Annotated in this window: 112 protein-coding genes, 1 other RNA gene, 10 pseudogenes and 1 other annotated feature (2 of these 124 running past the window's edge); of the genes and pseudogenes, 33 read left to right on the top strand and 90 right to left on the bottom strand. The window is 41.4% G+C overall.

Annotated elements, in window-relative coordinates:
• The 16 genes and pseudogenes from GYO_RS35310 to GYO_RS35380 form a co-directional block, all read right to left on the bottom strand.
• A protein-coding gene (locus GYO_RS35310; protein WP_014114515.1) for an NAD(P)/FAD-dependent oxidoreductase crosses the window boundary here: on the bottom strand, nucleotides 1-77 show its 5' portion. Its footprint begins 1,123 nt before the window's first position; 77 of the gene's 1,200 nt are visible here — the first part of the coding sequence; its start codon is at nucleotides 75-77; the stop codon falls past the left edge of the window.
• A 148-nt stretch (nucleotides 78-225) separates the two neighbouring features.
• Nucleotides 226-870, bottom strand: coding sequence for a response regulator (locus tag GYO_RS35315; RefSeq protein ID WP_014114516.1), 645 nt, complete (start codon nucleotides 868-870; stop codon nucleotides 226-228).
• Complete coding sequence (locus GYO_RS35320; RefSeq protein WP_014114517.1) at nucleotides 845-1,936, bottom strand: PAS domain-containing sensor histidine kinase; 1,092 nt, start codon at nucleotides 1,934-1,936, stop codon at nucleotides 845-847. Before GYO_RS35320 ends, GYO_RS35315 begins: the two co-directional genes overlap by 26 nt.
• An 18-nt stretch (nucleotides 1,937-1,954) precedes the next feature.
• Nucleotides 1,955-2,128 (bottom strand): annotated as a pseudogene (locus tag GYO_RS43780) (YbbN family protein); the annotation flags it as partial.
• 127 nt (nucleotides 2,129-2,255) lie between these two features.
• Entirely contained in the window at nucleotides 2,256-3,035 is a 780-nt protein-coding gene (locus GYO_RS35325; RefSeq protein WP_014114518.1) for a sulfite exporter TauE/SafE family protein, read from the bottom strand.
• 522 nt (nucleotides 3,036-3,557) lie between these two features.
• Nucleotides 3,558-3,971: an ester cyclase gene (locus tag GYO_RS35330; protein ID WP_014114519.1), complete on the bottom strand. Its 414-nt coding sequence runs from the start codon at nucleotides 3,969-3,971 to the stop codon at nucleotides 3,558-3,560.
• A 47-nt stretch (nucleotides 3,972-4,018) separates the two neighbouring features.
• Nucleotides 4,019-4,780 (bottom strand): MBL fold metallo-hydrolase, encoded by a 762-nt coding sequence (locus tag GYO_RS35335; protein WP_014114520.1) that lies wholly within the window; start codon nucleotides 4,778-4,780, stop codon nucleotides 4,019-4,021.
• A 1,559-nt stretch (nucleotides 4,781-6,339) separates the two neighbouring features.
• The gene (locus tag GYO_RS35340; RefSeq protein WP_014114523.1) at nucleotides 6,340-7,188 is read right to left on the bottom strand and encodes a BglG family transcription antiterminator; all 849 of its coding nucleotides are present in this window, start codon (nucleotides 7,186-7,188) and stop codon (nucleotides 6,340-6,342) included.
• Nucleotides 7,189-7,253: 65 nt separating this feature from the next.
• The gene (locus GYO_RS35345) at nucleotides 7,254-7,646 is read right to left on the bottom strand and encodes a YidH family protein (protein WP_041521014.1); all 393 of its coding nucleotides are present in this window, start codon (nucleotides 7,644-7,646) and stop codon (nucleotides 7,254-7,256) included.
• A 253-nt stretch (nucleotides 7,647-7,899) separates the two neighbouring features.
• The gene (locus GYO_RS35350) at nucleotides 7,900-9,306 is read right to left on the bottom strand and encodes a glycoside hydrolase family 1 protein (protein WP_014114524.1); all 1,407 of its coding nucleotides are present in this window, start codon (nucleotides 9,304-9,306) and stop codon (nucleotides 7,900-7,902) included.
• A 17-nt stretch (nucleotides 9,307-9,323) separates the two neighbouring features.
• Complete coding sequence (locus GYO_RS35355; RefSeq protein WP_014114525.1) at nucleotides 9,324-11,177, bottom strand: beta-glucoside-specific PTS transporter subunit IIABC; 1,854 nt, start codon at nucleotides 11,175-11,177, stop codon at nucleotides 9,324-9,326.
• Nucleotides 11,178-11,683: 506 nt separating this feature from the next.
• A complete protein-coding gene (locus tag GYO_RS35360) occupies nucleotides 11,684-14,122 on the bottom strand; it encodes a heavy metal translocating P-type ATPase (protein ID WP_014114526.1) in 2,439 nt (812 codons plus the stop codon).
• A gap of 73 nt (nucleotides 14,123-14,195) precedes the next feature.
• Nucleotides 14,196-14,402, bottom strand: coding sequence for a copper chaperone CopZ (gene copZ, locus GYO_RS35365; RefSeq protein WP_014114527.1), 207 nt, complete (start codon nucleotides 14,400-14,402; stop codon nucleotides 14,196-14,198).
• 64 nt (nucleotides 14,403-14,466) lie between these two features.
• Nucleotides 14,467-14,799, bottom strand: a complete 333-nt coding sequence (locus GYO_RS35370) for a metal-sensitive transcriptional regulator (RefSeq protein WP_014114528.1) — start codon at nucleotides 14,797-14,799, stop codon at nucleotides 14,467-14,469.
• Between the two features lie 359 nt (nucleotides 14,800-15,158).
• Nucleotides 15,159-15,623, bottom strand: coding sequence for a DinB family protein (locus GYO_RS35375; protein ID WP_014114529.1), 465 nt, complete (start codon nucleotides 15,621-15,623; stop codon nucleotides 15,159-15,161).
• A gap of 156 nt (nucleotides 15,624-15,779) precedes the next feature.
• On the bottom strand, nucleotides 15,780-16,346 hold the full coding sequence (locus GYO_RS35380; protein ID WP_014114530.1) for a cysteine dioxygenase family protein: 567 nt from the start codon (nucleotides 16,344-16,346) through the stop codon (nucleotides 15,780-15,782).
• A gap of 374 nt (nucleotides 16,347-16,720) precedes the next feature.
• Here GYO_RS35380 and GYO_RS35385 point away from each other — a divergent pair.
• Together GYO_RS35385 and GYO_RS35390 are read left to right on the top strand one after the other, a co-directional pair.
• A pseudogene (locus GYO_RS35385) lies at nucleotides 16,721-17,234 on the top strand (ImmA/IrrE family metallo-endopeptidase).
• Nucleotides 17,234-17,631 (top strand): annotated as a pseudogene (locus GYO_RS35390) (sigma-70 family RNA polymerase sigma factor); the annotation flags it as partial. The pseudogenes GYO_RS35385 and GYO_RS35390, both read left to right, overlap by 1 nt.
• A gap of 753 nt (nucleotides 17,632-18,384) precedes the next feature.
• Here GYO_RS35390 and GYO_RS35395 read toward each other — a convergent pair.
• Complete coding sequence (locus GYO_RS35395) at nucleotides 18,385-19,119, bottom strand: NADPH-dependent F420 reductase (RefSeq protein ID WP_014114533.1); 735 nt, start codon at nucleotides 19,117-19,119, stop codon at nucleotides 18,385-18,387.
• A gap of 231 nt (nucleotides 19,120-19,350) precedes the next feature.
• Between GYO_RS35395 and GYO_RS35400 the strand changes: the two genes are divergently transcribed.
• Nucleotides 19,351-19,710, top strand: coding sequence for a winged helix-turn-helix transcriptional regulator (locus tag GYO_RS35400; protein ID WP_014114534.1), 360 nt, complete (start codon nucleotides 19,351-19,353; stop codon nucleotides 19,708-19,710).
• Between the two features lie 382 nt (nucleotides 19,711-20,092).
• On the top strand, nucleotides 20,093-20,833 hold the full coding sequence (nfsA, locus tag GYO_RS35405) for an oxygen-insensitive NADPH nitroreductase (RefSeq protein WP_014114536.1): 741 nt from the start codon (nucleotides 20,093-20,095) through the stop codon (nucleotides 20,831-20,833).
• A gap of 208 nt (nucleotides 20,834-21,041) precedes the next feature.
• Here nfsA and GYO_RS35410 read toward each other — a convergent pair whose 3' ends face one another.
• Nucleotides 21,042-21,308 carry a barstar family protein gene (locus GYO_RS35410; protein WP_041521015.1) on the bottom strand — a complete coding sequence of 89 codons (267 nt, stop codon included), beginning with the start codon at nucleotides 21,306-21,308 and terminating at the stop codon, nucleotides 21,042-21,044.
• Nucleotides 21,309-21,571: 263 nt separating this feature from the next.
• On the opposite strand from GYO_RS35410, the gene GYO_RS35415 reads away from it, so the two are divergent.
• On the top strand, nucleotides 21,572-21,943 hold the full coding sequence (locus GYO_RS35415) for a DUF3139 domain-containing protein (RefSeq protein ID WP_014114539.1): 372 nt from the start codon (nucleotides 21,572-21,574) through the stop codon (nucleotides 21,941-21,943).
• A 25-nt stretch (nucleotides 21,944-21,968) separates the two neighbouring features.
• On the opposite strand, the pseudogene GYO_RS43440 reads toward GYO_RS35415, so the two are convergent.
• A pseudogene (locus GYO_RS43440) lies at nucleotides 21,969-22,143 on the bottom strand (peptidoglycan-binding domain-containing protein); the annotation flags it as partial.
• 315 nt (nucleotides 22,144-22,458) lie between these two features.
• Complete coding sequence (gene bltR / locus GYO_RS35420) at nucleotides 22,459-23,280, bottom strand: multidrug efflux transcriptional regulator BltR (RefSeq protein WP_014114541.1); 822 nt, start codon at nucleotides 23,278-23,280, stop codon at nucleotides 22,459-22,461.
• 127 nt (nucleotides 23,281-23,407) lie between these two features.
• Between bltR and blt the strand changes: the two genes are divergently transcribed.
• Together blt and bltD are read left to right on the top strand one after the other, a co-directional pair.
• Nucleotides 23,408-24,610 carry a multidrug efflux MFS transporter Blt gene (blt, locus tag GYO_RS35425; protein WP_014114542.1) on the top strand — a complete coding sequence of 401 codons (1,203 nt, stop codon included), beginning with the start codon at nucleotides 23,408-23,410 and terminating at the stop codon, nucleotides 24,608-24,610.
• A 337-nt stretch (nucleotides 24,611-24,947) separates the two neighbouring features.
• Entirely contained in the window at nucleotides 24,948-25,406 is a 459-nt protein-coding gene (gene bltD / locus GYO_RS35430) for a spermine/spermidine acetyltransferase (protein WP_014114543.1), read from the top strand.
• Nucleotides 25,407-25,617: 211 nt separating this feature from the next.
• Here bltD and GYO_RS43445 read toward each other — a convergent pair.
• The 3 genes and pseudogenes from GYO_RS43445 to GYO_RS44335 all read right to left on the bottom strand — a co-directional run.
• Nucleotides 25,618-25,854: pseudogene (locus GYO_RS43445) on the bottom strand (HlyC/CorC family transporter associated domain-containing protein); the annotation flags it as partial.
• Nucleotides 25,855-26,284: 430 nt separating this feature from the next.
• Complete coding sequence (locus GYO_RS35435; protein WP_014114546.1) at nucleotides 26,285-26,566, bottom strand: type 2 periplasmic-binding domain-containing protein; 282 nt, start codon at nucleotides 26,564-26,566, stop codon at nucleotides 26,285-26,287.
• Between the two features lie 3 nt (nucleotides 26,567-26,569).
• A complete protein-coding gene (locus tag GYO_RS44335) occupies nucleotides 26,570-26,716 on the bottom strand; it encodes a LysR family transcriptional regulator (protein ID WP_371864117.1) in 147 nt (48 codons plus the stop codon).
• A 480-nt stretch (nucleotides 26,717-27,196) separates the two neighbouring features.
• Between GYO_RS44335 and GYO_RS43455 the strand changes: the two genes are divergently transcribed.
• The gene (locus tag GYO_RS43455) at nucleotides 27,197-27,283 is read left to right on the top strand and encodes a putative holin-like toxin (RefSeq protein WP_072592549.1); all 87 of its coding nucleotides are present in this window, start codon (nucleotides 27,197-27,199) and stop codon (nucleotides 27,281-27,283) included.
• Between the two features lie 299 nt (nucleotides 27,284-27,582).
• Here GYO_RS43455 and GYO_RS44130 read toward each other — a convergent pair.
• Nucleotides 27,583-27,761, bottom strand: a pseudogene (locus GYO_RS44130) (phage tail tube protein); the annotation flags it as partial.
• A 277-nt stretch (nucleotides 27,762-28,038) separates the two neighbouring features.
• Here GYO_RS44130 and GYO_RS43460 point away from each other — a divergent pair.
• Nucleotides 28,039-28,116: a YjcZ family sporulation protein gene (locus tag GYO_RS43460; RefSeq protein ID WP_072175780.1), complete on the top strand. Its 78-nt coding sequence runs from the start codon at nucleotides 28,039-28,041 to the stop codon at nucleotides 28,114-28,116.
• 701 nt (nucleotides 28,117-28,817) lie between these two features.
• Here GYO_RS43460 and GYO_RS35440 read toward each other — a convergent pair.
• From GYO_RS35440 to sigZ, 7 genes are all read right to left on the bottom strand, one after another.
• Nucleotides 28,818-29,387 carry a flavin reductase family protein gene (locus GYO_RS35440; protein WP_014114549.1) on the bottom strand — a complete coding sequence of 190 codons (570 nt, stop codon included), beginning with the start codon at nucleotides 29,385-29,387 and terminating at the stop codon, nucleotides 28,818-28,820.
• Between the two features lie 25 nt (nucleotides 29,388-29,412).
• Nucleotides 29,413-29,577, bottom strand: a complete 165-nt coding sequence (locus tag GYO_RS43920) for an arginase (protein ID WP_014114550.1) — start codon at nucleotides 29,575-29,577, stop codon at nucleotides 29,413-29,415.
• An 81-nt stretch (nucleotides 29,578-29,658) separates the two neighbouring features.
• Entirely contained in the window at nucleotides 29,659-30,504 is an 846-nt protein-coding gene (locus tag GYO_RS35445) for a MerR family transcriptional regulator (RefSeq protein ID WP_014114551.1), read from the bottom strand.
• 483 nt (nucleotides 30,505-30,987) lie between these two features.
• Nucleotides 30,988-31,320: an MmcQ/YjbR family DNA-binding protein gene (locus GYO_RS35450; protein ID WP_014114553.1), complete on the bottom strand. Its 333-nt coding sequence runs from the start codon at nucleotides 31,318-31,320 to the stop codon at nucleotides 30,988-30,990.
• Between the two features lie 434 nt (nucleotides 31,321-31,754).
• A complete protein-coding gene (locus tag GYO_RS35455; protein ID WP_041521016.1) occupies nucleotides 31,755-33,536 on the bottom strand; it encodes an acid phosphatase in 1,782 nt (593 codons plus the stop codon).
• 341 nt (nucleotides 33,537-33,877) lie between these two features.
• Entirely contained in the window at nucleotides 33,878-34,627 is a 750-nt protein-coding gene (locus tag GYO_RS35460) for a metal-binding protein ZinT (protein ID WP_014114556.1), read from the bottom strand.
• A 121-nt stretch (nucleotides 34,628-34,748) separates the two neighbouring features.
• Complete coding sequence (gene sigZ / locus GYO_RS35465) at nucleotides 34,749-35,279, bottom strand: RNA polymerase sigma factor SigZ (protein WP_014114557.1); 531 nt, start codon at nucleotides 35,277-35,279, stop codon at nucleotides 34,749-34,751.
• Nucleotides 35,280-35,413: 134 nt separating this feature from the next.
• Between sigZ and GYO_RS35470 the strand changes: the two genes are divergently transcribed.
• On the top strand, nucleotides 35,414-36,394 hold the full coding sequence (locus GYO_RS35470) for an aldo/keto reductase (RefSeq protein ID WP_014114558.1): 981 nt from the start codon (nucleotides 35,414-35,416) through the stop codon (nucleotides 36,392-36,394).
• Between the two features lie 159 nt (nucleotides 36,395-36,553).
• On the opposite strand, the gene csn is transcribed toward GYO_RS35470, so the two are convergent.
• Nucleotides 36,554-37,390 (bottom strand): chitosanase, encoded by an 837-nt coding sequence (gene csn / locus GYO_RS35475; RefSeq protein ID WP_014114559.1) that lies wholly within the window; start codon nucleotides 37,388-37,390, stop codon nucleotides 36,554-36,556.
• Between the two features lie 444 nt (nucleotides 37,391-37,834).
• Here csn and GYO_RS35480 point away from each other — a divergent pair, with 444 nt between their 5' ends.
• Nucleotides 37,835-38,098: a CD3324 family protein gene (locus GYO_RS35480; protein ID WP_014114560.1), complete on the top strand. Its 264-nt coding sequence runs from the start codon at nucleotides 37,835-37,837 to the stop codon at nucleotides 38,096-38,098.
• A gap of 136 nt (nucleotides 38,099-38,234) precedes the next feature.
• Complete coding sequence (locus GYO_RS35485; RefSeq protein ID WP_014114561.1) at nucleotides 38,235-39,056, top strand: alpha/beta fold hydrolase; 822 nt, start codon at nucleotides 38,235-38,237, stop codon at nucleotides 39,054-39,056.
• A gap of 439 nt (nucleotides 39,057-39,495) precedes the next feature.
• Here the strand turns inward: GYO_RS35485 and GYO_RS35490 are convergent, their stop codons facing one another.
• Nucleotides 39,496-39,852: an SH3 domain-containing protein gene (locus GYO_RS35490; RefSeq protein WP_004398671.1), complete on the bottom strand. Its 357-nt coding sequence runs from the start codon at nucleotides 39,850-39,852 to the stop codon at nucleotides 39,496-39,498.
• A gap of 50 nt (nucleotides 39,853-39,902) precedes the next feature.
• Nucleotides 39,903-40,262 (bottom strand): SH3 domain-containing protein, encoded by a 360-nt coding sequence (locus GYO_RS35495; RefSeq protein ID WP_014114562.1) that lies wholly within the window; start codon nucleotides 40,260-40,262, stop codon nucleotides 39,903-39,905.
• Nucleotides 40,263-40,691: 429 nt separating this feature from the next.
• Between GYO_RS35495 and GYO_RS35500 the strand changes: the two genes are divergently transcribed.
• The 6 genes and pseudogenes from GYO_RS35500 to GYO_RS35525 form a co-directional block, all read left to right on the top strand.
• The gene (locus tag GYO_RS35500; protein WP_003226017.1) at nucleotides 40,692-40,937 is read left to right on the top strand and encodes a hypothetical protein; all 246 of its coding nucleotides are present in this window, start codon (nucleotides 40,692-40,694) and stop codon (nucleotides 40,935-40,937) included.
• 17 nt (nucleotides 40,938-40,954) lie between these two features.
• The gene (locus tag GYO_RS35505) at nucleotides 40,955-41,323 is read left to right on the top strand and encodes a spore coat protein (protein ID WP_003226016.1); all 369 of its coding nucleotides are present in this window, start codon (nucleotides 40,955-40,957) and stop codon (nucleotides 41,321-41,323) included.
• An 18-nt stretch (nucleotides 41,324-41,341) separates the two neighbouring features.
• On the top strand, nucleotides 41,342-42,478 hold the full coding sequence (locus tag GYO_RS35510) for a zinc-dependent alcohol dehydrogenase (protein WP_014114563.1): 1,137 nt from the start codon (nucleotides 41,342-41,344) through the stop codon (nucleotides 42,476-42,478).
• Between the two features lie 19 nt (nucleotides 42,479-42,497).
• Entirely contained in the window at nucleotides 42,498-42,695 is a 198-nt protein-coding gene (locus GYO_RS35515) for a hypothetical protein (RefSeq protein ID WP_041521017.1), read from the top strand.
• A gap of 15 nt (nucleotides 42,696-42,710) precedes the next feature.
• Nucleotides 42,711-43,010 (top strand): spore coat protein, encoded by a 300-nt coding sequence (locus tag GYO_RS35520; protein WP_003226009.1) that lies wholly within the window; start codon nucleotides 42,711-42,713, stop codon nucleotides 43,008-43,010.
• Nucleotides 43,011-43,087: 77 nt separating this feature from the next.
• Nucleotides 43,088-43,288, top strand: a pseudogene (locus GYO_RS35525) (helix-turn-helix domain-containing protein); the annotation flags it as partial.
• 179 nt (nucleotides 43,289-43,467) lie between these two features.
• Here the strand turns inward: GYO_RS35525 and GYO_RS44285 are convergent.
• Both GYO_RS44285 and adhR read right to left on the bottom strand, forming a co-directional pair.
• Nucleotides 43,468-43,896: pseudogene (locus tag GYO_RS44285) on the bottom strand (MerR family transcriptional regulator).
• An 82-nt stretch (nucleotides 43,897-43,978) separates the two neighbouring features.
• On the bottom strand, nucleotides 43,979-44,383 hold the full coding sequence (gene adhR, locus GYO_RS35535; RefSeq protein WP_014114566.1) for an aldehyde stress transcriptional regulator AdhR: 405 nt from the start codon (nucleotides 44,381-44,383) through the stop codon (nucleotides 43,979-43,981).
• A gap of 187 nt (nucleotides 44,384-44,570) precedes the next feature.
• Between adhR and GYO_RS44145 the strand changes: the two are divergent.
• From GYO_RS44145 to yraA, 4 genes and pseudogenes are all read left to right on the top strand, one after another.
• Nucleotides 44,571-44,816: pseudogene (locus GYO_RS44145) on the top strand (carboxymuconolactone decarboxylase family protein); the annotation flags it as partial.
• A gap of 93 nt (nucleotides 44,817-44,909) precedes the next feature.
• Entirely contained in the window at nucleotides 44,910-45,305 is a 396-nt protein-coding gene (locus GYO_RS44150) for a cupin domain-containing protein (protein WP_238528880.1), read from the top strand.
• Nucleotides 45,306-45,521: 216 nt separating this feature from the next.
• Nucleotides 45,522-46,571 carry an NAD(P)-dependent alcohol dehydrogenase gene (locus tag GYO_RS35545; RefSeq protein WP_014114568.1) on the top strand — a complete coding sequence of 350 codons (1,050 nt, stop codon included), beginning with the start codon at nucleotides 45,522-45,524 and terminating at the stop codon, nucleotides 46,569-46,571.
• 150 nt (nucleotides 46,572-46,721) lie between these two features.
• Nucleotides 46,722-47,231, top strand: coding sequence for a cysteine protease YraA (gene yraA / locus GYO_RS35550; protein ID WP_014114569.1), 510 nt, complete (start codon nucleotides 46,722-46,724; stop codon nucleotides 47,229-47,231).
• Nucleotides 47,232-47,279: 48 nt separating this feature from the next.
• On the opposite strand, the gene sacC is transcribed toward yraA, so the two are convergent.
• From sacC to GYO_RS35585, 8 genes and pseudogenes are all read right to left on the bottom strand, one after another.
• Entirely contained in the window at nucleotides 47,280-49,307 is a 2,028-nt protein-coding gene (gene sacC / locus GYO_RS35555) for a levanase SacC (RefSeq protein ID WP_014114570.1), read from the bottom strand.
• Nucleotides 49,240-49,383, bottom strand: a pseudogene (locus GYO_RS43795) (hypothetical protein). The gene sacC and the pseudogene GYO_RS43795 overlap by 68 nt, the downstream one beginning before the upstream one ends.
• Before the next feature lie 84 nt (nucleotides 49,384-49,467).
• The gene (gene levG, locus GYO_RS35560) at nucleotides 49,468-50,295 is read right to left on the bottom strand and encodes a PTS fructose transporter subunit IID (RefSeq protein ID WP_014114571.1); all 828 of its coding nucleotides are present in this window, start codon (nucleotides 50,293-50,295) and stop codon (nucleotides 49,468-49,470) included.
• 21 nt (nucleotides 50,296-50,316) lie between these two features.
• The gene (levF, locus tag GYO_RS35565; protein WP_014114572.1) at nucleotides 50,317-51,126 is read right to left on the bottom strand and encodes a PTS fructose transporter subunit IIC; all 810 of its coding nucleotides are present in this window, start codon (nucleotides 51,124-51,126) and stop codon (nucleotides 50,317-50,319) included.
• A 16-nt stretch (nucleotides 51,127-51,142) separates the two neighbouring features.
• Complete coding sequence (gene levE / locus GYO_RS35570) at nucleotides 51,143-51,631, bottom strand: PTS fructose transporter subunit IIB (protein ID WP_014114573.1); 489 nt, start codon at nucleotides 51,629-51,631, stop codon at nucleotides 51,143-51,145.
• The gene (gene levD / locus GYO_RS35575; protein ID WP_014114574.1) at nucleotides 51,631-52,071 is read right to left on the bottom strand and encodes a PTS fructose transporter subunit IIA; all 441 of its coding nucleotides are present in this window, start codon (nucleotides 52,069-52,071) and stop codon (nucleotides 51,631-51,633) included. Before levD ends, levE begins: the two co-directional genes overlap by 1 nt.
• A gap of 189 nt (nucleotides 52,072-52,260) precedes the next feature.
• Nucleotides 52,261-55,068, bottom strand: coding sequence for a transcriptional regulator LevR (levR, locus tag GYO_RS35580; protein ID WP_014114575.1), 2,808 nt, complete (start codon nucleotides 55,066-55,068; stop codon nucleotides 52,261-52,263).
• A gap of 396 nt (nucleotides 55,069-55,464) precedes the next feature.
• Nucleotides 55,465-55,884 carry a hypothetical protein gene (locus tag GYO_RS35585; protein ID WP_238528862.1) on the bottom strand — a complete coding sequence of 140 codons (420 nt, stop codon included), beginning with the start codon at nucleotides 55,882-55,884 and terminating at the stop codon, nucleotides 55,465-55,467.
• A 241-nt stretch (nucleotides 55,885-56,125) separates the two neighbouring features.
• Between GYO_RS35585 and GYO_RS35590 the strand changes: the two genes are divergently transcribed.
• Nucleotides 56,126-57,514 (top strand): amino acid permease, encoded by a 1,389-nt coding sequence (locus tag GYO_RS35590; protein WP_014114578.1) that lies wholly within the window; start codon nucleotides 56,126-56,128, stop codon nucleotides 57,512-57,514.
• Nucleotides 57,515-57,649: 135 nt separating this feature from the next.
• On the opposite strand, the gene GYO_RS35595 is transcribed toward GYO_RS35590, so the two are convergent.
• On the bottom strand, nucleotides 57,650-58,282 hold the full coding sequence (locus tag GYO_RS35595) for a LysE family transporter (RefSeq protein WP_014114579.1): 633 nt from the start codon (nucleotides 58,280-58,282) through the stop codon (nucleotides 57,650-57,652).
• Nucleotides 58,283-58,433: 151 nt separating this feature from the next.
• Here GYO_RS35595 and GYO_RS35600 point away from each other — a divergent pair, with 151 nt between their 5' ends.
• From GYO_RS35600 to GYO_RS35620, 5 genes are all read left to right on the top strand, one after another.
• Nucleotides 58,434-59,261, top strand: coding sequence for a TrmB family transcriptional regulator (locus tag GYO_RS35600; RefSeq protein WP_014114580.1), 828 nt, complete (start codon nucleotides 58,434-58,436; stop codon nucleotides 59,259-59,261).
• 202 nt (nucleotides 59,262-59,463) lie between these two features.
• On the top strand, nucleotides 59,464-59,964 hold the full coding sequence (sigV, locus tag GYO_RS35605) for an RNA polymerase sigma factor SigV (protein ID WP_014114581.1): 501 nt from the start codon (nucleotides 59,464-59,466) through the stop codon (nucleotides 59,962-59,964).
• Complete coding sequence (rsiV, locus tag GYO_RS35610; RefSeq protein WP_014114582.1) at nucleotides 59,964-60,821, top strand: anti-sigma-V factor RsiV; 858 nt, start codon at nucleotides 59,964-59,966, stop codon at nucleotides 60,819-60,821. The genes sigV and rsiV overlap by 1 nt, the downstream gene beginning before the upstream one ends.
• Before the next feature lie 112 nt (nucleotides 60,822-60,933).
• Nucleotides 60,934-62,850: an acyltransferase family protein gene (gene oatA / locus GYO_RS35615; protein ID WP_014114583.1), complete on the top strand. Its 1,917-nt coding sequence runs from the start codon at nucleotides 60,934-60,936 to the stop codon at nucleotides 62,848-62,850.
• 121 nt (nucleotides 62,851-62,971) lie between these two features.
• Complete coding sequence (locus tag GYO_RS35620) at nucleotides 62,972-63,268, top strand: YrhK family protein (RefSeq protein ID WP_014114584.1); 297 nt, start codon at nucleotides 62,972-62,974, stop codon at nucleotides 63,266-63,268.
• Between the two features lie 241 nt (nucleotides 63,269-63,509).
• Here GYO_RS35620 and cypB read toward each other — a convergent pair whose 3' ends face one another.
• The 7 genes from cypB to GYO_RS35650 form a co-directional block, all read right to left on the bottom strand.
• Nucleotides 63,510-66,674, bottom strand: coding sequence for a bifunctional cytochrome P450/NADPH--P450 reductase CypB (gene cypB, locus GYO_RS35625; RefSeq protein ID WP_014114585.1), 3,165 nt, complete (start codon nucleotides 66,672-66,674; stop codon nucleotides 63,510-63,512).
• Nucleotides 66,675-66,691: 17 nt separating this feature from the next.
• Nucleotides 66,692-67,276 (bottom strand): transcriptional regulator FatR, encoded by a 585-nt coding sequence (gene fatR, locus GYO_RS35630; RefSeq protein ID WP_041521019.1) that lies wholly within the window; start codon nucleotides 67,274-67,276, stop codon nucleotides 66,692-66,694.
• Nucleotides 67,277-67,498: 222 nt separating this feature from the next.
• The gene (locus GYO_RS35635) at nucleotides 67,499-68,041 is read right to left on the bottom strand and encodes a class I SAM-dependent methyltransferase (protein WP_014114587.1); all 543 of its coding nucleotides are present in this window, start codon (nucleotides 68,039-68,041) and stop codon (nucleotides 67,499-67,501) included.
• A gap of 188 nt (nucleotides 68,042-68,229) precedes the next feature.
• A complete protein-coding gene (locus tag GYO_RS43800) occupies nucleotides 68,230-68,388 on the bottom strand; it encodes a hypothetical protein (protein ID WP_014114589.1) in 159 nt (52 codons plus the stop codon).
• A 157-nt stretch (nucleotides 68,389-68,545) separates the two neighbouring features.
• Nucleotides 68,546-68,695 (bottom strand): YrzI family small protein, encoded by a 150-nt coding sequence (locus GYO_RS35640; RefSeq protein WP_003237348.1) that lies wholly within the window; start codon nucleotides 68,693-68,695, stop codon nucleotides 68,546-68,548.
• A 390-nt stretch (nucleotides 68,696-69,085) separates the two neighbouring features.
• Nucleotides 69,086-69,886 (bottom strand): formate/nitrite transporter family protein, encoded by an 801-nt coding sequence (locus GYO_RS35645; RefSeq protein ID WP_003225944.1) that lies wholly within the window; start codon nucleotides 69,884-69,886, stop codon nucleotides 69,086-69,088.
• Between the two features lie 263 nt (nucleotides 69,887-70,149).
• The gene (locus GYO_RS35650) at nucleotides 70,150-70,518 is read right to left on the bottom strand and encodes a Na-translocating system protein MpsC family protein (protein WP_003237353.1); all 369 of its coding nucleotides are present in this window, start codon (nucleotides 70,516-70,518) and stop codon (nucleotides 70,150-70,152) included.
• A gap of 313 nt (nucleotides 70,519-70,831) precedes the next feature.
• Here GYO_RS35650 and fdhF point away from each other — a divergent pair, with 313 nt between their 5' ends.
• Nucleotides 70,832-73,774, top strand: a complete 2,943-nt coding sequence (fdhF, locus tag GYO_RS35655; RefSeq protein ID WP_080010137.1) for a formate dehydrogenase subunit alpha — start codon at nucleotides 70,832-70,834, stop codon at nucleotides 73,772-73,774.
• Between the two features lie 18 nt (nucleotides 73,775-73,792).
• A complete protein-coding gene (locus GYO_RS35660; protein ID WP_003225938.1) occupies nucleotides 73,793-74,275 on the top strand; it encodes a helical membrane plugin domain-containing protein in 483 nt (160 codons plus the stop codon).
• Nucleotides 74,276-74,311: 36 nt separating this feature from the next.
• Here GYO_RS35660 and GYO_RS35665 read toward each other — a convergent pair whose 3' ends face one another.
• The 5 genes from GYO_RS35665 to GYO_RS35685 form a co-directional block, all read right to left on the bottom strand.
• Nucleotides 74,312-74,542 (bottom strand): YrhC family protein, encoded by a 231-nt coding sequence (locus tag GYO_RS35665; RefSeq protein ID WP_014114591.1) that lies wholly within the window; start codon nucleotides 74,540-74,542, stop codon nucleotides 74,312-74,314.
• Nucleotides 74,543-74,624: 82 nt separating this feature from the next.
• Entirely contained in the window at nucleotides 74,625-75,764 is a 1,140-nt protein-coding gene (locus tag GYO_RS35670; RefSeq protein WP_014114592.1) for a bifunctional cystathionine gamma-lyase/homocysteine desulfhydrase, read from the bottom strand.
• A gap of 1 nt (nucleotide 75,765) precedes the next feature.
• Nucleotides 75,766-76,689 (bottom strand): O-acetylserine dependent cystathionine beta-synthase, encoded by a 924-nt coding sequence (locus GYO_RS35675; protein WP_014114593.1) that lies wholly within the window; start codon nucleotides 76,687-76,689, stop codon nucleotides 75,766-75,768.
• Between the two features lie 63 nt (nucleotides 76,690-76,752).
• Nucleotides 76,753-77,448 (bottom strand): 5'-methylthioadenosine/S-adenosylhomocysteine nucleosidase, encoded by a 696-nt coding sequence (gene mtnN / locus GYO_RS35680; RefSeq protein ID WP_014114594.1) that lies wholly within the window; start codon nucleotides 77,446-77,448, stop codon nucleotides 76,753-76,755.
• 20 nt (nucleotides 77,449-77,468) lie between these two features.
• Nucleotides 77,469-78,110, bottom strand: a complete 642-nt coding sequence (locus tag GYO_RS35685; protein ID WP_014114595.1) for a class I SAM-dependent DNA methyltransferase — start codon at nucleotides 78,108-78,110, stop codon at nucleotides 77,469-77,471.
• A gap of 191 nt (nucleotides 78,111-78,301) precedes the next feature.
• Between GYO_RS35685 and GYO_RS35690 the strand changes: the two genes are divergently transcribed.
• Nucleotides 78,302-78,505, top strand: coding sequence for a YrzA family protein (locus tag GYO_RS35690; RefSeq protein WP_003225924.1), 204 nt, complete (start codon nucleotides 78,302-78,304; stop codon nucleotides 78,503-78,505).
• 36 nt (nucleotides 78,506-78,541) lie between these two features.
• Here GYO_RS35690 and GYO_RS35695 read toward each other — a convergent pair whose 3' ends face one another.
• The 21 genes from GYO_RS35695 to cymR all read right to left on the bottom strand — a co-directional run bounded on the left by GYO_RS35695 (nucleotide 78,542) and on the right by cymR (nucleotide 98,715).
• Nucleotides 78,542-79,240 (bottom strand): YrrS family protein, encoded by a 699-nt coding sequence (locus GYO_RS35695; RefSeq protein WP_041521020.1) that lies wholly within the window; start codon nucleotides 79,238-79,240, stop codon nucleotides 78,542-78,544.
• Between the two features lie 64 nt (nucleotides 79,241-79,304).
• The gene (locus tag GYO_RS35700) at nucleotides 79,305-81,059 is read right to left on the bottom strand and encodes a peptidoglycan D,D-transpeptidase FtsI family protein (RefSeq protein ID WP_014114597.1); all 1,755 of its coding nucleotides are present in this window, start codon (nucleotides 81,057-81,059) and stop codon (nucleotides 79,305-79,307) included.
• Between the two features lie 53 nt (nucleotides 81,060-81,112).
• Entirely contained in the window at nucleotides 81,113-81,586 is a 474-nt protein-coding gene (gene greA, locus GYO_RS35705) for a transcription elongation factor GreA (RefSeq protein ID WP_003225918.1), read from the bottom strand.
• A gap of 250 nt (nucleotides 81,587-81,836) precedes the next feature.
• Nucleotides 81,837-82,472, bottom strand: coding sequence for a uridine kinase (udk, locus tag GYO_RS35710; RefSeq protein ID WP_003225916.1), 636 nt, complete (start codon nucleotides 82,470-82,472; stop codon nucleotides 81,837-81,839).
• Between the two features lie 5 nt (nucleotides 82,473-82,477).
• Nucleotides 82,478-83,746 (bottom strand): peptidase U32 family protein, encoded by a 1,269-nt coding sequence (locus GYO_RS35715; RefSeq protein WP_014114598.1) that lies wholly within the window; start codon nucleotides 83,744-83,746, stop codon nucleotides 82,478-82,480.
• An 18-nt stretch (nucleotides 83,747-83,764) separates the two neighbouring features.
• On the bottom strand, nucleotides 83,765-84,694 hold the full coding sequence (locus tag GYO_RS35720; RefSeq protein ID WP_014114599.1) for a peptidase U32 family protein: 930 nt from the start codon (nucleotides 84,692-84,694) through the stop codon (nucleotides 83,765-83,767).
• Between the two features lie 5 nt (nucleotides 84,695-84,699).
• The gene (locus GYO_RS35725) at nucleotides 84,700-85,353 is read right to left on the bottom strand and encodes an O-methyltransferase (protein ID WP_014114600.1); all 654 of its coding nucleotides are present in this window, start codon (nucleotides 85,351-85,353) and stop codon (nucleotides 84,700-84,702) included.
• Between the two features lie 150 nt (nucleotides 85,354-85,503).
• Nucleotides 85,504-86,586, bottom strand: coding sequence for an endolytic transglycosylase MltG (gene mltG / locus GYO_RS35730; protein ID WP_014114601.1), 1,083 nt, complete (start codon nucleotides 86,584-86,586; stop codon nucleotides 85,504-85,506).
• Nucleotides 86,587-86,726: 140 nt separating this feature from the next.
• Nucleotides 86,727-87,008 carry a DUF1292 domain-containing protein gene (locus GYO_RS35735; RefSeq protein WP_003237470.1) on the bottom strand — a complete coding sequence of 94 codons (282 nt, stop codon included), beginning with the start codon at nucleotides 87,006-87,008 and terminating at the stop codon, nucleotides 86,727-86,729.
• Nucleotides 87,009-87,025: 17 nt separating this feature from the next.
• The gene (ruvX, locus tag GYO_RS35740; RefSeq protein WP_003225905.1) at nucleotides 87,026-87,442 is read right to left on the bottom strand and encodes a Holliday junction resolvase RuvX; all 417 of its coding nucleotides are present in this window, start codon (nucleotides 87,440-87,442) and stop codon (nucleotides 87,026-87,028) included.
• Nucleotides 87,443-87,449: 7 nt separating this feature from the next.
• Entirely contained in the window at nucleotides 87,450-87,716 is a 267-nt protein-coding gene (locus tag GYO_RS35745) for an IreB family regulatory phosphoprotein (RefSeq protein ID WP_003225903.1), read from the bottom strand.
• Between the two features lie 84 nt (nucleotides 87,717-87,800).
• Entirely contained in the window at nucleotides 87,801-90,437 is a 2,637-nt protein-coding gene (alaS, locus tag GYO_RS35750; protein ID WP_014114603.1) for an alanine--tRNA ligase, read from the bottom strand.
• Nucleotides 90,438-90,770: 333 nt separating this feature from the next.
• The gene (locus tag GYO_RS35755) at nucleotides 90,771-91,832 is read right to left on the bottom strand and encodes an AI-2E family transporter (protein WP_014114604.1); all 1,062 of its coding nucleotides are present in this window, start codon (nucleotides 91,830-91,832) and stop codon (nucleotides 90,771-90,773) included.
• A gap of 97 nt (nucleotides 91,833-91,929) precedes the next feature.
• Complete coding sequence (locus tag GYO_RS35760) at nucleotides 91,930-92,061, bottom strand: YrzQ family protein (protein ID WP_003225895.1); 132 nt, start codon at nucleotides 92,059-92,061, stop codon at nucleotides 91,930-91,932.
• Nucleotides 92,062-92,082: 21 nt separating this feature from the next.
• Nucleotides 92,083-92,274, bottom strand: a complete 192-nt coding sequence (locus tag GYO_RS35765; RefSeq protein WP_003225893.1) for a YrzR-like zinc ribbon domain — start codon at nucleotides 92,272-92,274, stop codon at nucleotides 92,083-92,085.
• Nucleotides 92,275-92,285: 11 nt separating this feature from the next.
• Nucleotides 92,286-92,810: a PRC-barrel domain-containing protein gene (locus GYO_RS35770; RefSeq protein WP_080010096.1), complete on the bottom strand. Its 525-nt coding sequence runs from the start codon at nucleotides 92,808-92,810 to the stop codon at nucleotides 92,286-92,288.
• 56 nt (nucleotides 92,811-92,866) lie between these two features.
• On the bottom strand, nucleotides 92,867-95,263 hold the full coding sequence (gene recD2 / locus GYO_RS35775; RefSeq protein ID WP_014114606.1) for an SF1B family DNA helicase RecD2: 2,397 nt from the start codon (nucleotides 95,261-95,263) through the stop codon (nucleotides 92,867-92,869).
• Nucleotides 95,264-95,288: 25 nt separating this feature from the next.
• Nucleotides 95,289-95,909, bottom strand: a complete 621-nt coding sequence (locus tag GYO_RS35780; RefSeq protein ID WP_238528881.1) for a tetratricopeptide repeat protein — start codon at nucleotides 95,907-95,909, stop codon at nucleotides 95,289-95,291.
• Between the two features lie 85 nt (nucleotides 95,910-95,994).
• The gene (mnmA, locus tag GYO_RS35785) at nucleotides 95,995-97,110 is read right to left on the bottom strand and encodes a tRNA 2-thiouridine(34) synthase MnmA (protein WP_014114608.1); all 1,116 of its coding nucleotides are present in this window, start codon (nucleotides 97,108-97,110) and stop codon (nucleotides 95,995-95,997) included.
• Between the two features lie 27 nt (nucleotides 97,111-97,137).
• Nucleotides 97,138-98,280 (bottom strand): cysteine desulfurase family protein, encoded by a 1,143-nt coding sequence (locus GYO_RS35790; protein WP_014114609.1) that lies wholly within the window; start codon nucleotides 98,278-98,280, stop codon nucleotides 97,138-97,140.
• Nucleotides 98,281-98,298: 18 nt separating this feature from the next.
• Complete coding sequence (gene cymR, locus GYO_RS35795) at nucleotides 98,299-98,715, bottom strand: cysteine metabolism transcriptional regulator CymR (protein ID WP_003225879.1); 417 nt, start codon at nucleotides 98,713-98,715, stop codon at nucleotides 98,299-98,301.
• A gap of 201 nt (nucleotides 98,716-98,916) precedes the next feature.
• Between cymR and GYO_RS35800 the strand changes: the two genes are divergently transcribed.
• On the top strand, nucleotides 98,917-100,182 hold the full coding sequence (locus GYO_RS35800) for a replication-associated recombination protein A (protein WP_041521021.1): 1,266 nt from the start codon (nucleotides 98,917-98,919) through the stop codon (nucleotides 100,180-100,182).
• Nucleotides 100,183-100,225: 43 nt separating this feature from the next.
• Here GYO_RS35800 and GYO_RS35805 read toward each other — a convergent pair whose 3' ends face one another.
• The 5 genes from GYO_RS35805 to GYO_RS35825 all read right to left on the bottom strand — a co-directional run bounded on the left by GYO_RS35805 (nucleotide 100,226) and on the right by GYO_RS35825 (nucleotide 104,945).
• On the bottom strand, nucleotides 100,226-100,990 hold the full coding sequence (locus tag GYO_RS35805; RefSeq protein WP_014114611.1) for a tRNA threonylcarbamoyladenosine dehydratase: 765 nt from the start codon (nucleotides 100,988-100,990) through the stop codon (nucleotides 100,226-100,228).
• A gap of 82 nt (nucleotides 100,991-101,072) precedes the next feature.
• Nucleotides 101,073-101,265: non-coding RNA, 6S RNA (gene ssrS / locus GYO_RS35810), on the bottom strand.
• Between the two features lie 61 nt (nucleotides 101,266-101,326).
• Nucleotides 101,327-103,105, bottom strand: coding sequence for an aspartate--tRNA ligase (aspS, locus tag GYO_RS35815; RefSeq protein WP_014114613.1), 1,779 nt, complete (start codon nucleotides 103,103-103,105; stop codon nucleotides 101,327-101,329).
• Nucleotides 103,106-103,118: 13 nt separating this feature from the next.
• Nucleotides 103,119-104,393 carry a histidine--tRNA ligase gene (gene hisS, locus GYO_RS35820; protein WP_014114614.1) on the bottom strand — a complete coding sequence of 425 codons (1,275 nt, stop codon included), beginning with the start codon at nucleotides 104,391-104,393 and terminating at the stop codon, nucleotides 103,119-103,121.
• Between the two features lie 90 nt (nucleotides 104,394-104,483).
• Nucleotides 104,484-104,715, bottom strand: a binding site (T-box leader).
• 59 nt (nucleotides 104,716-104,774) lie between these two features.
• Entirely contained in the window at nucleotides 104,775-104,945 is a 171-nt protein-coding gene (locus GYO_RS35825) for a YrzK family protein (protein ID WP_003222701.1), read from the bottom strand.
• A gap of 132 nt (nucleotides 104,946-105,077) precedes the next feature.
• Here GYO_RS35825 and GYO_RS35830 point away from each other — a divergent pair, with 132 nt between their 5' ends.
• Entirely contained in the window at nucleotides 105,078-106,631 is a 1,554-nt protein-coding gene (locus GYO_RS35830) for an N-acetylmuramoyl-L-alanine amidase family protein (RefSeq protein WP_041521022.1), read from the top strand.
• 26 nt (nucleotides 106,632-106,657) lie between these two features.
• Here the strand turns inward: GYO_RS35830 and dtd are convergent, their stop codons facing one another.
• From dtd to secDF, 7 genes are all read right to left on the bottom strand, one after another.
• Entirely contained in the window at nucleotides 106,658-107,098 is a 441-nt protein-coding gene (gene dtd / locus GYO_RS35835) for a D-aminoacyl-tRNA deacylase (protein ID WP_014114616.1), read from the bottom strand.
• A 12-nt stretch (nucleotides 107,099-107,110) separates the two neighbouring features.
• A complete protein-coding gene (gene relA, locus GYO_RS35840; protein WP_014114617.1) occupies nucleotides 107,111-109,315 on the bottom strand; it encodes a GTP diphosphokinase in 2,205 nt (734 codons plus the stop codon).
• 168 nt (nucleotides 109,316-109,483) lie between these two features.
• Nucleotides 109,484-109,996 carry an adenine phosphoribosyltransferase gene (locus GYO_RS35845; RefSeq protein ID WP_014114618.1) on the bottom strand — a complete coding sequence of 171 codons (513 nt, stop codon included), beginning with the start codon at nucleotides 109,994-109,996 and terminating at the stop codon, nucleotides 109,484-109,486.
• Nucleotides 109,997-110,001: 5 nt separating this feature from the next.
• A complete protein-coding gene (gene recJ, locus GYO_RS35850) occupies nucleotides 110,002-112,362 on the bottom strand; it encodes a single-stranded-DNA-specific exonuclease RecJ (protein ID WP_014114619.1) in 2,361 nt (786 codons plus the stop codon).
• A gap of 66 nt (nucleotides 112,363-112,428) precedes the next feature.
• A complete protein-coding gene (locus GYO_RS35855) occupies nucleotides 112,429-112,761 on the bottom strand; it encodes a LapA family protein (RefSeq protein WP_014114620.1) in 333 nt (110 codons plus the stop codon).
• Nucleotides 112,762-112,838: 77 nt separating this feature from the next.
• Nucleotides 112,839-113,336 carry a cation:proton antiporter regulatory subunit gene (locus GYO_RS35860; RefSeq protein WP_014114621.1) on the bottom strand — a complete coding sequence of 166 codons (498 nt, stop codon included), beginning with the start codon at nucleotides 113,334-113,336 and terminating at the stop codon, nucleotides 112,839-112,841.
• Nucleotides 113,337-113,491: 155 nt separating this feature from the next.
• Nucleotides 113,492-115,343 carry the 3' portion of a protein translocase subunit SecDF gene (gene secDF / locus GYO_RS35865; RefSeq protein ID WP_014114622.1) on the bottom strand. It continues 362 nt past the right edge of the window, so only the last 1,852 of its 2,214 coding nucleotides appear in the window; the start codon falls outside the window, past its right edge; it ends in the stop codon at nucleotides 113,492-113,494.

The raw sequence follows: 115,343 nt of genomic DNA on the forward strand, positions 1-115,343 counted from the left end.
ACGAGACGGGCGGCGACAGAGATGCCAGCAGTCCCAGCTCCTACAATGACAATGGAATAACGAGCGTGTTTTGACATAGTCAACCACCTTTTGTTTTTAAAGTTGATGTTTTTCTTAAAGATGCGTCTCTGTTTTTTAAGTTAACATCAATCTTCCTTTATCTATATAGGGGAACTCCCCTACTTTCATGTGAGCCTCGTCTTGATAAGTTTAAGGAGCAGTATGTTAGAGCGTCAGGTCGAGATATTTATTTTTGATCGCATATTGAATCAATTCGTGTTTCGAGTCCAGTTCTAATTTCTGCATCATATTCGTTTTATGGTTTTCGACGGTTTTGACGCTGATTGAGAGTTTATTGGCAATCTCCTTATTGGCATAACCCAGCACAATGAATCTGAGAATCTCCTTTTCCCGAACAGTTAGAACAGAAGGTGGCTTTTTAGACTCTGAATTCAGCCATTGATCAATGATGTCTTGCGATACACATGTCTTGTAAAAGAGATTGCCCCTGTACACTTCGACAATCGCTTGATAAAGCAACTGATAATGACTGTTTTTCAAGACATATCCATGGGCACCCGCCTCTATCGCTTTTTGGACAAAAATTTCCTCGTCATGCATTGTCAAAATCACGATTTTAACAGATGGGTTCAACTTTCGAATCTCACTGCTCGCTGTGAATCCGTCCAGCCCGTTCGGCATCGACAAATCCATCAGCACGACATCAGGTTTCAATTGTGCAGTGCTAAGAACGGCTTCGTTGCCATTATTCCTTTCTCCCGCAATTTCGATTTCAGAAAAACCTTCCAAAAGTACACGGATGCCCTTGCGAATCATCATGTGGTCATCGACCAGCAATACCCTGATCACTCTCCTCCCCCTCCTTATACTGTACTTTCACTTTAATCGTCGTACCTCTCTGAAGTACGGAATGAATACGAAGACTTCCTTCCATCTGATCGACTCTCTCTCTCATATGTTTGAATCCAAGACCTTCCTCTGGCAGCCCGCGTTCAAAACCGAGACCATTGTCCTGAATTATCAAAACGAGATCGCCATCTTCTTTGTACAGTATGACTTCAATAAGTAATGCCTGCGAATATTTCAGGGCATTATGCAACGCCTCCTGAATGATGCGGTACAAATTGATTTCCAAAATCGGCAGCAAACGATTGTTGACATTACTTGAGGCAAACGTAATAGAAACATCCTGATGAGCCTTGTTCAATCTGGAAACAAGGTGCTTGACAGCAGGGATCAGCCCCAATTGATCGAGACTGTGCGGGCGCAGCTGGAGAGAGTAGAGCTTGACATCTTGGATTGCTTTTTCCAGTTCATCGATAATTTCCTGCATGTACTTTTTAAATGTTTCTTCTTGCTTCATACGCGATTGAATCGCTTGAATGCCTACTGAAACCGAATATAGCGATTGCCCTACACCATCGTGCAGTTCCTGAGCCAGCCGCTTGTGTTCGTTTTCCTGGGCTGCTAACGTTTTTTGCAGAACTAGCTTGGAGATTCTAGCTTCCTCTTCCTTTTTCTTCATCGTTAAATCTTTCAGGACCAAAAGAACTTCCATTTGATCGCCGTTTTCTGAAATAACAGCAGTACTCATCTCCATGTCGACGAATCGTCCCTCATAGGTGGGCATCGAGGAAAGAAAATAAGGAATTTCCCGCTTGGCCAGCAAATAACAACGCTCTTCTCTCGCTTCCAACTTTCTCATTTGGCAGTAGGAACAGTAGGGAACCTTTTCCCCTAATTTCCATCCCGTCATCTTCTCTGCGGATGGATTCATCACCAGAATTCTACGTTCCTGATCCATTATGATGATTCCATCCTGCAAATGATCGAAGATCTGCCTTAAATAGCCGCTTTCCATTGACTTTCCTTCTTCTTTATACCGTTCAAAGAAATTCGGGTTTTGACACATCATGGACCCTCCCTCAGCTATCTATTCCTCGTACAATTGACAGACTCTTTTTAACTTCTGTTCAAGCTGAACAAAACGTGCTTCTCTTAGAGATTCGGTTCCCTCAATAAATAAAAGAAGCAAAGGAACTGTGAAGACCGAAAACCTGCCTGCAACCTTCCATCACTTTGTCAGCATTACATGTCCTAATTTGATCTATTGACACCATTGAAGTCAGCTCTGTAGCCCTTCTTTCGTCCACTCCCTCCTTCAAATGAAATTTTCTCTGATCTGCCTATGTTACGCTTTCATTTAAAAAAGATTTTCTCTTAAACCTTAATTATTAATTAAAGATATCAAACCAAGTTTTCACTGTTGTAATCATAATAACGAATATCAAAATACCTTGAAGAACTTTAGCATTCACTTTCTTGCCAATGAAAACACCTAGCGGGGCTGCAATTAGACTGGCAGCCATTACAACCAAAGCCGGCATCATAGGCACCTGTCCAATGACGAGCTTTGTAGCTGTTGTTCCAATCGATGAAATAAATGTAACTGCGAGTGATGTTGCAATTGTGATTCGTGCAGGTATTTTTAAAATGACTAACATGAGCGGAATAAGTAGAAAAGCTCCGCCCGCACCGACTATACCTGAAGCCAAACCGACAACAAAAGTCATGATTGAGGTTAATATCTTTGGAAAGCGAATGTGATCACTTTGATTACCTTCTGTTCCTGTCTTTGGAATAAACATGATTATGGCAGCGACGATCGCCAATATTCCGTAAACTAGGTTTATGACATCTTCGGAGAAAAAATGTGACCCATAACCACCGATTAGACTTCCAAGCAAAATACTAAACCCCATGTTGAAGATAAGTTCTTTATTTAAGTAACCGCCTTTCCGGTAAGCCCACACACCGGAAAATGCAGCAACAAAAACCTGGACTGCCACTATACCTGAAACCTGGTGAGCGTTAAAACCTTCAAACCCCAATAAAACAGGTATGTATAACAACAAAGGGTAATTTATAATTGCCCCACCGACACCAAGCATTCCGGACATAAAAGAGCCAACTGATCCGATTAAAAATAGTAGAAGAATAAAAGATATGTCCACTACCTTTCCTCCTTTCCATCAATAAAAGGGGGATTAGCCCCCCCCTTTATCACAATTAACCTTATTTAATCCAAAACTATAATACACCATCTTCTTCTGTATCTTGAAGCAACTCATGACCGCCTGACCTTAATATCTGAGGGTGGGGAGCATAAAATGTTCCAATTCCTTTTTTAATACTGGTTATTTATCAAAAACATTATTTAGTAAGGTTTTCCCTATGAACCTCAATATTGACATCAACTTTTTTCAATAAATTTCCTAGAGTGCATCCTCACAATGATTTGCTGGTTGAATTTCTGGTAGGCTTAAATAAACATATAAGCTACAATTGCCGATTGTTGTTAATAAATAGTGCAAAAATTTATCTAAAAAACATACCATACGATGTTGGTATGTTTTTTTCAGTCTTATTTAGAATTGGGGAGGAGCTATCCTCATAACAATCGTTTCATGAAAAAAGAGATCATGATTGCTTGATCTCTTTAGTAAAATGGTTTGCATATTTCTCCACCTAACTTTTTAAGCATTAACGCCAAGCTGACGGAGAATATCATGCATATCCACATGGGATCTCTGTTCAATAATTTTACCGTCTTTAATACGCAAGAGAATCATGAGAGAAAATTTAACAGAGTTTCCCGTTGCAGGAACGCCAGCAAATGGAGTTCCTGTATGCTTACCTTCAAAAATAAAATAAACTGATACAAGATCGTCTTCAGCGACCATCGCTTCAATTGGCATTTTAAAACCTGGGAAAGCATCAAAGTTTTTCTTTTCAGACTCAATTAAACCTTCTACACCCGGAAATGGTGTATCCAATTGTGGATAGAATACAAAGTCTTTATGGCAAAAGTCTTTTAAGGCATCGTAATTTTCTTGTTCAATTGTTTCAAAGAAACGACGGACTAATTCTTTATTGCTTTCAACGGTCATAATGATGCTCCTCTCCTACACTTTAAAATAAATCTCTCTGTTTTCATTTAAAATGAGTATGATTCACCATTATCGGGCACTAAAACATTAGAGGATATTTCTTTTTCTTTAATAAAGGCATTTAATTCCTTTCTGGATAATCCCCAATGATTGACAGCCTCCATATGGCTCACGATGATTTTGGCTTCTGAAGCAGCCTTATACGTTTCATAGATATCTTCTTTACCCATGACGAGAGAACCGCCTTCATAGAATTGATTATCGCCGCCGTTCACTACAATGATGTCCGGCTGATGTGTTTCAATCTCTTCTTGAACCGCATCATACCAGACTGTATCTCCAGCGATATATAACGTTTTCTCACTTTGGTGTTTGAACACAACACCGCATACAAGACCTGCAAGTTTTAAAATTTCTCCTCTTCCGTGTTCGCCTTTTGTTTTAATCAGTTGAATGCCTTCAAAGACTGTGTCTTTTGTTAACACTTCAACGTTTTTGAATCCAGCATTTCGTATTTCTGCTGCATCTTCTTCATTTTGGGAGAACAACTTGATATCTTTTGGCAACAACTCTTTAGCTGCCTCATCCCAATGGTCGTAATGTAAATGAGTAACAATAACAGCATCAATATCTTTAATAATATTGTCAACAGATGTTGGCAGTTCAACCAAAGGGTTGTTTTGATCTTGTCTTGGCGCATTTGGGAATGGAGGGTAAGCACCCTTCTCAGCTAACATGGGATCTATTAAAAATGTTTTGCCTGCATATTCGACAACAAGTGTAGCATTACGAATTTGTTGAATGTTCATGTATAAAACTCCTTTTCTTTAGTATATATATGGATAGTTTACCTACATCCAACTTATAAATACATGGAACAAATCAAGTCTTTCTATCGTTTGACTTGATTTTTGAAAGTATGTATTTCATTTTTTATGAATTGAGCATCAATTAGACTAAAGGAACAATGAGCCTGAAAAGTTATATGAAATCATTTACATAACAGTAAAGGTCGAATTTTAAAGTGAAGGTGTAGAAACTATACTTAGTCATTGTATGCACTTTTCGTTTTTTTAACTAAATATAAAAATAATGAATCAAGACAATTAAAACCAATGAAATAGATTAAAGTGACAGGAGCCATATAACTTTTTATGATAAGTAGCATGATAGGCAGTGAATCTACCATGATGATAATCACCCCCTCACGAATTGCTGTTATTCTTACCAATTTTACTTGGAACGGGAATCATGACACTTTCACGAACATTGGTGGAAAAAGTGAAAATACTGATGTATGGTTAATGTTTGCTAAGGGGGGTTACAATTACTGTGGCGTATGATAATAAATTTGAAATAGACAATTCACGTCTGATAGTGGGTTAGGGGTCATTAAAAAGTCTAAAAACGACAACCCAGCTTATATGGGCATTGACATCGTACCTTTTTGAAAAGCCGGATAAATCGTTTAAAGCTGCTCCAATAGGGATGGTTTTCTAATCTATTTTACATGATATCGGTCATTCTGATAATCGGAGTATTTTCTATTGACGGTGTTGTGACAAGGATATTGCCGGCGGATTGAACTGATAAGAGGTTTTGAAATTATCGGCTTAACGGTTTGAATCTATGCTGCTTGTCATCTGGATCATGCAAATTTATGAAAACTACGCTGGAGCAATAGGTCTGGTCTCAGCTTTTTAACAAAAACATTAAGTCCGTTATGTTCGGTTTGCTTCCGCTCGTCTATTGCTAACGCCGAAAAATGTCAATCAAGTCTTTCAGCTTGGAGGTCCAATCGGAACCAGTACCTTTTATTTATTCGGCATAGTCATTCCGTTGCTTCTTTTGATTTCGGAAACGATAATGAGAAACAAAAATGAAACAACTCGCTAAAAAATGCGTTTCCTAGCTTTTATTTTTCTTCTATTTTTAAATGGATGCTGAACATCCATGAAATTGAAGGATCCTTACTCGTCATGACAATGATACTGCTATTGAGAAAGAGTGATGAGTAGAAGTAAGGTAGACCTAGGCGGAAAAAGAACGGATTATCATGATAACAATGTTTACCGGTAGGAGTCGGGTTCAAAAACAAGTGGAATAAGAGGAGATCATTGGATCCGAGAAATCTATTCACCTCGAAAGAAAAGCATCAAAAATGAGATGGCTGTTATCCTAAGGTCTCTGAGCAAAATCGTCAATTTTTTATTACTATTACTTTATAACAACAAAACGGATAACATCCTTAGTTTTAATGAAATTTCGCTCACCAGTATCTTTAAACAAGATATTTTAATTTGTTCTAAAAATCAGAGGCACCTATTTATAGATAAGGCCTCTGGTTCATTACTTATTCAGTTCACGTTCAATCCAAACTATTATAAGTCATTAATCTATGGATGTGAACCGCAAGATACGCTAATTCCTCCTCAGGAATGGTTTTGCCATTAATCTGTTTGATATAGTCCTTTATTTTAAAAGCACCATCCATAGCTTCTGGATACAGACTGGCGATTTGCCCGAATAACATATTATCTTTATCATCTAGCATCTTATCTGAATAGAAACGTTCTACAAAAAATTTAATATGTGTGATAAACCGAGTATAATGAACGTTTTCTGTATCCGTATTGATATTAAAAGTATATCGAACTAAGTTGACAATACTTCCGATCATTTTAGCAAACTTCATACCATCTTTAGATTCTTTCTGTTCTCCTTGAGCGTTAATTAAATGGAATGCGATATTTGCCGCTTCTTCAATTGGTAAATCGATATGAAGCTTTTCGTTTATGAGCTTTACGGCGAATTCCCCAACTTGATATTCTTCGGAATAATAGTTTTTAATTTCCCAATATACTCGGTTGGTGATGTTGATCTTTTTTTTATATCTCTCTACTGCAAAATTCAAATGATCCATCAACGTAAAATAACTGCCGGTATTAAGTTTCGTATGAAGTGTTTCCTCAGCATATCTTATGATTTGTCGGGTCAGTTCTATCAATCCAGGAGAAATAGCATCTAATAAACCAAGAAACTCTTTCACTTTGATATTTTCAATAGGGATAAACATTTGATCAGCCTGGTGTTCCTCAATGATATTACCGGCTTTTTGTCCGTAGCCAATTCCTTTGCCAAGAAGAATGAATTCTTTTTTTTGTTTATCTTCTGCCAAGACGACACTAGAATTTAGGACCTTTTTGATTTTAATCATTTCATCACCTTACCTTTTGCATATCCAGAAAGTTAATCAAGATTAGGATTATATCCTTAACACTCTTACGACTTAAATAACAACAAAGAAAGATACATAAAGATCAAAAAAACCAAGAGGGAGAATAAACTAGAAACGAATATGATAGAATGGTTAGATGGAATAAAAAAACCATTCTGGATTTCCCTTTTCTTTTTTGAGTATTGTATAGTAGCCAAGACACCGGTAACTAACCCCACAACGCAAGCAAAGATTCCTAGAAATATCGCTAAAGTATTCGTAACAGAATCTGAATTAATTTTAATCGTAAAATGTAAAGAAGTTGTTAAAAAACCAACACCTGCAATAGATATAGCTGTCCGGATCCAAGCCAGATAAGTTCTTTCATTTGCTAAATGCTGTTGTGCATATTTTACACTATCTTCGGGCTGATCTTTCCTTTTAATTAAAGCTTTCATTCTTAGATAGATCTCCTTTTTATAAGGCTAACAAAATAATTCACACAAGTAATGCTTATTAAATTAACAATGTTAATTAAAAAGTTTATATACTAGTATAGCTTTGATCACTTATTGCTAGAAGATTAACAGCAACTAATACACAAGATATTTATGATTAAAATTAAAATTAATATTAGCATATACCTATACATTCAAATTGACTTGTTTGTATTTTAGAAAAAATTGATTGGACAAACAGTAAATCTTAATATTATTCCAATTTTTCTCCATTCGATTCAATAACCTTTTTATACCAGTAAAAGGAATCTTTTCTTATACGTTTAAATGTTCCATTGCCATTATCATCTACATCTACATAAATAAAGCCATACCTTTTTTTCATCTCACCAGTGCTTGCGGCAATGATATCGATTGGGCCCCACATGGTGTAACCCATGATTGGAATCCCGTCGATTTCAATTGCTTTTTTCATCTCTTTCAGATGGTCTCGTAAATAATCTATACGATATGAATCATGAACACTTCCATCTCTCTCAACTTTATCAATTGCACCCAGACCGTTTTCTACAACCATTAAAGGAATTTGATAGCGGTCATACAAAAGGTTTAACGAATAACGAAGACCTATTGAATCAATGTTCCATCCCCAATCACTCGTTGGAAGATAAGGATTTTTGTAACCCGTTTTGACACCATTAAGTCCTTTAAAATCTAAATTTGTTTCTTTTCCAACTACATGAGTTAAATAATAACTATACGATAAGAAATCAACTTTCCCATTCTTCAACTCTTCTAAATCACCGTCTTGAATCGGTAAAACGATACCTTCACGTTCAAACTCTTTTAATTTATAAGATGGATAATACCCACGGCATTGAACATCACAATAAAACAACATTTTATGCATAAAATCATTCGTTGCCTGCATGTCTTCTGGATCACAGCTATTTGGATACGCAATATGTCCGGCATACATCATTCCCACCTTATTGTCAGCATCAATATCATGAGCCATCTGAACAGCTTTAGCGCTGGCTAGAAATTGATGATAAGCGGCAGTCATTCTAGTCTGCTCATCATCAGACTGAACCCCGCCCGCCATCCAGGGCTTGGTTGACATAACATTAATTTCGTTGAACGTAAGCCAGTATTTCACTTTCCCCTTGTATCGATTAAAAACGGTTCTGCAATACTGCAAATAAAAATCGATAACTTTCCGATTCTCCCATGATCCATATTTGAGTAATCCAAGCGGTGTCTCAAAATGAGAGAGGGTTACTAAGGGCTCGATCCCATATTGATGACAAGTATCAAAGACGTCGTCATAATGTTTTAAGCCTGCTTCATTAGGCACTTCTTCATCTCCATTTGGAAAAATTCTTGACCAAGCAATGGACATGCGATAGCATTTAAAACCCATTTCAGCAAACAGGGCGATATCTTCTTTAAAACGATGATAATGGTCAACAGCATGGTGGCTCGGATAATATTTTCCTTCCACTACACCATCTGTAATTTCTCTAGGAATCCCATGCACACTCGCTGTCATGACGTCAGCAGTGCTTAACCCTTTTCCATCAGTTAAATAAGCTCCTTCAGCTTGATTCGCAGCGGTTGCACCACCCCATAGAAAGTTCTCCGGAAATCCTTTGTCCATTCCTAATCCCCTCCAATTTAGTTTCCTAAAGCCGTTATCAACATTAAAGACCCACCATGATCAGCAGAATTTCCATCCGCGACTTTTACTGAGTATTGATCTTGATTAGTTACTATGGCAATCGTGACTGGATCAAATCCTTCTTCAACAATCTTGTTAAGGTCAAATTTCACTAGTAAATCACCAGCCTTTACTTCATCCCCAACCTTAACTAGCGATTCAAAATGTTTCCCGCCCAGCTGAACTGTATCAATACCGATATGGAATAAAATTTCGGCTCCATTGGAGGTTTCCATTCCAAGTGCATGATTTGTATCAAAAACCATCTTAATTTTACCGTCAGACGGCGCATAAAGTTCTCCTATACAAGGAATGACAGCAATCCCCTCTCCCATCACTTTGGTTGAAAATACTGCATCATTTACTTCCGAGAGAGGAATGACTTTTCCTGAAACGGGTTGTGCAATATGAACCCCCTCATCTTTCTTTATTCTCTTATCAAAAGTGTGTTCAGCCACTGGTACCTCTGCTTTTTCTTTATCTTCCTTCCATGAAAAGAAGGTAATAATAAAAGATGATATCATTGAAATAACTAAACCCACAAAGGCAAAAATGATATTCTTACTGTTTTCCGGATCAATAAACATTGAAATACTCGCGAGGCTAGGGCTTACAGGTGTAGATCCCGCCAGACCAAACAGCCCAACACTTAATCCCCCTAGCAAACACGAAATAACAATACTATACAGAACACGTTTTTTCTGCAGTGTTATCCCATAAAGTGCTGGTTCTGAAATTCCAAATAAGGCCGAAATACCAGAAGATAATGCTACAGATTTAACTTCCGTATCCTTAGTACGTAGAGCAACTGCAAAACATGCACCACTTTCAGACATGTTGTGTGTTAATAAAGCAGGTAAAAGTAACATCTCTTTTCCAGTAGCAGTGATTGTATTTATTGCATATGGAGTTAAGGCTTTGTGCATACCAGTGGCAATCATTAATGGAAGAACAGCTGCAAGGAGACCTACTGCCACCCATCCCGCTCTATCGAATATAAACAAAATAACATTTGTTAATAATGTTCCTGCTCCAAACCCTATTGGTCCAAAAACTAATAAGGTCATAGGAACTGTGACAAGGAGTGACATCATTGATATAAAGAAAACACGAATAGGCTTTGGTGAAATTTTAGTAAAAAACCTTTCCATGAATGCATAGAAAACCACACCTAATATAGACGGGAATACCTGGGATTCATAGTTTACATTTGTTACCGGAAGAGAAAATAGACTGGCTCCTCCACCTATAAGTTTTGTCATATCAGGGTATAAAAGAATACTCATAGCTGCTGCGGCAACTAAATGATTAACCTTTAATTTTGTTGCGGTTGTAATAGCAACAAGTATCGGTAAAAAGTGGAATACCGCACCACTAATAGACGTTAGTATAATATATGTGTGCCCATTCTCATCTATTAAATCAAGTACAGATAATAGCAATAGCATTGATTTTAAAATACCAGCACCAGCCATTGCCGGAATTAAAGGCTGGAATACACTAACTAAAAAGTCTAAAATCACTGCGCTCATTTTTTTCTTATCTTTTGATGTATTATTTTGCTGCCCGAAACTGCCAAGCTTCAGCAGTTCATCATAAACTTCAATGACGTTATTACCTATAATGACTTGGCATTGTGCCGTCATAACTACGCCTATAACCCGCTTAATCCTTTTAAGCGCTTCTAAATCTGCCTTACTATCATCAGCAAGTGTAAAGCGTAATCTTGTAGCACAATGTCCTAGGTGAATTACATTATTTTCTCCGCCAACATATTGCAGAATGGCAGCTGCTGTTTTTTTATAGTCCATCTTAAACCCTCCTACATTAATATAACCGCTTACATTTTGACTAAAAAAAGACAGGACCCATAAAGACAATATAATATCTAATCGATACAATATTGTCTTTACGGATCCTGCCTGTATTACCAGTAACATGTCCGGTTTCTGATTATTTTTTTATAAGATCATTATATTGCACAGAAATAAAAAATACAAGGGGGGATTAAAATTATTTTCTAAGCATAAAGCTACATGTTTGCGCGACTATAATCATGTATTATAAATTAATTCTAAATTTATTCCTCTAAATAATTTTCTTCTATACCTTGATAAGTGTGGCGTTACGAATTTGTTGATTATTCATTTGTAACACTCCTTTTCTTTGATATGGGAGTTTACACACAGCATTAAATTAATAATTCAGATAACGAATTGACTATACAATAAGCGCCCATTGAATAGCTAAATCAAAGGCTGTCGGAAATTGACGATGAAATATATCTATATAAAATATAGTTCCATTCTAAAAAATATCATTTTTGTAATTTAACCCTTTGTAAACGCAACGCATTCAATATGACAGATACAGAACTAAATGCCATTGCTGCTCCTGCCACCCATGGTGCAAGAAAGCCTGCTGCAGCAATAGGAATACCAATGCTATTATAGGCAAATGCCCAGAATAAGTTTTGCTTAATATTCCGTATCGTTTTACGACTCATTACAATTGCATCGGCAATACTATTTAAGTCACCTCGAATTAAAGTGATGTCTGCTGCTTCCATAGCAACATCTGTACCTGTACCAATGGCCATCCCAGTATCAGCTATTGCAAGTGCAGGTGCATCATTAATACCATCCCCAACCATTGCCACTTTTTTGCCTTGTTGTTGCAGTTTTTTCACTTCTTCTGCTTTCCCTTCAGGAAGCACTTCCGCAATAACTGCATTGATGCCTACTTCTTTACCAATAGCTTGAGCTGTACGTTCATTATCACCTGTCATCATGATCACTTTGATATCCATTTCTTGCAATCGGCGTACAGCTTCACGAGATGTATCTTTAATCGTATCCGCTACAGCAACTAGCCCTGCGTATTGGCCATTAATTCCAACTAACATCGCTGTTTTACCGTTTTTCTCCAACTCATCCATTTCAGGGAGAATAGAATGGATATTAATTCCATATTTCTTCATAAGTTTCCGTGTACCAATGACAACCCCTTGACCTGAAACCGTCGCTTGCACCCCATAACCCGGAATTGCTTCGAAGAACTGTACATTTCCAAGTTTGATGCCTTTGTCTTGGATACCTTCAACGATCGCTTGTGCTAGTGGATGCTCAGATTGTTTTTCGGCCGCCCCAATTAGTGACAAAAACTTCGCTTCGTTTTGATCATCTGCTACTAAAACATTCGTTAGTACAGGTTTACCGTGTGTGACGGTACCTGTTTTGTCGACTACTACGGTGTCAATACGTTGGGTTTGTTCTAAGTGCTCGCCTCCTTTGAATAAAATACCATATTCAGCTGCACGACCTGAGCCTGCCATGATGGAAGTCGGCGTTGCTAGTCCTAGTGCACATGGACAAGCAATCACAAGTACTGCAATTAATACTTCAAGTGCTGGTGTGAACTCACCTGGTCTAACCCATATAATCCATACTAGAAATGTGAGGATGGCAATTCCAACTACAATTGGTACAAAGATACCTGAAATTTGATCTGCCAAACGTTGGATGGGAGCCTTCGAGCCTTGTGCGTCTTCAACAACTTTTATAATTTGTGCTAATGCTGTATCACGCCCAACTTTTGTTGCAATCATTTTGATGAAGCCATTTTTGTTAATCGTTGAGCCGTATACTACATCACCAGCATTTTTATCCACCGGTAAACTTTCACCTGTTAACATGGATTCATCAACGGCTGTTGTTCCTTCTACTATTTCACCATCAACAGGAATTTTTTCACCTGGCTTCACTAAAATCGTATCACCTATTACTACTTCTTCTAACGGTACTTCTTTTTCAATTCCATCACGTATGACGATGGCTGTTTTTGCCTGAAGCCCCATTAACTTTTTTATCGCTTCTGATGAACGGCCTTTTGCTCTTGCTTCAAATAACTTGCCTAAAAGAATGAGTGTGATCAGGACTGCACTTGTTTCAAAGTATAGATGTGGCACGTGGTGTGTTCCAGCAGTTACAATTGCTTGATATAAGCTATAAAAATAGGCTGCTGAAGTGCCCATGGCGACTAAGACATCCATGTTTGCACTGCCATTACGAAGTGCTTTATAAGCACCCACATAAAACTGTTTACCGATAATGAATTGCACTGGTGTTGCCAAGATCAGTTGCATCCATGGATTCATTAAGAAGTCTGGTACATATAAAAACGAAGTAAAGGAAAAGTGCCCTACCATCGTCCATAATAACGGTAACGATAAAATCACAGAAATTATGAATTTTCGTTGTTGATCTTTAATGTGCTTTACACGGTGGTCTTCTGGCTCTCCATCCTCTTCTTTTTGGTGAGCACCGTAACCAAGCTTTTCTACCTTAGCAATTATATCCGCAACCGCTATCTCTGAAGGATTAAATTCGATCGTTGCTTTTTCAAGCGCTAAATTAACGTTTGCAATTGCAACACCTTCCATTTTATTTAACCCTTTTTCTATACGAGCAGCACATGCTGCACACGTCATTCCTGTAATATCAAACTCTGCTTTTTGTTTTACAACACCATAGCCAAGCGCTTCTATTTTCTTTTCAAAATCAGCTTCACTCAGTTTTGAAGTGTCATATTTAATCGATGATTTTTCAAGCGCTAAATTGACGGATGCTTGCTCGACGCCCTCCATTTTATTTAACCCTTTTTCTATACGAGTAGCGCATGCTGCACACGTCATTCCTGTAATTTGAATACTTGCTTCTTTCATTTCTTTACTAGTTGCTTTTTCTTCTGTACTCATGATCTTTCCCACCTTCCATATACCGATGAGGGGTATATTTTAATGAAAATTAGAGAGTGCTATGGAAGCACTCTTATTCTACATCATACCCTTGATCTTTGATTGCATCCTTAATTTTATCAATAGATACCTGAGATTCATTAAAAGATACTTCAACCAAAGATTCGTCTAATTTTACGTTTACCTGATTAACACCTTCTAATTGACTAACGCTTCCTTCAATAACCTTTACACAATGTCCACAAGACATTCCCTGTACGTTTAATGTTACCTTTTTCATGTTTTTTCTCTCTCCTTTAAGGGATATGTTATCTAGCATAATATAAGTCATACTGGTGCCAATTTTATTTTTTCATTAGCTTTTGAATCGTTACCAGTAATTCATCTAAAACCTCATCGTCACCTTCTGAAAGGCGATCTACTACACAACCTTTTAGATGACCTTCCAAAAGAATTTTGCCTACACTATTTAAGGCAGATTGTGTTGCAGAAAGTTGTGTGATCACATCATCACAATACGTATCTTTCTCAATTAACCCTTTAATACCTCGAATTTGTCCTTCGATACGGTTCAATCTGTTTGTTAAATTTTTCTTCACTTCTGGTGAGTGATGGCTTCTGCGTTTGTTCATAGCACAACAATCATCATTGTCAATAATTGTATCTAATTCATCCATTTAACTCTCTCCCTTCACAATCATAAAAATACCATACCCCCCTACCCTATGTAAAGTGATAAGTATACTTTTTAAAAAACACCTTAGATGTTCTATTAATTTCTCTTTGGGAGAGTATATAATTCCTAAAAAATGTTAATTTTCACATTACTTTTCCTGTTTCTCTAATAAACTTGTAATTTCTCTCATTTTAAATATTCCGTATGTTCGCCTACGCCTCTAAAAAATAAGCCTATTCACCCTCACTCATATGAAAGGCAGCTTCCAATTTCTTATCGAAAGCTGCCTCACTTAGAATTCAAATTTAGCCATTAAAACGAAAGGATCTGAGTAATAAGAAATATCTAGAAGAATAGACTTTACTTATGTTCACTTACTATCTTATCTTGTGCGTTAATAATACCTGTATGCAATCCTTCATGAAAACTACCGAATAACAACAGTTCTCCAAATGTTTCAAACCCTCTAAATGGTTTATCTAACTTTTGCTCTAAATTCCCCTCACAAGCAGTACGAATCCATGCTGATTGATCTTTTAGAAGTCTAAGCAATTCTTCTTTTGACGGAGCCTGTTCACCCCAGTTTGCTGGACTCGTATCTTTTGAAAAGTAATCCAAGTATCTACCAGGAAGATTTTTAGAAATCGAATGAAAACCATTAGCAAACAATTCCTGTATAGTTAGGATATGCCCTGCATTCCAACGGATATTATTTCTAAAACCTTCTGGAATAGCATCCCACTTTGTTTCGTGAATTGTTTCTAATAGTTCCACAGTGATATTTCGTACGGTTTCTAATTGTTTAAAAATATTTTCCTCTCTCATAATTGCCCCTCCTTTAAATCTATTCACCATAGTTATCCAAACAAATATAAACTGAAAATTTATCGAAGCTATATTTTAAGCACATCTGTTAAATAAAAGTAAGCTACATAAACTTTACTCAATGATTTATACAGTCATTAGGCGTAAAGATGCGACTTACTGTCGGGAAGCTGGTACAGGAACCCAGTGACTAACCGCTACCCGTTTTTTCCCCGTATGTGTATCGTAGATATGACGCTCTATTTTTCCAATATTGCCGCCGTACACATGAATTCCTACACACGGATCATTGGAGGCACACTCCACTTTGTGAAGGTCTTGGTCAGTGGAGCAACAGACGACAACCTCCCCTTGCAGAATATAACGGTCATTACATGCTATCAGTTCCTCATGCTTATTAGAAGGCGGTGCATACTGTATTTCGTGTTCTGTTCCTTGCACTACTCCAATTACGCCCCACGTTCCATGATCATGGACAGGAGTGGATTGCCCAACATCCCAAACCGCAACCGCGATAGAAAAACTCTCATCGTCAGCAATATACAACGGATACAGAGCGTATTTTGGATTCGGTTGCCGATACTGTGAAGGGAGAATATTATCGGCCTGTAACAGATGTCTCATCCTCTCCGCAATCTTGCCAGTCAAAACCTCTTCAGTCCCGCCGTCATGAACAATTCGATCCACATCCTTAATAAAAGACTCAATTTCAGGATTTTTCATTAACAAACACCACCTAAACTAAATTTTATATACCCTACCCCTGTATTGTATATGAATTTCATGCTGAGTTTCAAGGATAAATTCCCTTCCTTATCCAATTCAAGGTAATAGATTTTATTCGAAAAAGTACTTTTGTTAAATGCGTATATATAAAGATGTGCTTCTGGTCTTCAACAATTAAGATAGGAGATTGATTATTAAGATTCTGTTTAAACACTTTTCATTATCAATTATTGTCATTAATTACTTAGCAGCTCTTCAATAAACACCACACTTATCTTAGATGCATTTTCCTATGAAAAAAGTCTTAGTTTCCCCTATAATATTTAACGAATCCAATTTTTAGATTGCCGTCTTTAAGGAGGTTTTTCATCTTGAGGTATACAAACAGTCATTTAGAGGATTGGATTGAAAACTTATACAGGAAGATTGATATTACAGAACCTGAACAAATTAATTTTGAACGGATTGCCGAGGCTTTAGATATTAGGCTTTCATTTAAACCTGTTACAAGCTTCGCACTAAAGCACAGCGGGATTTATAATATATGCTTGGACAGCCGAAAAACCCGAATTGAACAATGGTATGATTTCGTGCATGAATTTTGCCATATACATAGACAGAAGGCGATAAAAAAACAATGCCTGCAACTTGGACTGATTATTTAGAGTGGCAGTCCAATTATTTTACATATCACTTTTGCATTCCAACTTTCATGTTGCGTAATATTAATCTTTCGTACATACAATCACATGCAATTGAAAATGTAGCTTGGTTATTTAAGGTATCTCCTTCATTCGCTAAGAAACGTTTGAGCATTACAGGAAGCTGACTCAACATTTATTTAATCAAACAGTTACGGGAAATCTGTGCACCCCCCTTTTGTAATTAATAATGAAATCCTCATGCATTTGCGTGCATTGAAAAAAACAGAAAAAGCGTTTCCCTTCATGATCCGATCGGGCAGGATAAGGAAGGGAATGAAATAAGCCTGATTGACGTTTTGAAATCAGAAAACGAAGACGTGATAGATACGATCCAACTCAATATGGAGCTTGAAAAAGTGAAACAATACATTGACATTTTAGATGACCGTGAGAAAGAAGTGATTGTCGGGCGGTTTGGGCTTGATTTGAAGAAGGAAAAAACGCAGCGTGAGATTGCCAAAGAACTCGGTATCTCGCGCAGCTATGTACCACGGATTGAAAAGCGGGCGCTGATGAAGATGTTTCATGAGTTTTACCGGGCGGAGAAGGAAAAGCGGAAGAAAGCGAAGGGGAAATGATGTAGAAGAAGCCAGATCAGAGATCAGACATTCCGGCTTTTCTCTACTACTTTTAAAAGAAACTTTTTAGAGAGAGTATATGAGAAAGAGACGTGACAGTTATGAATAATTTTTTACCCAACTCGTTACTGCAATAACATCATTGACAAAACTCAATGGTCAATTTCCAAGAAAGACGGATAGGATTGGAGCAAATGACCTCACTCATAAGTCTTTTGCTTGCCCCTCCCTCTAGATTAAAGCGAGTTCTTCTTGATCGTTTGTTTGTCAGTCGATACCCTTACATATATTGCTCTCACCCTGGATCTCCTTCCTTTAATATATATAAAGATAGCAATCGATAATGCATTTGTCAGCTTGCGATCCCTCGACAAATTATCTTGCCCAACACGAAGATTCACATCGTGTAACAATTGGTTGTAATTTCGGTGCACTGAGCAGATATTTTATCTAGAAGTTCTCGAATTTCATCTTCAATCATATTGATCATTCCTTACATATTAATTAGCAAACTAAGCATTTTGATTAGCAGACTAACTACATCATGCGCTTATTTTCCACGTCAAATATTAGATAGAACAGAATACAAACGATGCACAGAAAGATTGATTAATCAAGGGTGTATAAAAAGCTGCATACTGAGGAAAAAAGCCTTTGGCGGAAAAAAGGAAGAAGCATACATATTTCTCCGTAAATTTATAGGTATATATGGATATACAAAAGGTGCGCTCTAACTGAGTGCACCTCTTGTTTTTATGAATTGTATATTTCTCTGTTTAGATTCACAACATCCTCGTGTGAAAAATCAACATCCTTTTTCTCTGCAAATATTTCTATCACTTTGTCGCGTAGTAATGGTGCTTTTTCTTTATTCGCCTTTTTCAACGCAATTGTGAGTTCATCTTTTGTTAGCTCTGTGCAGTAAGCAGGAGTTCCTGGCTGCTGTCTCCAAGAGTCACTTAAAGAACCGCCGTCTACTGCATCGAAGCCTAACTCGGATACTACGTCCATGACTACTTGTTTTTGTGATGTATCATTACCAGCAACTGCCATAGCGATTCGTTCACTAGAATCTACGGATGTTCCTTCATTTTCTAAAGTATAGGCTAATAAGTTGTTGAACGCTTTAATGACAGGTCTGCCTAATTGATTTGAAACCCAAACACTTTCAACCATTCCGTTCTCGATTTCTTCAATTTTGTCGTCTCTAAAAGGATAATAATTTGAAGTATCTACAATGATTACTTCCTCTCCGACTTGATCGATAATGTTCCGAATGCTTGGCATTGCTTTTGTAGGAAGAGATAATATAAGAACATCAATATTTTTAATTGCATCCTCTACGCGCACAGTTGTTCCAGCAAGCTCTTTTCCTTCTAAAAATTCAATTCCCCTTGCATCTGCAATTTTGACATCATGCCCATTCTTAACTAATTTTTTAGAAATAATTGAGCCAATTGATCCTGCACCTATAATTCCGAATTTCACTATTTTCCCTCCTAAAGAATTTGTATATAAAAGAATAATTCTGCTTAAAGTAACACAATTATATGTTTACCAAATCGCAACATATAATCATTAGATATGAAAAACGAATTGAGTATTGAATATTTCTTTTACATATACTAGAATAAAACCATTTCTCATCTTTTTAAAGTAGGCAATTAAAATTGCCGTAGTACATTTTTTTGTACGTAACAGTAGAAAGCAGGTGAAAAGGTGTCTAGAATATGTAAGGATGGATTTGACAAAGAGTGTATAAAGGAACAAAGAGAAGTATATGGCATTGCCTATACCCAAAATATACTTTCAGGACGCTGGAAGTATATTATTCTTTGGTTTTTAAAAACAAAAGAACGTCGTTATAGCGAAATTAAAGCTTTTTTATGGGACATTTCACAAGGTTCTCTTACAAAGCAGTTGAGAGAACTAGAAACAGATGGATTAATTAAGCGAGAGGTTTTTCCTGAGGTTCCTCCTCGTGTAGAGTATTCACTAACCTCAAAAGGGAAAGAATTCATTCCTATAATTGATTTGATGGAAGAGTTCGGGAAGAAGTTTGGGGAGCAGGTAGACTAATTTTACGATAAGAGTTTGTGAAGAAATGTATTAAAGTAACGGGGGCAAGAGTTAAAAGATCAGAAGCTGTCTAATGTGGCAGCTTTTTTTTACTACTAAGCAGGTTAACACAACAAGAGCTTCCTTTTTTTGGGACATTTGCTGGATTAATAATCTTTTGTTTGTTCCATTTAAATTCTTTTTCAAATCCGTCTTAACAAAATCTAGCCATCTTTTTGCTATTAAGTACAAAAAAATGTACTACGGCAATTTAAATTGCCCTCTTCATAAATTAGAGTGATGATTTTATCATATTGTATACAAGTTACATTATTTTTTTACAAATAACCCTATCCAACTTAATCAGCTTGCATCTAATATTTAAGAAAGGAAGAATGTCAATATGAATACTACAATTGAATTACTTAGTAATCATACATCCATACGTTCTTTTACAAATCAACCACTGACAGAGGAGCAACGAGAAGCAATCTTTAAGGCAGCTAATCAAACTTCATCTTTCAGCCTTCTCCAGGCCGTTTCTATCATTAGAATTACAGATCCAGATCTTCGAAAAAAAGTGATGGAACTTTCTGCGAATCAGCCTTATATTGAAGAGGCAGCAGAGTTTTGGATTTTTTGTGCCGATTTTAACCGAAATCATCAAATTGCTCCCAATGTAGACCTTGAGTATATTGAATACCTTCTAATAGGTACATTTGATGCTGGGCTAATGGCTCAAAATGCTTTGACCGCAGCCGAATCAATGGGACTCGGTGGTGTATATATCGGTGGAGTAAGACTTCATATTACAGAATTAACTGAGGTATTACATTTACCAAAGCATGTGATTCCTTTAGTGGGGCTATGCATAGGCCATCCTGCTGGAGAGAACCCCGGACTAAAACCACGTTTGCCTCAATCAATGGTCATGTTTGATAATCAGTACCAGCCACTAGACGAAGAAACATTAGCAACCTATGATCAACAGATGCGTGAGTATTACCGAGAACGCCCAGTTAAAGCGCCTTTCACAGTGAAAAAAGTAAAGGGATGGAAAGATCATATCGAGGATCATCTTGAAAGAAGCAAACTCCCCTTCATGCTTGAGTATTTAAATAAACAGGGATTTGCTAAAAAATAAATTTTTTACAAGAGGACATTTCTGCATTCCATCCACATAAAAGAGGAAGAGTTTTGACACTCTTCCTCTTTATGCACCAACTCGATCTGCGGAAATTTTGAAATCGCCGTTTGAAGCGCTGTCTTCATCTACGAAGTGAGTTTTTTAATGAGCTAATCCCCAAAACCACTTAATCCCATTGAGAGATTTTCCATGAGAACCAAAAAGTCTACTCTACTATTATTTTAAACTCATCCTCTAATTCCTCTTGAGCCTCTTGTAAAACTTCTAATACATCATCAGCGTATGAACCTAAAAACTTTTTACTAAACTCAAAATTTCTCCAGACTAAAGTTAACGGCAACTCTATCCACCCTGTAAGGCAATCCCATAAAGCGTCTAAATTTTTCCCATAGTAGTCTGGGAAGTCTAATTTATCTTTTAAAGCTTCATGTAAAACTTCTTTATTTTCAAAGTCTTTTCCGTTTATAAATATTTTTTTTCATTAAAAAATATGTCCTCTATTATTTTAACTAACATTTTAGAATGATCTGTTGTTTTATACATTAATACATCATTCGAATAAAGTATCCTTTCATACTTATATGCCTGTTTTCCTTAAAAAAATTTCCTAAATTATTATTTTAGTATGATAAGGAAATTTTAAGGGAATTGATAGCAAAAATATGGTATCGTTATTTCCGTTGTTTTAGACTTTAAAATTATCAGTTCACAGACATTAAATTGGAGGAGCGTTATATGAAAAAAATAGCTCTTGTTCTTTTAGCTCTAATCATTATTATCGGGGGCATATCCTTAATTGTTCATTTTAACAATCGAAAAGTAGCTGAAGATAAGATCGACCAGTATATTGCTGATTATGGTATTCCCAAAAAAGAGATTAAATCAGAGGATTATCCTATGCTTAATTCTTTGAGTTCACCTAAAGGGTTCTTTAAAACTGTTTATGTAAAGAATGAAACTGACAAAAACAACTATTACATTTTTCACTACGATCCTTCTAACAAAAAAGTTACGTTTTCAGGTGTTGTAGATGGAAATGAAGTATCAATCAATGATAAATTGGTTAAAAAATTGAAGTATCAACCCTCTGATAAGGTATTGAAATAAAGCCCTCGCTTGAGGGCTTTATCATTTTAATAATAACTCCAAGTTTCGCTTTAGTCTTAGGCCCATAAATTCCATCAGGAGAAAGCCCATGCATTAACTAAAATCGTCTAATTGCATCTGCTGTTTTTGGTCCATATACGCCGTCAATTCAAATAAAGAGCTGCCAGCGCTTTTTGAATCTGCCGCACTTCTTTGCCCCTTGTCCAATTATTTTACATATCATTTTTGCATGAGAAAGACGGTCAGGATCGTAGCAGTTGACTTCGCTTATGGGTCCTTACTTGCAGAGTATAAAAACACCGATAGTTAGAAATTATCGGTGTTTTCTCGGACAATTATTACGCCCACTAGGCCCCTCAATAAAGGTGGAAGCTTATTGTAAGCATTCAAGCACTTGAAATCATTCATCTCTATTTACTCTGTTTTATATTCATTTTGGGCACAATTTTTCCGTATAAAAAATCTCGTAAGCAAAATCACAGTAACTTGTTATATTGTCGATTTTAAAATCAACGTTACACCTCCTTAACTTGAAGGAGGATTTTTGCATATGTATTTTCATACCCGTCAACTACCATCTCATCCAGCATATATTCCTCATATGCATTTTCTCCTATTTGCATTCCATTCTTTTCAATGAACTCAATGATTCTGCGGTAAGCCTCTTCAGTGTTTCCACCTATTTCATAACCAACAGCATACAGGCCTTTTGGCCGTATATGATAATTTATTTTCTCTATCCCATCTTTTACTTTTATATAAAAGTAACTGTAATTGTAAAAGTCTTTTTCTAATATTTGTTCCCGTGCAAAGATTCCGCCTATCGGATATCCTTCATCTAACTCATACTGTTGAACTTCATGAATGAGTTCTGAAATGGCAGCCACATATTTTCGTTCTGGTAAGTTTAATGTTTTTCGGCTTAACATGAATTTTTCTTCATTTAAATATTCAAAAGAAATCGAGGAAAAATCAGTCTCAAGTGCTTGTTCAGTAAGCGCCACTTTTGTATGTAAGATCGTTTGCAATTGCTTAAGCTCATTTATTTTTTTATCAATCTCAATAGACTTTTCTTTTAGAACATGCAATATTTTGTCTGGTGTTTTGTCTTTTATTAGACGCTTTATTTCTTTTAAAGGAACGCCAAGCTCTTTAAATAGACTGATGACTTGAAAAATCTCAAATTGATGATAGGAATAATACCTATACCCATTTTCTTTTTTTATTTCCGGAGAGAATAGACCAATCTCGTCATAATGAAATAAGGTTTGTTTTTTTACACGACAGAGCTTCGAAAACTCACCTGTTGTGAAATACTTCCTCACATCTTCGCTCATAAAAACCTCCTTGACTATACGGTAACCATATACCTTATGATTTGATTGTACTTGAAAAGAGCTTCAATCTACAAAGAAAAGGATAGGATAGGTAACAAGGGTTTCAATTTAGTAAAGGGGAATTCAGATGAAAAAATCAATAAATGATCAAAAAATGATATTCATTATACTATTAAGCAACATCTTCGTAGCATTTCTTGGTATCGGTTTAATTATCCCAGTTATGCCTTCTTTTATGAAAATCATGCATTTATCTGGCAGCACTATGGGTTATCTTGTTGCGGCTTTCGCCATTTCTCAGTTAATTACTTCACCTTTTGCGGGAAGGTGGGTTGACCGTTTCGGGAGAAAAAAAATGATTGTTCTCGGGTTGCTTATTTTCAGTTTATCAGAGTTGATTTTCGGATTAGGGACTCATGTTTCAATATTTTATTTTTCGAGGATACTGGGTGGCATAAGCGCTGCTTTTATCATGCCCGCGGTAACAGCATATGTAGCTGATATTACAACCGTAAAGGAAAGATCAAAGGCTATGGGATATGTTTCGGCTGCAATTAGCACCGGCTTTATTATTGGACCAGGTGCGGGAGGGTTTATTGCCGGCTTTGGCATCCGCATGCCGTTTTTCTTCGCTTCCGCCATAGCATTAATGGCAGCTGTATCTTCCGTTTTTATACTAAAAGAGTCATTGTCAAAAGAAGAACGCCATCAGCTCTCGTCTCATACAAAGGAATCAAATTTTTTAAAAGACTTGAAGAGGTCCATTCATCCAGTCTATTTTATTGCATTTATTATCGTCTTTGTAATGGCTTTCGGTTTATCAGCTTATGAAACGGTATTCAGCTTGTTTTCTGATCATAAATTTGGCTTCACGCCAAAAGATATCGCAACCATTATTACGATAAGTTCCATTGTTGCGGTAGTTATTCAAGTTTTACTATTCGGGAAATTGGTCAACAAACTTGGAGAGAAAAGAATGATTCAGCTTTGCTTAATAGTCGGTGCGATCTTAGCTTTCGTGTCTACTGTTATGTCAGGATTTATAACTGTTTTGCTTGTAACTTGTTTTATTTTTCTGGCGTTCGATTTGCTACGCCCGGCCTTAACTACTCATTTATCCAATATGGCCGGTAACCAGCAGGGGTTCGTAGCAGGCATGAACTCCACATACACCAGCCTGGGAAATATATTTGGTCCTGCTCTAGGCGGTATACTATTTGATCTTAACATTCATTATCCTTTCCTTTTTGCAGGTTTCGTTATGATTGTCGGTCTTGGTCTTACAATGGTTTGGAAAGAAAAATGGAATGATGTTTCAACCTTGAATTAACTCTATTCTCTATAAAATCAAATTTTGACATTTAGATAGCAGGGAATGCCTCAGATTAGGCACAAGAAGGAAAGGTTCTTTATTTGATCAGCTACATGTTCCTTGAGGTGAATATAGTTTATGCTGAGTATTGTCAAGCTGTCAGCAATCTTAGGATTTCATCTGCCATCACCCTAAACAGAAGCCAGATTTTATTGATACCTTTCCTCTTGATTCTTCCTATATTTCTCGGAAGCATGTCCATGTGTCTTGCATGTCCGTTAGCCTGGGGTTATTTATTATCATCCCTTGAAAATATATTATCCTTTTCGGAATAAGAAAATAAGGAGAATGTAGTATGAGTATAAAAATAAAAGCAGTTACTGACGATAATCGTACTGCAATTCTTGCTCTACATGTCAGCGAGAATCAAATATCATATATTGAATCAACAAAAGCATGTTTAGAGGATGCAAAAGAATGTCACTATTATAAACCTGTCGGGCTTTACTATGAAGGAGATCTAGTCGGTTTTGCAATGTATGGATTGTTTCCTGAATATGATGAAGATAATAAAAATGGAAGAGTCTGGCTTGATCGATTCTTTATTGACGAACACTATCAGGGAAAAGGATTAGGAAAGAAAATGCTTAAAGCTCTCATTCAACACCTTGCTGAGTTATATAAATGTAAGAGGATTTATTTAAGTATATTTGAAAATAATATTCATGCTCTTCGCCTTTATCAAAGGTTTGGTTTTCAATTTAATGGTGAACTCGATTTTAGTGGCGAAAAAGTAATGGTAAAAGAGCTATAGGTTCTTAAATGGTTTCCAAGCCCCCTTCGTTTGCTAAGAAACGTTTGAACCTTAATTACAGGAAGCTGACTCATCATTATTATAGCTATTTGTCATAATGAGGGGATTTTCATAAGTATAAAAACAGATAAAAAAGCCTGGATAAAAAAACTAATTCATCTCATACTTTAAGATCTCATAAGAAAAAATCTCACTTAATTTTATCCAGATGTTATTCTTTTCTTCGTACAACTTCTAAATAATTAATATGTCGCCCAACTATTTTATGCACTTTGAAAATATACCCTTCAGCTTCTAAAACAGATCCAACTGTAGCGTCTATATGTTGAGTCATAAACCAGCCGTCTATCGTATCCACTTCGTCACTCACTAACGCCGTTCCCAATAAATCATTTACATCCTCAATGAGCACTTTCGAATCTAAGATATAATGATTAGTGTTTACTTGTATCTATTAAGGGTATAACTTATAGTTATACTCTATGAAAAGCATTTAATTTTTTTATAAGATTCTTGGCTATATAATTTTCAAAGATGGATTTTCCAAATGATGATATACAAGTTCAAGGTTATGTTGGCTATTTGCATAAAGATATAAATTTCTTTTCAACTCTTTATTCTCAATATTTATAAATTCCAGATTGTCATAGGAGTAATGCTGAAGAATGAGCATCGGTAAATACGTTATGCCGTATCCTTTCATAACATAATCAATAATTGCATGGTATGGGACGGAAATGATTTTAGCATCGAGAATGCCAGCCTTCTTTAATTTAGAAAGAATATTAACGGCTTTCTTTGGGCAAGACCTGAGGGTATCTCAAACATTCCCCTAATTCAACAGTTTCTTTGGGGTAAGGGGTGTCCTTTGGGCGCGACTAATTGAAATTCTTCTTCATAAAGAAATTTAGAAAACAGGCTTTGATGAATTGGATAATATTGTAAGATAACCGAATCAATTTCTCCCCTGATTCCAGCATTTGAATAAATTCAAAACATTCTTCCTTTGTAACAGTAAGATCTACCTTTATATTCGGTCCTTCTAATTCCGGTAGATAATACGTTGCCAAAAAGGGCGAAACACCAAAACGGATCTTATTCATTTTGCGGTGCTCACTTATTTTACGTTTTAAAGCATACAAAAGTGGCTGGATATCCATCAATTAGTTTTTTCCTTTTTCCGTAAGGATTATGCCGCTTGGTGAACGAACAAATAGCTTACAGCCTATCTCTTTTTCAAATAACTTTATTTGTTTACTCAAAGCTGGTTGAGTTACATAGAGGTGATTGAGCCTGAGTAAGTGAACCATACACTGCAACCGCAATAAATACTCAATAGATTTCACTTCAAAGATAAACACTTCCTTAGAAAAGGGGGAATTAAAATATAGACAGGCAAACCACTTTGAAGATTCGGAATCTCCATTGCTTAAATACTTTTAAGCTCTTTTTTGACGTCTTTTTTCCGTGCTTGTTTAACTTTGCACGCGCACCCGAAGCTAGGCCTTGTTAATGTATCGGAGACTGTTTCAAGGATACTGAAACACGCCATATTTGCTGATGCCCGCATTTCCCACTAAATAAGTGGATTTTATTTTTCTTTTACGAAATCCCAAACAAATATACTTTTTCGTTCATGTTCGTTAGCTCCTTTGATATTAAAATCAAAGTTTCAGAACAAAAAAAGACAACCACAAAATGGTTGTCTAGTGTATAATTATTCCTGTACATTTACACGGCTAACTCAAAGGTGGTTTGCTGGCTAAATCCCCTAAAAGGGGGTGACGCCTATGTCAACATTTCAAGCTCTTAGTTTAATGCTTGCGTTTGGGATGTTTATCCTTGCTTTGTTGACGTATTTAGACAAAAAGAAATAGCCCCCCCTTTGAGGCCTAGGAAACTTCTAGGGTTGGTCCATATCTAAATACACCGATAGCCAGCGCCCCAATGGGAGCCAGATTTGTACACAGGCCGGAGTGTTGCAGCACTCCGGTATTTTTTATTTTATGCATTTCTTTTGAAATAAATGCATATTCCTTAGTGAAGCATGTTGAAATGGATTACTATTAAATTAATCTTACCACATTTTTTCTAGAATATCTCGTGAGATTTTCGGTTTTTCTTTCGTTAAAGTACGCAGTTTTTCGTGAAAATGATTAGAATATGGATTTTTATGTTCTAGCACATCAAAATCTTCAAAGATAAACGGCACTCTTCCTCTAATGCTTCTGATCCCACATCAAGACCAGCGATTTTCGCAGAATTTACTGGATGACACATCGACGTGGCACTGAATGGCTCACCTTGTAGGATGTGAACAGCTGGTAAAGTGAAGTAAGGATCACTTCCCTTTTCCCTTTTTCACATAGTTTTCAATTTTTTCTTCCTGTAATCGTTTGTTTTCCATTAGCGGACCGTGCTGCTTGTGACGCCAATGTCTTTTCACTTCTTAGTTCCGCCGCTCTCTTCACACAAGTCTCTGCGGTCTTGGCATTACATCTTCCACCCCTAGATCTCTATAATTATTCTACTTAGACTAAAAAATCATTTTACAATCAATTAAACTATCATCACTATCGAATGAGCTCGATCAGCATATCATGTATTATCCTCTTTTAAGGAAGGTGATGTTATGCGGTCATTTCCATTAATAGTGGTGCTATTCATCCTGTTAATCATCGTTGGGACTTCTTTCTTCGGTGGCTATTAAGAACTCACCTTACCCCATATCCAACAGACGCCATAAGAAATCTTGATGGCGTTTGTTTTGTTATGTGATTAACTCACCGTATGCTGACAAAGTTTCTTAACCAGTGAGTGAAAAATTAGACCATTTTTCACAAAACTTCATCTATTTTCCTGCCCATGAGCTTTTTTAAATTATCCACAGTGTTTACCTTAATACAATTCACTATTGATTTAGAAGCCATTTTATACGCTCAGCTTGTTTTTCCTAATTCAGAATATCCTCCTTCAAAGCTAAGGGCTGCTCCTGCTAGAAATGCTAATAAAAGAGAAATAACGCATTACATGATTCTCCTTTTTCTCAAAATATTGATAAGAACTATGCAAATATAAGTCCTACCGTAACTATAGTGTCAAGTACCTTCATTTTGTGAGGAAGTGTTCTTTCCTTTATGAACTATAGTTGATAGGAAGAAATAGTTGGAATATATATTTCCACGGTAAGATGAATTGAGTCTTAGAATATAAAAGACCGCAAAGCTATCTTAAATAAGCTTTGCGGTCTTTGGGTCTCTTTTTTGCTTAATATAAGTCAATGGTTCCAGCGGAATCCACTGCACATACATCCACTGATTTTTTATTTTGATAAAGGTTTCCTCTACTCTATCGTGTGAGATGAACTCAAGGTATGCCACGTAACCATGAAGGTGGAGGAACCTGCATGTTTCAATCAGTTTTGGGGTAAAAGGCGTGTTGACGTTCCTCTGCTTTACTATTTAATATTCGGTAGCTAGACTTTCCAATATGAAGCGGAATATCCAATTTTTCTAAATTTGGCATTCCATTTTTTAAGAAAAGCTCTTTATCTTGATATCTCTGTAAAACTTCTCCCACAATCCACTCTTGATCGCCCAAAGTGGAAATACTGTGTACTTTACACTCATAAGCAAAATACGCATCAGTTAAAATCGGTATCTCAGCTTTTAGCCCTTCTTCGTATTGAATATTAAATTCTTCAAACTTATTGATATCTCTACCACTATGGGTGCCTAATGCTTGGATTAATTCCGAATACCTTCCTGGAAGAAAATTCACACCGAAAACACCACTTTTCTCAATCATTTTGTAAGTATATGTCTCTTTGTTTACTGATATCCCATACATCCCAGGAGAAGATCCGATATACGTATGCCAACCGGAAGCCATTGCGTTTTTTTCACCTTCATATTGAGCCGTAACGACAGCTACCATTCCAGGGTAGGCGTACCAAATAGGTTCATCTATCGGTGCTCTCATCTTCATCGCTCCTTTTGTTTAAGATTCATTTTTTATTAGAACTTGAGAGGCTCGCATCTAAATCGTCAGGTACTTCTTCAAATGGACCATTCGTTTTAGATGCAGACCAGTTTAATAAATGGGCTCCCGGCAGATTGGTTTCGACTTGCCATTGCGGCATGAGTAACCGAAGCGTCTTATCTTCTGCCATCTTATACATCCTTCCTTTCAAATATTCATAAGAAGATGCACAAATCATAAACCCTATAGCAACTATAGGGTCAAGGGTTAGTTATTTTTTTAGCACTCTTAATTCTGTGAGGAAGTTTTCTTCTCTTAATGAGTTAAAGTCGATTGGAAGAGAAACTTGATATACGTTTCCATCTGTTTGAATGCCATGAGATTCAATATATTGATAAAGTTTTTGATAATATTCATCATAATTTTTTGCAGACCAATCAAATGCGATACATACATATTCACCTGACGGGATCGTGTCTAACCTTATGTTTTTTTCTCCTATGTCTATCTTTTTTTCATTGCAAACAGTGGTATAAATACTGTTGCAATAAATGTCACGAGAATCCTTATAGGGCTTGAAATCATAAATGAATCCATAATAGTTATCTACTACATCTCCTATTTTTTCAATAACATCAGCCAGCTTTCTGTAATACAAATCCGATTGATCATGAGGATTAACTTGAGGCGTCTCTACTTTTAATATGGTTTGTTCATCTAAATACCGAAAATAAACGAAACCTTCATCTTTTTTCCTGCATATGTCTAATTGTTCATTAAGCTGATTCCTTCTCCTATGAAGTAATTGACGAGCACGTTCGAGTTTTTCCATTTCTTGCACAATAACACTTTCTTGCTCCTCAAGAAAGTGTTGTATATCTTCAGGGGTACAAGTATATGAGCCGAAACGCTTGATTTCTTCCAGAGGTGTTCTAATATATTTTAGATACTTGATAATATCTAAATAAAAGAACTGTTTCACATGGTAATATCGATAGCCATTCTCCTGATCTGTATAATAAGGCTTGAAAATTCCGATCCTATCATAATAGCGCAATGTTTGAATTGAGATGTTATTGAGACGGGCTGTTTCTCCAATTGTAAAATATTCCTTCATCAATCTCATCCTTTCTTCTAAGTTCTAAGAATTCTTTCTTCCACTATACACGGTTACCTTCAAAATCCTAACTGAACGAACTTGAGAAAAACCTGTTTAAGGAAAACCTGCCGAGGAGGAAATAAGTCTTCGTCCAGGAATGCTAGAAGGAAAGCTGGGTGAAGGAATTATTTCTATGAACACAGCTATTGATGTCATTACTGAAGTAAAGAGCTGTGAAGACATCGTTAAGGAATTAATGGCTGACTTTATGAAGTAATATATTTAAGATTGATAGGCATAGATTATGCATATGGGTCATTCCTTCAGACGTTAAATATAATTGAACTTTTTAAAAAAAGCTTAATCCTTAAAAAGATTAAGCTTTTTCCCTTTACTATGTTCAAACCAGTTGCCATCTTACACTTTATAGATTCCATATAATGCGACACAATGCTCTTGTAGCACTTCAAGGTTTTATACCCTCTCCCTCGGGTCTATCGCTTACTTCGTTTTAGTTAACATGTAGCTTTGTTTTATCATATCGTATATGTCTTCATCTGGAACAGTTCCGTCAAGAATGATAGAATTCCAATGGTCTTTATTGAGATGAAATGCTGGAACTACCGAAGTGTATTTGTGTCTCCAGAAATCGAGAAAACCGGGTTCACACTTCACATTGATCCAAATATGATCATTTTTTTCAAATATCCACGCAAACACTTTTCTGTTTTTAGCGTGTCGCATTAATGTCCAATTCTTATCACGAAATGGATAATCTACATATGCATCTTTAAAACTCAAACAATAATCAATTGCTTCCTCTCTATTTTTCATTGGTTGTCTCTCCTTCAACAGTTAACTGCCTAAGTTTTTTCTCTACTTTATTTAACCAAAAATGAATAAGTGAATAAAACAACCTTATTGGTCAATTTGCAAGATCAGCACTATCTAAATCATACCTCTATACTCTTTCCCGCGCATAAAAAAATTTTCCAACGCTAAATTGTTAGTTGCTTTTTTCAACGTTTTTGCTATGTTCCTACTCAAAGGGAGCATTGAACAAATAGAAGCTCTCGTTGGTTCTACTGACTATGTATTTTTCCCGGCGGTCCGTCAGCCTGTTCACCGTCATCAATCATCACGAGCTCCGATAAACATAAAACAAGCTGGCGGCAATAAGCACCAGCTTGAAAACTATTCTTATTGAATAAACTCCCCCAAGTAATGACCATTGCTCATTTTTTAAGTTGCAGATACTGGGATACAAACTAATTTGCCCTGACTTTTAATTGGATACTGTTGGACTTATAGACGATCTTCACTTTGTACTTGCTTGGTAAACCTACAGTCTCAATTGATGAAAATGATCCATGACGTTTATGATAGGTGATGATCGTGGATCCGTCTGCCGGTACATAATTGTTCGAAAAATGGAGTCGTAATATTCCTTTCATTTTTGCCTTGCCTTTAATGTGAAGCAGGTCATTTTTCCCGCTGAGATTCAGCTCAAGTATACCCTTGGCAGATTGTTTATAGTCTCCTCCGATGATCAGTTTTCCTGACACATCTTCCTTCAGGGTGCCTCCGTTGTTTGAAACATCACCTCTTCCAAATGCTGTCTTCGAGTCGCCCTCAAGTGTCCCCTGATCAATCCGCGTACCGCCGGAATATGTATTGTTCCCCTCCAGCTTTAACGTGCCTGTCCCCTTTTTGGTCAGCTTTCCGGAGCCGGAGATATCGTTGCGCCAGCGATCCAATGCATGGAAGCCGCCTTTTGAAGAATCCATATTCACGGTAACGTCTTTGGCAAAAGCGCCATATCCATCGGCAGCCGAAAAGAGATTAAGCCGTCCCCATCCTTCAGCGTCATCAAGAACAGGATAGCCGGCAGGAAGACCGGTAGTAGCTAAAATCCAGCGGCGCTGCGTTTTATCAAGGTAAGGAAAACGGGTTTCCAGCAGGACTTCAGCTCCCTTAGGAACCACCATTGGTTTAGCAGTTGGATTGATTTGCCCAAATCCGTATGTCAATCGTTGAAAATATTGTTTTTTATTCATGTCATAATCGCTGAATCGGTCTTCAGCTGTACCAGTTTGTGTTAACAACTTACTGTGAGCTTCATCATAAGCAGCCTTTTTCAAACGATTATTGGCTGGATCAGATAAAATAGCAGCCGCCAAGCCAGTTGCCATGACACGTCCTCCCATTACATCAAGCGGGGAATGCATGCCGGCAACAATGCGGTTATTTCCGAGTTCCGAAGCTCGGGTAAGGAGTTCCTGATAACGCTCCGGTACGGCATAAGCCATAGCAAAAGCGCTGAGATATGCGGCATTCGTATGCCCACTGGGAAAACCTCCGTCTTTGTCTGGATCAGGATTGATAGCAGGAACAAGGGTCGGAACAAGAATAGAATTGCTTTCCCAGCGAAACGGGCGGGGATAATGAAAGTATCCCTTAGCCGGGTTCGTTGAAGAATAAGGGCCGCGTAACGTATTGACCAAACTCACGACGCTGCCGAGACTGGAACTCGTGCTGCCAGAATTAGTTCCTTCATCATGATATTTTTTGATCGTGGCATCTGCCGGAATACTGTTAATCGTTGTTGTCGCCTCCGCCTTCATTCGATATACATCAGTAAGCGGACCAAGACCGTCAATCACACTGTAGCTCTGATTCCTGCGATCATCAAAATATGCGGCATTTTCCTCACTGAAAGTACGGCGTTCTGCAATGTCTACAACTTTTTGAATGTTGGCATCCAATACGCTGCTGTTCAGTTTGGCTCCGCTATCCCAGGTACTTCCGGGCGTCCAAAGCTTATTAAATTCGGAAAGCACCCCTATTGCAGGATTAGAATTCACTGTAGTATTAGCAGAGCTGTTATTTTTGTAATGATCTACGAAGTATCCTGAAGCAGGGGGCGGCGGCGGCATTACTGTTTTTGCTTTCGCTGTTGTGCTCGCATAACATACACTCACAGAACTTTGAAATAATATCAGAGAAAATAAAGCCACTACTAAATGCTTCTTCATCCTTAGTAATTTCATTTTTTCATCATACTCTCCCTTACTCTTAATCGATCTCTCCAAAACACTTTTTTCCCACCCGTCAAGTTATTATTGATCGTATCTTAACTTTGTTAATGAAATAGCGCTGTTTTATTAATGTTTTGTTTATTTTATCTAGGCGCCATTGCTATAGAAGTTGCCCTCGGGCTGAGAGAAAGGAAAGGAAGAAAATTAAAGAGGGCAAAAAAGCTGCTGACGAGGAGTCAGCAGCTAACAAAGGGCTATCTAAGTATTCAATCTACTTAAAGGCTAGGCGTGTTTCCCAAAATGACCGTTTGTGTAAAAGAAATACCATACTTCATGGCCATGTTACTCCTCAATTAATGCGCCATCATCTCATGGGCAATATCGTGGCCGTCCATTTCCGACGGGTAGTAGGTAGGCCAGTTTTTAACTTCATCGAGTAAAGCTTTACGGTCATCACCCCAATACAGATGGTAATGACTAGCTTTAGTCGGATAGATACTATGATCACTAAACTGAATATACTGAGGAAGTCCTTCAGCTTTTTTAGCTAGTTTGAATATGTATCTTACCCCTCTATTACCCGCATCATATGTTAGAATTTCGTACCCATCATACGTATACTTACCAGAATATTCTTTTCCATTTTTGAAGAACGTTACAGTATCTTGTTTGATTAAAATACGGTCAACATCTGTTTTATACCCTTTTTTATAGTACTCTTTATATTCTTCAGCTGTCTTGTCACCTTCATGTTCTGATTTATATGAAAATACTTCGTCAAGAGTACCATCTTGCAGGTATGGATATACAGATTGCCAGTCTCCCTCCCAATCAGAAAGTGACCGATCCTTTACTTGACTGTCTTTAAAATAGCCTTCATAAATTTTTTCTGTTTCTTCATCATGTGCATGACTATGATCGTGATCATGATTATGAGATTCTGATGTTTGTTCTTGCGTTTTAGAAGAGTCTTCTTCAACTGCTGAGGATGATGCTGTTTTATTAGACTCACCTTTAGATGAACCTGAAGTCTGACATCCTGCCAATACTAGTAATGAACCAATCGCTAATATCCCTAACCTCTTTGCAAATAAAATTTTCATTATAACACTCCTTTTCCCCAAAACGAAATAATTACGATTTGTATTATACATCTATCTTGTGCAAAGATCAAAGAGAAAATGCTCCTAATATCACTGAATGGTTGCCGACAGCGGAAATCAGTTATTCTTTTAATATGCGAAAGTCTACGATATTTCCATATCGATCCGCTTCAATGTGGCAGCATCCTTCAAGCAGCTGCTTTAATTTTCCTCGTCCGCGTTGTACCCTTGATTTTGCTCCCGAGTAAGAAATGCCGAGCTTTTCACTTAACTCTTTTTGTGATAACCCTTGAAATTCAGTCAGTTCGAGCGCCTCTCGATACTTTTGCGGCAACCGTTTGATGGTCGAGCGAATACACACAGCTGCTTCCTTGGTGAAGTTTTCCTCCTCTGCATTGTCATTGAAATGTAGATGATCAGGCAATATTTCGCTTTGTTTTTTTGTGCGGTAAAAATCAATAATTGTATTTCTAGTAATCTGATAGATCCAGCTATGGATCTTTTGTTCATCGATCAGGTTTGGGAGATGGACTTGTATTTTCATAAATACGATTTGCAAGATGTCATCAACCATAGATTGATCGTTAACCCTATGCGAAATAAATGTTTTTAACGGCTGGTGAAATCTATCCCATAGATCCTCTATATTCATTTGAAAAAACCTCCTATATTTTTGCGTCTGCTTTACGTTTGCTTCGTCTTTGTAATCGTAACAGAGAGTGGAACAATTGTTGAATCAATTGCATTGCAGCTGTTGCAAAAATAATGATAAAGGAGAGATTTGTTGTGGAGTATACCTATTTAGGAAGAACAGGATTGCGGGTGAGCCGTTTATGTTTAGGCACGATGAATTTTGGAGTTGATACAGATGAAAAGACCGCGTTCCGTATCATGGATGAAGCGCTCGATAACGGCATTCAATTCTTTGATACTGCCAATATTTATGGCTGGGGCGAAAACGCAGGATTGACAGAGAGCATCATTGGAAAATGGTTTGCACAAGGAGGACAGCGCCGCGAGAAAGTCGTTCTGGCGACAAAAGTATATGAACCGATTTCTGATCCGAATGACGGACCAAATGATATGAGAGGCTTGTCTCTATACAAAATCAGACGCCATCTGGAAGGATCACTGAAGCGGCTTCAGACAGACCATATAGAATTGTACCAAATGCATCATATCGATAGGCGGACACCTTGGGATGAAGTATGGGAAGCTTTTGAGACTCAGGTTCGTTTAGGCAAAGTAGACTATATTGGATCCAGCAACTTTGCAGGCTGGCATTTAGTTAAAGCGCAAGCTGAAGCTGAAAAACGGCGATTCATGGGACTTGTCACTGAACAGCACAAGTATAGCTTATTTGAGCGAACAGCTGAGATGGAAGTGCTGCCGGCTGCACGGGATCTCGGTTTAGGGGTAGTGGCATGGAGCCCCCTTGCAGGAGGACTTCTTGGCGGGAAGGCACTGAAAAGCAATGCCGGAACTCGTACAGCAAAAAGAGCAGATTTAATCGAAAAGCACCGTTTACAACTCGAGAAATTTTCAGCTTTATGCAAGGAACTAGGAGAAAAAGAAGCAAACGTGGCTTTGGCATGGGTGCTGGCAAATCCAGTTTTAACTGCGCCGATCATCGGACCAAGAACGGTTGAGCAGCTGCGTGATACGATAAAAGCCGTTGAAATCAGTCTGGATGAAGAAATTCTCCACATGTTGAATGCTATCTTTCCCGGACCTGGAGGAGAGACACCTGAGGCATACGCCTGGTGATACTTTCATTATCAATACTGACATTTTTCTAAAATCTTTATGCTGAACAATCATATATAGGAAAGACAAGAGCTTGTTTGTCTCTTGTCTTTTCCAAATCATGCGGAGAATCCTGGCTAATCATCGACAAGAAACGCTGCCGCTTTATTCACTAAATGCTTATTTGATTACGAAATGACCGTACTCTTTTGATTGAACATGAATCGGTCCATTTAGATTGTAGTTGTTCTCCTTGGCGATAGAGCGAAGCACGTCCACACGGGCAACTGATTCTCTCCACTCATCACGGGTGTCAGGATCTGCTGGATTCATCAGGTCGTCATATCGTACATCCAGGAATTTATTTAACCATTTCTTCTCATCTTTTCCGTCTTTAGGTGAGCCGCCCGCTTTTTTGTTGGTGCGTTTGATCAAGGCATAAAAGGAGTCGGGGTCATCACCATCGCCATGCTGAATAACTGTATCGTACATCACAGCTCTTGCTAATGCCGTTTTCAGTCCGGCTTGGTCTGATCGCTTCATGGCAGGCTGATAATACAAGCGGTCATTTACCTCGTCTTGAGCAGCACGGAAATCTTTATCATTTCCAAGCGAATGCCAGGCAGAAGCGAATCCTTTGAGATTGCTGATGTCATCGCTTTCTTCTTTGGCCAGACGGCGCAATTCAGGCAGGTACTTTTTCAGTTTGTTATTCGGTACTGCCTTTGTGTATACTTCTACTACTTCCAATGCATCTCCGGTAGCCGTAGTAAAGCCTGCCCGGCCGCATGTATAGCCTCTTCCATCATCCAATGGCTCCACATATCCGTATTGGATTTCTGTCGTGCCGTTTTCAAAAATGCTGGTCAGCTGCTCTGCCCGGCGCTTTTGATCCTTATTCAGTCCCGCCGCAAAAACCGTTTCGCTCATCATCAGGGTAAAAAACACGGTGAAAACAAGTGATGAAATCACTGCCTTCTTCCAGAAATCCGCTTTTTTATTCAAACTGATTTTCATTCTATTACCCCCTTTTAAATATTGTAAATACAGACTCAGTATACAAGAAGGGGCTGCCCTATTGTTGAAAACACATTGTTTTGTCAATATTTTGAATCTAAAGTAACATAGCTTGAATCTTACTCTTTTCATTGTCAATCAGCCTTAGCCCCTCTCACTGAGAAGGTCCCTTGATTTTCATACTGCTTCAACTTTAATTAACAAGATGCCATAAGGCATTAATCTATTTTATAATGGAAATGATCATCGAAAATCGTTAGGGAGGTGATGTAAATGGCAAGCAAGATGAGAATGCCAGATTCCGCAACGGCCCATGCAAAGCCTATTATTGGGAAGGCGATACTTTGCATGGGGTAGACTTTCTAAAAAGATCGCCCAAGTAAGCTTTTCTGATATAGTGGCTTTGCACCTTATTTGGCATAAAAAAATAAGGAGCTGGCAGAAATGGCATATGTAAAAGCAACCGCTATTTTACCTGAAAAGCTGATATCGGAAATTCAAAAGTATGTTCAAGGAAAAACAATATATATCCCTAAACCTGAACCCTCTCATCAAAAATGGGGTGCGTGTTCAGGAACAAGAAAGCTGATCGATGACAGAAACGCTTCTATTAAACAAGCATTTAAAAACGGCAAAACAATTAATCAATTATCTGATGAATATCACCTCTCTAATGAAACAATAAAAAAAATTGTCTACTCTAAATAAACAAAATGGAAGCACTGATGAAATGTAATCAGTGCTTTTTATATGGCGAGTTTGTTTCTTAGTTATTTCCTGCATATGATACCATTGGCCAATTGTGTAAAGTGAAGGGAGATGAGAAGAAAGGAAGGTTTTACAAATGAGTATACTAAAAAACGGAACATTGCAAGTACCTGGCGCGAACATCCACTATCAGGTGCGTGGCACAGGCCCAATCATTCTTTTGGTCCACGGCGGAGGCGGTGATGCCGACAAGTTCCATCATGTTGCCGACCATCTGGCTAACTGGTACACGGTTGTTACTTACGATCGCCGCGGCCACTCCCGCAGCAATCTTGCCAATCAGATTGAGGATTACCGTGTGGAAACACACAGTGACGATGCTCACCGTCTTCTAGCCAAAATCACCAATAAACCGGCATACGTATTTGGAAGCAGCTCCGGGGCTGTTATCGGGCTTGATCTGTGCATACGCCATCCCGAACAAGTACATGTCATGATCCCCCATGAACCAATCTTATTGCAGCTTCTACATGGAAATGAGCTGAAACAAACCGAGCAATTCATGGAAGACCTTAAGAAAAATCATCGAAGTGAGGTCATTAAGTTAATATCAAGATTAGAGACAGACGAACAATCAAAGGCTGTGCTGACAAAGCGGCTTCTCGGCAATTCAACGTATTTCACTGAGTATGAAATTCAAGGAATTCTCAACTATACATTAGATATCGAAGCATTAAAAACTGTGTTTGCTTCACCGATGAAGGTACTCCCAGCTGGCGGAAGTGCTTCACGGGAGCTTTTTCCTTATCGTTGCGCGAACGCCCTAGCGGAACAATTGGAAACAGAATTGGTTGAATTCCCCGGAAATCATACGGGGTACACAATGCATCATAAAGAATTTGCTGAGCGGTTACACGACATGTTAGAAAAGAATATAAACATACGAGTTAAGGATTGATTAAAATTAGATTTTTATAATAGGATCAGGTAAAACTAACTATGGTTAGAGAAGATTTCACGAAGCGCAAATAGAATTTTTTACTAATGAGAACGAGCATGTGAGGTGTCCAAATTTGAATTTTGATATTAAGAATGTAACCAAAGTGATATTAGGGATTTCATCGAAAAATAAGTTCGTACATTAAGTTCTCCTATTGATTCTTTCCTATCTTAATTCTTGTATTTTATACCATTAAATACAACTCTAAAGTGGCTGGTTATTTTGTCCTCAACAATAACCAGTGTCTAACATCATAAATCTCTTTTGAAAATCACCACAAATGCAGGTGTGGAAGACGTAATAATAGCAATAATAGCAAAAACCATACCAACTATTGTTGGTATGGTTTCTCTCAGATAGGCCCTGTAGAAGAGACTCAATTGTACGGAGTATACAGCTAATTGCATTTGTAACCGACAGGGCCGTCTGAACCCGTGTACACATATGTGTCAGAAACATATCCAATATTCACGACACCCCGAGAATCTTTCCACTGGATTTGATCCCAAATATTACTCGTTCCATACTTCCCTGTAACAGTCGTTCCATAAGCATAACAATAGTAAGGAACACGCGAGCCGCTTGGAATGGAAAGCATAATAGGATAATTTGTACCTGGACCGCTACGCATATTTACAGGCGCACCGCTGCTTGTTGAGACCGTAAAGTACTGAACGGCAAGTGCCTGACTGGAAAAAATGAATAATGATGCTATCATAACGGTTAACATACTCAGCATTTTCAGTTTTGTCAATGTCATCCCTCTTTCTTCAATTCCTTCATTTTAAAGCGATAGAACATATGCTACCAGCTGCATTTAGGAACAACCGGACCGTCTGAACCCGTGTAGACATATGTATCAGAGACAAACCCATAAACGACCTCTCCGCTGGCAAGCGTCCGCTCTGTGTAATTCCAAATATTACTTGTTCCATACTTTCCAGTTACAGTTGTACCGGTTTTGTAGCAAAAGATCGGGATACGGCTGCCGCTCGGAATAGTCGTTACAATCCCCCAACTTGTACCTGGGCCGCTGCGCATATTTACAGGCGCACCGCTGCTTGTTGAGACCGTATAATACTGAGCGGCAAGTGCATGGCTAGAAAAAATGAGCAATGATGCAATCATAACCGTAAGTGTACTTAGCATTTTTAGCTTATTCACCTTATACTCTCCCCCTTATAATACGTCTGCTTTCTTACATCCAGTAAAAGAAATTACCTTTCAGAAAACCACGCCCCTCCCCTTCCATATATTTATCAATGTACCATAAACTAGATCTTTAAAAAGTGGAATTACTCCTATGTTTTCGACAAAAAAAACGTGACATTTCGCATTTTCAGAATGTGCAAATATGACCTGTCCATTTTTAATAAGACAAGGCTTTTATACACTTTTTGTGATCATTTCATTAACCGGCGCAACAGAAGCTGTTTAGATAAACAACTGTGTATAAGCGTTTTGTGTGCTTGATGAGAATAAAGCGACTTGTGATCATTCCGTATATGTCATTTTTAGCGGAGAAAAGTTCTTTCTGTATGCTACACCCTAATTTCGGGAAATGTAACGATGATTAAAGGAGGTTAAATCACTATGGATCATCAAACATTAGCTGCTCACGAGGCTGTAGACTTACATGAAATCGTTAACTTTAAAACACTTTGTATAGCGAAATCGAAGTTAATGCAAGGACTTGTATTTGACCAAGATCTTAAGGACTTGATGCAAAAAGATGTGCAGCAGTCCATTCAAGATCTTACTGATTTACAAACGGTTTATGAGCGCGCACCATTTCAGGCCCCTGTCCCTCAAAGCCGTCCAACGCCAATCATCAATTGAAAGGAAGGTAAGCCCCTTTGAATCATGATCACTTAGACCCTATTAATTCGCTACATGTGCCTGAACTTGCAGACACTACATTTGCGATGGATTTTCTTATACGAGTAAAAGAAGGCGTGAGAAATACTGCTGTAGCTTTGACTGAAACCGCTTCACCAGATGTAAGAGCCCTGCTGCGAAAACAGCTGATGCAAGGAATCGCGATGCACCAAGAGATTACGGAACTGATGATAAGCAAAAAATGGTTCCATCCGTATGAGCTGAGCGAACAGTATAAGCTGGATCAGCTCTCTGCAAAAAACACGATCATGGTCGGTAACATGAACCTTTTTCCTAAAGAAACAAATCGAAAAGGGATGTTTGACCGGACACCTGATGAACACTAACACTGGAGGTTTTACAGCATGAAGGCAGTAACGTATCAAGGCATCAAAAATGTTGTTGTCAAAGATGTGCCAGATCCAAAGATTGAAAAGTCCGATGACATGATTATAAAAGTCACCAGTACAGCCATTTGCGGATCAGATTTACATTTAATCCATGGATTGATTCCCAATCTGCATGAAGACTATGTCATCGGCCATGAACCAATGGGAATCGTTGAAGAAGTTGGACCAGGAGTTACAAAGGTGAAAAAAGGGGACCGTGTCATTATTCCTTTTACGATCGCCTGCGGTGAATGCTTTTTTTGTAAAAACCAACTGGAAAGCCAATGTGATCAATCTAACGACAATGGAGAGATGGGCGCCTATTTCGGCTACTCAGAGCATACCGGCGGTTATCCAGGCGGGCAGGCAGAGTATTTAAGAGTTCCATTTGCCAATTTTACTCATTTTAAAATTCCTGAAACCTGTGAGGAACCCGATGAGAAATTAAGCGTGATTGCCGATGCCATGACCACCGGCTTCTGGAGTGTTGACAATGCAGGGGTAAAAGACGGCGATACAGTTATCGTTCTTGGCTGCGGACCAGTCGGCCTGTTTGCTCAGAAGTTTTGTTGGCTAAAGGGGGCAAAACGTGTCATTGCAGTTGACTATGTAAACTATCGCTTACAACATGCAAAACGAACCAATAAAGTCGAAATCGTTAATTTTGAAGACCATGAGAATACAGGGAGTTTCTTGAAGGAAATCACCAAAGGCGGAGCGGATGTTGTCATTGACGCTGTTGGGATGGATGGGAAAATGAGCGACCTCGAGTTCCTCGCCAGCGGATTAAAGCTTCATGGCGGAACAATGAGTGCATTGGTCATTGCTTCCCAAGCCGTTCGCAAAGGAGGAACCATACAAATTACAGGAGTGTATGGCGGCAGATATAACGGTTTTCCGTTAGGTGATATCATGCAGCGAAACATCAATATACGCTCTGGACAAGCTCCGGTGATCCACTACATGCCATACATGTTTGAATTAGTGTCGACGGGTAAAATTGATCCGGGAGATGTCGTAAGCCATGTCCTGCCGCTTAGTGAAGCCAAGCATGGTTATGATATTTTTGATTCAAAAATGGATGATTGTATAAAAGTTGTGTTAAAACCTTAAAAAAACGGAGGTGACAGAAATGGAATACGCCTTACATGAAGTGCTTGAGGTCCAAGAAATGACTGCATTTAAGACACTTTGTTTAACAAAATCCAAAACAATGAAGGCGCTGGTATCTGATCCGAAGCTTAAAGAAATCATGCAGCAAGAAGTTGACACAACCACACGGCAGCTACAGGAATTTGCCTCTATTTTATCTAATGCAAAGCATGAATGAGGAGATGAATGATTAATGAATCCTATCATTGAATATCTGACCGGCATGAATGTTTTAACAGACCAAATCATTGCCATGGACTTATTAATTGCAGCAAAAAACGGAGTCAGAAATTATGCGATGGCCGCAACGGAAGCTGGAACGCCTGAAGTGAAAGAGATCCTTACCCGGCATTTAGAGGAAGCCCTCGATATGCACGAACAAATCTCAAGCTATATGATGGAAAAGGGCTGGTACCATCCTTGGAACACAGACGAACAAGTCAAGCTGAATTTACAAAATATCGAAACCGCGATTCAGTTGCCAACCCTTTAACATACCATTGATTTGCTGAGGAATAGTATTGATTGACCACAACTGTCCCTCAGCTTCTGTTTTTTAAAAGTTGAATCGCCATGAGCCCGATTCAATTCCAAAAACAGCTGAGATTGCAGGAAGCCAGACGCCTGTTATTCATGAAGTCAACAGATGCCGCAGATGCTGCATTCCGGATCGGCTATGAAAGCCCATCACAATTCAGCCGTGAATACTCCCGCATGTTTGGTTTTCTGCCTAAAGAAGATATCAAACGGCTGAGGGGAAAATCTGACTAAATGAACAACGGGGATCTATATTTTTTATAAACTATACTAACTGTTTTTTTGATAGCTAAAGTAAACGTTCACTTAACGTCAAATATAAAAGCTGGTTTCCTTCTCATCAATAAACAATAAAATAGGCTGAAGGGAATTATCATTTTTAAAAATCACCTTCAGCCTTAAACCATTTGTTTTTATGACTGTTCCTCTTCATTTGGATAAAGGACAAACTCATATTGATCCCCCTTTATCTGGTCCTTATAGAATTCAATCTTACGGTTTAATACTTGCAGATTTTGCTGTAAAGCTTGAATTTCTATTTCTACCATGTGCTTACGCTTTTCAAGTAAATGCATTCTCTCATGAATCGTTTCCTCACCCATTGCTCGCCCATGCTGTATATTGTTTTAGCTCTGTCATCGTCATTCCTGAATCTTTCAAATGGAGCAAAAACCGCACCCAGCCGATATCATGATCCGTAAATTCCGTATATTATTCTTATTTCGATGAGGATTCAGGAGCCCTTCCTTTTCATAATACCTTAGGGTACTTGTTGTCACACTGATGATGTTTGCAAATTCTCCAATCGAATAAGGAATGTAACCACCTCTTTCGGTATCCATTTCTTGTCGGAGAAACAAGTTTAAATCAAATCCTTATTTTTAACCTGCCCCCTCGGACACAAAGAATGCTATCTTGCGTCACTTATCCGTGAAGACTTTCCGTTTTTGGCCTACTTTTGAGTTTAGCCTCATTTTCACGCAATTTCCCATCATAATCGTCAATTTTTGTATCTAATCTTTTAATTGTTTCATCAATTTCTTTCCGCTTCTCTATGAGCCGCTGTCTTTCATCAGCCAAGATATTTTTGCGAGCTTCTACCGTACGATCTCCTTCAGTAAATAACGTTGTATATTCAATTAACGCTTCTATCGATAGTCCTGCATTTCGCATGCATTTAATGAATTCAATCCATTTGATATCTTCTTCATCATAATCGCGAATGCCGCTTTCTTTTCGTTTTACCGGCGGGATCAATCCTACACGTTCGTAATATCTGAGTGTTGCAGCTGTTAGGCCAAACTGCTTTGCCACCTGCGCAATATTCATACTCTTCACCTCTCTGTCCTCGTCCTGCATGTTTTGAAGGTAACACTTAAAGTTAACTTTAAGTCAAGCGGAAACAAGTTTTAGCTGCTGAATCTTTTTTTCAAACATACAGGGCTTGCCTTAAAGCACACTTTAAGCTCTATACTTCTCCATGCAATAAAAACAGTTTAGATGGAGGGATTGCTAAATGGCAAAAAAACAAACTGCTGGACGAGATATACTAGGAGAATTCGCGCCAAAGTTTGCTGAACTTAACGATGATGTTCTGTTCGGTGACATTTGGGCAAGAGAGGAAGAACTGTCTCCGCGGGATCGCAGCATGATTACAGTTTCTGCGTTAATTGCTGAAGGAAACTTCGAACAATTAAGTCCGCATCTTCAAAAAGCGAAGGAAAACGGATTAACAAAAGAGGAAATTGCAGAAATCATCACTCACCTCTCGTTTTATGCCGGATGGCCCAAAGCCTGGTCAGCATTTCATATCGCAAAAGACATCTTTAAAAATGAAAAGAAAACAGGTCAATACATGACATCTGATCAATTAAGCAATAGCACAATCTTTCCTATAGGTGAAAAAGTTGAAGCGAACTTTACCGGGGATGCATATTTACAAATGATATTTACCGATGAGACGCCTCTCAATGCTTCAATCGGGAATGTCACCTTTGCTCCGGGGGCCCGCAATTACTGGCATTCTCATAAAATTGGGCAAGTTTTGTTAGTGACAGGCGGTGAAGGCTGGTATCAAGAAGAAGGAAAACCAGCTCAATTACTCAAAACCGGAGATGTCATAAATATTCCGCCCCATGTAACACATTGGCACGGTGCGGCGAAAGACAGTTGGTTTGTGCACTTAGCCATTACGCCGGGGGCAACGGATTGGTTAGAGCCTGTTCATGATGACCTGTACCATACCTTATAAAAAATGTACGCCTCGGATCAAATGATTCGGTGCGATTTTACTATAAGGGTTCAACCAAGCCGATCATATGAGATTCATTTTAAGATGAGATTTTTTCAAAAAACCCTTGCCTTAAAGCGGACTTTAAGGTTTATCGTTATGTTGAAGACACGACAAAACTTAAATAAGTGCATGTTTTTATTTACAGCACTTATGATGAAGAAAGGATAGGTTCATATGTGTAATCAACATCATACCCGTGTATTAAGCGTATCACATGCAAAAACCAAATTTGAGCAAACGACGATTGAACGAAGAGAATTACGGCCGCATGATGTCTTAATTGATATTCAATTCAGCGGTATTTGCCATTCAGACATCCATAGTGCATTTGATGAATGGGGCGGGGGCATCTTCCCCATGGTACCCGGACATGAAATAGCCGGTGTCGTAACAGCCGTTGGAGCAGAAGTTACCAAGTTTGCTGTCGGGGACCGAGTTGGTGTCGGCTGTTTTGTTGACTCCTGCGGAGAATGCGAATACTGTCTCAGCGGTGAGGAACAGTTCTGCACAAAGGGTGTTGTGCAGACTTACAACTCATTAGACTACGATGGAAATCCGACGTATGGCGGGTACAGCCAAAAAATCGTTGTCACTGAGAGATTTGTTGTCCGAATTCCAGACAGTTTGGAAATGGATGTTGCCAGTCCGCTGTTGTGTGCAGGTATCACAACGTATTCCCCACTGAAACACTGGAATGTTGGGCCTGGTAAAAAGGTTGCCATTGTAGGAGTTGGAGGTCTTGGACATTTGGCAATTCAATTTGCACATGCGATGGGTGCAGAGGTAACCGTCCTGAGCCGCTCCATGAATAAAAAAGAGGAAGCTCTGGAACTTGGGGCAGATCATTACTTTGCAACTAGCGACCCAGCTACATTCACTGCATTGGCCGGGCGGTTTGACGTGATCTTAAATACAGTATCCGCGAATCTTGATGTAGACGCCTATTTATCAATGCTTCGTATAGACGGAACACTTGTAAATGTCGGAGCACCTGCTGAGCAGGACACATACAGTGTGTTTTCTTTAATCATGGGACGCCGCAGCCTTGCAGGTTCTCTTGTCGGCGGAATTGCAGAAACTCAAGAGATGCTTGATTTCGCTGCTGAGCATGGCATCGCACCTAAAATCGAAGTCATCCGCGCTGACCAAGTGGACGAAGCATACGAACGTATCCTCCGAAGTGATGTCCGGTATCGATTTGTGATTGATATTTCCACATTGTAAGTCTAAAAAATGGGTTAGTCCTTAAATGGGCTGACCCGCTTTTATTTACTGGAAATTCACGAAAAACGATCTCCTTAAGCAAATGGTTTGAATGCCGGTCAATCTTCCTGTTATTCTATGGGCATAAAGAGGTTATAGGAGGTTTTTGATATGAGCAAAAAAATTGCAGTTCTCGTTACAGACCAATTCGAAGATATCGAATATACAAGTCCGGTAAAAGCATACGAAGAAGCTGGCTACAGTGTCGTAGCTATCGATTTGGAAGCCGGCAAAGAAGTTACCGGTAAGCATGGCGAGAAAGTGAAGATCGAAAAAGCAATCTCAGATGTGGATGCTAATGAATTTGATGCACTTTTAATTCCTGGGGGATTCTCTCCAGATTTGCTTCGTGCAGATGATCGTCCGGGAGAATTTGCGAAAGCGTTTGTCGAAAATGAAAAGCCTGTTTTCGCTATTTGCCACGGCCCGCAAGTATTGATTGATACGGATCTTCTGAAAGGCAAAGATATCACAGGCTACCGCAGCATCCGCAAAGATTTAATCAATGCCGGCGCAAACTACAAAGATGCAGAAGTAGTCGTCAGCCACAACATTGTTACAAGCAGAACACCTGATGATTTGGAAGCATTTAACCGCGAATCATTAAATTTGTTGAAATAAACGAGAAGGCACAGACTGTTTAGGTCTGTGCCTTTTTTCAAGTTAAGACTATTTGTTTACATTCTGAAAGACAGCAGTCGCATCCCACACATTTAAGCCAAAATGACCTTCTGAGAATGCGGAATCATTTGCATCGATCACAAGACGGTCATCTAAATAGATTTTAAAGTGATCGCCTTGAGCTTCCGTTTTCAGATGATACTTTTTATTTACGTCTATTGGCGTTTTGTATTCGGCAATAACAGAAGCGACACCGTTCTCAAATTTAAAGAATTTCACTAGGTCATGCTTCGCATCCACGTTGGCAAGATAACCATTTTTGGCATCTTTGTCAGAGCGGAACATAAGCGCTCCTGCTCCTCTTCCGTTTCCATCCTTAATGGTGATATCAGATTCATAGGTGAAGTCAGATCCGGAGGCTGAAGACATGATAAAGGAATCGCCGTCCGATCTCCCTAGTTTCCCCTCAATTGTGTCGGCCCACGTGCCATTTACAGTCGTCCAATCAGTCAAATTTGAGATAAAAGGTGACGTTCCCCACACCTTTTTTAAAGGATATATCGTTAAAGATTTTAGCTTTACACTGCCATTTGCAGCAAATAATTCAAGACCCTTGCTAGATCTATCCGGGAGAATGATATCGGTTATAACCTGCTGTCCGTCATTCCCAAATACTTCAACTGAAGAGCGGTCGACAAAAATGCGCATCTTTACCTTTCCATTTACCGGTTTCAGCGGAGCTGTTTGTTTTCCGGTGTTAAAGGTCGGATTAAAGGTGACGTTCCCCGACTCGCTCCGGTCAACGAACAGTTTGGCGTTCTTTTGATCATAGCCGACTTTTGTAAATTGATTTCTGCCTGCTCGAACTTTAAAACCAAATTCAGTTGCTGAACCTGGGGTCACTTGAAATTCTGCATGTAATTCATACGTATCTCCAGATAGGCCTGCTAACACATTTTGGCTTGCGGGCGATATGGTCTGATTCTTCCACCTCTTAGAGGTCCCGCGAATGGTTTGCAGCTCTTTTATTGGTGTTTGGACGACCCTCACTCCTCCAGTAAGCGTTTTCAATTTCACCTCTCTTGGAATGGAGGTTGCACTTCTCCATGGGGATGTAGGAACATCATTCGCATATTGCCAATTGCTCATCCAGCCTAACCAAAGCCGCCGGCCGTCTGAGGATGGAATATCAGACCAGGATACAGCCGCATAAAAGTCTTTGCCGTAATCCGTCCAGAGAACTTTGTCTGAAGGATTTTCATTGTTAAAATGAGTTCCATCAAAGTCCCCTATGAAATATTGCATGCCTGATCCTCCCGAAACCGCTCCGTTTCCGACACTGACCTGCATCACCCATTTTTTTTGATTCGGATTGCCGTCTACCGGAAGCTCAAACAAATCCGGGCACTCCCATACTCCCCCATGACTTCCTTGCCCCTGTCCAAATTCACTTGCATACGTCCACTGCTTCAAATTTTTGGACGTATAAATGAGGATTCGGTCTCCGGCCGCAAGCACCATCACCCACTTGTTTTCTTTTTCATACCAAAAGACTTTTGGATCGCGAAAATCTTTTTTTCCCGGGTTTGGAATGACAGGGTTGCCAGCGTATTTCGTCCACGTTCTTCCTTTGTCATTGCTATAGGCGATACTCTGCACTTGATGGCCTTCTCGATCCTGTGTATAAATAGCCACTAGCGGCTTCTCTTTGCCTGTCTGAAAACCGCTTGTGTTATTCCTGTCTACAACTGCGCTGCCTGAAAAGATCGTGCCTTTGTCATCCGGAGCCAGCGCAACAGGAAGGTGCTTCCACGTAACCAAATCTTCGCTCACGGCATGCCCCCAATGCATGGGGCCCCACTGAAGCCCGTATGGATGGTATTGATAGAACAAGTGATATTCTCCAGCATAATATACCATCCCGTTTGGATCATTCATCCAGTTTGCTTCCGGCGTGAAATGATATTGAGGACGATAATCCTCGTCATAGTAGCTTGAATCGGCTGCCTCAGCCGGAAATGCCATAGTCAACAGCAGGATGAACATGATCATGACTTGAATAAGTCTCTTTTTCATTTGTTCCTTCGCTCCTCTCTTCATGTTTGAACATTTACAAGAGAGACTGCTGCACAAGTTGATCCGTTTCTGGCAATTCTCCTCTGTTTCTCTGTTATCCGAATGATTGACTATATGATGGAGTGCTGCAGTTTCCCTCTTCTTTCTTACATCACACAGCTTATGCTAAGAATCCAGCCCAATATCCAAGAATCCCGATAATAAAGATCCCGCAAATAATAAGAAGAGGATTCACCCCTTTGCGCAGCATCCATGCCACCAATAACGTTAACCCCAGAGGCAGCGCACCCGGCATAATGCTGTCTAACACATTTTGTACGGTTTGAACATCCACTTTTCCACTTTCATCCTTAATCCTGGACACAACGATTGGAATGTTGATCGTGGTCCATTTGGAAACGAGAGCCCCCATTACAAATAACCCGAGAATCGAAGCACCCTCTGTAAGCTTTTGAATGCGATTCCCCGCTAAATCCTGCAGAATCTCCATTCCTTTCACATAGCCATACTTTAACCCGTAATATTTTGTGCTTAATCTTATGGCGTTCAGCAAGAAAAAGAATAGCAAAGGGCCGGCAATGTTTCCTCCTAAAGCAAGGGATGCCCCTAACGCAGCTAAGACCGGACGAATCGTTCCCCAGAAAATCGGATCGCCTACACCCGCTATCGGGCCCATCAAACCGATTTTCATTCCGCTTATTGCTTTTCCATCAATTCCTTTATTGTTCGCCATTTCTTCTTCCATGGCTGCCGTCACGCCAAATATAGGCGCAGTCAGCCACGGATGTGTATTAAACCATTCCAAATGCCGCTGCAAGGCTTCGTTTCTTTTCGCTCCGGGTCCGTACAGTTTTTTGATCGCCGGAATCATGACATAGCAATATCCCATGGCCTGCACACGTTCGAAGTTAAAGGAGCCGAGCAAAAAATTCGAACGAATAAACATGCTGAAAATTTCTTTTTTCGTTAATCTTTTTTCTTTCTCCATTTTTTCATCCCCCCTTATGGTTTAGGCATCAAGGTCATCATCATCGTCATCATAAACAGCCACATGGCCACTGTCTGATGCGGCGGCGACTGCTCCGTGCGCGTTATGTTTTTGCATCACCTGCTGGTATAAAAGCGCCAGACAGAGACCAAGTGCTCCAAACCCTACTAAGTTAAAATCGGTAAACGCTGCCAATAAGAAACCTATATAGAAAAATGGCTTTAAATAAGGAATATTCATCATATTGATTACCATGGCATATCCGACAACAACGATAATGCCTCCGCCTATTTGCAGCCCTTTTGTAATGACATCCGGGATATTGCCCAAGAACGCCTGAACAGCGCTGACACTGATCAATGCGACAATTAATGTCGGTATCATTACGCGCAGCGCTTGAAACACCATCGCGGTAATATGCATAATTTCAATTCCTTTTATATTCCCTTTTTTTGCGTATTGATCAGCGCGGTGAATGAAAAAGACAGTGATCGTCCGCACAAAAATAGTCAGCGCCTGCCCCGCAGCTGCCAAAGCAACAGCGACGGCGATGCCTTCGCCAATTCCCTGATCAGCGGTAATAACTAAAATGGTTGAGATGACAGAGGCAATCGCTGTATCAGGCGCCATGGCAAGGCCGACGTTCATCCAGCCCAGCGCCATCAGCTCTAGTGTGCCTCCGAGAATAATTCCTGTTTTTAAGTCCCCGAGGACCAAGCCAACTAGCGTGCAGGCCACAAGCGGCCGGTGTGTCTGCCCTTCATCCAATACACTTGCGATGCCGGTGATTGCTGCAATAATTAACAACAAAATAATTTGTAATGAAGACATATTCTCATCCCCTTGATTATTTTGTTACGTTCCGTAAAATCTGTACAAAATCCTCGCTGGCATCTGAAGGCAGCTGCCTCAATTCCAGTGTCACGCCCAAGTCACTTAATGCTTCAAACGCCTTTATATCTTGCTCTGTGACGCTGACTGATTTTGTGATTTGCCTGCGATGATTTTCAAAACGCATTCCCCCGACGTTTACGGTTTTGATCGGCACACCTGCTTCAATAAGAGATACAATATCGGACGGATTTTCAAACAAGAGCATTGCCGTTACTCCTTCATAGCGCGGACTATGAAACGCTTTTGCCATTTTTGAAACCGAAACGGCACTAGCCTTTACATTTGAAGGTGCAACAGAAAGGATCAACGTTTTTCTCATTTCGTCCTGTGCAACATCATCGGAGACAACGATAATTCGGTCTGCTGCATGGACTTTAATCCATCTTGTCAAGATTTGGCCGTGAATAAAGCGGTCATCAATTCTGGCTAACACAATGTTCATTACAATTCATCCTCTCTTGTTTCCTGATTGGCAGTTTTTACTTTTTCTAAATGTTCACTGCACACTTGAAAGCTTTGCTGGCTCATTGCTTTTAAGTTGTTCAGCAAATCTTTAAGTGTCAGATGTTCTCTCAGGCTTAATACCTCCAGCAGAATCGGCAGGTTTACACCGGCTGCCATATCCATTCTTTGATCCTCAGCAATGAAAGAAGCTGCCGCGTTATATGGCGTTCCTCCAAAAATATCGACTAAAAAAAGCACTTCATTTTCTTCCGGAATGTCCTTGAGCGCCTGACGATATTTTTCTTGCAGCGTTTGAATGCCTTCCCCTTTAAAAAACGGCACTGCAAGCAGGTTATTTTCTTCACCGAATATCATCCCTGAAGACTCTTTTAATGCTATGGGAAAATCTCCATGACCACTGATAATAACTGAAATCATATACATTGCTCCTTTCCTGTTTTGTACATCCATATATAATGCAAGGATCGTGCCAACAAAGTTGTGTTAAGCGTTTTCATTAAGTTTTCAGCCAATGATAGTCTGTTGTTGAAACACTTGGAATCAAAAAAATAAACCTGTATTAAAATGGCGTTCCATTTAATACAGGTTCACATTAAAAAACTGCTTTTAAAACAGCTGGCCATGCACTTCTTCAGCGAAGATGGCGGCTATAAATAATTTTTCATCATCACTTATGCGAAGTCCAAGCTTTTGTTCATATGGCGCTAATGTCCGCTCTGTCACATTCACCATTTCTTTCATCTGATCATTTATTTCTTCTTCCTCTGAGAAAGCAATCGGATTCTGCTTAATCACCCTTTCAAAGGCGAACGCCGTATGCATGATGACTTTGATCAAAACTGCATTATTGAATATGGCTCCCAGCTCATCCTGAACAGTTTGCAGCCACTCTAATAACATTTCGATAATATGGTGGGGGTTCAAGAAGACAAGGTACTTTTTTAAGCTATCCTCACAAAGCTCCCTGACAATGATATTTGCTTCGTTCAATCCATTGCTCAAGGGGATGCTGCCTTTGGTAATCGCCTGTTGAATCAGCTTCTCTCCCTCCCCTTCAATTAACACTTCTAAAGATACATGCGGAGCATTGATTTTAGGGTCTTTCGTTCCGACTGTCGCAAGGATCTCATACTCTTTTTCGATTTCTTTTATCCGGTTTGCCAATTTAATAGATGAAACGGTCAATATGTGAATCGGGGTATCGGAGGCTTTGTTTACGATCGTGGTCAGGATGTCTTCCAGCTTTTTGGCCGTTCCGCTGCCTGTCGTGCAGATGGAGACCAGTGCTTTCTTTTTGCCAGATGCTGCTGGCTGCCGCTCCCATAATTCAATAAAATCCTTCGTGACCGATTGATAGATCGCATGCAAATTCAAATCCAAATAATTCACCTTTCTGACAGCATCCAGCACCATTGAGGTCGTAACATTGCTGATTGTTTTGATAGCAATGCCTGTTTTTTCCTCCAGCTTGCTCTCCAGCATTGCAAGTGACCCCATGTCTACCAGCATTAAAACACCTTCGCCTTCGTCAACCTGTTTCATTTTTTCCGCTACGCATTCGATAATGTCCGAAGGTGAAACAGAAAGCGGCATATCAACTGCTGCAATTGGAGTGCTTCCTAACAGTTCTGTCGCAACTTCAACCATTGAACTCGCCGTGCTATTTCCATGTGCAGCCACGATAATACCGACCCTTTTGTTCTCTTTTAACGATTTAATGGAGTGAATCAGCATCGTTAAGTAGATGACCTCTATTTCCGGAATAGCCACTTTAAAATATTCCTGAATTTTATCTTTAAAAATCATCGCCACCCGATATTCTTTCACATGAGTATCACGGATTTCATCAGTCTCCTGTGTGTTTAAAACATCAATTTGCTTACCGCGCTTTAAAAATGCGTCAATATGCATACTCAAGAAATAAATAAATTTACGGTCAAATGTGCAATCCAGCTCATGTTCAGCTATTTCTTTTAACTGTTTGGTCATTTGAATCACGTCATCTTCAACGAATGTCAGCAGGCTGTCCTTTTGAAACGCCCGATGCTGAAAAAAACTTCTGACATGCAAATGGATATCAGTCAAGATGTATTGATTAATATCCTTTTTAGATAACCCTTCTTTCATGAGGGTTTTCACTTTTTCCTCGATCAAATGATACAGATTAAATGAGAGATCTTCGTCAATTTTTGTTGTTTCATCTTCTACAATCGGAGAGATGATCGTTGTGATATTTACATATTCAGAAATCGCTTTGCTTCTTTGCATGTTTTTGCTGCTGGACATCCAGTCTTGCTTGATTTCATCCGGCAGATCCCGAACAGTCAGTTCAATAACCTCATTTCTGTCAAGGTTGTGCAAAAACCCGTGTGCACAAACTAACTGGACATTTGATTTCAGCTGTCCCACATTCCCGAATTTTGCAGAATGAATAAGCGCATTATAGACATCTATGTGCACACTCAGATTTTTCTTAATTCGCTCTGCTTCTTTCCCTAATAAAAACGTCGTCAAATCCACTCTTTCTTTAAGCGATCGTTCTTCAAGCGAAGGAATATGAATAGTCATTGGGATTCTTCGCAAAAATGTTTTTAAAAGTGCAGAACTCGGATTTTCTGTAGTGGCGCAAATAAACAATACGTTTGATGTTCGTTTATGTTCAGATTCTCCAAGCCGGTTATAAGAACCGCTGTCAATAAAATAAAACAGCATTTCTTGTCCCTCAGGAGGGAGACGATGGATTTCATCCATAAAAAGAATCCCTCCATTGGCCTGTTCGACTAAACCAGCTTTATCCTCGCCGGCACCTGTAAATGAGCCTTTTTTGTGTCCGAATAATTGAGAAAGCAATAATTGAGGATTGTTGTAGTAATCTGCACAGTTAAATGTAATAAATGGAGCACCGGTCTTCAAAATGTCAGAGTAAATGGCAAACTGGTAAATCCGGTTTGCAAAAAGGGATTTACCGGAACCTGTTGGCCCTAAGAGGAGCATATGCAGACCGTTCGGCGGATAAAAGACAGCTGCCTTTGCCTGGGAGATTGCTTTCTTCAAGCTGCCTTTTGCCCCAATCATAAGCTCTAGAGGATTCGTGGAAATGTTTTGATGATTCTGTTTTGGATTCCCGGAAAACAGCTCCAGGCCTTTCACTTCCATCATCTCTGTATCCCATTTCTTGTTATATAACCTTTCCACTATTTCGACTGGGATATATCGCACAGGAAACGTTTTAATTTTTATGACCTTTTTAGATCGGACGAGATTGTTCAATTCAAAACTGACATTGGACCGCTCCATTTTCAGCTGCTCAGCAATTTCCTTTGCTGAATTCCCCTGTACTTTTAAAAGTTGATCTAAGCTGGAGTCATGAAAATTATGCATGAGCTGATGGTATATTTTATCTATTCTTTTCACGTCTATCATCCTTTGCCCTTATTAGATAAGCCCTTAACAAGAATATTCCGAATCTTTATGACAGACAGCCTTGAGATTATCTATTGATACACTTTCAGAAAGGTCTTTATAGCAGATTGACATACTGACCTTTTATGCCTATGTGTTTATCACTTCAAATTATTTATGTTTGATATTAGTATTTTAGATTCGCAGTTCTTCAAGACTGTGCTCCTTCCAAAGTAATAATCAGTAAACAGTTTATCATTCTTCAGGAACGTAATGATGGAAAAATCCCGAATGACAGAAAATAAATCTAATAGATCAGGACATTTTCCCCAAAATACATTCCCACTAGACATGACATCAATTGAAAACAAAAAAATGCCGGACACTCTATGTGTCCGCCACAGTGATTCACGATAAAAAATCAGGATGCAGCAACTGCCCGATCTTTCTCATTTCATTATGCAAAACTTCTTTATCCTTACAATACATCTGGAAGGTCAGTGAATCTGTAAACATAAAAACTTTATCTCCATCGGCAAAGAATAAATAATGATGATTTCTTGCAGCCATCTTGCCCAGGATTGAAAAATCACCGATATGAGCGATTTGATATCCCCTGCTGTTTTCAAGCAAAGTGGGCGTATGATCATACAAATCGTTACCTATTAAAAAAGCCTTATATTCTTCATAAACCTCAGCAAACTCATCATCCATCATATCGTCCAGATGACATCCTCCCTCCCAGTCATTACTTAGAAATGGCGTAACAACTGTTTGGCCGAATGTTGATAGATAAGGAGATATCCATTGAAAAAATAGATCCTCCATATGGACCCACTGTTTTTTCGAAACTTTTATGTTTGTATAAGGATTCTCGACTGAGTCAAAACCGAATGATTGATAAAAATCTTTTGTGATAAGCATATTCTTCGGGAGACATTTGGCACCTTTACGCACAAGCAAATGAAAATTATATTTTTAAAATTTAAAAATCAAACATTGTATTCTCTTAGATGGTATAATATCCGATAAAACTTTATTCATCTTTTATTATTGGAGGAAAACAAAATTGATAGGCAATTCTACCAAAGACAATTTTGGACAACAGCAAAAATTGTCTAGAGGCCTTAAAAACAGGCATATACAATTAATGGCGATTGGGGGTGCAATCGGGACAGGTTTATTCTTAGGCTCAGGAAAATCCATTCACTTTGCGGGACCATCCATTTTATTTGCTTACTTGATCACTGGAGTCTTTTGCTTTTTCATTATGCGTTCGCTAGGAGAACTGCTCTTATCAAATACGGGATATCACTCTTTCGTTGATTTTGTAAGGGACTATTTAGGCAACATGGCAGCGTTTATCACTGGCTGGACCTACTGGTTCTGCTGGATTTCTCTCGCGATGGCTGATTTAACCGCGGTCGGCATTTATACGCAATATTGGCTTCCCGATGTGCCTCAATGGCTGCCGGGTCTTCTTGCGCTTATCATCCTGCTGATCATGAATCTTGCCACCGTTAAACTTTTCGGAGAATTAGAATTCTGGTTTGCATTGATCAAAGTCATTGCCATATTGGCTCTTATCGTAACTGGTATTTTCTTGATTGCGAAAGGTTTTTCCACAGCTTCCGGCTCAGCCAGCCTCACGAATCTTTGGAAGCACGGCGGCATGTTTCCAAATGGATGGCATGGATTTATCCTTTCATTCCAAATGGTTGTCTTCGCTTTTGTGGGAATTGAACTTGTTGGACTGACAGCAGGTGAAACAGAAAATCCCCAAAAAGTGATCCCTAAAGCCATCAATCAAATCCCTGCCCGGATTTTACTTTTTTATGTCGGCGCACTTTTTGTCATTATGTGTATCTACCCTTGGAATGTTTTGAACCCAAATGAAAGCCCATTTGTTCAAGTCTTTTCTGTTGTAGGCATCGTTGCCGCTGCCAGTATGATCAATTTTGTTGTATTAACATCAGCGGCATCAGCGGCTAACAGCGCTTTATTCAGCACAAGCCGCATGGTCTATTCTCTAGCCAAGGATCATCACGCACCTGGATTATTGAAGAAATTGACTTCTTCTAAAGTTCCAAGTAATGCGCTGTTCTTTTCAACCATCGCCATTCTAATTGGCGTCAGCCTGAATTATATAATGCCCGAGCAAGTCTTTACACTGATTACAAGTGTTTCTACAATATGTTTCATTTTTATTTGGGGCATCACGGTGATTTGCCATTTGAAATATCGAAAAACAAGGCAGGATGAAGCGAAAACAAACAAATTTAAAATGCCTTTTTACCCATTATCCAACTACTTAACACTCGCATTTCTCGCGTTCGTTCTTGTCGTATTGGCACTGGCGAATGATACACGTGTTGCTTTGTTTGTCACTCCGGTCTGGTTTGTTTTATTGATTATTTTATATAAGGTGCAAACCCGCAGAGGATATAAGATGAAATAATAAAAAAGACAAGGGATACTCACTCCCTTGTCTTTTTTGTATGGGTCAGACATTAAGCTAAGCTTGAATATGAAATGTCAGCTTTTATTCGGCCTCTAAAATCGTTTACTTCATTTAGGCGTATCACCTCGAATATTAACTCAAACCAGTTTTGATGCCGAAACCTACTAATATCATTCCGGTTATTTTTTGAAACACTTTCTGGAACTTCGAGTTTTTCATCCATTTTTTTGCGAAATCAATAATATAAACGAGAAAGAGGAACCATAACACCGCTAATAAGGTTAGGATTGAAGCTAAAATGATGAGCTGCTGGTTTATATTCCCCTTCAGATTGATAAATTGGGGCATGATTGTAACATAAACCAAAACAGTTTTAGGATTGAGAATGTTACTAAGTGATCCTTGCATAAAGGAAGTTTTATAATAACGTTTCGGAGAATTTCCCGTAGTTGTTGCTTGGGATTGCATGTCATCTATAGAAAACATGCTTTTGGCAAAAAAACTTTTGATACCTAAATAAATTAAGTACGCTGCTCCCAAATATTTGATCGTTGTGAAAAGAAACACCGACTTTGCAATAACCACTGATAAACCTAAAATGGCGATAACGGTCCAAAAGGAAAGTCCTGTTGCTAATCCAAGAATGTTATAACGGCCAGCCTTTGCGCCGTATCTAAGGGTATTTTTCATCACAAGCATTGTATCTGCACCCGGTAAAATAACCATCATGGCAGCTATCGGTATGTATGTGAGTAAGCTGTGCATTTCTTCTCCCCCTTTAAAAAATCCTCACAACATATAGTGACTACAAAAGTAACTACTCATAAAATTGTATCAATGGGTTTGGAATAAATCAATATGGTTTGTTAAAATAGCGATTACAAAGGCAGCGATTGCTCTTTATATTGGAGGATATATGAAAGAAAATATGTTAGACATTTTAAAAAACCTCAATTTTACCGAATATGAATCAAAAGCATATCTTGCTTTATTGCAAGAATCACCTTTAACAGGCTATGCCGTCGCCAAAAAATCCGGAGTGCCCCGTTCTAAAATTTATGAAGTCCTGGAAAGCCTTGTCATTAGAGGAGATGTTTTTGTAAGTCATGGAAATACGCCTCAATATGTCCCTGTACCCGCTAAAGAACTGATTAAAAACCGCCGGCTCAAAGCGGAAGAGCATTTTGATCAGGCTGAGAAATACTTTGAAAAATTCGAGCAGACTGCAAATGACCGGGAAAATATCTGGAATATCACCGGACGCAATGAAATTCTTGAAAAGGTGAAGGCTTGTATCTTATCCGCCAAAAAAAGAATCCTCTTAGAAATATGGAAAGAGGATTTTGATGAGATAGAATCAGAGCTAAAACAGGCGGCAAATCAAGGTGTCATTGTCACCATTATTGCGTACGGAGACATCGTATCTGATTTTGCTACTGTTTACCTTCATGATATGAGCAGTGAAATTACAGAAGAGTATGACGGACGGTGGCTTGTCTATAGCGGGGATGATTCAGAAGTGGTAGCAGGTATCGTCTCTCTTGGCAACGACAGCCGTGCTGCATGGACAATGCATGTAGGTTTAGTCATGCCTATAACTGAAGTGATTATTCATGATCTGTACCTCATGGAAATTCTGAAAAAGCATAGAGGGCTTTTAGAAGAAAGCTTTGGAGAAAATCTCATTCGGTTACGCCGCAAATTTTCTATCCACTCAGATTTCAAAAAACATTATTTGGAATAGAGCAATAGTACAAAAACATGGCTTGTTGATACAAGTCATGTTTTTTTATGCATTCCTTTCTACAAAGTGTTTAGGCTCCTCCCCCTCTGATCATTTCTTTTAAAAAAATGCGATTCTGCGCAAACTATTTTTCAGCCTTCCGCGTCTATCCTAGGTAACAGCCTATGATATACGTATATTCAAAAAGGAGCCCTTTATTGCAATGAAGAAAAAACAAACAACAAAAGCGTTGCTTGTCGCATGCATAACTGATCATAAGCAAGATTTCTACAGGTTGGCTTTCAGTTATGTGAAAAATCAAGATGACGCATTAGATATTATTCAGGAATCTATAAAAAAAGCGCTGAGCTCAGTAGAAACGGTTAGAAACCCTGAGACGATAAAAAGCTGGTTTTATAAAATTTTAGTACGGACAGCTATTGATTTTTTGCGCAAACAAAAAAAGGTAAAAGTGATGGATGACGAAACGATAGAGTTTTTAAGCAAAGGAAAGGAAGACCATTACAAGGATACCGATCTCCATGAAGCGCTTGACGAATTGCCGTACCGCTATAAAACCATTATTATTTTGCGTTTTTTTGAAGACCTCAAATTAGAAGAAATTGCGGAAATTACAGGAGAAAACACGAATACCGTCAAAACGCGCCTCTACAGAGCATTGAAGCTGATGCGCATTCAGTTGACGAAGGAGGATCTTTCTTAATGGATAAGAGATTGCAGCAGTTAAGAGAAGAATATAAAAATGTTCAGATTCCTAAAGAACTTGATATCATTGTTGAAAAAGCCCTTCAGCAAGAACCAAAAAAGAAAAGAATCGTCATGTGGCCGACATCGGCAGCTGTCGCGGCGGCTATTTTATTCACTGCACTTGTCAACATCAACCCTGACGCAGCTCAAGCGATGTCGAGAATCCCTGTCATCGGCAAGATTGTCAAAGCCATCACTTTTATTGAGATCAAAGAAGAGAAAGATCAATCGAGCATCGATGTCAAAACACCTGCTCTGTCCGGACTTTCTAATAAAGAGCTTGAAAACAGCATTAACCAAAAATACTTGAAAGAAAGCAAGCAGCTGTACAAGGAATTTATACAGTCCACATCTAAAAACAAAAAAGGGCATCTCAGCATCTATAGTGATTACGAGACAGTGACAGACACGCCAGATTTACTCTCTATCCGGCGAGATATTGAAAAAACACAAGCATCATCTTACACCCAAAGCCGTTATATCACAATTGACAAAAAGAATGATATCTTACTGACATTAAAAAGCTTATTCAAAGATGAACGCTATATCAACGTCATCAGCCAAAACATCAAAGAACAAATGAAACAGCAAATGAAGGAAGATCCAAATAAAATCTATTGGCTCACTGAAGAAGATGCAGAACCATTCAAAAAAATTCTTCCTGATCAAACGTTTTATATTAATGAAGACCATAAACTTGTGATCTCATTTGATGAATATGAAGTCGCTCCCGGCTATATGGGCGTTACCGAGTTTGAAATTCCAACCAGCGTCATATCAAGCTTGCTCGTGGGAGATCGTTACGTTCGATAATATAAAAAAACATCCAACTCATATGATGGATGTTTTCTCTCTTCTCTAAGTGAGATCGTAACCTAGCTATCAAAAACAACGAGAATATCTGCACACTATTGGAGGAATACCCATGTATCACAAGACACAACATCATCGATACATCCCTGGACTCGATGGCCTTCGGGCTTTTGCCGTCCTGTCAGTTATCGCTTATCACCTAAACTTCAATTGGGCTAACGGCGGCTTCATTGGAGTTGGTATCTTTTTTGTTTTATCCGGCTATTTAATTACATCTATTCTATTGCCGGCACATGGAAATGATATCAGTCTTGATTTTCGGGATTTTTGGGTGCGCCGAATTCGGCGGCTTCTGCCAGCGGCTTACCTTATGATCTTTTCTGCTGTTATTTGGGTTGTATTGTTTGATAGGGAACTATTGCATACTGTACGCGGAGATGCCATTTCTTCTCTCTTATATATAAGTAATTGGTATTTTATTTTTCACAAACTATCATACTTTGATAGTTTTGGTTCCCCATCACCTTTAAAAAATCTTTGGTCGCTGGCGATTGAAGAACAATTTTATATGATATGGCCGATGTTCTTGGTTGTTGGGATGTACATATTTAAAAGCCGCGCCAGATTGGCGGCGGTGGTATCATTGCTTGCGCTTTGTTCAGCCGTGATGATGAGCATATTGTATGAACCCGGCGCAGATCCGAGCCGCGTGTATTACGGTACAGATACTCGGTCGTTTGAGCTTCTCATCGGATGTGCCTTGGCTTTGGTTTGGCCTATGAAAAGGCTGTCTTCCAACAGGCTGCCAAGTAAACTGAAGCACACATTGCACGCCACTGAACTTTCGGCATTTTGTATTTTAGTGTTGTGTGTCTATTTCACAGATGAATACGAGCCTTTTCTTTACAGAGGCGGAATGCTTTTGATTAGCATGGTCGCCGCAATCCTTATTGCATGTGTTTGTCATCCGAGCAGCTTTTTAGGCAATCTGCTTTCATGGAGGCCGCTTCGTTGGCTTGGAACGAGGTCTTACGGTATTTATCTTTGGCACTACCCTGTGATTGTGTTAAGTACGCCAGTTCAAGAAATCGGAAACCCTGTTTTTTGGCATATCGTGCTAAAGGTTATTGTGACATTTATACTCGCCGAGCTTTCCTATCATTTTATTGAGAAGCCGATACGAACACAGGGATTTAGATTCTTTTTCCGCCGCGTTTTTATACATAGAATCAGGGAATGGAAAACGACAACTGTCCTCAGTAAAATGTCAATTGGTTTCGTCATTCTCGCTGTACTTATTTTTGCGGGAGGGCTGTCTGGACTAGCCGGAGAGCAAAAGCACCCCACCAAATGGACGTATAGCTCACAAGAAACAAACGCTGATACCAGCCAGGCTTCTGAGGACAGAAAGAATGCTGCAGTCGATAAAGACAAGGAAAACGATGCCGAACAAAAGACAACAGACTCCCATCAAGATCAAAAGGAAAACAAAAATAATGGACAAGAGACTAGCAAAAATAAAGACACGCAATCTCAGCAGGAGAAAGAACCCGCAGACTCTGACAAAGAAGTGTTAGCTATAGGAGATTCCGTCATGCTTGATATTGCCTCACACCTTCGGCAGTCACTTTCACATGTTACGATTGATGGAAAGGTGGGGAGACAAATGTCTCAAGCTTTGGAGCTCACAAGGGAATACAAGTCTTTTAATCAGCCGAACAAAGCTGTCATCATTGAGCTGGGAACCAATGGTTACTTTACAGACAGCCAAATTGAACAATTGCTTCAAGCTTTCTCAAAAGCTCATATCTACCTTGTCAATACACGGGTCCCCCGTCAATGGGAAAGCAAGGTAAATGAATCTTTGAAGTACCAGGCAAGCGCACATAAAAATGTTACGTTAGTTGACTGGCATACAGAAGCTCTTCAGCATCCAGAATACTTTACACCTGATGGCGTACACTTGGTTCCTCAAGGGGCTAAAGCTTTGACTGGTCTTATTGTTGAGGCGATGGAATCGTCTTTGTAAAAAAGAAGTCCTATTTAAAAACATTGTTGATCATTCTCTGACCCCTCCATTTCCCAAGGCAATTCTTATGTTTACATGTCGTTTACGTGAGGGTAAGCCTAAATAGAATGGAGGGATGATAGTGGCAGCTAATGAAGAACATGACATCAAAAAAGAACTGCAACGATACGAACTTTTTTTCAAAAAACGATACAAGATTCTTTATACCGTAAACGATTTTATCATTGGTGCTTTGTTTCTCGTCGGGAGCCTTTTCTTTTTTTATGACCAATTAATGTCGGCAGGGATATGGCTATTTGCGATTGGGAGCTTGCTGCTGTTAATCAGGCCCACGATTCGGCTGATTCATGACTTTCATTACCGAAAACATGTGGAACGCCAATTTAAACATCGCTCTTCAACAGATGGCTCATCTTGAGGAATAGGCGAGAACAAAACACCAAAAAAGATGTGCAAATCACAAAAACAAGACTTTTAGACTATTTAATTTAAAAATAAGGCAAAAAACCTAAACTTTTGTCCCTGTGTGACGATATTAACAATAAGGCCGGCGCGATACTCCCTATAACATCCTTTTCAGTAGATTTCATTATCGTGCCGGTTTTCTCACATGCAAAGCAATCCCGCCAATCTAATTGATGGCGGGATTTGATTTTTTATTACATTCCTGTCCAAACATCTTTCACATAACGTTTTTGATCTTGCAGCTTTTCCAGCCAATCGGCTGATTCTTCCTGACTTGCTCCTTTTTCAGCTTCATATGCCTGACGCAAAGTATTCTCTACATCAGGAGCCATTTGCGATCCATCACCACATACGTAAATGTGAGCACCTTTTTCAATGAGTGACATCAATTTCTGCGTATCTTGTTTGAGCAAGTGCTGGACATATTCTTTTGATTCGTTTTCAACGCGTGAGTAGCATCGGCGGATTGTCACCAAACCATCCTGTTCCGCTTGATCCAGCTCTTCTCTGTAAAGATCATCATGATCGGGGCGTCGGCAGCCGAAGTATAAAAGAGCTTCACCAAGCGCGCTTCCTTCCTTCTTCAAAACAGATCTTGCCTGAATAAAGCCCCTGAATGGCGCAATTCCTGTACCCGGTCCGACCATAATCATAGGGGTTTCAGGGTCATCTGGCATCTGGAATCCGGATTGCGGCGTTCGGATGAAACAGGCTGCTGCATCACCTGTATTCAGCTCTGCTAAATAATTAGAGGCGACGCCCCGGTATTCGCCTCGCCCGCTCCAGGCTGAGTCTTTAACAACGCCTACTGTCATGCTCACGATATTGGCATGGACTTTCGGTGAGCTTGAAATGGAATAATATCTCGGTTTTAGTGATGGCAAAAGTGCTAAAAACCGCTCAAACGGCATTTCGCAGGCAGGATAATCCTCTAAAAAATCAAGCATGGTAAGACGTTTTGCCAATACCTGCTCTTTATAAATGCCATCATCTGAAACGAGCTGTTCCAGCTCTTTTTTATGCGGCGGACAGACTGTATAAGAAGCCAGCTCCCGCAGCTGAAGCCTTGAAGCCGGGTCCTGCAACTCCACATAGGACGCCAATAAATCCATCACTTTGATCGGCCGATCCATCAGAAGATGAGCCATATGAGGGCCGCCGCTCATTTTCATCACATGATTGGACTGCAAATCGAATCGGCTGAGGACCCGCTGAACAAGCTTCTGGCTGTTTTTTGGCAATATGCCGATATGATCGCCTTCCTTATATGTTTTGGCGTCAGGAATCTGCAATTCAATATGGCGGGTGGAACGCGGGCTATCAGCCGTCTGGAGCTCCCGGTTCTCTAAAACGTTCCCTTCAAACGCGCCATATGCTTTGGCAAGCGGCGTTTCCGTCGCTTCACTGAGAAAAGTAATTGATAATGAAGGCCTGTCTTCTTTCTGAGCTATTTCGTTTATATGAAATGCTTCCATCGTTTCCTTCCAGAAGCGGTTTTCCCACGACTCGCGATGGCTTTCAAAATCATCGGCGGCATCGCCTTCCCCAATCGCTGTTAAACGTGATGCCCCCTTTGCTTTCATCATGTCATCTATCAGGCGGGGAATCCGCTGATACGTGCTGGCCCAGCTCCGGTTTCCGCAGCCGAATACCGCATAAGAGACACCTTTCAATTGTCCTTCCTCAAGCCCTTCCAGCCACTCTACAAAGCCTGCAGCATTATCAGGCGGCGCCCCATTATAAGAAGCCGTAACGATGACGACTGCGCCTTGTTCTGGAAGCTTGCCGATATAATCATCAAGCGGAGCCGTTTCGGCTGTAAAACCCATCTGGCGGCCGTAAGCAGCCAGTTCACCGGCTATTCCTTCTGCTGTCCCAAGATTCGAGCCGTAAAGAACGAGTAATGGTGTGCCGTGTTTAGGCTTTGTTTCTTTTGGCTTCGTTTCTGTTTTGATGTCAGCCTGTTCTTTTCTCTGTACATTGATTGCCGCTGTTTTCCGCGGTTTCACAGTAATCTTAAATTCATCCGGTTTGATCGTTAATGCCTCTTTGATTTTTAGTTCGTATCCAGTATGGTTCATCACATCAAAATGCTTTAATACAAGACCGAGAACCATTGTCGCTTCTTGGAGAGCAAACTGCATGCCAATACAAGCACGCTGCCCGTTTCCAAACGGCTTATACGCATGGTGAGGAATACGCGAAGGGTCTTCAAACCGTTCCGGACGAAAAGCTTCTGCATCCTCTCCCCAAGCGTTTTGATCCCGGTGCAGTTTCGGAATCAAAACGGTGACAGGCTGCCCTTTGCTGATCGGATATTCCCCGCCTAAAACAGTATCTTCCTTGGCATAGAGAGAAAAGGCCGGAGCTGTTGGGTACAACCTGAGTGTTTCATTTAAAATCATCCGAATGTATTTCAGCTGCTGGATTTGTCTATATTCCGGCGTGTCATCCGTTAACACGCGATCCGCTTCCTCTTGCGCTTTTTTCAGTTTTTCCGGATGTGTAAGCAGACAGTAAATCGCAAAGGAAAGCAAACCGCTTGTTGTTTCATGCCCTGCAATTAAAAACGTTATGATTTGGTATCGAATGTTTTCATCATCGAGCGTTTCACCTGTTACAGGATCTTTGGCATAAAGCATGAGTGATAAAAGATCCTTAATGTTTTCATCCGGATTCGCTTTTCGCTCAGCTATCAATCTATCGACCAGGGAGTTCATGACTTCTATATCCTTTTGGAACTGCAGCTTCGTTTTCACCATCATCTTATCTTGCAGGCCCAGTCTTTTCGATTGGTTCATCGCCTCTTTTAAGGCACGGAGCATACTGGTGATAAACGGATGCTGAGAATCACGGTAAAAGCTGTTGAAGCGATAGTTAAACCCGCATAACCCAATCGTATCAAGCGTCAGACGGGTCATGTCGTCCGCTACATCAATTTCTTCATTAGGATTAAGCCGGCTCCATTTTTGAATCAGCTGGGTTGCGATATCCAGCATCATAGAATGATAGCCTTTCATCGCTTTTTGACTGAAACTCGGCAGTAAAATGCGGTGGGCTTTTTGCCAATTCGGTTCGTGCGTCCAGCTTGTAAATAAGCCGTCTCCGCCGAATTCGCGCACCTTTAGCAAGCCTTTGCCAAGGTTTTTGTCAAAGCGGCTTTCATCACACACTTCAGCCACAAGATTGTGGCCGGATACAAAAACACTGGACACCCCTGGAAAATCGAAACGGAAAATCGGCCCCAATTCATCGGCTATCCGCCATAAGGATTGAGAAAGCTGCTCTTTTTCCAGATGCGGAAGATTTTTTAAAGGTCCGTATGTTTTGGGCTGAGGTATTGCACTTGCCTGTTTCATTAATACATCTTCCTTTCCTAATTTTGTGATGAATGAAGCTTAATGGCGTCCCAGCAGCATTGTTCCAATTCAGTAATTAAATCCATGTCCATCTCTATATCACCCGTTTGGACGAGTTGATATATCTTGAGAAATGCCCCTAACACAATCGCAATTAACACATTAGAGGGCAGGCTGCGAATTACACCTTCTGCTTTTCCCTTATTAAAATAGTCATCAAGCATATGAGTCAGATTTTCTATCATTTTTCTGCTTGTGTCATTTAAGTAATGAGCGTTTTTTTTCGTTTCAAGAAAAAAAAGCGCATAGTCACTCTCTTTCGTAAATTGAACGAGACAGCAAAATACGTGGTGGAAGCCTTCTCTGACAGGCAATTCCGAAAAATCTTGCTTCAGCTTTTCCGTAAAGCGCTGGATGCTTTCCTGAAACAATACGTTGACGAGTGTTTCTTTGCTGTCAAAATAACGATAGATCGTTCCTGTTCCCACATGAGCTCGTTCAGCTATCATAGGGATAGTGGTAGCATTAAATCCCCTTTCCGTAAAAAGTGAGACTGACGCTTTCATAATCATGTCGTATTTACTGCTGGATGCGGATAACATGTAATGTTACAACCTCCGATTTATTACGGAATGAATATTCATTCCGCTTGTTCATAATGAATGCCCGATCTGTCTGATATCACCTCTTTACCCTTTCTTATGTTATCAGTTTATATGAAAAAAACTTTTTTTAATATAAAGTATATGCAAAAAATAAAAAATTAAGAAAATATACCCAAATCCCCATATAAGGGCTCTGGATATATTTCCCGAGAAATGATTTTATTTAACAGCCACAATGCAAAGACAAGAATCACGCCTAATGACAGAAAGATCCCTGAAATGCTGGTCTTTCAGCAGTTGAATATACATTTTCTCTTTTACATCAGTATTTGCATCAATACTGATGTAAAATCGGCCATCAATTTGAAGCACCCGGTAAATTTCTCTTAATGCAAGCCTAATATCAGTGCAGCTCTGAACCGTATGTAAGGAAAACACTTTATTAAAGGTACGGTCATCAAAGGGAATGTTCTCCGGATAGCCATGAAAAATCTCCCCTTTTCCGATGTTTTTTCGATTCGCGCGTGATATTTGTCTTACCTTTCGCTTTGATGGGTCAATGCTTTTTAAGCTTCCCTTTTCCAGTTTCTCGGTTATGCTCTTAAAGACAGTGCCATTTCCGACTCCAATTTCTAAAATTCTGTCATTTTCTTGTATATCTATAGAGTCAATCATCATATGCTCAATTGTTTTGGTTTGCTTATATTTCCGAGAAAATAATTTCAAAAGATTCGATCGTTTATAGAGTCTATTTTCTAGCATTTTAAACACCTGCTTTTGGTTTCCTATGTTTATTTATTATATTCGAAAAATAAACATCACCTTCATTTCTAAATGGGAATGAAGATATCAACTAGACGGCAATGTGTTTAAAAATGTTTCAATGGAACTGAACTTTTTCATTTTTTTCCGCAAAAAAAGCAGAAAACAAAATGTTTTCTGCCCTCTTTCTAGTGCCAATGATAAGGGAATACATACAGCCTATGCTGCTGCATGGCCATCAGCCTCTGCTGACGGAATGGATTTCCATAACCATGTTTGAAGGAATGCGGCATGGACGCATAACCATGGCCTATCGACGGCAGCCTTTTTTGATAATCGTTCATCATGCCATCACCTGCCTTACCGTAACGTTGATTTATCATATGCAGGCCGGCATTTTCTTGACAGCTGTTTCGCTAAACTTGGTCCTTCTCCATTGTATAATGCATCAATAATTCCATTCTAAGCATATGTCATCTCCTCCTTCAGCTTTTTCATTGCTTTTTAGCGCCAGTTTGTTAAATAAAGATGCTTTAACTGAGACTCTTTCATTTCATCATAAATCTGCTCAATCTGCTGTTCTCGTTCGAATTCTTCCGGGCTTTTAAACCGTTTGTTAATCGTTAACGTTAAAAAGAATAGGTTAATCGTCATATCGCTCACCCCCTTTCAAAGTCCGCTTCAAGCGAAATAACCCGCGGCATCAGTCCTTCTGCCGCGGGCAAATAAAAACCGCAGACAAAAGAAGACACCAATGCCTCTACTGCCTGCGGGGAGTTGCGTATGTCCGACTAATTCCGAATTTAATGCGTGCGATAAGCATCGGTTAAGGAAGGACACGAACTCTTCCACAGGCTGAATGAACCATGAACTTTTACTTGTGCATCACGTACAGGTTGACGTCGTTGTCTCATTGTCATTTTGTTCAGCCTCCTTTGCTTTTTTCTTACTTTGTAAGTATATCCACCAAATTCCATTTTGTAAACATCTTTTTCTAAAAATGGACGGAAATTGTGCAAATCATCGAATAGATTTATCCTTTGGTCATGATACCTGCTTCATTTCTTTTCTGGAGCGGTCTTTCTTATGATATGCGATAAAGTAAATGAGACCGACAAATACCGCTCCGCCGATGACATTGCCGATAAAAGCCGGAATGATGTTTCCGATAAACTGCCCCCACGTGAACGAGCCAGCAAAAATGGCAGCGGGAATCACAAACATGTTGGCGACAACGTGCTGAAATCCGATTGCCACAAAAGCCATTATTGGGAACCAGATGCCAAGAATTTTTCCTGCTCCGTCTTGAGCGCCGAAAGAAAGCCAAACGGCAAGACATACAAGCCAGTTACAGCCGATGCCGGAAACGAGAACCTTGCCGAAGCTCATATCGAGCTTTCCTTGTGCAACGGCGATTGTTTTTTCTAAATAAGGGCCTGTTTCAGTCAATCCAACCAAATGCCCGAAAAAGTAAGCAACAAATAATGCGCCGATTAAGTTCATAATTGTGACGATTCCCCAGTTAACCGCCAATTCTTTTACTGATATTTTTCTCGAAAATAAAGCCATCGCAACGGACATCATATTTCCTGTGATCAGTTCAGCGCCAGCGAGAACCACAAGGATCAGACCGACGGGAAATACTGCAGCCCCGATCAAGCTGGACAGGCTTCCCCATTCTTTCGGAAGGTCGCCGATCACCCTGATATCAAGCAAGTACCCAAGCGCGATAAATGCGCCTCCTAAAAACCCCAGCACAAGCAGAGACGGCAGCGGAAGCTTTATTTTTTTCACCCCTGCTTCAATTGCTGCATCTGCTATTTCATCCGGTTTCCGAAAAGCCATACTAAAACGCCTCCATTATTTCTTCTTTTCTCACAGTTTTGGCAGAAAGGCAATAAAAAAGGCAGCACTCAAATAACCTGTGTAAAACCAGGCGTTTGAATGCTGCCTAACTTGTATGCATACCCATACAACAATATCAAGCAGAATTAAGATATTGAAAGAGAATATATACAGTTCGTGCATACAATCCCATTGCTTTTTGCCTTCTATAACTGTAGCAACATCATATCAAATGTGACAAATTTGTGTCAATAATAAATATGCTAGCTTTGCAGAGCTTCTTTTTGATCATCTATTTTTTTGTCAAAGACAAACACAGATACAGCGATATTTTCCTCAATTTTAATATCAGAAAACAAATGGACAAGCTTAGCCCCCATCAGTTCCTCCATTCCTTCCGGCGTTTGTTTGGAATAAAGATCTTGAATCAGGCTTGTCCGGGCCGCATGTACCATTTCTCTTCCTTCAGGCGTGCGGGCGATAAACTGCTCGCTTGCACTCAGATTTCCGTACAGTGTTGAGACTGCCATGTTTTCTACAAATACAGTATGAATCCGTTCAGGTCCTTTTCCGAACAATTCTTTGCGAAGTTTTCGAATAATATCATTGAACTCATGAATTTTTTTAGACATGCTGATTACCCCTTCCGATACTGCCTCATCAGGCTTTTCCCGGTTCCCCTCAGGACATTTCACTTGGTTAAAATTTTCCTGATATATTGTATTATAATAAATATCACTTTATAATAAAAGCAGTGTTGATGGATTTGTAATAAGATCTTGTTATGAGTCTATCGGTTTATAAAAATCAAGGATTGGTCTGTTAGTAAGACTTGCTAGTGAACTATTCCGCCATGTGTGTTTACGCCTTCTTAGAATTAAGGACAGGTGTATCTATACATGGCTTTTTTTGACTCTTGAAAGAAAGATGGAGGGGAATATGAATATGATGGACGTTAAGTCGATCAGTGTCCGTGTTGACGGAACAGAAATTCAAGCACGAGCAGGGGCCACAATTTTAGATATTTTAAATGAAAACGGAATTGAGTACCCACAGATTTGCCACGTACCAGAGGTTGACCCGATTCAAACTTGTGATACTTGCATTGTAGAGGCAAACGGCAAGCTGGTTCGGTCATGCTCTACGGTCGCAGAAAATGGAATGTCAATTGATCTTTCCGGAAATCGGGTGAAAGAAGCGCAAACCGAAGCGATGGACCGCCTTCTTGAAAATCATTTGCTGTATTGTACGGTTTGCGATAACAACAATGGGAACTGTACGCTGCATAATACAGCGGAAATGATGGGGATCGAGCATCAAAAATACCCATACACGCCAAAAGAAGATCCGTCTTGCGCGGTTGACATGTCTCACCCGTTTTACCGCTATGATCCGAACCAATGTATTGCCTGCGGCCAGTGTGTTGAGGTGTGTCAAAACCTTCAGGTAAATGAAACACTCTCAATCGACTGGGAACGCGAACGTCCTCGCGTGATTTGGGATGAGGGAGTTCCGATCAATGAATCTTCTTGTGTCAGCTGCGGCCAGTGTGTCACAGTGTGCCCATGTAATGCGCTGATGGAAAAATCAATGCTCGGGCAGGCTGGCTTTATGACAGGCATCAAAGAGGATGTCATGGAACCGATGATTGACCTCGTGAAAAACGTTGAACCTGATTACGGCAGCATTTTTGCCATTTCTGAAGTCGAGGCGGCAATGCGTGAAACGAGAACGAAAAAAACCAAAACTGTATGTACGTTCTGCGGTGTCGGATGTTCTTTTGAAGTATGGACAAAAGGACGGGATATTTTAAAGATCCAACCTGTTTCTGACGCTCCGGTTAACGCGATTTCTACATGTGTCAAAGGGAAATTCGGCTGGGATTTCGTCAATTCTGAAGAGCGGATCACAAAGCCTTTAATCCGTAAAAACGGGGCATTTGTGGAATCTTCTTGGGAAGAAGCCCTCGATCTTGTCGCAAGCAGATTAGGCTCGATTAAAGAGCAGTACGGCAATGGATCTGTTGGGTTTATTTCTTCTTCTAAAATTACGAATGAAGAAAACTATGTCATTCAAAAATTAGCGCGTCAGGTATTTGAAACAAACAACGTCGATAACTGCTCACGCTACTGCCAGTCTCCTGCTACCGACGGATTGTTCCGCACTGTCGGCATGGGCGGTGACGCCGGCACGATTAAAGATATTGCCAAGGCCGGTCTCGTCATCATTGTCGGCGCCAATCCGGCGGAAGGACATCCGGTGCTTGCAACACGTGTCAAACGGGCGCACAAGCTCCACGGTCAAAAACTGATCGTTGCCGACTTGCGCAAAAATGAGATGGCTGAGCGGTCTGATCTATTCATCAGCCCTAAACAAGGAACAGACCAAGTTTGGCTGATGGCTGTTACGAAATATATGATCGACCAAGGCTGGCACGATCAGGCGTTTATTGATGAGAACGTGAATTACTTTGAAGATTATAAAGAAACGCTTAAAACCTATACGCTTGATTATGCGGAACGCATCACAGGCCTTTCTAAAGAAAACATCATTCGAATTGCCGAAATGATTCGTGACGCTGATGGAACTTGTGTCCTTTGGGGAATGGGTGTCACACAAAATACAGGCGGTTCTGATACGTCAGCAGCGATTTCAAACCTGCTTCTTGCTACGGGCAACTATCGCCGTCCGGGTGCCGGCGCTTATCCTCTGCGCGGACACAATAACGTACAAGGCGCTTGCGATATGGGAACACTGCCTGGCTGGCTGCCTGGATATCAGCATATAACAGATGAAAAAGCCCGCGCTAAATTTGAAGAGGCTTATGGTGTCGAGATTGATGGAAAGCCTGGTTTAGATAATATTCAAATGCTTCATTCCATTGAAGAAGGAAAAATGAAAGCAATGTATCTTGTCGGTGAGGATATGGCACTTGTCGATTCAAATGCGAACCATGTGCATGATATTTTATCAAGCCTTGATTTCTTCGTGGTTCAGGATATCTTCTTGTCAAGAACAGCTCAATATGCTGATGTCGTCTTGCCGGCTACTCCTTCACTTGAGAAAGACGGAACATTTACCAATACTGAACGCCGCGTGCAGCGATTATATCAGGCGCTGCCGACACTTGGTGACGCGAAACCGGATTGGTGGATCATTCAAGAGGTGGCAAACCGCTTAGGAGCGAACTGGAATTACAGCCATCCAAGTGACATTTTCTCAGAAATGGCGAGCCTTTCTCCTCTGTTTGCCAAAGCAAGCTATGAGGTGCTTGAAGGCTGGAACAGCTTCCTATGGGGCAGCTACTCAGGTGAAAGCACACCGCTTCTGTATGAAGACGGATTTAATTTCCCTGACAAAAAAGCCCGCTTTGCCCTTTCTGATTGGACTGAGCCAGCGGCATTTCCGGAAGAATATGATCTTCATATTAATAACGGCCGGATGCTGGAGCATTTCCACGAAGGAAACATGACAAATAAATCGAAAGGCATTCAAGCAAAAGTGCCGAATGTATTTGTTGAAATCTCGCCTGAGCTTGCACAGGAGCGGAATGTTTGTGACGGTTCGCTTGTACGGCTCGTTTCTCCGTTTGGAGCAGTCAAATTAAACGCGCTGATCACAGACCGTGTGCGGAAAAATGAACTTTATCTGCCAATGAACTCAACAGACAAAGAGTCAGCGATTAACTTCCTGACGGGGCCTGCAGCTGATAAACGGACGAACACGCCTGCTTATAAACAGACGAAGGTCCGCATGGAGGTGCTTGGAGGCTGCGAAACAGCGCCGCTTCCGAAAACAAATCCGCGGAACAAAAAACGGCACCCGCAAAACGGGGTCGAAGCAGAAAGAAAATGGAACCGTCCGGGCTATGTCCATCTGACTGATTAAACGAAAGGAGGAAAACGAATGGCCACTCCGATTACGACGATCAAAAAAGAAACAAAAACAGCAGAACAAATCAAGCTTGAAAAAATAGAAGAGCTGAAAGAGCTGCTGGCGGAAAATGAAGATGCCGTCTCTAAAACGATGACGTTAATGAATGAACTGAATGAACTTGGAATTTTTGACGCGGCAACAAGCATGCTGAGAGCGAAAGAAGACATCGCCAAGATTGCGCTTGGCCAGGTTTCGCGTGAGCCTGTCACCAATCTCATCAACACGATGATGGCCGCCGGAGGCGCATTAACAAAAGCAGATCCTGAGTTCACAGGAAAGCTTTTAGAAAGCGTGATGGCTGGAACTGAACAGGCGCAAAGCTTTTTAAAAGAAGACAAGAAAGTGGGAATTCTTGACCTTTTAAAAGCCATGAACGATCCTGATATCAACAGAGCCGTCGGCTTCGGCCTTCAGTTTTTAAAAGGCATGGGAAAAGAACTCCAAGAAAAATAATAAAAAAACAGCCATCGCTGAGTTGATGGCTGTTTTTTATTCGTCGGCTTCTTCCAAACGCTTCTTGTAAATCAATGAACGATCAACGCAAAAGAAGGCACCTGCTAAAAACACGCAATCCGCCAAAAACATCATCGATTTCTGGCCTAACGTTAAGCCTTGATCGGGAAGAACTGCGCCTATATATAAAAAAGTGCTGACTGCAAGCAATGTAAAAGCAAAATGCTTGTAGTCTTCTTTTAAAGATTTCATTCTATTTTTATTCAAAAGAATCACCTGCCAGATTCATAGTATACGACTATTATAATATAATCTGGCAGCTTACAGAGAAAGTAATTCTATCCATTTGTTATATATTTTCAAGCGCCTGCTCAATATCTTCCAGCAAATCCTCCGCATCTTCAATTCCTACAGAAATTCTAATCAATCCGTCCGTAATGCCTAATTCAAGCCTGCGCTCTCTCGGAATAGAGGCATGTGTCATTCTTGCCGGAACAGAAATTAAGCTTTCTACCGCGCCCAGGCTTTCAGCAATGGTAAACAGTTTCAGATTCCCTAAAAATGCATCAACCCGCTCTTCACTGCCGATATCAAAGGAGATCATGCCACCGAAGCCAGACCCTTGTGTTTTTGCGAGCTCATGTCCGGGATGATTTGAAGAACCAGGATAATATAACGTTTGGACACCAGGATGATTCTCCAGAAAACTTGCGATTTTCCGCGCATTTTGATCGATCGCTTCCATTCTGAGTCCCAATGTTTTGATTCCTCTCATTAACAGCCAGGAATCTTGAGGGCCAAGGACGCCGCCTGTGGAGTTTTGCACAAAATGCAGCTCTTCTCCAAGCTCTTTCGAAGCTGTCACAACTAAACCGCCGACGACGTCACTGTGTCCGCCAAGATATTTTGTCGCACTGTGAAGCACGATATCAGCTCCTAAAGTAAGCGGCTGCTGAAAATAAGGAGTGTTAAAGGTATTGTCGACGATAAGCAGAACACCCGCTTTTTTTGCGATATCAGCCATGAGCGCCAAGTCGGTGATTTTGAGCAGCGGGTTTGTCGGTGTCTCAATATAAATGGCTTTTGTGTTTGGGCGAATCGCTTTTTCAACTTCTTCTCTGCTGCTTGTATCGACAAATGTTGATTCAATGCCAAGACGATTAAGTACCTTTGTCATCACGCGGTATGTTCCGCCATACACATCATCAGTCAACACGACATGATCTCCGCTGTTAAACAGCATCATAACCGCTGTAATAGCAGCCATTCCAGAACTGAACGCATAGCCTGCTTCCCCGCCTTCCAGCTCTGTCACAAGTGCTTCGAGAGCGGACCTTGTCGGATTGGCCGTTCTTGAATACTCATAGCCGGTATGCTGCCCTGCTTTCGGCTGCTTGTACGTGCTTACTTGATAAATAGGCACGGACACTGCGCCTGTTTTCTCATCACCTGTGATTCCCCCATGAATCATCAATGTTTTTTTCTTCATATCAGATGCCTCCTTCGTATATTTGTTTGCTGATATATCGATCACTGCTGTCAGGAAATACGGTGACAATGTTTGTTCCTGCGGATGCTTTTTTCGCTTCCTCCAATGCTGCATAAAGCGCTGCACCTGAAGAGCTTCCGATCAGCAGACCTTCTTTTTCTGCCGCTTCTTTCACAAGTCTAAACGCATTCTCATCTGTTACGGTGTAGATCTCATCAAAATGGCTCTCATTCATATAATCGGGGATGAACTCCATGCCGATGCCTTCTGTTTTATGAGCGTGTGGCTCTCCGCCATTTAAAATGGAGCCCTCTGGTTCAACAATCACTGTTTTGACTGCTGGATGTTTTTCTTTTAAGAAGGAAGCAGTTCCTGCGAATGTGCCCCCTGATCCTGCCCCTGCGACAAACGTATGAATATTGCCGTCAAGCGCTTCCCATATTTCAGGTCCAAGCGTCTTGTAGTAAGTCGATGGATTTACTTGGTTTTTAAATTGCAAAACGCAATAAGAATTTTCAATTTCTGTCTCAAGCTGAATGGCTTTTTGAATGGCTCCCTGCATTCCGTCTTGACGCGGTGTATGAATAATTGATGCTCCAAGCGCTTGCATAATTTGCTGCTTCTCTGTGCTGAAATGTTCAGGGACACAGAAAATCGCTTTTAACCCATATTTTCTGGCACTCAGCGCAAGGCCGATCCCTGTATTGCCTGCCGTGGCTTCTATAATCACTCCGCCGGGCTTCACCTTTCCCGACTCCAGGGCGTCACGGATCAGCATATCTCCCAGTCTGTCTTTGATGCTTCCACCGGGATTCATCATTTCAAGCTTGGCATACACTGCGACTCCCTCAGGGACATCAAAGTTCTTCAGGCGGAGAAGCGGTGTGTTCCCAATCAGCTCGGTAATGTCCGTAATAACAGTCATATATGTCCTCCTCCTTGATAGAGGTTGTTTTTAGGGAAAACGGAGGAGAATTCTCCCCCGTTTTTAATGAATTCGTTTGATCACTTTTAACACAAGCTCTGTTGAATTGACAGCCGCCTGCTCTAAAAATTGGTCAAATGATACATGTGATTCTTTTCCTGCGATATCAGATAACGCTCTGATGACGACAAACGGCGTTTTAAATTGATAGCACACTTGAGCCACTGCCGCAGCCTCCATTTCAACCGCGTACAGATCAGAAAATCTCGCACGCACCTCTTCAACCCGCTTTGGATCGTTCATGAAAGAATCGCCTGTTGCGATCGTTCCTTTTGCGACCTGAATGCCGTCTAGTTCAGAAATTGCTTCTTCAGTGATGCTGATCAGCTTTTCATCTGCCGCATAAGCAGCAGGAAGACCCGGAACCTGACCGTATTCATAATCAAAGGCTGTTACATCTACATCATGGTGGCGAACGTCAGTAGAAATAACGACGTCTCCTACATTCAGTGTATGATGAAATCCGCCCGCTGAGCCTGTGTTAATGACATAATCAGGCTTGTAACGGTCAAGCAGAAGCGTTGTGCTGATGGCAGCATTTACTTTTCCAATTCCTGATTTTAAAAGAATCACTTCGGTTCCTTCATATTCGCCTGTTGTAAATTCACAGTGTGCGATTGTTTCTGTTTTTGCATTTTCAAGTTTGCTTCTTAGGATGGTAACTTCCTCTTCCATTGCTCCGATGACTGCTAGTTTCATCTATTCACATTCCCTTCACTTTACCGTTTGATCGCCTCCATTATCCACACGAAGTCGTTTTGCTGAGTGAATTGGACTGCAAAACCTTCAGCTGTAAACATCGCTTTCAACGCATCCAATGTAGGATAATGCTCCGTCTCTAAATCATTTGCCAGCTGATAGAAGCCTTGAGAACGGGCTTTATCAATAGCCTGTTGATATGCTTGCATATCTTCAAAGACGGTATCGGCAAACACTATTCTATCATGCAAGTGAAGGTATTTGCCATATTGCTTTATGGCAGCCCGCTTTTCTTCGTCGGTCAAGTGATGAAAAGCATATGAACTGACAATTGTGTCAGCATGAAATGGCGGTTCAGGAAATGCCAGGAAGTCTCCGTCAACGATTTCCGCCCTGCCTGAAAGCTTGTCAGAAGCCAATTTGCGCATTGCTGGAGACGGTTCAATTCCAAATACAGATTTGCCCGCCTCCAGCAGCTTGGCTGTCAAATTCCCCGTTCCCGGGCCAAATTCTAACACATGCGTTCCAGACCTGCTGACGATGGCATCAAGGATATCATCGTAGCCTCTGAATGCTTCTTTATACTGAATATCAAAACCTTGTACTGTTTGGTCATAAGTTGCTGCCCAATCTTCAAAGAGAGGGATAAATTCACGCCCCATATTTGTCACACTCCATATTTTATAATTCCTATATGCATACTATGAATTAATGATGGAACAGTTCCTATAATACCACATCTTCCAGAAAGCAGGTACTAAAACACTTTGTGTATTTTATGCCATCTATATTGCGCGTTTACCGCAAAAAAGCTTATACTTCATATGACTTGTGAAAGCTGGAGGGTCGAGAGATGAATTTTCAATTAGATTTGATAAAAGACAAAGTGGAATTTTTCGAAGCGGCTTCATTGCAGGAGCTTGAAAAGAAAATCAATACACAAATTGAAAACAATAAAGCCATCATGCTCCGGGTGAAATCTGTATCACACCAAACTGCTGTGGCAGACGGAAGAATATTGTACAGCGCGGTTGTTCATTTCGCAGCTGAGGCCTAAAACAAAAGCAGCCGGCTCTTAACCGGCTGCTTTTGTTTATTTTAGTTTTTCTACTTTTGTCGGCTTCCAGCCTTTTTCATCAACCCATGTAATCGTGACTTGATATTTATCCCCAGTCGTCTTGTCTAAAATCTTGCCTTTGGCATCCTGAGGGCTGCCGTTGTTTCCGAGCCAGAGCACCGTCATGTGATCTGTTGAAACACCAGTTGCATATGAAATGGCTTTTAGCATCTCAGCCCAGTCTTGTGAGCTTGAGTCATAAGTGGCTGCGTGCTCGCCCGTCTGCTCAGTTCCGACTGCTTTCCAGTCAGGATTTTCATACGTTTTTTCCACGTCGCTTGATGAGCCGCCTTCAGTAACTTTTGCGTCTTTAAGCGGGTCATCTGAATCTGAGCTTGAGTCTGAATCAGAATCATCATTTTTAGAAGAAGAATCATCTTTTTTGGAATCTGAGTCAGAAGATTTCTCAGAATCCTTTTCGCTGTCAGATGTATCTTTCTTGCTGTCTTTTATATCTTCGTCCGATTTCTTTTCCGTCTTTCCTGAAGCCGGAGATTCCTGTTTTTGCGCTGTTTCAGAATCCTTGCTGACATCTTTGCTAGAAGGACTGTTAATGAAGAGATTAGCTGCTACTACGACAATTAGTATGGATACGATTGCGATTAAAATGTTAAGCACTAAATTAGCTTTCCTGCGCTTATCACGGTTTTCATAACGAGATTGATTATTGCTCAATAATTCTGCACTCCTTTATCCCTCTTGGCTCAGCATATATTTTACCATGTGCTGAGAAGTTGTTCTATTTCTTATTGATTTCAATTTCGTGTACTTTTTTAACAATATCATAAAACACCGAATTTGTCAGAGCCTTATCCCCCGGCGTATCCATGTGTAAAACGACAAGAGCGTATTTCGGCTTATCCGCCGGAAAATATCCGGCAAACCATTTTTCATAGAGCGTTTCTTTCTCCTTTGAAAGTTTGCCTGTCTGGGCTGTGCCTGACTTCCCTGCTACAGTATACGGAAGATCCTGAAACCTTCTGCCCGTTCCGGAAGGAGATTCCACCACCCGCCGCAGCATTTTTTGAAGCTGCTGTGCCGTATATTTATCTATCGTTTCTCCTTTGAGCTTTTGATCTTTAAACTTAACGAGTGTTGTGCCGTTTTTATATTCAATTTGTTCAGCGATTTTCACCTGCCGCTTGTCTCCGCCGCGGGCGATTGTCGCCATCATATTGGCTACCTCGAGTGGCGTTACCCTTACATTTTTCTGCCCGATCGCTGTTTGCGCAATGGCTTTTTTGACTGATTTGTCTTTTTCATCCCCCCAAATCACGCCGCTTTTTTCGTTATACAACTGGCGGAAATCTGTTTCGTGATACAGTTTTCCTTCCCAGCCTGCCCGATCAGTGAGAGCCAGCTTTTCGGACATGTCTTCAATAACCGAGCTGTCTTTTTTCATTAATTGTTCTGCAAGACTCGTAAATGTGTAATTGCAGCTTTGGGCAAAACTTTCATCAAAAGACAAGGTTCCTTTGTCGTCGCCCGGTTCCCCGTACAGGTTTAAATTACAATTAAAGGTTTGGCTCGGCTTCACCGTATCATTTTCGATCGCAGCTGCGGCAATGACTGTTTTAAAAACAGAACCGGGATAGATTGGCGTCAGCATATAATTTTGAAGCGTGTTTTGCCGTGAGACATCGGCATCCGGTTTGCTTACAATTCCCAGAACGCTGCTATTTTCGATGTCCAGCAGCACAGCTCCTCCTTTTTTCAGCCCCTGTTCATCCAATACCTCCTCCATCGCTTTTTGAATGCTTTGATCGATCGTTGTTTTGATCTGGAGCGGATAAAATGTATTGGCTTCAGCTGTATATTTGACGTCCATGCCAAACAAAGGGTTTCCTTTTCCGTCCACATGATATAAAAGCTTTGTGTCTTGTTCCGGAAGCAAAAACTCATCAAATGTCCGTTCTAAACCGGTTGTACCGATTTTTGTTGTAATCGGAAGGTTCTCCATATCAGGATATTTCTTGCGGAGAAGCGCCGGATCTTGATTCGTGCTCCCTATTGTATGTGAAGCAAGGCTGGGCTTGTCTTCATTCTCCATATATACGCCGTAAACGCCGGGATATTTCAAAGAATTGATTTTTGTGATGGATTGTTTCGAAAGTGTTTTGATTTTCTTTTGTTGCAAAATGACCGGTTTTTTCGCTTTTGCGAGTGTCTGGTGCAGTTCATCTTCAGACATGTCGAGGATGTCCGCAACCTTTTTGATCGGCCAATCCTGCGTCAGCAGAAAAGGAAACAAGACAACCGCAGGCTCGCTTTGGCCGGTCAGCGCCTGCCCGTTTCGATCTAAAAAGGAGCCTCTTCCGTCAGAAATGAGCACTTCCTCCGTCCGCTGTTTCACGCTTTCCTGGATCAAATTGATTTTCTTTTTTGAAAATGACTCTGTGAAAAACAGCTGGATTTCCGCCAGCCTTAGCAGAAGCAGAAAAAACACGACCAAAAAAGCAATGACTGCCAGCTTCATTCGTTTCGATATCTTCATAAAAAAACACCTCACCCACATTGTGGACGAGGTGTTTCTTTGCTAAACGGATATTATGAAATTTTCACAATTTTCACGAGCATTTCTCCGCCCGGTGTTTGAACTGTGACTTCTTCATCTACTTTTTTGCCCAGCAGGCTTTTTGCGATCGGTGAATCGTTTGAGATCTTTCCTTCAAACGGATCAGCTTCAGCGCTTCCAACGATTGTATATGATTCTTCATCACCGTCAGGCAGTTCGACGAAAGTGACGGTTTTACCCAAACCGACAACGTTAGAGCCGCCGTCATCTTCAATGATTTTCGCGTTGCGGATCATATTTTCAAGAGTCGTCACACGACCCTCTACGAATGCCTGCTCTTCTTTCGCTGAATCGTATTCAGAGTTCTCGGAAAGGTCTCCGAAACTTCTCGCAATTTTGATGCGTTCTACTACTTCTTTTCGTTTAACCGTTTTCAAATATTCTAATTCTTGTTCAAGTTTTTGTTTTCCTTCTTCAGTCATAGGAAAAACTTTCTCTTGTGCCATGTCCCTTCACTCCTTCTGGTTGTCCCTCAACATCTTCGATTATGTATGAGAGCATAAACTAAAAAATACAAGAATGAGAACACAGGGCAGTCCTCGTTCTTCTCTCCCATATAGGTACTGTTTATCTTAAACTGAATCTTGTCGTTCTGCAAATATTTCGCGTTTATAAACAGGGAAAGAAGGGAATTTGCACATCCCCTTCCTGCCTATACATAATATGGTCAGAGTTATTTATGTCTATGCTATGGTATTACAAAATCGCGTTTTGTTCAAGAATGGTTTGGATTTTTGTGACCATCAGATCAATTGCGACGTGATTCTGTCCGCCTTCCGGGATAATAATATCAGCGTATCGTTTCGTCGGCTCGACAAATTGGTTATGCATCGGGCGGACAACTGACACATATTGTTCAATGACAGAGTCAATAGAGCGGCCGCGCTCATTAATATCTCTCATAATCCGTCTGATGATACGCAAGTCAGCGTCTGTATCAACGTAAAGCTTGATATCCATCAGATCACGGAGCCTTTTGTCTTCAAGAACTAGAATGCCTTCAAGGATAATAACATCCTTGGGCTCTACGTGAACCGTTTCTTCTGAACGTGTGTGAAGCTTATAGTCGTAAATCGGCTTTTCAATCGGGCGGTAATTCAATAGATCTTGAATATGCTCGATTAAATAGTCATTATCAAACGCAAGTGGATGATCATAGTTTGTGTTGAGCCTTTCTTCAAATGGAAGATGGCTTTGGTCTTTATAATAAAGGTCTTGCTGGATCATTAAAATCGAGTGCCCTTTAAATTGTTCATAGATGGACCGTGTGACACTCGTTTTTCCTGAACCGGAACCTCCTGCGATTCCAATGACTACTGGATTCTTACCCATGGGTGTTACTTCCCCTTTCTCATCATGTTGCTCGGATAAATCTTTTTGTCTAGTTTGAATTTGACAATTTGCAGAGGATGGCGGGCAGCATCTAGCTCATTACCGTCTTCGTCCCAAATGGTTTCAATCGTATGTGTAAAGTTTTCGATTTCCGGACCGAAAAATTCCACTTCGTCGCCTTTTTTGAAGAAATTGCGCTGCTGAAGTGTGACCATTTGTGTGTCTTCATCATAATTCAGCACTAAGCCGACAAAATCAAACGTCGTTTTTTTGGCGTGCTCACCGAACATTTGCTCTTCATAGCCTGGCGTTCCTTCAAAGAAAGCTGTCGCAGTGTCCCGGTTGGCGCACTTATCAAGCTCTTCAAGCCATTCTTTTTGAATCACAAAGTTATCCGGATCAGCGCAATAAGCGTCAATGACTTTGCGGTATACGCTGACAACTGTTGCTACATAGTGAATTGATTTCATGCGACCTTCAATCTTTAAGCTGTCGATGCCCATTTCGATCATTTTCGGAATGGATTCAATCAGCTTCAAATCTTTCGGGCTCATCGCAAATGGCGCATCTTCTTCACCGTACAAAGCAACGGCGTTGGCACCGTCTGTTTGATAAAGATCATAATCCCAGCGGCATGATTGGCAGCAGCCTCCGCGATTGGAATCCCGCGCTGTCATGTGATTGCTCAGGACACAGCGGCCGGAATATGCGATACACATCGCGCCGTGAATAAAGGATTCGATTTCGATATCTACTTTTTCTTTCATTTCTCTGATTTCCAGAGCGCTTGTTTCACGTGCCAGCACGACGCGGTCAAGGCCTTCTTCCTTCCAGAACTGGACAGCCTTCCAGTTTGAAAGAGACTGCTGTGTGCTCAAGTGAACCTCAACATTCGGCGCCACTCTGCGGCATGTTTCGATAATAAGCGGATCTGCCACAATGATGCCGGCAACGTTGGCGTCTCCAAGTGCTTTCAAGTATTCTTCAAGCCCGTCCATGTTTTCATTATGGGCGAAAATATTTGTCGTTACGTAGATCTTCGCGCCATATTGTTTCGCGAATTCAACGCCTTCTGCAATTTCTTCGATCGTAAAGTTATCGGCATTTGAACGCAGCCCATATTCCTGTCCTCCGATAAAGACCGCGTCCGCTCCGTAATGAACAGCGATTTTCAGCTTTTCAAGATTACCCGCAGGTGCGAGGAGCTCCGGCTTTTTTGTAATCACACGCTTCCCATTGACGATTGTGGATATTTTATCATTTACGGCAGTCATAGCTTAACCTCCTTTTGATTAATAAACCGTTTCTTTGAAGAAGAATCCGGTATCGATTTTTCTGTTAACTGGCTGGATGCTTTCTATGCGTTCAATCCAGTCTTCTTTTTTCGCTTCGTATTCGTCACGGTTTTCCACACACAGATCAATCGCTTCTCTGTACATTTTGGTGACTTCTATTAGGTATTCAGGCGTTTTCAGGACACCATCGATTTTGAAAGAATCAATGCCTGCATCAATCAATTCCTCAAGCTCATCAATGATGCACACATCGTTCGGGCTCATGATGTGCGTGCCGTTTTCATCTTCGAAAATCGGATATTTATTATCACGTTCTTTATCATGCAAGAACATGCCCGATTCTTTTTTCTTTCCTTCAATGTCCATGACTTTGCCTTGGTATTCAAAATAGTTTCCAATCAAAGAACGCTTCGATTGGAACATGCACGTCATTCCATGCACGTGGATTTCAATTTCGACTTCAGCGTTTTCTTTAATCTCCACAATGCTGTCCATGTTTAACTCTCTGGCAAGCACAGAACGCGCCGCGCCTTTTCGTCCCCAGTAGTTGCATGTATAGTAGTTGGTGCCTGTCGTTTCTGTGCTCCAATGAAGCTTCAGGTCAGGCGCAGATTCACGAGCAGCCATAAGCACGGCAGGATCACCGAATACCGCTGCATCGACACCGGTTTCCGCTAAGAAAGCCAGATATTCGCCAAGCTCCCCTACTTTATCGTTATGGAAAATTGCATTTACAGCAACGTATACTTTTGCCCCTTCTTTGTGAGCAATCTCTACGGATTTTGTTACATCTTCACGAGAAAATTCTCCGGCTAATCTCAAGCCGTATCTCTGTTCCCCAACTAAAAACGCAGTTGCTCCCGCCTGTATCAGCGGCAAAATGTCCGCCGTACTCGTCGGCGTCACTAAGAGCTCTGGTTTTTTCATGACGTTCACCTCTTCTTTTTACTAATCGCAAGTCCATCCCCGACAGGAATAATCGCAGTTTGATAATCGGGATGATTCATCAGCCAATGATTATATTCATCAATTTTTGTTACCAGCCTGCGCCTTCTTTTCGGTTCTATTTTGCTGTAATCCTCTGCCACCAGACCTTTAAACAGCACGTTGTCTGTTAAAATCACCCCGTCCGGTGAAAGCATCGGTTCATATAAATGAAAAAAGTTTTGATACTGACCTTTTGCAGCGTCAATAAAAATGACATCGTAAGGCGCGGTTACATGAACGGCGTCGGCTAATTCAAGCGCGTCTCCGTAAAAAACATGAATCCGGTCATCAAGCTGAAATTCCTTGATATTGTTTACCGCTTCTTCATGCCGTTTCTCATTGCGTTCAATTGTATATATTTCAGCAGACGGCAGCTCCAGCGCCATTCGAATGGCGGAATAACCAATGGCCGTTCCGATTTCTAGTATTTTTTTCGGCTGTTTCACAGACAAAATTTGAAGCAGCACCTCCATGCCCGCTTTTTCCATGATCGGGACATGATGTTCTTCTGCATATGCTTCAAGCTTCTTCACGTTTTCCGGCCGAGGCTTCAATAATGCTTCTATATAGTCATTTATTTGTTCATACCGGTCAGTCACAACAAACAGCTCCGTTCTAAAAAGGAGTGCCCCAGTCTTTTTACACAGGACACTCTCTGAATACATCATGATACATCGGTAAACAACCCGATATATTTTATCATAAAACCTTGCGGAAAGCGAATAAAAGGAGAGCTTTTTGCTCTCCTTTTATTTCTCATTTTTTGAGGTAATGTATTTTTCTTTTGCTTTATTATGCTCTTTTAGCGTTTTTGTAAATACGACCTCACCATTTGATTTGGCCAAGAAGTACAGATAGTCCGTTTGATCTGGATGCAGCGCCGCTTCCCATGACGACATGCCAGCATTGGCAATCGGCCCTGGCGTCAGTCCAGTGTTTTTGTACGTATTGTACGGTGAATCGATTTCCAGATCCTTATAAAGTACCCGATCTTTATGCTTGCCTGCCGCGTACAGCACGGTCGGATCTGTTTGGAGCGGCATTTTCTTCTTCAGGCGGTTATAAAAGACGCTCGCAATTTTATGGCGGTCGGCTTTTTCAGTCGCTTCTTCTTCAATCAGAGAAGCCATCGTCAGCAGCTTATGCACAGATAGTTTATTTTTCTTCAATTCTGATTTGTATGTTTCCACGTAAGAATTTGTCTGTTTGATCATTGCCGTGATAATGTCTTCAAGTGACGTGTCAGGATCGTCAAAAGGGTATGTAGCCGGGAACAGGTACCCTTCCAGCGGATGCTTAATGTTTTTATTGAAAACATCGTTTGTCACAGTGTCCGGGAATTCTTTCTTCAGCTGATTGATAAATGTTTCATCGTCCAGCTTCGCTATGATTTGTTTTTTAGAGTATTTCGTTTCATCAGCAATAGCGGCCGCAATTTGTGTCAGCTGTGCTCCCTCAGTCACGGTAATTTGAAAGGCATAGCTTGTGGCCCCGCTTGTCAGCTTATGAATTATCTCATCCAAATCCATTCCTTTATTCAGATGGTAGAATCCCGCCTGAAACCCGGAAGCGCCTTTATATTTCACGTAATACTGAAAAGCCTTCTCGCTTTTTATGACATCGTTTTTCTTTAATATCGATGCGATGGACGAAACAGACGAGCCGCTCGGAATGTGAATGTTAACTGTCGTTTTACTGTCTTTTTCTACAGGTTCAAGCAATGATTTCCCATATAAAAATGCCCCGCCAATGATGAGAAGCAGCACAATAATGGAAGACAGTATGATTCTTTTTTTATTGAACAATGATTTTTTTTGCTGATTGATATACATTAGGTCTCCTCCCATCAGCTCTTATACTACATGATTCATTGTATTTCGGCAATTTATTACAAAAAAAGGTGGAAAGGGGCCTTGATACAGCAGAAAAAAGCCGGAGCAGTATGGCTCCGGCTTTGGTTTGGCGCGGTGTTTTATTCTTCGTCTTCGTCCGCTAAGAACGTGTTTAGTGTTTCTTCGATCATATCCCATTCTTCGTCAGTTTCGATCGGGAATAGCTCACCGTTTTCACCGTCTTCGTTTGGCGTGAAGCTGGAAGCGAGAATTTCTACTTCTTCATCATCTTTTGTTTCGATTGGGTAGTACAACACATAAGACTTGTCAAACTCTTCGTTTTCAAATGTAAACAGCACTTCACAAAGCTGTTCATTTCCTTGATCGTCAACAATTGTAATATTTTTTTCGCCGTGTTCCATTTCCTTCACCTCTGGCTTTAATTTAAACTGTCAAGATATCCTTGCAAAATCATAACAGCCGCCATTTTATCAATGACTTTTTTTCGTTTTTGCCTGCTGACATCAGCGGCAATCAGCATTTTTTCAGCCGCCATTGTGGTAAGACGCTCGTCCCACAGCACAACAGGAACATTGTACGTTGTTTCAAGCACTTTCGCAAATGTTTGGCTGGCTTCGCCTCTCGGGCCGACTGTTCCGTTCATGTTCTTAGGAAAGCCGAGCACGATTTTATCTATAGTATACTCCTTTATCAGTTCAGATAAACGGGATAAACCATAATCGCCTTCCGCTTCATTGATCTTTATGGTCTCAATGCCTTGGGCAGTCCAGCCCATTTCATCGCTCAGAGCAACACCGAGTGTTTTGGTTCCTAAATCGAGTCCTAATATTCTCATTTTTTATTTACGCCTCTTTATGCTGTTCTAAATAAGACTTCACCAATTCCTCGATTAATTCGTCTCTTTCAAGTTTGCGAATTAAATTGCGAGCGTCACGATGCCTAGGAATATAAGCGGGATCACCTGACAGCAAGTATCCGACAATCTGATTGATTGGATTGTAGCCCTTTTCCTGAAGCGCGTCATACACTGTAATCAGCACCTCATTTACGTTAGTCTCAGCAGAATCATCGGAGAAATTAAATTTCATCGTTTTATCAAACGAGCTCACCGTTTTGCACCTCTTTCCCAAATTCGCAGGCAAAGTTCAGCCTGGGGTCCTAATCTTACCATCATTCTACACTACATGGGCAAATTATAAAACGGATTTCACCCAATCTTCTACAGAAGCCAAAGCTTCTTCTAATTTTTCCGGCTGTTTGCCGCCTGCCTGTGCCATATCCGGACGGCCTCCGCCGCCTCCGCCGCAAACTTCCGCAGCTTGTTTGACCAGCTTGCCGGCATGTAGGCCTTTCTCAATGAGATCCTTTGTGACTCCGGCAGAGATATTGACTTTATCGTTTTGTACCGCACCAAGCACGATCACCGCAGAGCCAAGCTTTGCTTTGAGTTCATCCACCATTGTACGCAGATGGTTCATATCTTTCGCATTTACTTTTTCCGCAAGCACACTCACGCCGTCAACTTCTTTTACTTTCGACAGAATCGCTCCTGCCTCCACGTTGCCGAGTTTCGCAAGAAGAGATTCATTTTCTCTTTGTGCTTCCTTCAGTTCAGCATGCAGAGCCGCAACCCGTTTCGGCACTTCTTTGATATTTGTTTTCAGCTCGTCAGCAGCCTGCTGTAATACTGAAATCTGGCTGTTCATTTCGACGTAAGCGCCTTGTCCCGTTACAGCTTCAATCCGTCTTGTGCCTGCTCCGATTCCAGATTCAGAAACGATTTTAAACAGACCGATTTCTGCTGTATTTCTGACATGACAGCCGCCGCATAGCTCTAAACTGTAATCTCCGACTTGAACGACCCGGACAATATCGCCGTATTTTTCGCCGAACAGAGCCATCGCGCCCATTTCTTTTGCTTCCGCGATCGGCTTCAAGTCGATGCTGACCGGGATGCTGGCCCAGATCTTTTCGTTTACGATTCTTTCAATTTGCTCAAGCTCTTCTTTTGTCACTTGGCCAAAATGCGAGAAGTCAAAACGAAGACGGTTTTCAGTCACAAGAGATCCTGCCTGATTGACATGAGTTCCTAGAACGTCTTTTAGTGCCTGATGCAATAAATGCGTTGCCGTATGGTTTTTAATGACGCTGCTTCTCATATGGTCTTCAACTTCAGCAGTTACATGCAAGCCTTTTTGTACAGTACCGCTCTCGACAACACCTTCATGCACATGCTGGCCGTTCGGCGCTTTTTGCACATCTTTAACTCTCACTATTGCCTGTTCGCTGCGGAGATAGCCTTTATCCCCGATTTGGCCGCCGCTTTCAGCATAGAATGGTGTTTCATTAAGAATAATTTGTACGCTTTCTCCTTCATGAGCCTCATCAATTAATTGGCCGTCCTGAAGAAGCACAATGACATTGGCATCAGCTTTTGTTTGAGAGTACCCGACAAATGTGCTTTCATCGGTCACCTCGCGTAATGCGCCGCCCTGCACCTGCATGCTGCCGACATCCTGGCGAGCGTTTCTTGCCCGTTCACGCTGCTGATTCATTTCTTCTTCAAAGCCTTTATGGTCAACCGTCATGTTCTCGTCTTCTGCGTATTCTTCAGTCAGCTCAACCGGGAATCCATACGTATCGTACAATTTAAACACGTCAGCACCTGAAATAACGCTGCTGCCCTTGTCTTTTTCTTTTTTGATCATTTCTGACAGGATGGCAAGCCCTTCATTAAGTGTTTCGTGGAAGCGCTCTTCCTCGGTTTTGATGACTTTTGCAATGAAATCCGCTTTCTCTTTCACTTCAGGATAGAAATCAGCCATGATTTCAGCGACAACCGGCACTAAATCGTACATGAACGGACGGTGGATGTTGATCGTTTTGGCATAACGCACAGCCCGGCGCAATAAGCGTCTTAATACATAGCCGCGGCCTTCATTTGACGGAAGCGCTCCGTCACTGACAGCAAAGGCAACCGTTCTGATGTGGTCGGCAATCACTTTAAACGCAGTATCTTTCACATTGTCTGTGCCGTATGTTTCACCGGAAATGGTTTCTGTTGCTTTGATGATTGGAACAAATAAATCGGTATCAAAGTTTGTCGGGACATTCTGGATGACTGATACCATTCTTTCAAGCCCCATGCCCGTATCAATGTTTTTCTTCGGAAGCGGCGTGTACGTACCGTCAGGGTTATGGTTGAACTCAGAGAACACAAGATTCCATACTTCCAGGTAACGGTCGTTTTCTCCGCCTGGGTAAAGCTCCGGATCTTCTGGATCGTTTCCGTATGCCTCACCGCGGTCGTAGAAGATCTCCGTGTTCGGTCCGCTCGGTCCTTCACCGATGTCCCAGAAGTTCCCTTCCAGGCGAATAATTCTTTCCTCAGGAATACCGATTTTTTTCGCCCAGAATTCATACGCCTCTTCATCTTCAGGGTGAACCGTAACAGAGAGAAGCTCTTTGTCGAAACCGATCCACTTGTCACTCGTTAAAAACTCCCACGCCCATGTAATGGCTTCTTCTTTGAAATAATCGCCGATGGAAAAGTTTCCGAGCATTTCGAAGAATGTGTGATGTCGCGCAGTTTTACCTACATTTTCTATATCGTTTGTTCTGATCGCTTTTTGAGCGTTTACGATTCTTGGATTTTCCGGAACGACACGGCCGTCAAAATATTTTTTCAGCGTCGCAACACCGCTGTTGATCCAAAGCAATGAAGGATCCTCATGAGGCACTAATGACGCGCTTGGCTCTACCGCATGTCCTTTTTCTTTAAAGAAATCCAAAAACATTTGACGCACTTCCGCAGAAGTTAAGTGTTTCATTGTATTTCCTCCTCTATAAAAATCGAAATTCTCTTTAGTGACAGCAAAAAAGCCCTCCCCCTATGCAAACCACGCGTTTACACAGGGACGAGAGCTGTCTCGCGGTACCACCCTGATTACGGGCCTTAACATTCGCCCGTCACCTTTTACCCTGTAACGCAGGATATGCGGCAGTGATTAACTGCACTCAGGATTAGCTTCCTCCGATCTTCTGATAAAGCTCCTTTCAGCTTACGGAGCTTCTCTCTTTAACAGGGCTTCGGCGTACTCAGATCCGTCACTCGAGATTCGTATGTATTCTACGAGAAATTATAGACAAGCTGCACGCCAATGTCAATGCTCCGTCCGCATCCGTAAAAAATGGATCATCATCACTTTTAAAACAGCCGTCGCAGGAACAGCCAGAATCATTCCGACGATTCCCGCAAGCTCTCCTCCGGCAAGCAGTGCAAGCATGATGACGACAGGATGCATTTTAAGGCTTCTGCCGACAATGAACGGACTGAGGATATTCCCTTCCATAAACTGCAGAATAAACACTGTAATCACCACAACAAGAATCGCTTTGACTGAGACCGTCATCGCAATTAAAAGCGCAGGAATCGCTCCGATAAACGGACCAAAATACGGTATGACATTCGTTATCCCAGAAATAAGACCTAAGATCAACGGATACGGAAGTCCGAATATCCAGAACGTAATGCCCGCCATCACGCCGAGAATCAAGCAGACCAGAAGCTGGCCGCGGATGTAATCGCCAAGGGAGTCATCCACATCCCGCAAAAAGGCGTTTCCCCGCTTTCTCCACGACTTCGGAGTCAAATACCATACTGTCTTTTTCATCAACTCAATATCCTTTACCATATAAAACACGAGAAAAGGAATTGTTGCCGCAATTAAGAAATAATCAAGCACGTTGCGGATCCCGCTGATTGCACCTTCTATCGTTCCCGCAAAAAACGCCTCCGTCTGGCGGATCATTTTATCTATACGATGGTGCATGCCGTCAGGCCAGTCATCAGTATGGTTATGCACATGAAGAAGGAGCCCGTTATACGTTTCGGCAAACATAGGTATATTTTCTGATAAATCCGTCAGCTGCACAATTAAAACAGGCACCCCTTTATACAGCGCCCAGCCAATTCCGCCAAAAAAAAGAACATAAATCACCAGGATGCTCAAAGTCCTCGGCAATCCTTTGCCGTGCAGCCACTCCGTGACCGGAAGCAATAAATAAGAAATAAAAATAGAAATGATCAAGGGAATAAAGATCGTTTTTATGACGAGCCAAAAAGGCGACCATAACATATCAAGCATAAAAAAGACGTAAACTGTTAACAGGACCAGCAAACAAATTGCCACCCACAACAAAAGCTGCACCGGTTTTTGAAGCATCTGCTTTCACCTCTTCTATATCTTTTGAGGAACGGTGGGAATTATTCTCTCTCCTCATAACAAAAAGGATACTCTTCAAAGAGTATCCTTTTTCACATTAAAACATTTTCGTTATTCTTCTTCTCATCCGCTTCATGCTTCGATTATTCAGCATATCGGATTGAGTCGCCATTCGGTACACGAGAGCCCCGGCTCCTAATGCCAAAAGAGAAGTCATCGTCCGATTCATCCTGCGCATCTCCCTTCATGATCAAAAATTGATGCTGCGTTCATCCTCAGAAAACAAATCATCCAAGCTGCTTAACGTTCCGTCCTCTTCCACCTGATGAGTTGCAATCTTCCCTTTCGCGACTGTCAGTTCAATAAAACAACCCCAGCAATAATATTGGTTCACGCCAATTTTCCCGATATCCTTACTTTTGCAGTTCGGGCATATAAGCATATTTCACACCTCTATCCGTTCAGAACGATCTCATCTTTCCGCACCTCGACAAGCGAATCCGCTTTTTGGATCTGGCGCTTGCTTCCCGCCAGGTCAGAAAAGAAACCGTCCGAGAGTTCATATGCTACGATTATGCCCCTGTCCAAACAAAAGTATACATCTTCCAGCATCCCCAATATATCTCCCTCTTGCGATTTCACAAGCTTCATTTTCATCTGCTCGTATGTGAAGCATGGCTTCGGAAGAGGCAGAAGCTGGCCAGAACTGACCGAGGCCAATATGCGGTCATCAAGAATGCAAGAGATATCACACGCCCGTAAAAGTGCATGATGATGATGCAAAAACCGTTTTTGTGCAAGAATAAACCCGAGACAATCTCCTGTCAGAGAAAAACAAATATCGGAAATTGTCCCAAGATAACAAGAAGTTCGTTCTGAGTATACTGGGAATCCTTCTATCTCATGGCATGTTCTCAAAGTGTGATCAACCACCTTTTGTTGAACAGGCTTAGGTTTTGCTTTGCGCCTTTGACTCATACGATGAAATCACTTCCACTGCAAATGAAAAAACTCCCGCTAACACGGGAGCCTTTTTACGGCTGTTCTTCTTTCATAAAATCGAATGGTGTAATGCCTTCCATACCAATATTGGCATCGTGCACACTGAACGGGAGCTCTTTTTGCAAAGCCTCAAGCTCGGCATCCATTTCCTCAATCTGTAATGACAGCCTGTTTTTCAAGGAAGTCTGCCTGACAGTTGCGTCATTATTTTTTACGCCCCACTCCAGCGCCTCCTCTTCCCCGCATAAAATGAGAAATTTCTTTGCTCTTGTAATAGCTGTATAAAGAAGGTTTCTTCTGAGCATTCTATAGTAGCCTTTTACAACAGGCAAAACCACAATCGGAAATTCACTTCCCTGCGATTTATGAATAGAGCAGCAATACGCATGGGTAAACTGGTTAAAATCTTTTTTCGTAAATGTCATTTCATTGCCGTCAAAATTAACAACGGCCATGTCTTCTTTTTCTGTATTTTCCTTCGCATAAAATATCGACGTGATTTCGCCAATATCTCCGTTGAACACATTGTTTTCCGGCTGATTGACAAGCTGCAAAATTTTATCTCCGGTTCTGTAGACAACATCTCCGAACTTCAATTCTCTCCGTTTTTCTTTAGGAGGATTCAAGATGTCCTGCAGCATCACGTTCAGTTCATTGATGCCTGCTTTCCCTCTGTACATCGGGGCGAGAACCTGTATGTCCTTTGCCGTATAGCCTTTTTTCAATGCATTGGCGACAACCTTTTCGACTACTTCTTTTATTTGCGAGCCACCGCAGCGAATAAAGGAACGGTCCTTCGTCGGGGCAGTCAAATTGTTCGGCAGCAATCCATTTTTCATCTGGTGGGCAAGCTCAACGATTGATGACCCCTCAGCCTGGCGGTAGATGTCTGTCAGTCTCACAGTCGGAATTACCTTAGATGCCAAAAGGTCTCTCAGCACTTGGCCCGGACCGACAGAAGGCAGTTGATCTTCATCTCCGACAATGATGATTTGAATATGATCAGGGATCGCCTTGAACAAGTGGTTCGCCAGCCATATATCAAGCATGCTGGCTTCATCGATAATTAACAGCTTTCCTTCGATCGGCTGATCCTCTGTATGGGTAAAGCCTTCAGCGCCGTTCCAGCCAAGCAGCCTGTGTATCGTGACTGCCGGAAGACCCGTTGATTCACTCATCCGTTTCGCCGCTCTTCCTGTCGGTGCGGCCAATACAACCGGAAAAGCTTCATCCTTTTTATAAGCTGACGGGTCTAGTGACACGCCGTGAAGCTCTCCGTATAGTTCGACAATTCCTCTGATTACCGTCGTTTTCCCTGTTCCCGGGCCTCCCGTTAAAAGAAGCATCGGTGAGGAAAGGGCTTTTTGAATCGCTTCCTTCTGGCTCGGGGCATACTGAACATTCATCCGTTCTTCCAGTTCTCCTAAAGCGAGCAGAAATTCTGATTCAGGAAACTGGTCATCATATTCGGTTTGGCTTGCGATATGTTTCACACGCTTTGCAACGTTTTGTTCTGCGTAAAACAGCGATGGAAAATAACAGCGGCCGTCTTCTATGACAATGTCTTTATTTTCTCCAAGGGCAATAATCGCGTTAGCGGCATCCATTTCTGTGATGTGCTGTCCTTCCCTTGCTGACTGGTTCAACAGTGATTGGGTGTCGATAATCAGCTGCTCCGTTTCTATGTACGTATGCCCTTCTGACAGACAAGTCGTTTCAAGCGTGTACAAAATGGCGGCTTTTACCCGCTCAGGATGATTACCCGAAAGTCCCATTCTGCTGCCAAGCTCATCCGCTTTCCCAAACCCGATCCCTTCTACATCTTTCACAAGCTGATAAGGGTTTTCCTGAATCTTTTCAAGCGTCTCGGATTCATAGGCCTGATAGATTTTCATAGACAGCTGAGGGCCAAAGCCGAACTGATTCAGGGAAATCATGATTTGCTCAAGTCCCTGATGCCGTTGCAAAGCGCCGGCTAACGTATCAGCTTTCTTTTTTGACAGTCTCGGAACATCATAAAGCACTGAAGCGTCGGCCAAAATTTTATTAATGGCACTGTCGCCCAGCTTTTTCACAATTTCTTCAGCTGTTTTTTTGCCGATTCCCTCGAACAAATCACTCGATAAATACTGAATGATGCCTTCCTTAGTCGTCGGGATCTCCTTTTTGAAATGCTCCGCCTGAAATTGGAGCCCGAATTTTGGATGGGTTACGATCTTTCCGTAAAACGTGTAGGTCTCTTCTTCTTGAAGCGCAGGGAAGTAGCCCGTCACGGATACGGCTTTATCTTCAATCGCTTCGGAGGTCTCTGTGACTTTTACTTTCAGAACCGTATATAAATTGGTGTCGTTATGATAGATGACTGTGTTGACTGTCCCCTTTAAATAGGGCTCTTCCTCCAGTTTAAGCTGATCCGGATGCTGCTGCACGAGCTTTTCCCTCCTCCTGTGCCTGTTATGATGGGTCGATTAGTTTTTTAGCATGAAGCGCAAGCATATGATCTGGCTGGATGTCGATCGCCTTGTCCAGCATTTCCAGTGCTTTTTCTCGATTTTCTTTATAAGCATAAGCAACACCCGCATTATAAAATGCATCGGCGTGGTCCGGATCTTGCTCTGTTACAGCTTCGAATTGGCTGAGCGCTTCGTCCAGCATGCCCTCGTTCGCTAAGCACATCCCAAATTGAAAGCGCGCTTCCGTATCATTTTCATTCAGTTCGACCGCTCTTTGTAAATACGGCAGTGCAAGCTTAGGCTGTTCGAGCTTGACAAGAACCGTTCCGAGCATGTAAAACAGGTCGCCGTTTTCCATCCCGGCTCGAAGCGCTTTTTCAAACATGTCTTTCGCTTCTTTGTACATTTCTTTTACAACATAGACATTTCCTGCTCCATAATAAGCAGTGGCTGCGTTATTGTCTAATTCAAGCGCTTTATCATAAAACGCAAGCGCCCGTTCCAGCTCGTTTACGGATGAAAGCAGGTTAGCAAAATTGATATAAGGAATTGCGTCTTCTTTATTTTCTTCAATCGCTTTTGTAAATGCCTCTGCCGCTTTCTCGTAATCGCCTTCCTGCATCGCCTCTATACCGAGTTGATTATAATCCACCGATCATCTTCCTTTCATTAAAAAACCCCAACTCAGTGTTGAGGTTTTTCATCTTTTATACGTACCACAATTTTGTTCCGTCTTTGTACACATCATCAATTGTTCCGCCGCCAAGGCATTCTTCGCCGTCATAGAAGACAACGGCTTGTCCAGGCGTTACAGCGCGGACTTGTTCATCAAAGATGACTTCCGCTTCGCCTTCACCTGTCATGCGCACCATTACTTTATGATCTTCTTGGCGGTAACGGAATTTTGCCGTGCAGGCAATCTCTTCGCCCTTCATGATATCCGAACGAACCCAGCTGATATTTGTTGCTGTGATTTTGTCGGAATAAAGAAGCGGGTTATGGAACCCTTGATCCACGTAGAGAATGTTTTTTTCAAGATCTTTACCAACTGCAAACCACGGCTCTCCGCTTCCGCCGATGCCAAGGCCGTGACGCTGTCCGATCGTGTAGTACATTAACCCGTCGTGGCGTCCTTTTACTTCTCCGTCCATCGTCATCATATCGCCCGGCTGTGCAGGGAGGTATTGGCTGAGAAACGTTTTGAAGTTGCGTTCGCCGATAAAACAGATGCCCGTACTGTCTTTTTTCGTCGCTGTTGCAAGATCTGCTTCTTTGGCAATTTCACGCACACGGCTTTTTTGAAGCTCGCCGATCGGGAACATGACTTTGCTTAGCGTATCTTCTGTCAGCTGATTCAAGAAGTACGTTTGATCCTTGTTTTCATCAATGCCGCGCAGCATTCTGACTTTGCCGCCGCTTCTGTCTACCCTTGCATAGTGGCCAGTCGCTAAATAATCAGCGCCAAGTGACAGGGCGTGCTCCAAAAATGCCTTGAATTTAATTTCTTTGTTGCACAGCACATCCGGGTTTGGGGTTCTGCCTGCTTTATATTCATCAAGGAAGTATTGAAATACCTTCTCGTAATATTGCTTTTCAAAATTTACGGCATAGTACGGAATTCCGATTTGGTTGCAGACGCGGATCACATCTTCATAATCCTCTGTCGCCGTGCAAAAACCGTTTTCGTCCGTATCATCCCAGTTTTTCATAAAGATTCCGATTACATCATAGCCCTGTTCTTTTAACAGCAGAGCCGCCACAGATGAGTCCACTCCGCCGGACATGCCGACGACGACTCTAGTATCTTCCGGCCGTTTTTCCATTTCATTCACTCCAATAACTAAGCCGCCTTATTGTGTGAGCCGTTTTACAACGTCAGCCACATGTTTGGCAGCAGTTTTCACTTGCTCAGCCGTATTGCCGAGGCCGAAGCTGATCCGAATCGAGGACGTCAGCCGGTCACATTCTTCTCCGAACATGGCAGTCAGAACATGTGACGGCAGGACTGAACCGGCCGTGCACGCTGATCCGCTTGAGACAGCGACTCCCGCCATGTCAAGATTCACCAGCAGGGCTTCCACTGATACACCGGGGAAATAAAGATTCAGAACATGCGGCAGACTATGCTCTTTGTCCCCGTTAATCTCGAATGCCACACCGGCATTATCAAGCGTGTCAGCAATGATAGTTTTAAACGATTGATACTTCTCGTTTTTTTCGTCCCGTTCTTCACTTGACAGCTTGATAGCTTCTTTCAGCCCGACAATGCCGGGAACATTTTCTGTTCCGGCACGGCGTTTTCTTTCTTGCTCTCCTCCGAATAAGAGCGGGGAAAGTTTCACATCTTTACTTGCATATAAAAAGCCTGTCCCTTTTGGCCCGTTGAGCTTGTGCCCAGAAACAGACAGAAGGTCAATATGGCTGTTTTTTACGTCAATTGGCAGCAATCCGAATGCCTGAACAGCATCGGTATGAAAATATGACTGGTGTTCCTTCAGCAGCTCACCGATTTCATCGATCGGCTGCACTGTTCCGACTTCATTATTTCCATACATCACTGTCACAAGGATTGTATCATCACGCAGTGCTTCTTTCACCTGTTTTGCACTGACTCTTCCATTTTGGTCAACGTCTAGATACGTTACTTCAAATCCGTCTTCCTCAAGTTTTTCACATGTGTGAAGCACAGCGTGATGCTCAATTTTTGTCGTGATGATATGTCTGCCCAGATCTTTTCTTGCAAGCGCGGTTCCCATAATCGCCAAGTTATCGGCTTCCGTTCCCCCGCTTGTAAAAATGATCTCCTGCTCTGCCGCTCCGATTTCTGCTGCAATCTGCGCTCTTGCTTCGTCCACCCATTTTCGAGATTCTCTTCCAAATGAATGAATACTGGATGGATTGCCGAAATTGCCGGAGAAATGCGGTATCATTTTTTCCAGCACACGCTCATCCATCGGAGACGTTGCGGCATGATCTAAATAAATCCGTTCCATTATGTTTACACCTCTGATCTAAATATAGAACATATAAGCTTCTTGCTCTCCGTCTGTATAGCTGGCAAGATCCTCTAATGTTGTACTGTCTAAAACCTCTTTCACGGCATCCCGTATGCGAATCCAGAGCTCGCGCTTGGCAGGCTCCTCGTCTTCCAGCACTTCAACAGGACTGATCGGCCCCTCGAGTACACGGATAATATCTCCCGCCGTAATCGCATCCGGCTCGCTGCCTAATACATATCCGCCATATGCGCCTCTGATGCTTTTCACTAAACCGGCATTTCTGAGCGGCGATACCAGCTGCTCCAAATAATGCTCGGACAAATTATTCGTCTGTGCGATGCTTTTTAATGAAGTCGGGCCTTCACCATGCTTTTTTGCAAGCTCGATCATAATCGTGAGACCGTATCTTCCCTTAGTTGATATTTTCAACATGAACACCTCTGTTATTTCATGATTTTCCACATTTATAATGGTAATTTCTATATGATTCGTCCGTTTATTATCTAATAGACCAACTGTTATTATAACATACCTTCAGCTAATTTTCATTGAGGCAGGCGGAAACGGGCCTTCCCCCTTTTCTAATGTCCGCTTTTCCGTTACCCTGTAATTAAGTAAGGAGAGATGATGATGAAGCCATTGGCATATCGGATGCGTCCGACAAAAATAGAGGATATTATCGGCCAGCAGCATCTGGTGGCTGAAGATAAAATTATCGGCAGAATGGTTCAGGCAAAACATTTGTCATCCATGATTTTGTACGGACCGCCCGGGATTGGAAAAACATCAATCGCAACAGCAATCGCCGGTTCAACAAGTATTGCTTTTCGAAAGCTCAATGCTGTCATTAACAATAAAAAAGATATGGAAATCGTAGCCCAGGAAGCTAAAATGTCAGGCCAGGTGATTTTGATTCTGGATGAAGTTCACAGGCTGGATAAAGGGAAGCAAGATTTTCTTTTGCCCTATTTAGAAAACGGGATGATCATTTTGATTGGAGCAACCACGGCAAACCCATATCATGCCATTAATCCGGCGATCAGAAGTCGGACACAGATCTTTGAGCTTGAACCGTTAACACCGGAACTGATTAAACAGGCTCTGGAACGTGCGCTTCATGATGAGCATCGGGGCCTTGGCACATATTCTGTATCCATCGATGATCAGGCGATGGAGCATTTTGCCCGCGGATGCGGAGGAGATGTCCGCTCCGCTTTAAATGCGCTTGAGCTGGCCGTCTTGTCAACGAAGGAGTCAGCCGACGGCGTGATTCATATTACATTAGAAACCGCGGAAGAATGTTTGCAGAAAAAGAGCTTTTCTCACGATAAAGATGGTGATGCGCATTATGATGTATTGTCCGCTTTTCAAAAATCGATCCGCGGCTCTGATGCCAACGCCGCTCTTCACTATTTGGCAAGATTAATTGAAGCCGGTGATTTGGAAAGCATCGCAAGACGACTGCTTGTCATCGCATACGAAGATATCGGCTTAGCAAGCCCGCAGGCCGGTCCAAGAGTGCTGCACGCTATTCAGACCGCGGAGCGAGTCGGATTTCCCGAAGCGCGAATCCCGCTGGCCAACGCAGTCATTGAACTTTGCCTCTCACCAAAATCAAACTCAGCCATTCTGGCAATCGATGAGGCGCTTGCAGATATCAGAGCCGGAAAAATCGGGGATGTTCCGAAGCATTTAAAAGACGCGCATTATAAAGGAGCTCAGGAATTAGGAAGAGGAATCGACTATAAATACCCGCACAATTACGACAACGGATGGGTCGAACAGCAATATCTCCCTGATCCTTTAAAGAACAAGCAATATTACAAGCCGAAACAGACAGGAAAGTTCGAGTCCGCCTTAAAGCAGGTGTATGACAAATTAATAAAAAGAAAATAAAACAAAAACAGCCTTGCGAATAATCAAGGCTGTTTCTTATGCGTTATTTATCCTTCACGCGTTTGATATCAATGTCTTTCAAAAGATCCATGACAACATGTCCGCCCATAATCAAACCGGCAACTGACGGCACAAAAGCATTAGAAGATGGCGGCATTTTTGCTTTGCGGATTTTCGCTTCGTCATTCCCCACTTCTTTTCTGACATCTTCCCGAATGACAATCGGGCTTTCGTCAGAGAAAATCACTTGGACGCCCTTTTTGATGCCCTCTTTACGTAATCTCGTACGGACGACCTTCGCAATTGGATCAGTGTGCGTTTTTGAAATATCAGCGATTTGGAAGCGTGTCGGATCCGTTTTATTCGCGGCACCCATGCTGGAGATGAGCGGAATATCCCGTTTCAAACATTCTTTCATTAAATGGATTTTGTAATGGATAGTGTCTGACGCATCAATGACATAGTCAATATTATATTCAAAAAATTGCTCATACGTTTCTTCCGTATAGAACATTTTTAACGCGATCACTTCACACTCAGGGTTAATGTCTGCGATCCGCGCTTTCATTAAATCAACTTTCGGCTGTCCGACTGTTGAAAGAAGCGCGTGAAGCTGACGGTTTACATTTGTAATGTCCACATCATCTTTGTCGACAAGCAGAATGCGGCCGACGCCTGACCGCGCGAGAGCTTCCGCCGCGAACGATCCGACTCCGCCGACCCCAAGCACAGCAACCGTGCTGTTTTTCAGCGTTTCAAGGCCTTCTTTTCCGATAGCTAATTCATTGCGTGAAAACTGGTGTAACAAGAACCTCACTCCACATTCGTATTCTGGTTTCATCTATAAAATGGCTGATCCATGAGCAGCCGTTTTTTCTGCGCACAAAAAATAAAGTCCCAATAGTGCCGTTGCAGCTTTCCTTTGTTTTGAACCCGCTCTCAGCAGGTGGGTGCCCTCTTTTAAACCTTGTAAGTCCTCTTTACCGAATGAAAAGAGGCATGTACGCCATTTAAAAATGCGGGCTCCCAAATCAAAAAAATGTTCGGTCAAAACTAGGTGTACAACTAACACATCAGGACTTTATTTAACTTGTCAAAATCATATCACAGACGATTTTGATTTTCAAGAATCGAACTGCTCAATTTAGTTCTTAACTTTTTTCTTGATAGAAAGATGAAGCTCATCAAGCTGGGCGTCGCTTACTTCCCCTGGCGCTTCTGTCATCAGGCAGCTTGCGCTTGCGGTTTTCGGGAATGCAATTGTATCTCTTAGGTTCGTACGTCCTGCGAGAAGCATGACGAGACGGTCTAAGCCGAGCGCGATTCCGCCGTGCGGAGGAGCGCCGTATTCAAATGCTTCCAGTAAGAATCCGAACTGCTCAGCCGCTTCTTCTTGGGAGAAGCCGAGGAGCGCAAACATTTTTTCCTGAATATCCTTTTCGAAAATACGGATCGAACCGCCGCCAAGCTCATAGCCGTTTAAGACGAGGTCATAGGCTTGTGCTTTCATGTCTTCAGGCGCTGTTTCAATCAACTCAAGGTCTTCACGGACAGGCATTGTGAACGGATGGTGGGCTGCGTAAAAACGGCCTTCCTCCGGATCATGCTCTAAGAGCGGCCAGTCGATGACCCATAAGAAATTGAACAGATTTTCGTCAATCAGCCCTCGTTCTTTCCCAAGCTTTAAGCGCAGGGCGCCGAGTGATGCGGCTACAACTTCGAATTTATCCGCTCCGAACAGCAGCAAATCACCTTCAGCAGCATCAAGTGCTTCAATCAGCTTAGACTGCTTTTCTTCATCAAAGAATTTGGCGATCGGACCTTTCACTCCGTCTGCCTCAACTTTCACCCAGGCAAGTCCTTTCGCCCCGTAGTTAGCTGCAAAAGCGCCAAGAGCGTCGATGTCTTTTCTGGAGTAATCGCCGGCTCCGCCTTTTACATTGATGGCTTTTACCACACCGCCGTTTGCCACAGCGGATGAGAATACTTTAAATTCTGTGTCCTTCACAATGTCAGATACATCTGTCAAAAGCATATCAAAACGCGTATCCGGTTTATCCGAACCATAACTGTTCATCGCCTCGTCATACGTCATACGAGGAAGAGGAAGCTTGAGTTCCACACCTTTTGTTTCACGCATAATCTTTGCCATCATATCTTCAGCCAATGACATAATGTCTTCCTGGCTCATAAAGGACATTTCAATATCGATCTGCGTAAACTCAGGCTGGCGGTCTGCACGCAAGTCTTCATCGCGGAAACAGCGGGCAATCTGATAATAGCGTTCAATGCCGGATACCATCAGAAGCTGTTTAAATAGCTGCGGAGACTGAGGCAGCGCATAGAATTCACCTTCGTGCACACGGCTCGGCACCAAGTAGTCACGTGCGCCCTCAGGTGTGCTTTTGGTTAAAATCGGCGTTTCAATATCAAGAAACCCGTTATCATCTAAAAAGCTGCGGACAGCTTTCGTCACGTTATGTCGCATCTGCATCGTTTGAAACATAGCTGGTCTACGCAAATCTAAGTAACGGTGTTTTAAACGGACGTCCTCTGATACGTCTTCAGCTTGATCAGAAATCGCAAACGGAGGTGTCTTTGCAGCACTTAATACGGTCACTCCATCAGCGTGAATTTCGATCGCGCCTGTTTTCAAATTCGCATTGACTGTGCCTTCTTCACGCGCCACCACTTTTCCTTGAATATCAAGCACGTATTCGTTTCTGATGCCTTCCGCAATAGCAAGCGCTTCTTTTGACACATCAGGGTTAAACACGACTTGAACAATTCCTGTACGGTCACGCAAGTCAATAAAAATCAATCCGCCGAGATCCCGTCTTTTTTGGACCCAGCCTTTTAGCGTTACAGATTCACCGATTGCTTTTTCAGTTATATCACCGCAATAATATGTTCTTCCAAACAATACATTCCACTCCTTATCCCTTTTGGTTTGCCTTCATCACATGTATAAATTCATCAAGTGCCACTTCAATCTGTTCGCCCGTCTGTGCATCCTTTACATTGATTTTATTTTGGGCAAGCTCATCTTCACCCAAAATCGCAATAAATCTGGCATTCAGGCGGTCAGCTGTTTTAAACTGGCCTTTCATTTTCTTATTTTCATAATCGATTTCGCTGGAAATGCCTGCTTCTCTCAGTTTGTACACCAATGAAACAGAATAATCCTTGGCTTTTTCGCCGAGTGTGACGATATAGCAGTAGATTCCCTGATCAACAGGCAGCTCTCTTTTTTCAGCATCAATTGCGGCAAGCAGGCGTTCAATGCTCATCGCAAATCCGATGCCCGGCGCTTCAGGACCGCCGATTTGTTCGACAAGTCCGTCGTAGCGTCCTCCGCCGGCAAGTGTCGTAATCGCGCCAAAGCCCTCCGCATTGCTCATGATTTCAAATGCGGTATGGTTGTAATAATCCAGCCCTCTCACAAGGTTAGAGTCAATTTCATACGAAATGCCAAGATCGTTTAAGTATTGTTTCACTTTCTCAAAATAAGCGGCTGATTCTTCATTTAAATATGTCAGAATCGAAGGTGCCGATTTCATCAGCTCATGATCGCGGTCTTTTTTGCAATCCAAGATTCTGAGCGGGTTTGTGTGCAGCCGTGACTGGCAGTCTGAACAAAACTCTTCGATGCGAGGCTCAAAATGTTTTACGAGCGCTTCTCTGTAGCTTTTGCGGCTTTCTTGGTCGCCGAGGCTGTTTATGACAAGCTTAACGTTTTGCAAGCCTGCTTTTTGATAAATACTCATCGCTAGCGCCATTACTTCGGCATCGATTGCTGGATCTTTCGAGCCTATCGCTTCAATTCCAAACTGATAAAACTGGCGGTAACGGCCCGTCTGCGGACGTTCATAACGGAACATCGGCCCGACATAATAAAGCTTTGTCGGCTGGACAGGATTTGCGAATAGCTTGTTTTCATTAAAAGCGCGAACCGCCGCTGCTGTTCCCTCCGGACGAAGCGTCAGGCTTCTGCCTTTTCGGTCCTGAAAGGTATACATTTCTTTTTGTACGATATCCGTCGATTCTCCGACGCCTCTGGCAAACAGTTCTGTATGCTCAAAAATCGGTGTGCGGATTTCTTTATATTGATAAGTGCGGCAAGTGTCTCTCATAATTTGTTCAACAAACTGCCAGCGATCTGATTCTCCAGGCAGAATATCCTGTGTTCCTCTTGGAATGCTATATCCCATATGTAGACCTCCTTATGTATTCCTTATAAAATATACAATGATTGTTAATGATGAAAATGAAAAAAACTCTCGTCCCTACTATACATGTATAGTAGGGACGAGAGTTATACCCGTGGTGCCACCCTAGTTGGAATATGTTCATATTCCCGCTCGATCCTTTAACGCAGGTTCACGTTCACTGCCTAATGACGGGATTAACGCGTTCAGCAGGAAACCTCCGGAGTGTTGTTTCGAGAAAGACGCAATGGGATCCGCTTTCAGCCTGGGGCGGTTCCTCTCTAGCCATGCAATCTGACCTACTCTTCTCCATTATTGGTTCAAATCTTTCATCATTTGCTATGTACTCAATTTCTATTATAATAATGGGATTGGGGTTCTCTGTCAAGCTTTATTCCGGTTGTTTTTCCTCATCGCTGCTTCTTTGGACATAAGACCAAATTCAGATGCTGTTTCAGTAAGATAACCGGTCGTTTCGGGATCTGCGTGATCGCTGTAATGCAGATTTGCTTCACCGTCGTGAAATGCACGTCCCATTTTTGGATGATATTTCATGATTTGCACACCTTTTTGATTGTATTTATGCCTAGTATAAACAAATCATTTTATTTTTATTTAAAAATCAGAAAGGACTTTACGATAATAAGCAAGAATGCTTTTTTAATGATCATCAGAAAGGAGGACACAATGAGCAAGAAATACTTTGTTCTTATTGTATCTATTATTTTCGCCGGGGCGCTTTTCCCGCCACTTTCCTCCGTTACAGCCGCTCAAGGAGAAGCGGTCATCGCAACAGATGAAATGAACGTCAGAAGCGGTCCGGGGCTTAGCTACGGGATTACAGCGGAAGCGAAAAAAGGAGAGCGCTACCCGATTTTAAAGGAAGATGGAGACTGGGTGCAGATACAGCTTGGTTCCGGAGAAAAAGGATGGGTGGTCTCCTGGCTGATTACAAAGGAAGACCAGGCCAGCACAAGCTCTACGGAAAGCAGTGATACTGTGACTTCAACAGACCCCGATCTGCGGATGAGAACCGGACCGGGCACTTCATACGAAGTCATCGGCAAATTCCCGCAAGGCAGCCAAGCGTCTGTCATCGATAAAGATTCAGGCTGGATCAAGATATCCTATCAAAATGCCACTGGGTGGGTGTCATCTGAATATGTTACATCAGGCCGCAGCAGTTCAGCGTCTTCTGAGAGTGCTCAAACCGAATCTTCCGGTGCTTCAACGGGCACGGTCGGTGTATCTTCACTAAATGTAAGAGCCTCCGCCTCACATGACGCAGCGATTTTAACGAAACTTGAACGCGGAACGAAGCTTACGATTCTCAACGAGAAAAACGGCTGGGCCCACATCGAGGTGAATGGGCTGAAAGGCTGGGTTGCAAGCCATTACCTTTTATCTAGTTCTGATCCAGCTGAAAGTTCGGCAAATGCCGGCAGTTCATCCTCCGCTAAAAAAGCCTATATTGTATACGGAGGAACGAATGTAAGAAGTGATGCATCTACATCAGCTTCGATCGTTGAACGTGCTGCCAAAGGCGATTCGTTCACCATTACAGGTTCAAAGGGCAGCTGGTATGAGATTAAGCTTGATAACGGGCAGACTGGTTATGTAGCCAATTGGGTGGTCCAAACGTCTAAAAGCGCAGAAGAAGCAGGTGAACCCCCTGTCTCTGATTCCCCGTCCGGAAACGGTTCTCTGAACAATAAAACGATTATTGTTGACCCGGGACACGGAGGAAAAGACAGCGGAACGATCGGCTATTCGGGTAAATTCGAGAAAAACCTGACGATCAAAACGGCAAAACTGCTTGCCAGTAAACTCAGATCAGCTGGAGCCGATGTGTATGTGACACGCCAGGATGATACCTTTGTCAGCTTACAGTCACGTGTTTCTACGTCTCACTATCGCAACGCTGACGCATTTATCAGCATTCACTATGACAGCTATGCGGATACTTCCACGAGAGGCAGCACTGCTTACTACTACAGTCCTGCCAAAGATGAGGAACTGGCATCAGATGTACACTCTGAAGTGGTGAAGCGTTCTTCCATTCCTGACCGCGGCGTATTATTCGGAGATTATTATGTGCTTCGGGAAAATAGACAGCCCGCTATGCTGTATGAGCTGGGATATGTAAGCCATCCGCAGGAAGAAGCCATTGTACATAGCAATTCATACCAAGAAAAAGTTACAGACGGGATTGAAAGCGGACTAGAGAAATACTTCCAATAAAAAAAGCTGCCTTTTGGCAGCTTTTTTTATTTTGAATCCATAATGAGCGTGACCGGTCCAGAGTTTGTAAGCTGAACATCCATCATCGCTCCAAACGTTCCGGTCTCCACTTTGATTCCTTTTTCACGAAGCAGGTCGTTCCATTTTTCATAAAGACCTAAAGCTTTATCAGGTTTGGCGGCGTTCATGTAGTTCGGACGGCGCCCTTTTCTCGTATCTCCATAAAGCGTAAACTGTGAGACAGATAAAATCTCTCCTCCTATATCTAAAAGAGACAGATTCATTTTTCCTTCACTGTCATCGAAAATACGAAGATGAACAACTTTATCAGCTAAATAAGCTGCATCCTCTTCTGTATCATCGTGAGTGATGCCGACCAGCACCATGAGGCCTTGTCCAATTTGGCCGACGACCTCTTCATCCACTGTAACGCTTGCTTTTGTTACTCGCTGAACAACTAATCTCATTTTCTAACCCCTTTAGTTCATGACGCGGCGCACAGAATAGATATCTCTTATCTGTTTAATACGCTCGACGACTTTGTGCAAGTGATTAATGTTCTGAATAAAAATCGCCATATGAATGGTTGCCACTTTATTGCGATCCGATTTGCCAGAGACGGATGAAATATTTGTTTTCGTTTCATTTACTGCCTGCAGCACCTCGTTCAGCAATCCGCGGCGGTCATAACCAAGAATCTCTATCTCAACATTGTATTCCTTGCGCTTTTGAACCTGTGACTCATGTTCCCACTCTACCGGGATCAGCCGCTCCTGGGCTTCATTCGTTTTGACATTCGGACAGTCTTCACGATGGACCGAAACCCCTCTGCCTTTTGTGATAAATCCGACAATATCGTCACCCGGTACAGGATTGCAGCATTTTGACAAACGGACAAGAAGATTGTCGATGCCCTTGACACGAACGCCCGCTTCCCGTTTTCTGCCCTGCGGGTATGGTTTAGGTTCCGCATTGACTTCTTGAACGATCTTTTCCTGTTCTTCCTGATCGCGCTGCTTTCTCTCTTTTTCTGTCAGGCGGTTTGCCACCTGTAAGGCTGTAATGCCGTTGTAGCCGACCGCTGCGTACATATCCTCTTCATTTGAGAAATTAAACTTGTCAGCAACCTTCTGGATATTTTCCGGCGTTAAGACTTCCTTCACTTCGAAATCCAGATTTTTAATTTCTTTTTCGACCAGCTCACGGCCTTTTTCGACATTTTCTTCGCGCCGCTGTTTCTTAAAGAATTGACGGATCTTATGCTTCGCCTGGGATGTTTGCGCAAGCTTGACCCAATCCTGGCTCGGACCGTAGGAATGCTTAGAGGTGAGAATTTCAACGATATCACCTGTCCGAAGCTTATGGTCCAGCGTTACCATTTTTCCGTTTACTTTGGCACCGATTGTTTTATTGCCGATTTCCGAGTGAATCCGGTAAGAAAAATCAATCGGAACAGAACCGGACGGAAGCTCGATTACATCTCCTTTCGGTGTAAAAACATACACCATGTCAGAAAACAAATCGATTTTGAGCGATTCCATAAATTCTTCTGCATCTGTTGATTCATTTTGAAATTCTAAAATTTCACGGAACCAAGAAAGCTTTTTCTCAAAGGTTGCGCCTTCGTTGGCCGCTTTCCCTTCTTTATAAGCCCAGTGAGCCGCAACCCCGTATTCCGCAATTTCATGCATTTCAAAGGTGCGAATCTGCACTTCCAGCGGATCGCCTTTGGGCCCGATAACCGTTGTATGAAGCGATTGATACATATTCGGCTTCGGCATTGCGATATAATCTTTGAATCTGCCGGGCATCGGCTTCCAGCATGTGTGAATGATGCCGAGCACCGCATAGCAGTCCTTTATGCTATTCACAAGAATACGAACAGCCAGCAAATCGTAAATTTCGTTGAATTGCTTATTTTGCAGCACCATTTTGCGATAAATGCTATAAATATGTTTCGGACGTCCCGAGAAGTCAGCCTTGATGTTCACTTCTTCGACACGTTTCTTCACTTCATTGACAACCTCATCGACATAAAGCTCACGTTCTGCGCGTTTCTTCTTCATGAGGTTGACAATTCTGTAATATTGCTGAGGATTCAAATAACGGAGCGCCGTATCTTCCAATTCCCACTTAATTTTTGAAATCCCGAGACGATGCGCCAAAGGAGCAAAAATCTCCAGTGTTTCATTGGAAATTCTCCGCTGTTTTTCCTGAGGCAGATGTTTCAGCGTCCGCATATTGTGGAGACGATCCGCCAGCTTGATCAGTATGACCCGGATATCTTGAGCCATAGCGACAAACATTTTGCGATGATTTTCCGCCTGCTGTTCCTCTTGAGATTTATATTTAATTTTACCGAGCTTCGTTACGCCGTCCACAAGCATTGCCACTTCTTCGGAAAATGCTTCTTTCAGGTCATCGAGCGTCACATCTGTATCTTCCACGACATCGTGCAGAAATCCGCCCGCAATTGTGGAAGGGTCCATTTCAAGATCAACGAGAATCCCCGCAACCTGAATCGGATGAATAATATATGGCTCGCCCGATTTGCGGTATTGCTCGCGATGAGCATCTTCAGCGTACAGATATGCTTTTTCGACAAATGCGATATGCTCATCAGATAGATAGCTGCGCGCTTTATCTATAACTTGCTCGGCAGTCAATACTTGTTCGTTCGCCATGGAATCACCTTTTTTAGAATGTAAACTGTATTGTAGTTTATTATCAAGAAAAAAACGAAAGATGTAAAGAGCAGAAGTTCAAATAGCCAAATATTATATAAAATAAATGCAAAACAATAGGAAAAAAGCACCCTGACATGGAGTGCTTTTTTCGTTATGCGATTATCTTTAGTATTTCATCAATGTTAATATGTCATAATCTTCAAGCTTCTTTCTGCCGTCAAGGTAAGAAAGCTCGATTAAGAAAGCGATACCAGCAACAACGCCGCCAAGCTCTTCAACAAGTTGGATTGTTGCTTCAATTGTGCCGCCTGTCGCAAGCAGGTCATCTGTAATAAGCACACGCTGACCCGGTTTAATCGCATCTTTGTGGATCGTTAATACGTCTTTCCCGTATTCCAAGCCGTAGTCCACTTTGATCACTTCACGAGGCAATTTGCCTTCTTTGCGGACCGGCGCAAAACCTACGCCAAGCGCGTAAGCAACGGGACAGCCGATAATAAAGCCGCGCGCTTCAGGGCCGACGACCAAATCAATTTGCTTTTCTTTCGCATATTCAACAATTTGGTCTGTAGCATAGCGGTATACGTCGCCTTTATCCATCAGTGTCGTAATATCTTTAAATTGCACGCCCTCTTTCGGGTAATCCGGTACAATTGTTACGTATTGTTTTAAATCCATCTGTTTTATGTCCTCCTCGTACTTTCATAAGCCTCTGAATCTTGTTTCATCAGCTTATTCAGCCATTCCTTCAGCTCTTCAGCAGAAGAATAATTCAGCTTTTGATCCAGTTCCATCAGCTGCTGTTTCGCCTGATATGTTTGTGAGTCTGTTAGGTCGCGTTTCTTTACTCCGCTAACCACAGACAGCACACCATTCTCTATTTTAACAAAACCTAGATCAAAAAACACCTTTGTCATGAAATTGATTGTTTCAACAGACCAGCCTTTATGTCTTGCAAGCTCTGATCCGTGTTTTTTTACGTCAAAAGCGCCTCTTTTCAGCAAGAACGCATAATACCATTTAAAATGGTCTCTTGCGGGAAATGTTGATAAAAAGTGGTCCTCTTGATTGAGAAAAATGAAATATATCCGCTCAGGCGTCTTGCCTTCCAGCAAACGTGCGAGCATGTCCAACGAAGGCGGCGGATCCAGCAATACAATATATGCACCATCAAGGTCAAACGCCTTCGCTTGTTCTTCAGAGCTGATGACGTGCACTTCACGGCGAAGATCTTCAGTCTGAAGAAGTGTTGTTGAGTCTTCTTTGAAAGAGACAATGGCCCGTTTAGCAGATGGAAGGACGGAAACTGTGTCTTCCCACATCCGTTTTCCCCTTAAATCAAACAGCTGCCATTCAGAAACAGCGGCATCCTTAATCATTAACTGCGGTTTTTTTCTATTGTTCCATTCGTTGATAGACATCTCACCGACAATTGAAATTCTTGAACCCGGGACGATGCCTTCTTCGAGCTCACCTTTATTAAAACCGACGCAATCAAGCTGAGACGACTCGTTTCTGACCGTCATTTTCACATGATTTTTATTAGCGCCGATCTTGCGGACATCTTCCAGCACAGCGTTTTCTACGAGAACGTGCGGTTTCGGGTTCAGCATGCCAAATGGGGACAGCAGGTTCATTTCTGTGATGCTTTCAACCGTAATGTCCTCGACACCGCAGACGAGATCGACTTCCTGTACAGGAATAAAATCCTCTTCCGTGAGCGTATTGTCTGCTATTTCATTCAGCCTGTTTCGCAAATCCGGCACATCTTCGGCATTCAACGTCATCCCCGCAGCCATTGGATGGCCGCCGAAATGAGGAAGAATATCTCTGCATTCAGAAAGGCTCTCGAATAAATTAAAGCCTCTGATGCTTCGGGCCGAACCTTTAGCGATCCCTTTTTCTTCATCAATGCCAAGCACAATGGCCGGACGATAGAAACGGTCCACAAGCTTTGAAGCCACAATCCCGACGACTCCTGGATTCCACCCGGCTTTGGCCACGACGATTGCAGTTTGATCGAGACCTTGCTGTTCAACCATTTCAATCGCTTCATCCGTCATTTTGCTGACCATTTTTTGGCGCTCTTTGTTCAGCTGGTCAATTTCAGCGGCAAGCTCTTCCGCTTCAAACGAATCCTCTGACATGAGCAAATGAACAGCGGGATCCGCCTGTTCGATTCGTCCGACGGCATTCAGCCTTGGTGCTATCTGGAACCCGACTGTTTCTTCGTTCGCTTCTCCGATGTTTCCGCCTGACAGCTTGACCAGCTCTTTTAAGCCCAGCCGATTCGTCCGACGAAGCCTTTCAAGTCCTAGTGTTGCAATTAATCTGTTTTCGTCATGCAACGGGACAAGATCGGCAATGGTGCCGATTGCCGCCAAGTCTAGCAGTTCATCCGGGAGTTCGCCCAATAAAGCGTGGGCAAGCTTAAACGCAACTCCGACCCCGGCAAGTTCTTTAAACGGGTAGGTGCAGCCAGGCTGCTTCGGGTGGACGATCACATGGACATCCGGAAGCTCCGGTCCCGGCTCATGGTGATCGGTAATAATGACATCCAGCCCGAGTTCCTTTGCCACCTTCGCTTCATGCACAGCGGCAATTCCTGTATCAACCGTAATAACCAGAGAGAAGCCCCGTTCTTTAATCGAACGAAACGCCTGTTCATTAGGGCCATATCCTTCTTTAAAGCGGTCAGGTATATAAAAATCAACTTGAGCCGACAGCTTTTGCAGCGTGTGAAGCATCACTGACGTACTGGTAACTCCATCGGCGTCATAATCGCCATATATCATAATCTGTTCTTGTTGTGAAATCGCCTGTTTTATTCGATCTGCCGCTTCTTTCATGCCCTTCATTTCGAAAGGATCATAAAAATCGGCATCCTTTGTATGTAAAAACAGCCTTGCGCTTTCTGCCGTATCAAAGCCTCTTTTTACAAGCAGGGACGCAACAAGAGGTGTTATATGCAATTGTTCTGTGAGTGATTTGACCTTATCCTGATCTGGTCGCTGGATTTCCCATCGCATTTTTGACGCTAACATAAATTCACCCCTCAACCACCCTATTATACTAGAGCAGGCTGAGGGGTTTCAAATATTATTCGAAAACTAGTCTTTTTTCTCAAGTCCGGTTGATGTATCCTGTATGTCTTTCTGTTCAGCATACAGTGTATCTTCTTGTTTATGTATCGTCTCTTGTGATGTTTTGTTTTCTTTCCGCAACGCTTTTATTTCCCGCTTTAATTTCATCACCTGAAAAATGCCGGCAGAAAATACGATCAGCGCGCCCATTAAAACTGAGCCTAAAATGACAAGAATGAGCGGCCACTCCGATCTGCCAAACAGGTAATCAACTTCTACGGATCTTACATTAATGACTGCAAAAATAGCGACAATTAAGGTAAAAATAAGTGCGAAAATTATTGTCCATTGTTTATTCATTCTCTTTCCCCCAAAGTTTATTTACCTGAGGTAACTTTCCCTGTCAAGACTGGTTTTAAACATGACTTGACGCTCGGTCAAGCCTCAATTGCGGTTAATTTTTCCCGGATCAGTCTCTTCAGTCCGTTTCCATCACCGGACATCACAAGTGTATCACCTTCATCAATGACTGTTTCAGATCCCGGATTTAGTTGTTTATCCTGATTCTTCTTAATAATCGCGATGACCGTCACATGATATTCCTGCCTCGCATCCAAATCACCAATTGTATGATGAATAGCAGGCGCGCCCGTCTCTGCTTTACACCACTCTATGATTAAATCATCAAGGGCTGCCTCGACCCTTTCTAATTCTTTCGGTTTATATGCCATTCCGCCGAGAATTGCAGAAATCTGCCTCGCTTCAGCGTCATCAAACTGCACGGAGGCAACACATTCTTCATGATCATTTTCGTCAAAATAGTACAGCTCTCTCCGGCCGTCATGATGAATGATAATTGAAATTTTATCGCAGTTTCTAGTAATGATTTCAACTTTATGCCCTATGCCCGGCAGCTGCGCTTCGCGAACCCTCATATATAAACCCTCCTACATATCTGAAAACCAGTCACAAACACTCTTAACATCATTTATATGTGTAAATGTAAGCGTATGTCATTATAGCAAATGTCTATTTTAAGTTCAACGAAACTTCAAAAACAGGCTGCCCTGCAAAGGACAGCCTGAATTTTTTATTGCACCGAATCTTTTTTCAGTTCTTTTCCTTTCCATACAAGCCAAATTTGTGCGGCAATGTAGAGAGAGGAGTAAACGCCTGTTAACAGCCCGACCAATAAAGCGACTGAGAAGTTTGTAATCGAAGATGCTCCAAAGATGAGCAGTGTCACTACAACAATTACGACAGTTAATACAGTGTTAATTGAACGTGTAAAGGTTTGCTGCAGACTCAGGTTTACAATATGGTTGAGGTCGGCAAATGTTTTCGGCTTGCGCTTCTTCATATGCTCGCGAATCCTGTCAAATGTAACGATTGTATCGTTAATCGAATACCCGATAATCGTCAGTATAGCGGCGATGAACGTAACATCTACCTCCAGCCTTGTAATACTGAAAACCGTGACGATAAAGAATGCGTCATATAGCAGTGAAGCTATCGCGGCGATCGCCATTCTATATTCGAATCGGATCGAAACGTAAATAATGATTCCAATAGAAGCTATAGCAAGTGCGTACAGAGCATTTCTCGCCAGCTCTTTACCGACTGTCGGTGAAACTGTGCTGACATTTGGCTCTGTCCCGTATTTGTCTTTAAAGTGCGTTTTTACTTTGGCGATCGTCTCTTTATCTGGCACTCCAACAAAACGGGCAACACCGATATTTTTCTTTTCGCCTGACAGAACAATGGTGTCAGGGTCCATGCCAAGTGATTCAAAATCTTTCTCCACCTGCTCTGTTGTCAGCTTATGGTCACTTTGGACTTCAATCCGTGCACCGCTCGCAAAGTCAATGCCCAGATTCAACTTAAACACAAGCAGGATAATAATCCCGGCAATTGTGATTGCACTTGAGATGATAAAGAAATATTTGCGTTTGCTCGTGAAATCCCATTTTTGGAACGGCGTATGCGGCTCTGTATTTTCATCTGTATCCTGAATATTCATAATGTGCTTCTTGTTGACGCCGAACCAGCCTTTTTTCCGATCAAGCCATCTGCTTTCCACAAGGAGAGCAAGGAGAAATCTTGATAAGAAAACGGCAGTGATAAAGCTTGTCAAAATCGACAGAATCAGCATCGTCGCAAACCCTTTTACAGAGCTTGTCCCAAAGATGAAGAGCACAACGGCCGCAATAATCGTTGTAACATTCGCATCAAGAATCGTCGCGAATGACCGTCTGTTTCCTGAACGGAAGGCAGAGCGGACTGACTTTCCTAGCTTGAGCTCTTCTTTAATCCGCTCATAGGTGATGATGTTGGCGTCGACAGCCATCCCGACACCTAAAATGAGCGCAGCAATTCCCGGAAGCGTGAGCACAGCATTCATCCAGTCAAAGACCTGGAGTGTAATGTAGATATAAACCGATAGCGTAATCACCGCAATAAATCCCGGCAGGCGGTAATAGAAAAGCATAAATAAGAAAATAATTGCGATACCGACAATACCGGCAAACACCGTCTCATGGAGCGCCTGCTGCCCGAATTGTGCACCTACTGATGTTGAATATTTTTCAGTCAGTTTCACAGGAAGCGCGCCGGCGTTTAAAATGCTGGCTAAATCTTTCGCTTCTTGAGCTGTGAAATGCCCTTCAATTTTTACATCAGTTGTATTTAGCTCCTGACTTACATTTGGAGCGGATACATATTTAGGATGCTCTTTTTGAACTTCTTTCTTAAAGGAATCGCCTTTTTCGTAATCCAGCCAAATGACAAGCTGGTTATTGGGCGCCATATTCATGACCTTTTTGGTCACTTCGCCGAATTTATCAGCGTCTTTCAGTTTGATAGTGACAATCGGCTCATTTGTTGTGCTGTCATAGGTTTGTTTAGCCCCATTTTCGACGAGATCAGCACCGTTCAGCAGTTCC

This window comes from Bacillus spizizenii TU-B-10, assembly GCF_000227465.1.
Lineage (GTDB): Bacteria > Bacillota > Bacilli > Bacillales > Bacillaceae > Bacillus > Bacillus spizizenii.

Bases quoted from the DNA above. Each gene is read 5' to 3' on its own strand.
- GYO_RS35320 (WP_014114517.1), bottom strand. From the start codon at position 1,936: ATGATGTGTCAAAACCCGAATTTCTTTGAACGGTATAAAGAAGAAGGA.
- GYO_RS35330 (WP_014114519.1), bottom strand. From the start codon at position 3,971: ATGACCGTTGAAAGCAATAAAGAATTAGTCCGTCGTTTCTTTGAAACA.
- GYO_RS35335 (WP_014114520.1), bottom strand. From the start codon at position 4,780: ATGAACATTCAACAAATTCGTAATGCTACACTTGTTGTCGAATATGCA.
- GYO_RS35340 (WP_014114523.1), bottom strand. From the start codon at position 7,188: ATGATTAAAATCAAAAAGGTCCTAAATTCTAGTGTCGTCTTGGCAGAA.
- GYO_RS35345 (WP_041521014.1), bottom strand. From the start codon at position 7,646: ATGAAAGCTTTAATTAAAAGGAAAGATCAGCCCGAAGATAGTGTAAAA.
- GYO_RS35350 (WP_014114524.1), bottom strand. From the start codon at position 9,306: ATGGACAAAGGATTTCCGGAGAACTTTCTATGGGGTGGTGCAACCGCT.
- GYO_RS35355 (WP_014114525.1), bottom strand. From the start codon at position 11,177: ATGGACTATAAAAAAACAGCAGCTGCCATTCTGCAATATGTTGGCGGA.
- GYO_RS35360 (WP_014114526.1), bottom strand. From the start codon at position 14,122: ATGAGTACAGAAGAAAAAGCAACTAGTAAAGAAATGAAAGAAGCAAGT.
- copZ (WP_014114527.1), bottom strand. From the start codon at position 14,402: ATGAAAAAGGTAACATTAAACGTACAGGGAATGTCTTGTGGACATTGT.
- GYO_RS35370 (WP_014114528.1), bottom strand. From the start codon at position 14,799: ATGGATGAATTAGATACAATTATTGACAATGATGATTGTTGTGCTATG.
- GYO_RS35375 (WP_014114529.1), bottom strand. From the start codon at position 15,623: ATGAGAGAGGAAAATATTTTTAAACAATTAGAAACCGTACGAAATATC.
- GYO_RS35380 (WP_014114530.1), bottom strand. From the start codon at position 16,346: ATGAAAAATCCTGAAATTGAGTCTTTTATTAAGGATGTGGATCGAATT.
- nfsA (WP_014114536.1), top strand. From the start codon at position 20,093: ATGAATACTACAATTGAATTACTTAGTAATCATACATCCATACGTTCT.
- GYO_RS35415 (WP_014114539.1), top strand. From the start codon at position 21,572: ATGAAAAAAATAGCTCTTGTTCTTTTAGCTCTAATCATTATTATCGGG.
- bltR (WP_014114541.1), bottom strand. From the start codon at position 23,280: ATGAGCGAAGATGTGAGGAAGTATTTCACAACAGGTGAGTTTTCGAAG.
- blt (WP_014114542.1), top strand. From the start codon at position 23,408: ATGAAAAAATCAATAAATGATCAAAAAATGATATTCATTATACTATTA.
- bltD (WP_014114543.1), top strand. From the start codon at position 24,948: ATGAGTATAAAAATAAAAGCAGTTACTGACGATAATCGTACTGCAATT.
- GYO_RS35435 (WP_014114546.1), bottom strand. From the start codon at position 26,566: ATGGATATCCAGCCACTTTTGTATGCTTTAAAACGTAAAATAAGTGAG.
- GYO_RS44335 (WP_371864117.1), bottom strand. From the start codon at position 26,716: ATGGTTCACTTACTCAGGCTCAATCACCTCTATGTAACTCAACCAGCT.
- GYO_RS43455 (WP_072592549.1), top strand. From the start codon at position 27,197: ATGTCAACATTTCAAGCTCTTAGTTTAATGCTTGCGTTTGGGATGTTT.
- GYO_RS43460 (WP_072175780.1), top strand. From the start codon at position 28,039: ATGCGGTCATTTCCATTAATAGTGGTGCTATTCATCCTGTTAATCATC.
- GYO_RS35440 (WP_014114549.1), bottom strand. From the start codon at position 29,387: ATGAGAGCACCGATAGATGAACCTATTTGGTACGCCTACCCTGGAATG.
- GYO_RS43920 (WP_014114550.1), bottom strand. From the start codon at position 29,577: ATGGCAGAAGATAAGACGCTTCGGTTACTCATGCCGCAATGGCAAGTC.
- GYO_RS35445 (WP_014114551.1), bottom strand. From the start codon at position 30,504: ATGAAGGAATATTTTACAATTGGAGAAACAGCCCGTCTCAATAACATC.
- GYO_RS35450 (WP_014114553.1), bottom strand. From the start codon at position 31,320: ATGAAAAATAGAGAGGAAGCAATTGATTATTGTTTGAGTTTTAAAGAT.
- GYO_RS35455 (WP_041521016.1), bottom strand. From the start codon at position 33,536: ATGAAATTACTAAGGATGAAGAAGCATTTAGTAGTGGCTTTATTTTCT.
- GYO_RS35460 (WP_014114556.1), bottom strand. From the start codon at position 34,627: ATGAAAATTTTATTTGCAAAGAGGTTAGGGATATTAGCGATTGGTTCA.
- sigZ (WP_014114557.1), bottom strand. From the start codon at position 35,279: ATGAATATAGAGGATCTATGGGATAGATTTCACCAGCCGTTAAAAACA.
- csn (WP_014114559.1), bottom strand. From the start codon at position 37,390: ATGAAAATCAGTTTGAATAAAAAAGCGGATTTCTGGAAGAAGGCAGTG.
- GYO_RS35480 (WP_014114560.1), top strand. From the start codon at position 37,835: ATGGCATATGTAAAAGCAACCGCTATTTTACCTGAAAAGCTGATATCG.
- GYO_RS35485 (WP_014114561.1), top strand. From the start codon at position 38,235: ATGAGTATACTAAAAAACGGAACATTGCAAGTACCTGGCGCGAACATC.
- GYO_RS35500 (WP_003226017.1), top strand. From the start codon at position 40,692: ATGGATCATCAAACATTAGCTGCTCACGAGGCTGTAGACTTACATGAA.
- GYO_RS35510 (WP_014114563.1), top strand. From the start codon at position 41,342: ATGAAGGCAGTAACGTATCAAGGCATCAAAAATGTTGTTGTCAAAGAT.
- GYO_RS35515 (WP_041521017.1), top strand. From the start codon at position 42,498: ATGGAATACGCCTTACATGAAGTGCTTGAGGTCCAAGAAATGACTGCA.
- GYO_RS35520 (WP_003226009.1), top strand. From the start codon at position 42,711: ATGAATCCTATCATTGAATATCTGACCGGCATGAATGTTTTAACAGAC.
- adhR (WP_014114566.1), bottom strand. From the start codon at position 44,383: ATGAATATTGCGCAGGTGGCAAAGCAGTTTGGCCTAACAGCTGCAACA.
- GYO_RS44150 (WP_238528880.1), top strand. From the start codon at position 44,910: ATGACATCTGATCAATTAAGCAATAGCACAATCTTTCCTATAGGTGAA.
- GYO_RS35545 (WP_014114568.1), top strand. From the start codon at position 45,522: ATGTGTAATCAACATCATACCCGTGTATTAAGCGTATCACATGCAAAA.
- yraA (WP_014114569.1), top strand. From the start codon at position 46,722: ATGAGCAAAAAAATTGCAGTTCTCGTTACAGACCAATTCGAAGATATC.
- sacC (WP_014114570.1), bottom strand. From the start codon at position 49,307: ATGAAAAAGAGACTTATTCAAGTCATGATCATGTTCATCCTGCTGTTG.
- levG (WP_014114571.1), bottom strand. From the start codon at position 50,295: ATGGAGAAAGAAAAAAGATTAACGAAAAAAGAAATTTTCAGCATGTTT.
- levF (WP_014114572.1), bottom strand. From the start codon at position 51,126: ATGTCTTCATTACAAATTATTTTGTTGTTAATTATTGCAGCAATCACC.
- levE (WP_014114573.1), bottom strand. From the start codon at position 51,631: ATGAACATTGTGTTAGCCAGAATTGATGACCGCTTTATTCACGGCCAA.
- levD (WP_014114574.1), bottom strand. From the start codon at position 52,071: ATGATTTCAGTTATTATCAGTGGTCATGGAGATTTTCCCATAGCATTA.
- GYO_RS35585 (WP_238528862.1), bottom strand. From the start codon at position 55,884: ATGGAGGATCTATTTTTTCAATGGATATCTCCTTATCTATCAACATTC.
- GYO_RS35595 (WP_014114579.1), bottom strand. From the start codon at position 58,282: ATGCACAGCTTACTCACATACATACCGATAGCTGCCATGATGGTTATT.
- GYO_RS35600 (WP_014114580.1), top strand. From the start codon at position 58,434: ATGAAAGAAAATATGTTAGACATTTTAAAAAACCTCAATTTTACCGAA.
- sigV (WP_014114581.1), top strand. From the start codon at position 59,464: ATGAAGAAAAAACAAACAACAAAAGCGTTGCTTGTCGCATGCATAACT.
- rsiV (WP_014114582.1), top strand. From the start codon at position 59,964: ATGGATAAGAGATTGCAGCAGTTAAGAGAAGAATATAAAAATGTTCAG.
- oatA (WP_014114583.1), top strand. From the start codon at position 60,934: ATGTATCACAAGACACAACATCATCGATACATCCCTGGACTCGATGGC.
- cypB (WP_014114585.1), bottom strand. From the start codon at position 66,674: ATGAAACAGGCAAGTGCAATACCTCAGCCCAAAACATACGGACCTTTA.
- fatR (WP_041521019.1), bottom strand. From the start codon at position 67,276: ATGTTATCCGCATCCAGCAGTAAATACGACATGATTATGAAAGCGTCA.
- GYO_RS35635 (WP_014114587.1), bottom strand. From the start codon at position 68,041: ATGCTAGAAAATAGACTCTATAAACGATCGAATCTTTTGAAATTATTT.
- GYO_RS43800 (WP_014114589.1), bottom strand. From the start codon at position 68,388: ATGATGAACGATTATCAAAAAAGGCTGCCGTCGATAGGCCATGGTTAT.
- GYO_RS35640 (WP_003237348.1), bottom strand. From the start codon at position 68,695: ATGACGATTAACCTATTCTTTTTAACGTTAACGATTAACAAACGGTTT.
- GYO_RS35645 (WP_003225944.1), bottom strand. From the start codon at position 69,886: ATGGCTTTTCGGAAACCGGATGAAATAGCAGATGCAGCAATTGAAGCA.
- GYO_RS35650 (WP_003237353.1), bottom strand. From the start codon at position 70,518: ATGTCTAAAAAAATTCATGAGTTCAATGATATTATTCGAAAACTTCGC.
- fdhF (WP_080010137.1), top strand. From the start codon at position 70,832: ATGATGGACGTTAAGTCGATCAGTGTCCGTGTTGACGGAACAGAAATT.
- GYO_RS35660 (WP_003225938.1), top strand. From the start codon at position 73,793: ATGGCCACTCCGATTACGACGATCAAAAAAGAAACAAAAACAGCAGAA.
- GYO_RS35670 (WP_014114592.1), bottom strand. From the start codon at position 75,764: ATGAAGAAAAAAACATTGATGATTCATGGGGGAATCACAGGTGATGAG.
- GYO_RS35675 (WP_014114593.1), bottom strand. From the start codon at position 76,689: ATGACTGTTATTACGGACATTACCGAGCTGATTGGGAACACACCGCTT.
- mtnN (WP_014114594.1), bottom strand. From the start codon at position 77,448: ATGAAACTAGCAGTCATCGGAGCAATGGAAGAGGAAGTTACCATCCTA.
- GYO_RS35685 (WP_014114595.1), bottom strand. From the start codon at position 78,110: ATGGGGCGTGAATTTATCCCTCTCTTTGAAGATTGGGCAGCAACTTAT.
- GYO_RS35690 (WP_003225924.1), top strand. From the start codon at position 78,302: ATGAATTTTCAATTAGATTTGATAAAAGACAAAGTGGAATTTTTCGAA.
- GYO_RS35700 (WP_014114597.1), bottom strand. From the start codon at position 81,059: ATGAAGATATCGAAACGAATGAAGCTGGCAGTCATTGCTTTTTTGGTC.
- greA (WP_003225918.1), bottom strand. From the start codon at position 81,586: ATGGCACAAGAGAAAGTTTTTCCTATGACTGAAGAAGGAAAACAAAAA.
- udk (WP_003225916.1), bottom strand. From the start codon at position 82,472: ATGGGTAAGAATCCAGTAGTCATTGGAATCGCAGGAGGTTCCGGTTCA.
- GYO_RS35715 (WP_014114598.1), bottom strand. From the start codon at position 83,746: ATGACTGCCGTAAATGATAAAATATCCACAATCGTCAATGGGAAGCGT.
- GYO_RS35720 (WP_014114599.1), bottom strand. From the start codon at position 84,694: ATGAAAAAACCAGAGCTCTTAGTGACGCCGACGAGTACGGCGGACATT.
- mltG (WP_014114601.1), bottom strand. From the start codon at position 86,586: ATGTATATCAATCAGCAAAAAAAATCATTGTTCAATAAAAAAAGAATC.
- GYO_RS35735 (WP_003237470.1), bottom strand. From the start codon at position 87,008: ATGGAACACGGCGAAAAAAATATTACAATTGTTGACGATCAAGGAAAT.
- ruvX (WP_003225905.1), bottom strand. From the start codon at position 87,442: ATGAGAATATTAGGACTCGATTTAGGAACCAAAACACTCGGTGTTGCT.
- alaS (WP_014114603.1), bottom strand. From the start codon at position 90,437: ATGAAACACTTAACTTCTGCGGAAGTGCGTCAAATGTTTTTGGATTTC.
- GYO_RS35755 (WP_014114604.1), bottom strand. From the start codon at position 91,832: ATGCTTCAAAAACCGGTGCAGCTTTTGTTGTGGGTGGCAATTTGTTTG.
- GYO_RS35760 (WP_003225895.1), bottom strand. From the start codon at position 92,061: ATGAATCGGACGATGACTTCTCTTTTGGCATTAGGAGCCGGGGCTCTC.
- GYO_RS35765 (WP_003225893.1), bottom strand. From the start codon at position 92,274: ATGCTTATATGCCCGAACTGCAAAAGTAAGGATATCGGGAAAATTGGC.
- GYO_RS35770 (WP_080010096.1), bottom strand. From the start codon at position 92,810: ATGAGTCAAAGGCGCAAAGCAAAACCTAAGCCTGTTCAACAAAAGGTG.
- GYO_RS35780 (WP_238528881.1), bottom strand. From the start codon at position 95,909: ATGCAGGAAGGCGATTACGAGAAAGCGGCAGAGGCATTTACAAAAGCG.
- mnmA (WP_014114608.1), bottom strand. From the start codon at position 97,110: ATGGAAAAACGGCCGGAAGATACTAGAGTCGTCGTCGGCATGTCCGGC.
- GYO_RS35790 (WP_014114609.1), bottom strand. From the start codon at position 98,280: ATGGAACGGATTTATTTAGATCATGCCGCAACGTCTCCGATGGATGAG.
- GYO_RS35800 (WP_041521021.1), top strand. From the start codon at position 98,917: ATGAAGCCATTGGCATATCGGATGCGTCCGACAAAAATAGAGGATATT.
- hisS (WP_014114614.1), bottom strand. From the start codon at position 104,393: ATGGGATATAGCATTCCAAGAGGAACACAGGATATTCTGCCTGGAGAA.
- GYO_RS35825 (WP_003222701.1), bottom strand. From the start codon at position 104,945: ATGAAATATCATCCAAAAATGGGACGTGCATTTCACGACGGTGAAGCA.
- GYO_RS35830 (WP_041521022.1), top strand. From the start codon at position 105,078: ATGAGCAAGAAATACTTTGTTCTTATTGTATCTATTATTTTCGCCGGG.
- dtd (WP_014114616.1), bottom strand. From the start codon at position 107,098: ATGAGATTAGTTGTTCAGCGAGTAACAAAAGCAAGCGTTACAGTGGAT.
- relA (WP_014114617.1), bottom strand. From the start codon at position 109,315: ATGGCGAACGAACAAGTATTGACTGCCGAGCAAGTTATAGATAAAGCG.
- GYO_RS35845 (WP_014114618.1), bottom strand. From the start codon at position 109,996: ATGGATTTAAAACAATACGTAACAATTGTACCGGATTACCCGAAAGAG.
- recJ (WP_014114619.1), bottom strand. From the start codon at position 112,362: ATGTTAGCGTCAAAAATGCGATGGGAAATCCAGCGACCAGATCAGGAT.
- GYO_RS35855 (WP_014114620.1), bottom strand. From the start codon at position 112,761: ATGAATAAACAATGGACAATAATTTTCGCACTTATTTTTACCTTAATT.
- GYO_RS35860 (WP_014114621.1), bottom strand. From the start codon at position 113,336: ATGAGGGTTCGCGAAGCGCAGCTGCCGGGCATAGGGCATAAAGTTGAA.